At 61.0% G+C, this 115343-nt stretch carries 104 protein-coding genes and 3 tRNA genes (2 of these 107 only partly in view); 74 read left to right on the forward strand and 33 right to left on the reverse strand.

The window, feature by feature from the left end; genetic code table 11:
* From metF to yihA, 3 genes are all read right to left on the reverse strand, one after another.
* On the reverse strand, positions 1-42 hold the 5' end (the start) of the coding sequence (metF, locus tag INR99_RS01540; RefSeq protein ID WP_194114523.1) for a methylenetetrahydrofolate reductase [NAD(P)H]. It extends 786 nt beyond the left edge of the window; 42 of the gene's 828 nt are visible here — the first part of the coding sequence; it begins with the start codon at positions 40-42; its stop codon lies off the left edge, out of view.
* Between the two features lie 94 nt (positions 43-136).
* Positions 137-2944, reverse strand: coding sequence for a PAS domain S-box protein (locus INR99_RS01545; protein WP_194114524.1), 2808 nt, complete (start codon positions 2942-2944; stop codon positions 137-139).
* Between the two features lie 306 nt (positions 2945-3250).
* Positions 3251-3913, reverse strand: a complete 663-nt coding sequence (gene yihA, locus INR99_RS01550) for a ribosome biogenesis GTP-binding protein YihA/YsxC (RefSeq protein ID WP_194114525.1) — start codon at positions 3911-3913, stop codon at positions 3251-3253.
* A gap of 113 nt (positions 3914-4026) precedes the next feature.
* On the opposite strand from yihA, the gene INR99_RS01555 reads away from it, so the two are divergent.
* The 5 genes from INR99_RS01555 to INR99_RS01575 all read left to right on the forward strand — a co-directional run bounded on the left by INR99_RS01555 (position 4027) and on the right by INR99_RS01575 (position 9360).
* Entirely contained in the window at positions 4027-4650 is a 624-nt protein-coding gene (locus INR99_RS01555) for a c-type cytochrome (RefSeq protein ID WP_194114526.1), read from the forward strand.
* A 95-nt stretch (positions 4651-4745) separates the two neighbouring features.
* Positions 4746-6773: a cytochrome c biogenesis protein ResB gene (locus INR99_RS01560; protein WP_194114527.1), complete on the forward strand. Its 2028-nt coding sequence runs from the start codon at positions 4746-4748 to the stop codon at positions 6771-6773.
* Positions 6770-8071, forward strand: a complete 1302-nt coding sequence (ccsB, locus tag INR99_RS01565; protein ID WP_194114528.1) for a c-type cytochrome biogenesis protein CcsB — start codon at positions 6770-6772, stop codon at positions 8069-8071. Before INR99_RS01560 ends, ccsB begins: the two co-directional genes overlap by 4 nt.
* Positions 8072-8191: 120 nt before the next feature.
* The gene (locus INR99_RS01570; protein ID WP_194114529.1) at positions 8192-8722 is read left to right on the forward strand and encodes a hypothetical protein; all 531 of its coding nucleotides are present in this window, start codon (positions 8192-8194) and stop codon (positions 8720-8722) included.
* A gap of 131 nt (positions 8723-8853) precedes the next feature.
* On the forward strand, positions 8854-9360 hold the full coding sequence (locus tag INR99_RS01575; protein ID WP_194114530.1) for a hypothetical protein: 507 nt from the start codon (positions 8854-8856) through the stop codon (positions 9358-9360).
* Positions 9361-9373: 13 nt separating this feature from the next.
* Here INR99_RS01575 and INR99_RS01580 read toward each other — a convergent pair whose 3' ends face one another.
* The 3 genes from INR99_RS01580 to INR99_RS01590 form a co-directional block, all read right to left on the reverse strand.
* Positions 9374-10459, reverse strand: a complete 1086-nt coding sequence (locus INR99_RS01580) for a CobW family GTP-binding protein (RefSeq protein WP_194114531.1) — start codon at positions 10457-10459, stop codon at positions 9374-9376.
* On the reverse strand, positions 10456-11085 hold the full coding sequence (gene pth / locus INR99_RS01585; RefSeq protein WP_194114532.1) for an aminoacyl-tRNA hydrolase: 630 nt from the start codon (positions 11083-11085) through the stop codon (positions 10456-10458). Before pth ends, INR99_RS01580 begins: the two co-directional genes overlap by 4 nt.
* A gap of 446 nt (positions 11086-11531) precedes the next feature.
* Positions 11532-12743: a multifunctional CCA addition/repair protein gene (locus tag INR99_RS01590; RefSeq protein WP_194114533.1), complete on the reverse strand. Its 1212-nt coding sequence runs from the start codon at positions 12741-12743 to the stop codon at positions 11532-11534.
* Between the two features lie 94 nt (positions 12744-12837).
* On the opposite strand from INR99_RS01590, the gene cysK reads away from it, so the two are divergent.
* Positions 12838-13770, forward strand: a complete 933-nt coding sequence (gene cysK / locus INR99_RS01595) for a cysteine synthase A (RefSeq protein ID WP_194114534.1) — start codon at positions 12838-12840, stop codon at positions 13768-13770.
* Between the two features lie 95 nt (positions 13771-13865).
* On the opposite strand, the gene ilvA is transcribed toward cysK, so the two are convergent.
* Positions 13866-15380 carry a threonine ammonia-lyase, biosynthetic gene (gene ilvA / locus INR99_RS01600; RefSeq protein WP_194114535.1) on the reverse strand — a complete coding sequence of 505 codons (1515 nt, stop codon included), beginning with the start codon at positions 15378-15380 and terminating at the stop codon, positions 13866-13868.
* A gap of 95 nt (positions 15381-15475) precedes the next feature.
* Positions 15476-17053: a response regulator gene (locus tag INR99_RS01605; RefSeq protein WP_194114536.1), complete on the reverse strand. Its 1578-nt coding sequence runs from the start codon at positions 17051-17053 to the stop codon at positions 15476-15478.
* Between the two features lie 179 nt (positions 17054-17232).
* Here INR99_RS01605 and hslU point away from each other — a divergent pair, with 179 nt between their 5' ends.
* The 4 genes from hslU (at position 17233) to INR99_RS01625 (ending at position 20958) form a co-directional block, all read left to right on the forward strand.
* Positions 17233-18555: an ATP-dependent protease ATPase subunit HslU gene (hslU, locus tag INR99_RS01610; RefSeq protein WP_194114537.1), complete on the forward strand. Its 1323-nt coding sequence runs from the start codon at positions 17233-17235 to the stop codon at positions 18553-18555.
* Positions 18556-18612: 57 nt separating this feature from the next.
* Entirely contained in the window at positions 18613-19449 is an 837-nt protein-coding gene (prmC, locus tag INR99_RS01615; RefSeq protein ID WP_194114539.1) for a peptide chain release factor N(5)-glutamine methyltransferase, read from the forward strand.
* Between the two features lie 58 nt (positions 19450-19507).
* A complete protein-coding gene (gene grxD / locus INR99_RS01620) occupies positions 19508-19819 on the forward strand; it encodes a Grx4 family monothiol glutaredoxin (RefSeq protein ID WP_194114540.1) in 312 nt (103 codons plus the stop codon).
* Positions 19820-19944: 125 nt separating this feature from the next.
* Entirely contained in the window at positions 19945-20958 is a 1014-nt protein-coding gene (locus INR99_RS01625) for a hypothetical protein (RefSeq protein ID WP_194114541.1), read from the forward strand.
* Here the strand turns inward: INR99_RS01625 and INR99_RS01630 are convergent.
* From INR99_RS01630 to INR99_RS01655, 6 genes are all read right to left on the reverse strand, one after another.
* Entirely contained in the window at positions 20920-21510 is a 591-nt protein-coding gene (locus INR99_RS01630; RefSeq protein WP_194114542.1) for a Maf family protein, read from the reverse strand. The two genes, INR99_RS01625 and INR99_RS01630, sit on opposite strands and share 39 nt — an antisense overlap.
* Positions 21511-21586: 76 nt before the next feature.
* Complete coding sequence (gene rlmH / locus INR99_RS01635) at positions 21587-22057, reverse strand: 23S rRNA (pseudouridine(1915)-N(3))-methyltransferase RlmH (protein ID WP_194114543.1); 471 nt, start codon at positions 22055-22057, stop codon at positions 21587-21589.
* Positions 22058-22125: 68 nt separating this feature from the next.
* Complete coding sequence (locus INR99_RS01640; protein WP_194114545.1) at positions 22126-23931, reverse strand: TolC family outer membrane protein; 1806 nt, start codon at positions 23929-23931, stop codon at positions 22126-22128.
* A gap of 248 nt (positions 23932-24179) precedes the next feature.
* Positions 24180-24255, reverse strand: a tRNA-Lys gene (locus INR99_RS01645).
* 37 nt (positions 24256-24292) lie between these two features.
* Positions 24293-24368 (reverse strand) — tRNA-Lys (locus INR99_RS01650).
* An 11-nt stretch (positions 24369-24379) separates the two neighbouring features.
* A tRNA-Lys gene (locus tag INR99_RS01655) sits at positions 24380-24454 on the reverse strand.
* 145 nt (positions 24455-24599) lie between these two features.
* On the opposite strand from INR99_RS01655, the gene gloA reads away from it, so the two are divergent.
* The 4 genes from gloA (at position 24600) to rpoH (ending at position 30281) form a co-directional block, all read left to right on the forward strand.
* Entirely contained in the window at positions 24600-24980 is a 381-nt protein-coding gene (gene gloA / locus INR99_RS01660; RefSeq protein WP_194114546.1) for a lactoylglutathione lyase, read from the forward strand.
* Positions 24981-25033: 53 nt separating this feature from the next.
* Positions 25034-26467: a sodium:proton antiporter gene (locus INR99_RS01665; RefSeq protein WP_194114548.1), complete on the forward strand. Its 1434-nt coding sequence runs from the start codon at positions 25034-25036 to the stop codon at positions 26465-26467.
* Between the two features lie 268 nt (positions 26468-26735).
* Positions 26736-29186 (forward strand): phosphoketolase family protein, encoded by a 2451-nt coding sequence (locus INR99_RS01670; RefSeq protein ID WP_194114549.1) that lies wholly within the window; start codon positions 26736-26738, stop codon positions 29184-29186.
* A gap of 237 nt (positions 29187-29423) precedes the next feature.
* Positions 29424-30281, forward strand: coding sequence for an RNA polymerase sigma factor RpoH (gene rpoH, locus INR99_RS01675; RefSeq protein ID WP_194114550.1), 858 nt, complete (start codon positions 29424-29426; stop codon positions 30279-30281).
* Positions 30282-30341: 60 nt separating this feature from the next.
* Here the strand turns inward: rpoH and INR99_RS01680 are convergent, their stop codons facing one another.
* Entirely contained in the window at positions 30342-30515 is a 174-nt protein-coding gene (locus tag INR99_RS01680) for a hypothetical protein (protein ID WP_194114551.1), read from the reverse strand.
* A gap of 341 nt (positions 30516-30856) precedes the next feature.
* Between INR99_RS01680 and INR99_RS01685 the strand changes: the two genes are divergently transcribed.
* From INR99_RS01685 to msbA, 18 genes are all read left to right on the forward strand, one after another.
* Entirely contained in the window at positions 30857-31312 is a 456-nt protein-coding gene (locus INR99_RS01685; protein ID WP_194114552.1) for a division/cell wall cluster transcriptional repressor MraZ, read from the forward strand.
* Positions 31309-32241: a 16S rRNA (cytosine(1402)-N(4))-methyltransferase RsmH gene (gene rsmH / locus INR99_RS01690; protein WP_194114553.1), complete on the forward strand. Its 933-nt coding sequence runs from the start codon at positions 31309-31311 to the stop codon at positions 32239-32241. Before INR99_RS01685 ends, rsmH begins: the two co-directional genes overlap by 4 nt.
* Entirely contained in the window at positions 32238-32531 is a 294-nt protein-coding gene (ftsL, locus tag INR99_RS01695) for a cell division protein FtsL (protein WP_194114554.1), read from the forward strand. The genes rsmH and ftsL overlap by 4 nt, the downstream gene beginning before the upstream one ends.
* Positions 32528-34393: a peptidoglycan D,D-transpeptidase FtsI family protein gene (locus INR99_RS01700; RefSeq protein ID WP_194114555.1), complete on the forward strand. Its 1866-nt coding sequence runs from the start codon at positions 32528-32530 to the stop codon at positions 34391-34393. Before ftsL ends, INR99_RS01700 begins: the two co-directional genes overlap by 4 nt.
* Entirely contained in the window at positions 34390-35871 is a 1482-nt protein-coding gene (locus INR99_RS01705; RefSeq protein ID WP_194114556.1) for a UDP-N-acetylmuramoyl-L-alanyl-D-glutamate--2,6-diaminopimelate ligase, read from the forward strand. Before INR99_RS01700 ends, INR99_RS01705 begins: the two co-directional genes overlap by 4 nt.
* Complete coding sequence (locus INR99_RS01710; RefSeq protein ID WP_228098028.1) at positions 35868-37238, forward strand: UDP-N-acetylmuramoyl-tripeptide--D-alanyl-D-alanine ligase; 1371 nt, start codon at positions 35868-35870, stop codon at positions 37236-37238. Before INR99_RS01705 ends, INR99_RS01710 begins: the two co-directional genes overlap by 4 nt.
* A complete protein-coding gene (gene mraY, locus INR99_RS01715) occupies positions 37238-38323 on the forward strand; it encodes a phospho-N-acetylmuramoyl-pentapeptide-transferase (RefSeq protein ID WP_194114557.1) in 1086 nt (361 codons plus the stop codon). The genes INR99_RS01710 and mraY overlap by 1 nt, the downstream gene beginning before the upstream one ends.
* Before the next feature lie 7 nt (positions 38324-38330).
* Positions 38331-39734 (forward strand): UDP-N-acetylmuramoyl-L-alanine--D-glutamate ligase, encoded by a 1404-nt coding sequence (murD, locus tag INR99_RS01720; protein ID WP_194114558.1) that lies wholly within the window; start codon positions 38331-38333, stop codon positions 39732-39734.
* Positions 39735-39738: 4 nt separating this feature from the next.
* Positions 39739-40926 (forward strand): putative lipid II flippase FtsW, encoded by a 1188-nt coding sequence (ftsW, locus tag INR99_RS01725; RefSeq protein WP_194114559.1) that lies wholly within the window; start codon positions 39739-39741, stop codon positions 40924-40926.
* Positions 40923-41990 (forward strand): undecaprenyldiphospho-muramoylpentapeptide beta-N-acetylglucosaminyltransferase, encoded by a 1068-nt coding sequence (gene murG / locus INR99_RS01730; protein ID WP_308431425.1) that lies wholly within the window; start codon positions 40923-40925, stop codon positions 41988-41990. Before ftsW ends, murG begins: the two co-directional genes overlap by 4 nt.
* A gap of 1 nt (position 41991) precedes the next feature.
* Complete coding sequence (murC, locus tag INR99_RS01735; RefSeq protein WP_194114560.1) at positions 41992-43389, forward strand: UDP-N-acetylmuramate--L-alanine ligase; 1398 nt, start codon at positions 41992-41994, stop codon at positions 43387-43389.
* Positions 43386-44297 carry a D-alanine--D-alanine ligase gene (locus tag INR99_RS01740; RefSeq protein WP_194114561.1) on the forward strand — a complete coding sequence of 304 codons (912 nt, stop codon included), beginning with the start codon at positions 43386-43388 and terminating at the stop codon, positions 44295-44297. The genes murC and INR99_RS01740 overlap by 4 nt, the downstream gene beginning before the upstream one ends.
* Before the next feature lie 174 nt (positions 44298-44471).
* A complete protein-coding gene (locus tag INR99_RS01745) occupies positions 44472-45233 on the forward strand; it encodes a cell division protein FtsQ/DivIB (protein ID WP_194114562.1) in 762 nt (253 codons plus the stop codon).
* A gap of 83 nt (positions 45234-45316) precedes the next feature.
* On the forward strand, positions 45317-46549 hold the full coding sequence (gene ftsA, locus INR99_RS01750) for a cell division protein FtsA (protein WP_194114563.1): 1233 nt from the start codon (positions 45317-45319) through the stop codon (positions 46547-46549).
* A gap of 61 nt (positions 46550-46610) precedes the next feature.
* Complete coding sequence (gene ftsZ / locus INR99_RS01755; RefSeq protein WP_194114564.1) at positions 46611-47792, forward strand: cell division protein FtsZ; 1182 nt, start codon at positions 46611-46613, stop codon at positions 47790-47792.
* A gap of 182 nt (positions 47793-47974) precedes the next feature.
* On the forward strand, positions 47975-48889 hold the full coding sequence (gene lpxC, locus INR99_RS01760) for a UDP-3-O-acyl-N-acetylglucosamine deacetylase (RefSeq protein WP_194114565.1): 915 nt from the start codon (positions 47975-47977) through the stop codon (positions 48887-48889).
* A gap of 2 nt (positions 48890-48891) precedes the next feature.
* The gene (locus INR99_RS01765) at positions 48892-49614 is read left to right on the forward strand and encodes a 16S rRNA (uracil(1498)-N(3))-methyltransferase (protein ID WP_194114566.1); all 723 of its coding nucleotides are present in this window, start codon (positions 48892-48894) and stop codon (positions 49612-49614) included.
* Between the two features lie 70 nt (positions 49615-49684).
* Positions 49685-51424 (forward strand): lipid A export permease/ATP-binding protein MsbA, encoded by a 1740-nt coding sequence (msbA, locus tag INR99_RS01770; protein WP_194114567.1) that lies wholly within the window; start codon positions 49685-49687, stop codon positions 51422-51424.
* A gap of 528 nt (positions 51425-51952) precedes the next feature.
* Here the strand turns inward: msbA and INR99_RS01775 are convergent.
* The 3 genes from INR99_RS01775 to INR99_RS01785 all read right to left on the reverse strand — a co-directional run bounded on the left by INR99_RS01775 (position 51953) and on the right by INR99_RS01785 (position 53252).
* Positions 51953-52129, reverse strand: coding sequence for a hypothetical protein (locus INR99_RS01775; RefSeq protein WP_194114568.1), 177 nt, complete (start codon positions 52127-52129; stop codon positions 51953-51955).
* A 36-nt stretch (positions 52130-52165) separates the two neighbouring features.
* A complete protein-coding gene (locus INR99_RS01780; RefSeq protein WP_194114569.1) occupies positions 52166-52393 on the reverse strand; it encodes a hypothetical protein in 228 nt (75 codons plus the stop codon).
* A 106-nt stretch (positions 52394-52499) separates the two neighbouring features.
* A complete protein-coding gene (locus INR99_RS01785; RefSeq protein ID WP_194114570.1) occupies positions 52500-53252 on the reverse strand; it encodes a glycosyltransferase family 2 protein in 753 nt (250 codons plus the stop codon).
* Between the two features lie 92 nt (positions 53253-53344).
* On the opposite strand from INR99_RS01785, the gene INR99_RS01790 reads away from it, so the two are divergent.
* From INR99_RS01790 to INR99_RS01835, 10 genes are all read left to right on the forward strand, one after another.
* Entirely contained in the window at positions 53345-54349 is a 1005-nt protein-coding gene (locus INR99_RS01790) for an NAD-dependent epimerase (protein WP_194114571.1), read from the forward strand.
* Positions 54342-55454: a putative lipopolysaccharide heptosyltransferase III gene (rfaQ, locus tag INR99_RS01795; protein ID WP_308431426.1), complete on the forward strand. Its 1113-nt coding sequence runs from the start codon at positions 54342-54344 to the stop codon at positions 55452-55454. The genes INR99_RS01790 and rfaQ overlap by 8 nt, the downstream gene beginning before the upstream one ends.
* Positions 55451-56587, forward strand: coding sequence for a glycosyltransferase family 4 protein (locus tag INR99_RS01800; protein WP_228098029.1), 1137 nt, complete (start codon positions 55451-55453; stop codon positions 56585-56587). Before rfaQ ends, INR99_RS01800 begins: the two co-directional genes overlap by 4 nt.
* Positions 56584-57717 carry a glycosyltransferase family 4 protein gene (locus INR99_RS01805; protein WP_194114572.1) on the forward strand — a complete coding sequence of 378 codons (1134 nt, stop codon included), beginning with the start codon at positions 56584-56586 and terminating at the stop codon, positions 57715-57717. The genes INR99_RS01800 and INR99_RS01805 overlap by 4 nt, the downstream gene beginning before the upstream one ends.
* The gene (locus tag INR99_RS01810) at positions 57714-58847 is read left to right on the forward strand and encodes a glycosyltransferase family 9 protein (protein ID WP_228098030.1); all 1134 of its coding nucleotides are present in this window, start codon (positions 57714-57716) and stop codon (positions 58845-58847) included. The genes INR99_RS01805 and INR99_RS01810 overlap by 4 nt, the downstream gene beginning before the upstream one ends.
* Complete coding sequence (locus tag INR99_RS01815) at positions 58840-60057, forward strand: O-antigen ligase family protein (protein ID WP_194114573.1); 1218 nt, start codon at positions 58840-58842, stop codon at positions 60055-60057. The genes INR99_RS01810 and INR99_RS01815 overlap by 8 nt, the downstream gene beginning before the upstream one ends.
* 19 nt (positions 60058-60076) lie before the next feature.
* Positions 60077-61129, forward strand: coding sequence for a glycosyltransferase family 9 protein (locus INR99_RS01820; protein ID WP_194114574.1), 1053 nt, complete (start codon positions 60077-60079; stop codon positions 61127-61129).
* Between the two features lie 85 nt (positions 61130-61214).
* Positions 61215-62354, forward strand: coding sequence for a homoserine O-succinyltransferase MetX (gene metX, locus INR99_RS01825; RefSeq protein ID WP_194114575.1), 1140 nt, complete (start codon positions 61215-61217; stop codon positions 62352-62354).
* Positions 62351-62947 (forward strand): methionine biosynthesis protein MetW, encoded by a 597-nt coding sequence (gene metW, locus INR99_RS01830; RefSeq protein ID WP_194114576.1) that lies wholly within the window; start codon positions 62351-62353, stop codon positions 62945-62947. Before metX ends, metW begins: the two co-directional genes overlap by 4 nt.
* A 72-nt stretch (positions 62948-63019) precedes the next feature.
* Positions 63020-63979: a Gfo/Idh/MocA family protein gene (locus INR99_RS01835; protein WP_194114577.1), complete on the forward strand. Its 960-nt coding sequence runs from the start codon at positions 63020-63022 to the stop codon at positions 63977-63979.
* 39 nt (positions 63980-64018) lie between these two features.
* Here the strand turns inward: INR99_RS01835 and INR99_RS01840 are convergent, their stop codons facing one another.
* Both INR99_RS01840 and INR99_RS01845 read right to left on the reverse strand, forming a co-directional pair.
* Positions 64019-64699 carry an Ig domain-containing protein gene (locus tag INR99_RS01840; protein WP_194114578.1) on the reverse strand — a complete coding sequence of 227 codons (681 nt, stop codon included), beginning with the start codon at positions 64697-64699 and terminating at the stop codon, positions 64019-64021.
* Positions 64696-67314, reverse strand: a complete 2619-nt coding sequence (locus tag INR99_RS01845; protein ID WP_194114579.1) for an Ig domain-containing protein — start codon at positions 67312-67314, stop codon at positions 64696-64698. The genes INR99_RS01840 and INR99_RS01845 overlap by 4 nt, the downstream gene beginning before the upstream one ends.
* 107 nt (positions 67315-67421) lie before the next feature.
* On the opposite strand from INR99_RS01845, the gene INR99_RS01850 reads away from it, so the two are divergent.
* From INR99_RS01850 to INR99_RS01915, 14 genes are all read left to right on the forward strand, one after another.
* Positions 67422-67784, forward strand: coding sequence for a hypothetical protein (locus tag INR99_RS01850; protein ID WP_194114580.1), 363 nt, complete (start codon positions 67422-67424; stop codon positions 67782-67784).
* A 49-nt stretch (positions 67785-67833) separates the two neighbouring features.
* Positions 67834-68181: a DUF2185 domain-containing protein gene (locus tag INR99_RS01855; RefSeq protein WP_194114581.1), complete on the forward strand. Its 348-nt coding sequence runs from the start codon at positions 67834-67836 to the stop codon at positions 68179-68181.
* 13 nt (positions 68182-68194) lie between these two features.
* Positions 68195-68884 carry a hypothetical protein gene (locus tag INR99_RS01860; protein WP_194114582.1) on the forward strand — a complete coding sequence of 230 codons (690 nt, stop codon included), beginning with the start codon at positions 68195-68197 and terminating at the stop codon, positions 68882-68884.
* A gap of 77 nt (positions 68885-68961) precedes the next feature.
* Positions 68962-69219, forward strand: a complete 258-nt coding sequence (bamE, locus tag INR99_RS01865) for an outer membrane protein assembly factor BamE domain-containing protein (RefSeq protein ID WP_194114583.1) — start codon at positions 68962-68964, stop codon at positions 69217-69219.
* Positions 69220-69319: 100 nt separating this feature from the next.
* Positions 69320-70255 (forward strand): N-acetyl-gamma-glutamyl-phosphate reductase, encoded by a 936-nt coding sequence (gene argC, locus INR99_RS01870; RefSeq protein WP_194114584.1) that lies wholly within the window; start codon positions 69320-69322, stop codon positions 70253-70255.
* 93 nt (positions 70256-70348) lie between these two features.
* Complete coding sequence (locus INR99_RS01875; protein WP_028452673.1) at positions 70349-70576, forward strand: hypothetical protein; 228 nt, start codon at positions 70349-70351, stop codon at positions 70574-70576.
* A gap of 207 nt (positions 70577-70783) precedes the next feature.
* Positions 70784-71920 (forward strand): M14 family metallopeptidase, encoded by a 1137-nt coding sequence (locus tag INR99_RS01880; RefSeq protein ID WP_194114585.1) that lies wholly within the window; start codon positions 70784-70786, stop codon positions 71918-71920.
* 211 nt (positions 71921-72131) lie between these two features.
* Positions 72132-73541 (forward strand): M16 family metallopeptidase, encoded by a 1410-nt coding sequence (locus tag INR99_RS01885; protein WP_194114586.1) that lies wholly within the window; start codon positions 72132-72134, stop codon positions 73539-73541.
* Positions 73531-74862, forward strand: coding sequence for a M16 family metallopeptidase (locus INR99_RS01890; protein ID WP_194114587.1), 1332 nt, complete (start codon positions 73531-73533; stop codon positions 74860-74862). The genes INR99_RS01885 and INR99_RS01890 overlap by 11 nt, the downstream gene beginning before the upstream one ends.
* A 6-nt stretch (positions 74863-74868) precedes the next feature.
* Entirely contained in the window at positions 74869-75987 is a 1119-nt protein-coding gene (locus INR99_RS01895; RefSeq protein ID WP_194114588.1) for a hypothetical protein, read from the forward strand.
* 51 nt (positions 75988-76038) lie between these two features.
* Entirely contained in the window at positions 76039-76836 is a 798-nt protein-coding gene (locus INR99_RS01900; RefSeq protein ID WP_194114589.1) for a substrate-binding periplasmic protein, read from the forward strand.
* Positions 76837-76905: 69 nt separating this feature from the next.
* Positions 76906-77442 (forward strand): YaeQ family protein, encoded by a 537-nt coding sequence (locus INR99_RS01905; RefSeq protein WP_194114590.1) that lies wholly within the window; start codon positions 76906-76908, stop codon positions 77440-77442.
* A gap of 152 nt (positions 77443-77594) precedes the next feature.
* The gene (locus INR99_RS01910; protein ID WP_194114591.1) at positions 77595-78395 is read left to right on the forward strand and encodes a hypothetical protein; all 801 of its coding nucleotides are present in this window, start codon (positions 77595-77597) and stop codon (positions 78393-78395) included.
* A gap of 99 nt (positions 78396-78494) precedes the next feature.
* Entirely contained in the window at positions 78495-80738 is a 2244-nt protein-coding gene (locus INR99_RS01915; protein WP_194114592.1) for a YgiQ family radical SAM protein, read from the forward strand.
* 68 nt (positions 80739-80806) lie between these two features.
* Here the strand turns inward: INR99_RS01915 and INR99_RS01920 are convergent, their stop codons facing one another.
* Entirely contained in the window at positions 80807-82102 is a 1296-nt protein-coding gene (locus INR99_RS01920) for an HD-GYP domain-containing protein (RefSeq protein ID WP_194114593.1), read from the reverse strand.
* Positions 82103-82262: 160 nt separating this feature from the next.
* On the reverse strand, positions 82263-83402 hold the full coding sequence (locus tag INR99_RS01925) for a response regulator (RefSeq protein ID WP_194114594.1): 1140 nt from the start codon (positions 83400-83402) through the stop codon (positions 82263-82265).
* Positions 83403-83513: 111 nt separating this feature from the next.
* On the opposite strand from INR99_RS01925, the gene INR99_RS01930 reads away from it, so the two are divergent.
* Positions 83514-83873 carry a hypothetical protein gene (locus INR99_RS01930; protein WP_194114595.1) on the forward strand — a complete coding sequence of 120 codons (360 nt, stop codon included), beginning with the start codon at positions 83514-83516 and terminating at the stop codon, positions 83871-83873.
* 21 nt (positions 83874-83894) lie between these two features.
* Here INR99_RS01930 and INR99_RS01935 read toward each other — a convergent pair whose 3' ends face one another.
* Together INR99_RS01935 and INR99_RS01940 are read right to left on the reverse strand one after the other, a co-directional pair.
* Positions 83895-85169: a protein kinase domain-containing protein gene (locus tag INR99_RS01935; RefSeq protein ID WP_194114596.1), complete on the reverse strand. Its 1275-nt coding sequence runs from the start codon at positions 85167-85169 to the stop codon at positions 83895-83897.
* Between the two features lie 95 nt (positions 85170-85264).
* Positions 85265-86062, reverse strand: a complete 798-nt coding sequence (locus INR99_RS01940) for a dioxygenase family protein (protein ID WP_194114597.1) — start codon at positions 86060-86062, stop codon at positions 85265-85267.
* 197 nt (positions 86063-86259) lie between these two features.
* Between INR99_RS01940 and INR99_RS01945 the strand changes: the two genes are divergently transcribed.
* The 5 genes from INR99_RS01945 (at position 86260) to INR99_RS01965 (ending at position 90360) form a co-directional block, all read left to right on the forward strand.
* Positions 86260-87324 (forward strand): protein-glutamate methylesterase/protein-glutamine glutaminase, encoded by a 1065-nt coding sequence (locus INR99_RS01945; protein ID WP_194114598.1) that lies wholly within the window; start codon positions 86260-86262, stop codon positions 87322-87324.
* Between the two features lie 118 nt (positions 87325-87442).
* On the forward strand, positions 87443-87817 hold the full coding sequence (locus INR99_RS01950) for an acid-shock protein (RefSeq protein ID WP_194114599.1): 375 nt from the start codon (positions 87443-87445) through the stop codon (positions 87815-87817).
* Positions 87818-87939: 122 nt separating this feature from the next.
* Entirely contained in the window at positions 87940-88332 is a 393-nt protein-coding gene (locus INR99_RS01955; RefSeq protein ID WP_228098031.1) for a DUF6491 family protein, read from the forward strand.
* 19 nt (positions 88333-88351) lie between these two features.
* A complete protein-coding gene (locus INR99_RS01960) occupies positions 88352-89038 on the forward strand; it encodes a response regulator transcription factor (protein WP_194114601.1) in 687 nt (228 codons plus the stop codon).
* Entirely contained in the window at positions 89035-90360 is a 1326-nt protein-coding gene (locus INR99_RS01965) for a sensor histidine kinase (protein WP_194114602.1), read from the forward strand. Before INR99_RS01960 ends, INR99_RS01965 begins: the two co-directional genes overlap by 4 nt.
* A gap of 95 nt (positions 90361-90455) precedes the next feature.
* On the opposite strand, the gene pta is transcribed toward INR99_RS01965, so the two are convergent.
* Positions 90456-92519 (reverse strand): phosphate acetyltransferase, encoded by a 2064-nt coding sequence (pta, locus tag INR99_RS01970; RefSeq protein ID WP_194114603.1) that lies wholly within the window; start codon positions 92517-92519, stop codon positions 90456-90458.
* Between the two features lie 296 nt (positions 92520-92815).
* Here pta and INR99_RS01975 point away from each other — a divergent pair, with 296 nt between their 5' ends.
* The 7 genes from INR99_RS01975 to INR99_RS02005 all read left to right on the forward strand — a co-directional run bounded on the left by INR99_RS01975 (position 92816) and on the right by INR99_RS02005 (position 103648).
* A complete protein-coding gene (locus INR99_RS01975; protein WP_194114604.1) occupies positions 92816-93625 on the forward strand; it encodes a BPSS1780 family membrane protein in 810 nt (269 codons plus the stop codon).
* Between the two features lie 271 nt (positions 93626-93896).
* Positions 93897-95075 (forward strand): acetylornithine transaminase, encoded by a 1179-nt coding sequence (locus INR99_RS01980; protein ID WP_194114605.1) that lies wholly within the window; start codon positions 93897-93899, stop codon positions 95073-95075.
* A gap of 11 nt (positions 95076-95086) precedes the next feature.
* Positions 95087-95512: a GNAT family acetyltransferase gene (locus INR99_RS01985; protein WP_194114606.1), complete on the forward strand. Its 426-nt coding sequence runs from the start codon at positions 95087-95089 to the stop codon at positions 95510-95512.
* A gap of 218 nt (positions 95513-95730) precedes the next feature.
* The gene (locus INR99_RS01990) at positions 95731-98631 is read left to right on the forward strand and encodes an ATP-binding protein (RefSeq protein WP_194114607.1); all 2901 of its coding nucleotides are present in this window, start codon (positions 95731-95733) and stop codon (positions 98629-98631) included.
* On the forward strand, positions 98628-101543 hold the full coding sequence (locus tag INR99_RS01995; RefSeq protein ID WP_194114608.1) for an ATP-binding protein: 2916 nt from the start codon (positions 98628-98630) through the stop codon (positions 101541-101543). The genes INR99_RS01990 and INR99_RS01995 overlap by 4 nt, the downstream gene beginning before the upstream one ends.
* Positions 101540-102475 carry a diguanylate cyclase domain-containing protein gene (locus INR99_RS02000; RefSeq protein ID WP_194114609.1) on the forward strand — a complete coding sequence of 312 codons (936 nt, stop codon included), beginning with the start codon at positions 101540-101542 and terminating at the stop codon, positions 102473-102475. Before INR99_RS01995 ends, INR99_RS02000 begins: the two co-directional genes overlap by 4 nt.
* A 165-nt stretch (positions 102476-102640) precedes the next feature.
* Positions 102641-103648: a hypothetical protein gene (locus INR99_RS02005; protein WP_194114610.1), complete on the forward strand. Its 1008-nt coding sequence runs from the start codon at positions 102641-102643 to the stop codon at positions 103646-103648.
* Here the strand turns inward: INR99_RS02005 and INR99_RS02010 are convergent.
* Positions 103638-104315 carry a glutathione S-transferase family protein gene (locus INR99_RS02010; RefSeq protein ID WP_194114611.1) on the reverse strand — a complete coding sequence of 226 codons (678 nt, stop codon included), beginning with the start codon at positions 104313-104315 and terminating at the stop codon, positions 103638-103640. The two genes, INR99_RS02005 and INR99_RS02010, sit on opposite strands and share 11 nt — an antisense overlap.
* The gene (locus INR99_RS02015; protein ID WP_194114612.1) at positions 104302-104745 is read right to left on the reverse strand and encodes a DoxX family protein; all 444 of its coding nucleotides are present in this window, start codon (positions 104743-104745) and stop codon (positions 104302-104304) included. The genes INR99_RS02010 and INR99_RS02015 overlap by 14 nt, the downstream gene beginning before the upstream one ends.
* 81 nt (positions 104746-104826) lie before the next feature.
* Between INR99_RS02015 and INR99_RS02020 the strand changes: the two genes are divergently transcribed.
* Positions 104827-105702, forward strand: a complete 876-nt coding sequence (locus INR99_RS02020; protein WP_194114613.1) for a LysR family transcriptional regulator — start codon at positions 104827-104829, stop codon at positions 105700-105702.
* Positions 105703-105771: 69 nt separating this feature from the next.
* Here INR99_RS02020 and INR99_RS02025 read toward each other — a convergent pair whose 3' ends face one another.
* On the reverse strand, positions 105772-106563 hold the full coding sequence (locus tag INR99_RS02025) for an AraC family transcriptional regulator (RefSeq protein ID WP_194114614.1): 792 nt from the start codon (positions 106561-106563) through the stop codon (positions 105772-105774).
* Between the two features lie 96 nt (positions 106564-106659).
* Here INR99_RS02025 and INR99_RS02030 point away from each other — a divergent pair, with 96 nt between their 5' ends.
* Positions 106660-107871 carry an MFS transporter gene (locus tag INR99_RS02030; RefSeq protein WP_194114615.1) on the forward strand — a complete coding sequence of 404 codons (1212 nt, stop codon included), beginning with the start codon at positions 106660-106662 and terminating at the stop codon, positions 107869-107871.
* Between the two features lie 175 nt (positions 107872-108046).
* Here INR99_RS02030 and aroG read toward each other — a convergent pair whose 3' ends face one another.
* The 3 genes from aroG to dksA all read right to left on the reverse strand — a co-directional run bounded on the left by aroG (position 108047) and on the right by dksA (position 110113).
* On the reverse strand, positions 108047-109117 hold the full coding sequence (gene aroG / locus INR99_RS02035) for a 3-deoxy-7-phosphoheptulonate synthase AroG (protein WP_194114616.1): 1071 nt from the start codon (positions 109115-109117) through the stop codon (positions 108047-108049).
* A gap of 138 nt (positions 109118-109255) precedes the next feature.
* A complete protein-coding gene (locus tag INR99_RS02040; protein WP_194114617.1) occupies positions 109256-109687 on the reverse strand; it encodes a Fur family transcriptional regulator in 432 nt (143 codons plus the stop codon).
* A 9-nt stretch (positions 109688-109696) separates the two neighbouring features.
* On the reverse strand, positions 109697-110113 hold the full coding sequence (gene dksA, locus INR99_RS02045; RefSeq protein ID WP_194114618.1) for an RNA polymerase-binding protein DksA: 417 nt from the start codon (positions 110111-110113) through the stop codon (positions 109697-109699).
* Between the two features lie 262 nt (positions 110114-110375).
* Here dksA and tolA point away from each other — a divergent pair, with 262 nt between their 5' ends.
* Both tolA and ruvC read left to right on the forward strand, forming a co-directional pair.
* Entirely contained in the window at positions 110376-111236 is an 861-nt protein-coding gene (gene tolA, locus INR99_RS02050; RefSeq protein WP_194114619.1) for a cell envelope integrity protein TolA, read from the forward strand.
* Positions 111236-111775 (forward strand): crossover junction endodeoxyribonuclease RuvC, encoded by a 540-nt coding sequence (ruvC, locus tag INR99_RS02055; RefSeq protein ID WP_194114620.1) that lies wholly within the window; start codon positions 111236-111238, stop codon positions 111773-111775. Before tolA ends, ruvC begins: the two co-directional genes overlap by 1 nt.
* Before the next feature lie 6 nt (positions 111776-111781).
* Here ruvC and INR99_RS02060 read toward each other — a convergent pair whose 3' ends face one another.
* On the reverse strand, positions 111782-114103 hold the full coding sequence (locus tag INR99_RS02060; protein WP_194114621.1) for a putative bifunctional diguanylate cyclase/phosphodiesterase: 2322 nt from the start codon (positions 114101-114103) through the stop codon (positions 111782-111784).
* A 203-nt stretch (positions 114104-114306) separates the two neighbouring features.
* Here INR99_RS02060 and INR99_RS02065 point away from each other — a divergent pair, with 203 nt between their 5' ends.
* A complete protein-coding gene (locus INR99_RS02065; RefSeq protein WP_194114622.1) occupies positions 114307-115074 on the forward strand; it encodes a substrate-binding periplasmic protein in 768 nt (255 codons plus the stop codon).
* A 95-nt stretch (positions 115075-115169) separates the two neighbouring features.
* Here INR99_RS02065 and INR99_RS02070 read toward each other — a convergent pair whose 3' ends face one another.
* On the reverse strand, positions 115170-115343 hold the end of the coding sequence (locus INR99_RS02070) for an NADPH-dependent FMN reductase (protein ID WP_194114623.1). The gene runs 360 nt beyond the window's last position; the window shows 174 of its 534 coding nt (coding positions 361-534); the start codon falls outside the window, past its right edge; the stop codon is at positions 115170-115172.

The raw sequence follows: 115343 nt of genomic DNA on the forward strand, positions 1-115343 counted from the left end.
GGTTTTGGCAGGAAAAAACTCGAAACTGATCGGCGGGCGCATCGGGCGTATGGGCAGGGCGGTGACAAAACACTGACTATAACAGCCGCCACTCACCCCGCCGCTGAAGCATTTTCATGCATGGCTTGCATGGCATTCATGGCGACGATCCGGTGAGGTGTGGCGCGGAGCCGTCAGCAGCAGGCAGTGACGGCAATATGGCTTGCAGATCCTTCAGCATCACCGGTTTGGACAGAAAAGCATCCATTCCGGCCTGCAGGCATTGCTGGCGATCTGCTTCATAGGCCCCCGCCGTCAGCGCAATGATCGGAATGGGTGATTGACCGCGCGCCAGCTCCTGCTGGCGGATCTGGCGGGTGGCTTCGTAGCCGTCCATGACCGGCATCTGGCAATCCATCAGGACCAGATCGGGCCTGGGCAGACGGCTCAGCCGCTCAACCGCAGCCAGCCCGTGCTCGACGCATTCCACTCGCTGTCCCAGTTTTTTCAGCATCGCCTCCACAACAATCCGGTTGGTGGCGTTGTCCTCGACTACCAGCACCAGCCGGGCAATTTGCGGCAGGTCACTTTGCCCGCCCCGGTCGCGCAACTGCTCGCGCGCCTCGTCATCGGCGGCAACCGGCTCAACCCGCACCCGAAACCAGAAGCAACTGCCTTCGCCTTCCCGGCTGCGTACCCCGACATCGCCCTGCATCATCAAGGCAAGCTTGCGCACGATCGACAGCCCCAACCCGGTGCCTCCATACGCCCGGGTGTTTGATGCATCCACCTGCGAGAACGGCTGGAACAACAACGCCTGCTGCTCCTGCGAAATGCCGATCCCATCGTCGCTGACGCTGAACTCCAGCTCGGCACGATCGTCAGCCAGTGCCAGTTCGCGGGCTTCGATGCGGACTATACCGACGGAAGTAAATTTGATCGCATTGCCGATCAGATTGGAAAGCATCTGTCGCAGGCGCACCGGATCGCCCCGGTAGCGGCCCCGGGCGTCGCCATGCCAGCACTGTTCGAGCTGCAGATTCTTGCTTCTGGCCAGCTCGGCAAACAGGGCGGCGGTTTCCGCCAGCAATTGGGCGGGATGGAAAACGACACTCTGCAGCTGCAGCTTGTCGGCCTCGATTTTGGAAAAATCCAGAATGTCATTCAGCAGCGTCAGCAATACCTGACCGGATCCGAGAATGATGCGGGCGTAATCCCGCCGCTCGCGCTCGGACAATTCCTCTTGCAGCAGCAATTGCGCCATCCCGAGCACCCCGTTCAGCGGTGTACGGATTTCATGTGCCATCGTCGCCAGGAACTGGCTTTTGGCGGCATTGGCCGCATCGGCCGCCTCTTTGGCCTGCGACAAGGCGGCCTGCGAGCGGCGGCGCTCGCTCACATCGACCAGCGCCCACAGCGACTCGCCATTATCCAGATCGAGCATCGCACCACTCACTTCAACCCAGCGGATTTCCGCGGTTTTGGTCACGAACTGATGTTCTGCACGGTATACCAGCCCCTGTGCCAGCAAAGGATAAGCCGCCTCGCCCAGCGCCAGATAGCCAGCCTCATCCGGATACAGCACCCGGGTACTTTGTCCGATCAATTCGTCCGGCTGGTAACCAAGCAGCCGATCGAATGCGCGATTGGTCCAGCGGATAATCCGCTGGCTGACGCGGAAAATCACGATCAGGTCGTTTTCCAGCATCGCGCGCTGCTCGGCCAGTACCGCCTGCATCTGCCGCTGGATGCGACGGCTTTCAGTGGTGTCCTCGACAAACGACCAGATGCAGGACTGGCCATCGCGATCGGAGACCAGCGTACCATTGAGCAGCAGCGGAATCAGGCTGCCATCCTTGCGGATGTACTCCTTTTCATACGGCCCGTAGCGCCCGGTACGCTGCAGCTGCTCGAGTTGCCGCTGCTCATCGGCCTCATAGTGCCTGGGCGTGAGTTGCCAGTAATCCAGCGCACGCAACTCGTCTGCCGAGTAACCGCAAATCTGCAGGAATGCTTGGTTGAATTCCAGATACCGCCCCTGCATATCGGTCATGGCGATCCCGATTGGCGACAGCTCGTACAAACCACGCAATTTTTGTTCACTCTCTCTTAGCGTGCTCTCCATCCGCTTGCGCTCGGCCTGCAAGGCGGTGATCAGCAAGCCCGTCACCACGCAGGTGGTCATGAATGCCCACACCAGATAGGGCACCTGGGCAGCATCATGCAGCGCAAATACCCCGCGTCCGGTTGCCGAACCGAACACCGCCAGCACGGAAAAAGCCAGGCTGGGAATCACGGCGCCAGCAATGCCGAAGCGCATTGCAGCCAGAGCCACCAGCGACACCGGCAGAAATGCCAGAGGCAAATGACCCGTCGCCGAATCGCTGCGCAGAAAAATGAACCAGCCAAACAGCAGCGCCAGTACCAGCCACGCCAGCATTTCCCTGAGCTCGCGCCAGCCAGGCCTGCGCCAGCCAGCAAGGATCAGCATGCACAGTGGCGCCCCGAGCAGGACACCCACCGCGTCCCCCAGCCACCAGGTCAGAAAGGCACTGGCGAAGGCGGCAGCCGGGATAACACCGGCCAGCAGCAAACTGAGCGCGCCGCCGCCTGCCGAGATCAGCATTCCAACAGCGGCGGCCAGCAGCAACAGCAACGGATCGCGCTGGCGGGCAAAACTGGCCAGAAATCCCGTGCGCAGCAACAGTTCGACAGCCAGTAGCGGCGCCAGCGTATTCCCAAGAGCAATGGCCACTGCCAGCGAGGGAGAGCCGATGGTCAAATTGACCAGCAGCGCCCCCAGTGCCACCGCGGGCCACAAACCCCTGCCCCAGCAAAACAACCCGGCAACGGCAATGCCCGTCGGCAACCAGATCAGGGTGATATGGGCATCCACCGCGGGCATGCGCAAACCCAGCCAGCCAGCCGCAAAGTAGGAAGAAAGCAGAGCCAGAAAGCGCAGCATCGTCAGGGGATATCCGTTGACAAGCATCAGGCAGAACAGGCCGGCGGACGACCCTGCCCGGCATCAGCCAGAATGTTTCTGCAGTATGGCTTACACTGCGGAATTGCCAACTCGGGAATCCCTCAGCGAATGCAATGACGGCGGGGGATGGCAGAAAAAAAGAAACCCCGGCTCAAGGGGACAGCCGGGGCCCAATGTGTGCTCCGATCTGATCGGAGCTCCCGCTCAGGGAGGAAAAGCGGGGGGTGCAGGGGCGCACCCGATTGAACATTAGGAAAGTTCGCCGGAAAAGCAAACTGGAATCGATTACCGCTCGTCAGTGTCTTGTATGCTTGCTTCGTGATCAGGGTCATCCATGAACTGCTCGGCCTGTGCGGCAAGCGCCTGCGCAAACCACTGCCCGACGATCGTTTCGGTTTCCTCGACACCCTGTTTTTTCAGGCTGGAGAAGAGCTGTACCGTTACCTGGGGGAGCTCGGCAAACTGCTTTTTCACTTCGCGCAGCACCTTGATGCTGTCCTGTTTGCTCAGCTTGTCCGATTTGGTGAGCAGGCAGTGCACCGGCTTGCCGGTCGGCAGGAACCAGTCGAGCATCTGGCAATCCAGTTGCGTAAGCGGGCGGCGCGAATCCATGATCAGCACCAGCCCGATCAGGTTACTACGGTTAACCAGATACAGCCCCAGCAGCTTTTCCCAGTGCGCACGCACTGCTGCGGGCACTTCGGCGTAGCCGTAACCCGGCAAATCGACCAGCCGGCGCTCCTGCCCAAAATCGAAGTAATTGATGTGCTGGGTGCGGCCGGGGGTCTTCGAAACAAACGCCAGGCGGGTATGATTGGCCAGCGTATTGATCGCGCTGGATTTTCCGGCATTGGAGCGCCCGGCAAAGGCGACCTCCAGCCCTTCGTTCGGCAGTGAACGCAGGTCATTGACGGTAGTAAGGAATTGCAGACCACGAAAGAGCGACATCAGAGAGCGGCCAAAGTAGTTTGAAAAAAAGTCTTGTTATAGAATAACAGGATTTGATCGAATCCAACCGCCGCGCTAGACCGGCGGACCGCCTCACTGAGGGAGCACACACCATGCGCCGCGTATCCGCCGCCATCACCATTGCCGCACTTTTCCTGTCCATTCCCTTTGCGTCGGCTGCCAGCAAGGGCAACCCGCAGGAGGGCAAGAAAATCGTTGATAACGTCTGTGCCGCCTGCCACGGCGCCGATGGCAACAGTGTGATCCCGGCCAACCCGAGCCTTGCTGGCCAGCATCCGGAATACATCGTGAAGCAGCTGCAGGAATTCAAGGCAGGCAAGCGCAAAAACGGCCAGGCTGCCGTGATGCTGGGCATGGCAACGCCGCTGTCGGATGCCGACATGCAGAATGTGGCGGCCTACTTTGCCGAGCAGACCTCCAAGGAACGCGGCTCATCCAACAAGGATCTGGTTGCGGCCGGCAAGAAAATCTATCGTGGTGGCATCGCCAGCAAGAATGTTCCGGCGTGTATGGCCTGTCACGGCCCGAGCGGCGCCGGCATTCCGGGCCAGTATCCGCGCCTGAGCAGCCAGCATGCTTCCTATGTGGCTGACCAGATGAAGGCCTTCCGCACCGGCGAGCGTGGCAATAACCAGGTGATGACCGACGTCGCCGCCAAGATGTCTGATGCCGAAATCAAGGCTGTCGCCGAATACATCCAGTCCCTGCACAAGTAAGCACTGGCCATGCAGGTCCGGTCGCCGCGGAACCAATTGCGGCGGCCTTCATCCAAGAGGGGCGCGTCACGCCCCTCTTTGACATTTTCCGGCTCATGAACCGTTCCCGATCTTCTTTACCCCGCGCCCTGTTCGATCTCTTGTCGTCGATGCGCTTTGCGGTCAGCCTGCTGGTTGTGCTCGCGATTGCCAGTGTTATCGGCACCGTGCTCAAGCAGAACGAGCCCTACAACAACTATCGCATCGAATTCGGCGAATTCTGGTTCCAGCATTTCGAGGCGGCCGGGCTCTTCGACGTGTATCACTCGGCCTGGTTTCTGCTGATCCTGACGTTCCTGGTGGTTTCAACCAGCCTGTGCATCTGGCGACATGTTCCGGGAATGCTGCGCGAGATGCGCTCCTTCCGCGAGCGCGCCACGCTGTCATCCCTGCAGCGCATCAGCCACCACCTCGAAAGCCCCGCCCCCCTGGCCGCCGAGAGCGTCACCGCGCATCTCAGCGCGCATGGCTACCGCTGGCGCGTCCGCGAGGGCGAAGACTACACACTCTACGCGGCCAAGAAAGGCAGTTACCAGAAGCTGGGGTATTTCTTTGCCCATGCCGCCATCGTGGTGATCTGTCTCGGCGGGCTGATGGATGGCAACCTGCCGCTCAAGCTGGCGGAAGCCTTCGGCGTCAAGCACCCCGAAGTCCGCTCGATCCCGCTGGACCAGATTCCACCCGCCAGCCGCCTGCAGGCCGATAACCTCAGCTTCCGCGGCAATGTCTTTCTCTCCGAGGGCTCGGCTGCGGACGTCATTTTCCTGAATGCCGGGCAAGGCTATTTCGTGCAGGAACTGCCATTCCGCCTGCAGCTGAAGGCCTTCCACATCGAGCATTACAGCACTGGCCAGCCCAAGCGCTTTGCCAGCGATATCGACGTGTTCGATCTGAACGGCAAACTGCTCAAGAGCGGCACGGTCGAAGTCAACAAACCACTGATTGTCGATGGTGTCGCCATCTATCAATCCAGCTTTGGCGATGGTGGCTCGGGCCTGCAATTGCGCGTCTGGGATCTGGCCAGCAGTCAGGCCAGCGCCGTGGCCACGCGTTCCCAGGTCAGCCAGGACATCAGCATCGCAGGCAAACGCTACACGCTGGAGCTGGGCGACTTCCGCCCGATCAATATCCAGAACATGGGGCGCACCTCCGCCGAACCGGACAACCTGCAAAGCGCCATGGCCGTCGCTCAAAGCGTGAAAGGCGACCACAATGTCCGCAATTTCGGTCCGATGCAGCAGTTCAAGCTGCGCGACGAAACCGGGCAAGCCATTGAATACCAGAGCTACATGCTGCCATGGCAGGAAGATGGCGCCTTTTATATGCTGTCGGGTATACGCAGGGAAGTCTCGGAATCATTCGGCTTTGTCCGCATACCCCTCGATAGCGATAACCGCCTCGACACCTTCATGCGCTTGCGCGCGATCCTGACCGATCCCGCACAGCACGCCGTGATCGCCCGCCAGACGACGGCCAAAGCCTTCGCTGCCGGAGGTGTGTCCGCCAGCGGACGCGAGCAGTTCGAGCAGATCACGCTGGGCGTGCTGGAGCAGTTCGCTCGTGGCGGCTTCCCGGAAATCGACCGCTTCCTGACCGAACGCGTCCCCGAAGCGCAACGCAATGTCGTTGCCCAGACCTACCTGAAAGTGCTGCAGGGCGCGACCTTCGAAGCGTTGGCAATCGCCAATAGCCGCGCCGGCCTGCCCACTCCGGCCGAAGATGCCAAAGCCTTCCGCTTCAACCAGGATGCACTGGTCGCCATCAGCAACCTGTTCGACTACGGGCGACCGGCACTGATCCAGCTCGAAGGTTTTGATGAAGTCAAAGGCAGCGGTTTTCAGCTGACCCGCTCACCCGGCAAGAATGTGGTCTATCTGGGCTCGCTGCTGCTGGTGCTGGGGATTTTCTGCATGTTCTATATCCGGGAAAACCGGCTGTGGATCCGCCTGAGCCCGCAGGGCACACTGCTGGCACTGACCAGTAATCGCCGCACCGCTGACCTCGACCGTGAATTCGACCTGCACCGCGCCGTACTGCTCCCCCAGACCGCCGCGGAACAGGAGCAAGACAAGGAAACACCATGAACCACACGCTTCGCACACCGATCGGGCGCCTCGATTACGCCTTCGCCGCGCTCATCCTCTTCGCCGCGGCACTCACTTTCAAGCAGTACGGCAACTATCTGGATTATTACGAGCAGGGCATCCTGCTCGGCAGTGCCGCCGGCATCGTCTGGCTGGGCTGGTTCTGGAAACCACTGCGGGTATTCCTGCCGCTGTGCGGCCTGCTGGCGCTCGGCGCCATCGGCTTGTATGACGGCGCTCTTGCCAACGGCAGCAGCCGCTTCTGGCTGAAATACGCACTGTCCAGCCAGTCTGCCGTGATGTGGATGTGCGTGCTGTTCTTCCTGGCCACGCTGATGTACTGGGTCGGTCTGCTGCGCAAATCCGCTACGGCGCTGGGCGTTGCCAGTGGCCTGACCTGGGCCGCGGCCGCAGCCGCGATGATCTCCAAGCTGGTTCGCTGGTATGAGAGCTACCTGATCGGCGCGGATGTCGGGCATATTCCGGTCTCCAACCTGTATGAAGTCTTCATCCTGTTTTGCCTGATCACGGCGCTGATGTATCTCTATTACGAGGCGCGCTACCAGGCCCGCAGCATGGGCGCCTTCGTGCTGCTGGTCATCTCGGCGGCGGTCGGCTTCATCATCTGGTACACCTTCGACCGCCAGGCCCATGAAATCCAGCCGCTGATTCCGGCGCTGCAGTCGTGGTGGATGAAGATCCACGTTCCGGCCAATTTTGTGGGTTATGGCGCCTTTGCCATGGCCGCCATGCTCGGCGTCGCCTGGTTGCTGGCAGAGCCGGCCAATCAGTCCAGCAGCCAGCGCCGCAGCCTCTGGCTGGCCGCCGCCCTGATTGCGGTACTGGGTCTGGGCCTGCATCTGGGCGCTGGTGCTCTGGGCGAAACCGGCGCGCCACGCGCCATGTTTGCCGCAAAATTTGCCTACTGCGCGGCACTGCTGTGCGTGGTGGCCGCCAATCGCGGCCAGCTGGCCAGCTACCTGCCTGCCCCGGCGGTGCTGGATGAGATTTCGTACAAAGCCATTGCCGTGGGTTTCCTGTTTTTCACCATCGCCACCATTCTGGGTGCCATGTGGGCTGCCGATGCCTGGGGTGGCTACTGGAGCTGGGATCCGAAAGAAACCTGGGCACTGATCGTGTGGCTGAATTACGCGACCTGGCTGCACATGCGGCTGGTGAAAGGCTGGCGCGGCGCGACACTCGCATGGTGGTCGGTTGGCGGACTATTCATCACGACGTTCGCCTTCATCGGGGTGAACATGTTCCTGTCGGGCCTGCATTCCTATGGCGGACTGTAGTTATTTGTCGTCATAAAAGCTTCACCTGATCCCCGGTTGCGCACAGCAGGCCGTATAATCGACTGCTAATAATCGCAGAAGAAGCATCCGGAATGCTCGCATCATCAGGGGGGTTGGGATATGGAACTGACATACCGTTTTAGCAAAACGCAACTGGGACTGGACGAAGTCCAGGAACGCGTTCTGGGACTGGGGCTGAAGCAGCGCCAGGTTCTGATCATGGTGGACGGCAAGAAAACCGTCGCTGATCTGCAGCGCTTTGTCCCGGAACCCGAACTCAGCCAGCGCTTGCAGGAGTTGCTCGGCCAGCACCTGATCGAGTTGCTGCACGATGTCGCCCCAGCCCCACCCCGCCCCGCTCCCGCTCCCGCGCCAGCGGCGACGCACAGCAGTCCGGCGACGGCACCGCTGCAGGTTAACGGCCTGCCTTCAGCACGCAATCTGGCTCAGATCCGCATGATCCTGGCCATGTGCAGCCAGCAATACCTGAACGATGCACTGGATACCATGCTGATTGATCTGTTTGATAACCTCAGCGGCCCGGACGACCTCAACTTCTGCATCGATGCCTGGCACAAGCGCATGCTGGCAGCGGGCTTCGACGGCATCGCGGAAAGCCACATGTCCCAAATCCGCGCGGCATTGCGCTGAATTTGCGTTAGATCAAAACAACACCCGGGTGCCATCACGGCCACGTCGGTCAGAAAATGTAGCCTCGCTATTGCAACTACATCATAAAAGCCTTATATCGGTAAGACGACGTTGCAAGATTGGTGAGCACCATGGATAGCACTCTCTTCCAGAAGACCGCACTCGGGGTCAACGAGCTGAATGAACGCGGCGGACTGATCAGCCAGAAAGAACGCCGCCTGCTGATCACGATAGACGGCAAGCGCGACGCGACCATTCTTGCGGCGCTCCTGCCCGGTGAAGATGTACCCGGCATGCTGCTGAAGCTGCGCAACCTGGGGATGATCGCGGCCGTCAAGGAAACCAAGGTCGACCCGCTCGATTTCGCCGGCCCCGTGACCATTGCCCCCAAACTGCCGGTCAGTAATACCCGGCAACTGGATGCGGCTCGCAAGGTGATTCTCGATGTAAGCCAGCAATACCTGGGCCAGAGCTGGGCCGATCGCCTGGGCGAACAGCTGGGCAAAGTGCGCCATGCCGACGAATTCGCCCCGATCATCGAACAATGGCTGACTGCGCTGCGCCGCTCCGGTCATCGCGGCGCAGCCGACACCGGTCAGCGCCAGGTGAATGCGCTACTGGCAACTCAAGAGGCATAAGCGCACGCCGCTGCTAGTCTGAATCCCCTGTCGATATCCCGGAAAGGGTTTTCGGGTTGATTACAGCATCCAGCAGCACTTGTTCAAAGGCGCTCCAGTCGGGCGCCTTTTCTGCGTGCACAATTACCTCGCAGCGGCTATCACGCCGGTAGGCCGAAGCTTGCACGCCGGGATAGCCGTCGACCCAGTCAAAGCGGTACCAGTCACGTTCGGTATGGAACACCCCCTTGGCCCGACTCAGTCCGGCAAGACCTAGTGCGGCATCCTGCCCCAAGCGCTCGAACAATCCGGCCAAAGCGGCACTGAAAAACTGCGTCTCTGCCGGAAAAATCCAGCCGCAACTGTGCGAATCGAGGCTGGACTGCGCCTTGCGCAGCGGCCAAGCCTCCGGCGCAGGCTCTGCGGCAGGCTTGTTGCGCCGCATTGGCTGCACGGGACTGCGCTGGTGCGCGCTCGGGATCTGCGGCGCCTTCCCCCAGCGCTCGGGTTGCAGCTCGATATCCAGCAACCCGGCAGGGAAAATGCCCTGGCTGGTCTCATGACAAGCCAGTTTGGGCGGATAGAGTTTGCCGACCAGCTCACGGGCGAGTTGCAGCTGCGCCACATCCGCACGGTCGCATTTGTTCAGCACCACCACATCGGCCAGCTGCAGCTGATCGCGCCAGGTTTCATGGCTGTTGTAGCGGGCATCGCCAACATGAGCCGGATCCAGCAATGTAATCACCCCCCGCAGCTCGAAGGCCTTGGCCAGCATGGGATCACGCAGCAGATCGACGATCCCGGCCGGATGTCCCAGGCCAGACGGCTCGATCAGCAGCCGGGCGGGGCGTCGCGCGCGCAGCAAGCGTGTCAGCGAAACTCGCAGCAGCGGGCTGGTCGTACAACAGATGCAGCCACCCGGCACTTCGGCAACCTGCAGCCCCTCGCCACAGCTGGAGAGCGTGGCACCATCGATACCGACTTCACCGAATTCGTTGACCACCACCGCCCAGTATTCGTCTGCCGGCTTGTCTGCCAGCAAATGCGTTAACGCCGTGGTTTTGCCCACCCCGAGAAAACCGGTCACCAGATTGACGGGCACACGCGCAGCGGCTGTCATTGCGCTTCGCCCGGCGCAGCCTTGTGCTGGCGCTTCTTGGCTTCGTCGGTATGCAACTGGGCCATGGCCTTGCCCATCTCGCCGACCAGCACCAGAGCCATACCCTGCTCAGCACGCAACAGCGCGGCGTCGATCAGTTCCTGTTCTTCGCGCCGCGGCGGCTTGAGCACGAAGCTGGCCACTTCATTCTTGTTACCCGGATGACCGATCCCGATACGCAGCCGCCAGAAATTGGGGGTCGAAAGATGCGACTGGATGTCCTTCAAGCCGTTATGCCCGCCATTGCCGCCGCCCTGCTTGAGCTTGAGCTGGCCGGGACCGATGTCGAGCTCATCATGCAGCACCAGAATCTCGTCGGGCAGGATCTTGTAGAACTGGGCCAGTGCAACGACCGCCAGCCCGCTGCGGTTCATATAGGTCTGTGGTTCCAGGAACCAGACATCCTGACCATGCAGGCGGCCACGGCCGGCGAGGCCATGGAATTTACTGTCCAGCCGCAGGCTGGCGCCGGCTTCGCGCGCCAGAGTATCGACCAGCCAGAAGCCGGCATTGTGACGGGTTGCGGCATATTCGGCACCGGGGTTGCCAAGACCGACGATCAGGCGGATGGGTTTGTGCTGGGACATGGCGAGCGAGCAATGCAAAACAAAATGCGATGATACCGCGAGCAGACCCGACGGGAGCAGGCAAAAAAAAACCGGCCCGAGGGCCGGTTTGTAAGCAAGGACTGAGAGGGTCCTCGTTGTGCGCAATCGTGGCTGCCTGCAGCCTGTACCGAGATTGCCCCGAACCCATCTTCGGAGCCCGCCATCCGCCGCACATTAATACCACTTAACTTTCCATCATCGTCACCGGAAAAGTGGCTTAACGCGTCTTACCGCATCGCTATTGGCGTAGACGGAGAATGCTATGGGTACAGGGGGGGTGTCAAGCCAAATGCATAAGGGTTATCCCGTATACCAGCGACTATCGCAAGCGCGGACAAATTCCCACCTCCAGGCGACAACAGGAACAAGTGGCATTTTATCGTTTACTGATTAATGCCAGATCAGACTAAAGGACTACCCGATCTTCAGCACTTGCCGATCGCCCCCAGGGCCGACAGTCGCGCCTGGCGCACGGCCTCCGGAATACGGGCCTTTTCAGCACATTGCCGCGCCACTGCCCCCGCATCGACGGCCTGTACCAATTCCAGCGCCCGCACTAGATAATCGTGCTGCGGGTAGGCGCACTGCTCGAAGCCCGTTCGCCCGCGCGCATCGGCCAGACAGGCCTGGAGCAGCTGCGTGAAACGCACCGGCCGGCGCAAGGCATCACAACGCTGCAGCAGATCCAGCAAGGTGCTCGTGCGCAGCTGCTCTGCGGTATGCACCAGCGTGTGCTCGCGACAGCACAGTACCGCCAGCTCGCGACAGTCCACCGGCACACGCAGGCGCTCGCACAGTGCCTCGACCAGCGGCACGCCTCGTGCCTCGTGACCAATATGCCGCGGCAGGATATCGGGGGGCGTGGCTGCCTTGCCCAGATCGTGACACAGTGCCGCCCAGCGTACCGCCAGTGGATACTGCTGCTGCGCGCAGTAATCCAGCACCAGCATCACGTGCACACCCGTATCCACTTCAGGGTGGTAATCCGCCCGCTGCGGCACGCCCCACAGCGCCTCGATTTCCGGTGCAATGCGCGCCAGCGCACCGCTTTCCCGCAAAATACCGAACATGATCGACGGCTGCGCCTCCATCAGCCCGCGACTGATTTCCTGCCACACGCGCTCGGGAACCAAATGATCGACTTCGCCGCTGGCAACCATCTCGCGCATCAGCGTCATGGTTTCCGGTGCCACGGCAAAGCCGAAACGCGCGGCAAACCGGGCGAGACGCAAAATCCGTACCGGATCCTCGGCGAATGCCGGCGAAACATGGCGCAACACACGGTCAGCCAGATCGGCCCGACCATGATACGGGTCGATGATGTTGCCCTCGGCATCCTCGGCCATCGCATTGATGGTGAGGTCGCGACGCAGCAGGTCTTCTTCCAGCGTTACGGAAGGGTCGGCAAACACCGTAAACCCCTTGTAGCCATGACCGGATTTGCGCTCGGTACGCGCCAGCGCATATTCCTCATGCGTGCGCGGATGCAGAAAGACCGGAAAATCCTTGCCGACCGGCTGATAGCCCTGCGCCACCATCGCCTCCGGGGTCGCGCCGACCACCACCCAGTCGACATCCTGCACGGGCAGGCCCAGCAAACGGTCGCGCACAGCGCCGCCGACACGATAGAACTGCATGATCTTTCCTTGTGAGCTTTTATCATTTTCATTCGACCCGCTTTCGCGGCTAGAATCAAGCGCAATTCCCCACTCAACCGCAGGATCACGCCCGATGAAAATCGCCAATAGCGTTACCGACCTGATCGGCAACACCCCGCTGGTCAAACTGAACCGCGTTACCGATGGCTGCGTTGCCACCGTGGTCGCCAAGCTGGAATACATGAATCCCAGCCACAGTGTGAAAGACCGGATTGCCGTCAGCATGATTGATGCCGCCGAAGCCGCCGGCAAGATCGGTCCGGATACGGTGATTGTCGAGCCGACCTCGGGCAACACCGGGATCGGACTGGCGATGGTCTGCGCGGCACGTGGCTACAAGCTGGTACTGACCATGCCGGAAACCATGTCCAAGGAACGTCGTGCCCTGCTGCGCGGCTATGGCGCCGAGCTGGTGCTGACCCCGGGGCCGGAAGGCATGGGCGGCGCGATTGCCAAAGCCAAAGCGCTCGCCGAGGAGCACGCCAACTACTTCATGCCGCAGCAGTTCGAAAACCCGGCCAATCCGGAAATCCACCGCAAGACCACCGCCGAAGAGCTGTGGAATGACACCGACGGCCAGATCGATTTCCTGATTGCCGGGGTTGGCACGGGTGGCACCATTACCGGCGTGGCCGAAGTCCTGAAGGCGCGCAAGCCGTCCTTCAAGGCCGTGGCCATCGAGCCGGATGCCAGCCCGGTGCTGTCGGGCGGCCAGAAAGGCCCGCACCCGATCCAGGGCATCGGTGCCGGTTTTGTTCCGGGGGTACTCAACACCCAGGCTTACGACGAAGTCATCCGCGTGACCAATGATGACGCCTTTGCCACCGCACGTGCGCTGGCCACCCAGGAAGGCATCCTGTCCGGCATTTCCGCCGGTGCCGCCGTCTGGGCCGCTCTGCAGGTTGCCAAGCGCCCGGAAAATGCCGGCAAGCTGATTGCGGTGATCATTCCATCCTTTGGCGAGCGCTACCTGTCGACCAAGCTCTTCGAAGGGCTGATCGACTAAGCCCGCCGCACGCCATGAAAAAACCGGCCTCGCGCCGGTTTTTTCATGGGTATCTGAATGCAGCCCTTTAAATTAAAGGGTTGCATGGCAATACCTCAATCACCCAAGAACAGCTGGTAGGCCGGGTTGCTGCTTTCATCCCACCACGGATAGCCGATCATCTGCAGGAATTCGGCAAACTGCGCCTGATCACTGTCAGGCACCTGGATGCCGACCAGCACCCGGCCATAATCGGCACCGTGATTGCGGTAGTGGAACAGGCTGATATTCCAGCCGACATTCATCCCGTTCAGGAAGGCCATCAGCGCGCCCGGGCGCTCGGGGAATTCGAAACGCAACAGTCGCTCGTGCGTCACCTGCGGGGCGCGGCCTCCCACCAGATGGCGGATGTGCAACTTGGCGACCTCGTTATCCGAGAGATCCAGTGCGGCCAGCCCGGCTGCCGCCAGCTTCTCGATCAGATCGACCACTTCGCTGCGGTTCTGGATCGACAGGCCGACAAACACATGCGCAGCCTCAGCGCTGGAATAGCGATAATTGAATTCGGTGATGTTGCGCGCACCCAGCAGCTCGCAAAATGCCTTGAAACTGCCCGGCTGTTCCGGAATCGTCACGGCAATGATGGCTTCGCGCTGCTCGCCCATCTCGGCCTGTTCGGCCACATAGCGCAGCCTGTCGAAATTCATGTTGGCACCGGAAGCAATCGCCACCAGTGTCTTGCCCTGCACGCCTTCGCGCGCAGCCCAGGCCTTGGCGCCGGCAATCGCCAGTGCCCCGGCCGGCTCCAGAATCGAACGGGTGTCTTCGAACACATCCTTGATGGCCGCACACATGGCATCGGTATCGACCAGGATCACGTCATCCACCAGCTCCTGGCACAGGCGGAAAGTTTCTTCGCCAACCTGTTTCACCGCCACACCGTCAGCAAAGATGCCCACTTGCGGCAGATTCACGCGATTGCCCAGCTTCAGCGACAGGTACATCGCATTGGCATCGGTCGGCTCGACCCCGATGATCTTCACCTCGGGGCGCAGGGCCTTGATGTAGGCCGCCACCCCTGCCAGCAAACCGCCGCCGCCGACCGGGATAAAGATCGCATCCAGCGGATCGGGGTGCTGCATCAGCAATTCCATGCCGATGGTGCCCTGACCGGCAATCACTTCCGGATCGTCGTAGGGATGCACAAAGGTCATGCCCTGCTCTTCGGCCAGTTTGACCGCGTGCGCGTAGCAGTCGGAATACGAGTCCCCCACCAGTACGACCTCGGCGCCACGGCGGGTTACGGCATCCACCTTGATGCGCGGAGCCGTTGCCGGCATCACGATGATGGCGCGACATTTCAGCGCCTGCGCGGACATGGCCACGCCCTGTGCGTGATTGCCGGCAGACGCGGCCACTACGCCGCGATCCAGCTCGGCGCGCGACAGCTTGACCATTTTGTTGTAGGCACCGCGCAGCTTGAAGCTGAATACCGGCTGCATGTCCTCGCGCTTGAGCAACACGTTGTTGCCGATACGACGGGACAGATTCGGGGCAATTTCCAGCGGCGACTCAATGGCGACGTCGTAGACGCGGGCGGTCAGGATGCGTTGCAGATAGTCATTGGCCATGGCAGTCACCGGAAATCATGCGGGAAACCGCCGATTGTACGCGGAAATGCAACAGGCCGGCATGCAGCCGGCCTGTATCAACACGTACACCGCAATCAGGGTTCGGGTTTGTCGACGTACTGCTCGACCACGGCTTCGAACCTGGGTAGCGCACGCATAAATGCCTCTACCAGCTGCGGATCGAAGTGCGTGCCGCTGCCATCCTTCACCGTCTTGATCACATCTTCCGGTGGCCATGCGGGCTTGTAGCAACGGGCGTGTGTCAGTGCGTCGAACACGTCGGCCAGGGCAATGATGCGCCCGGCGATATGGATGTCCTCACCCTTGAGCCCGCGCGGATAGCCACTGCCATCCCACTTTTCATGATGTTCGTAAGCAATCGTCGCCGCCATCTGCAAAATGCGCGGCTTGGCATCCTTGAGCATCTTGTAGCCCAACTCGGCGTGCGTATCCATCACGCGACGCTCTTCGTCGTCCAGCCGGCCGGGCTTGTTGAGTACGCGATCTGGAATCCCGACCTTGCCAATGTCATGCAACGGGCTGGCCGCCTTGATGATCTGGGCTTCCTCTTCGTCCAGACCGATTTCCCGGGCCAGGATGTAGGAAAACTCAGCCATGCGGTGAATGTGCTTGCCGGTATCCGTCGAGCGGTTTTCCACCACCTCGGAAAGCTGGTAGATGATGCTGCGCTGGGTATCCTCGATTTCCTTGTTCAGCATCAGGTTTTCGTAGGCAATCGCCACATTGCGGCAGAACAGCTCGACCAGATCGGAATCCGGATGCGACAGCTCGACCGGCCCGTCGATGATCAGCAGGTTGACGGCACCATGCGGCGCCTGGAAGAACCCGACAAAATGATCGGCTGCATAGACGCTGCGCTTGGCCTGGATGGCTTCGTCAATCGATGCCTTGAAGCGGGTCAGCGCAGCATCATCCAGCACTCTGCCGCAGTAATCCTGGTAACCCCCGGTGGCGTACATCACCTTGATCTGGTCGCCATGACTCAGGGCCGTCATGCCGCCGTTCACCACCACATACAGCGCTTCCTGTTCGAAAAAGAGCAGTGCCTGCAACTGCTCAAGCACGCCTTGGGCGAACTGCTCAATCGATTGCTGACGGAAAATCGTGGTCGATGCATCGACCACCTTGATCAACCCACGGCGGTTGGCATCCAGCATGCGCCGCTGATGCTCGATGGTCATGATGTCGTTGTACGAGCGCAATGTGCCCAACACCGCCGTATAGAGCTTGTCGCGCGTGAGCTCGGTCTTGGCCTTGTAATCGTTGATGTCGTAGGACTCGATCACGTGGCGCTCGGGCGCCACGCCAGGCTGGCCGGTCCGCAGGATGATGCGGATGCAGTGGTTGTGCAGCTCTTCACGGATGATGCGCGCCACCTTCAGGCCGGCATCTTCGGTCTCCATCACCACATCCAGCAGCATCAGCGCAATGTCATGACGCTCCTTGAGCAGCGCCACGGCTTCTCGCCCCGAATAACAGGAAATGATGTTCAGTGGCCGGCCAAGAAAGGAGATATTGGTCAGCGCCAGACGGGTGACATGATGGATATCCGGCTCGTCATCGACCACCAGCACATTCCAGGGCTCGACCTGCGCGACGCCGGCATCGCCTGCCGTATCGTCCTCAAGCCAGTCATCATCCAGTCCACTCATAGCAACTCCGGTATTTCTGCATACCATTTCGGTACACCCGAATGCCAGTGTAGAACGCCGCGGTCAGAATTCCCAAGCGCATTGCAGCCAGCCGCAGCGGCTTTGCGACGCTCCCCTTTAAATTCGCGCATTCAACCCGATCTTGAAGGGCTGAACGCCGAAGAAAACGAGGAATGCGCATGAGCCAGATGACGCCCCAGGAAATCGTCCACGAACTCGACAAGCACATTGTCGGCCAGAATGATGCCAAAAAGGCCGTGGCCATCGCGCTGCGCAACCGCTGGCGTCGCCAGCAGGTGGCCGAGCCGCTGCGGCATGAGATCACGCCGAAAAACATCCTGATGATCGGGCCGACCGGTGTGGGCAAGACCGAAATCGCCCGCCGTCTGGCCAGGCTGGCCGATGCGCCCTTCATCAAGGTGGAAGCCACCAAATTTACCGAAGTCGGTTACGTCGGCAAGGATGTCGACAGCATCATCCGTGACCTGATGGAAATTTCCGTCAAGCAGGTGCGCGACCGGCTGATGAAGCAGAACCGCCTGCGCGCTGAAGACGCCGCGGAAGACCGCGTTCTGGATGTGCTGCTGCCCCCGCCTGCCAGCAGCTACGGCACAGTGAATTCCGATGACGGCCAGAGCGAAACGCGGCAGAAATTCCGCAAGATGCTGCGCGAAGGCAAATTCGACGACAAGGACATCGAAATCGACGTCGCCGCAGCCGCACCAAGCATGGAAGTGTTTGGCCCCCCGGGCATGGAGGACTTCTCCAGCCAGATCCAGAACATGTTCAAGGGTGCCTTCGCTGACAAGAAAAAGTCGCAGAAGCTGAAGGTGAAAGAAGCCCTGAAGCTGCTCGCCGACGAAGAAGCCGCCAAGCTGGTCAACGAGGACGACGCCAAGGCCGAAGCCTTGCGCGCTGTCGAGCAGCACGGCATCGTCTTCATTGACGAAATCGACAAGGTGACCACCCGCGCCGAAGGCAGCGGCGGCGAGGTCAGCCGGCAGGGCGTTCAGCGCGACCTGCTGCCGCTGGTCGAGGGCTCGACCGTGTCGACCAAATACGGCATGGTGAAGACCGACCACATCCTCTTCATTGCCTCCGGCGCCTTCCATCTGGCCAAGCCGTCCGACCTGATTCCTGAGTTGCAGGGCCGCTTCCCGATCCGGGTCGAGCTGGCTTCGCTCACGGTCGAGGATTTCGTGCGCATCCTCACGGAAACCGACGCCTCGCTGACCCGACAGTATCAGGCGCTGCTGGCCACCGAAGGCGTCGAGCTCGACTTCACCACTGATGGCATCCGCAAGCTGGCGGAAACCGCCTGGCAGGTCAACGAGACCACCGAAAACATCGGCGCGCGACGGCTGCATACGGTCATGGAACGGCTGCTGGAGGACATTTCCTTTGATGCCCGCAGCGGCGGGGTCAGCATTGATGCCGCGTTTGTCGAGGAGAAGCTCGGCAAACTGGCCAGCAATGTCGATCTGGCGCGCTACGTCCTTTAAACCCGCACACCCTTAGGGCTGAAGGCCATACCGAATAAGGCTTTCAAAAACATACCCATGAACACCCACGCCAGCTATCAGCAGTTGCTACGCCAGAGCGGCCTGGCGCGCATTGATGCGCAGGTACTGCTGCTGCACGTCTGCCAGCAAAGCCGCGCCTGGCTGATTGCCCATGGCGACGACCCGGCATTGTCCGAGCACGCCAGCGCCTTTGCGGCACTGGCGCAACGCCGCCGCCATGGCGAGCCGGTGGCCTATCTGGTGGGCGAGCGCGAGTTTTTCGGTCGCAGCTTCCGCGTGACACCGGATGTACTCATTCCGCGCCCGGATACCGAATTACTGGTCGAGCTGGCACTGGCCCGCGCGGCAAAGGGCGCGCGCATTGTCGATCTCGGTACCGGTTCGGGCTGTATTCCGGTCACGCTGCACTGCGAGCGCCCCGATCTGGCGGTCAGTGCCGTCGATGTCTCGCCCGCCGCGCTTGCGGTAGCCCGCGAGAATGCCAGCCGGCTCGGCGCCAAGGTCGCGTTTGCCCAGTCCGACTGGTACACGGCGCTGGCCAGGCAGGTATTCGACATTATCGTCAGCAATCCGCCGTATATCGAACAGCACGATCCACATCTGGCGCAGGGTGATCTGCGTTTCGAGCCCCGCGGTGCACTCACCGACGAAGGTGACGGCCTGATCCATCTGCGCAGGATTGTTGCCGGTGCTCCGGTGCATCTGCAGCCGGGCGGCTGGCTGCTGCTGGAGCATGGCTTTGATCAGGGGGAAGCCTGCCGCCAACTGCTGGCCGAGGCAGGCTTCACGCAGATTGCCACCTGCCGCGATCTGGGCGACAACGACCGGGTGACGCTGGGCCAGCTCGTCCATCCGGAGGATTGCCCGCGCTGACGATTCTGCCTTACAATTACCCGAGTATTTTAATCAACCTTTCCCGCGAGAGATCATCATGACCGCCCAGGAATTCATTCACCAAACCGTTACCGAAAACCCGGTCGTGCTGTTCATGAAGGGCACCCCGACCTTCCCGCAATGCGGCTTCTCCGCCGGCGCCGTGCAGATCCTGAAAAACTGCAACGCGCAATTTGTTGCCATCAATGTGCTGGAAAACCCGGAAATCCGTCAGGGCATCAAGGACTACGCCAACTGGCCGACCATTCCGCAGCTCTACATCAAGGGCGAGTTCATCGGTGGCTCCGACATCATGCGTGAACTGTTCGGCAACGGCGAACTGCAAAAACTGCTGTCCGACACCGAATAAGCCGCATGGCGCAGTAACGCGCCGCCTTGCTTCAGCAATCCCACATACCTCTCGGTACGTGGCATTTTTATTGCACGGCCGCGGAGGCAAAGCTAGCATGCTCGCTACGCACGGGGAGAAGCGCAATGAAACAGGTCTTGCAGCAATTGTTCGGGGCATTTTCCGCCGCCGGGCTTAGTCCGCGTCCACGGCAACAGACCGAGGACGGACGGATTTCCGCGCTGCATGCCCTGCTGCAGAAGCAGCGTTTTGCCGAACTGAATCAACAGTTTGCCCGCCTGCCTGCCGAGCTGCAATTTCCCGCACTGCAATCACTGAGTTGCAACGGCAAAGCCGTCGAAAACTGGCTGCTGCTGCAACCGAATCTGCCAGCCCTGCTCGCCCACGCCTGCACCCTGCTAGCGCTGACCCGCAAGCTCAGCAGCCCGCTGGAACAGCATACGCTGCTGCAGGAAGCCGATGACTGCCTGCAACGCGCGCACACCCTCGCACCGGATGATCCCCTGCCCTTCTGTGTCGGGATTGCGGTCGGCTGTGCACTGGGCAAGGACATGGATACGCTGGAAGAGCGCTTCGCGGCGCTGCGCCAGCGCGCCCCGCGCCACTACTGGGGGCAATTGCAACTGGTGCTGGCCTACACCGAACGCCGCGATGATGCCGGCATGCTGGCCTTTGCCCGCAAAATGCATCGCCGCAGCCCGCGCGGCGACGGCTGCAACCTGATGCCGGTTCTGGCGCACCTGCAGATTGCGAGCCGCTTTGAGTCGCTGGCCGATCGTGAAGCGTACTGCCAGCGCAGCGATGTGCATGATGACATCGTGCGCTGCTATCTGCGCTCACTGGCCTCAAGCCATTACGTGGTCAATGCGGCGACCAGTCATCAGCGCAACCACATGGCCGTCGCGCTGATTCTGGGTGGTGCCCTGCGTCACGGCCTGCGCGAACTGCGGCGACTGGATGGCTATGACCCGCAAGTCTGGCGGCTGCTGGCGGCCAACTGGCGTGAAAACCGCAGCCCGGCCCTGATCATCGACCGCCTGCAGCGGCACCGGCCAGCCCGCAAGGCCAGCAAGCCGGCGGCACTGCCGACCGTGCTGCGCTCAAGCCTCAGCCAGATGACCCAGACCATACCGGGCTAACAGCAACGCCGTTTCGTGCACCGGCAAGCCCATCACGCCGGTGAAGCTGCCAGACAGGTCGCTGACAAATAGCCCACCCCAGCCCTGAATGCCATAGGCTCCGGCCTTGTCCAGAGGTTCGCCACTGGCCACATACGCGGCGATCTGTGCTTCGCCGAGTGGCATGAAGCGCACCGAGCTGGCCGACAGTGTCACTTCGACTTCGCCACCGGCGCAGACCGCCACCGCAGTCAGCACCGCATGTGTCGAGCCGGACAGATCCCGCAGCATCGCCGCCGCATCCGCAGCATCCGCGGGTTTGCCAAGAATCCGCCCGTCATGGGCCACCGTGGTATCGGCACCCAGTACCGGCAACGCCGGCTCGCCGGCCGCACGCCAGCCTGCCAGTGCTTTTTCGCGCGCCAGTCGCAATACATAGGCTTCGACAGTTTCATCCGGCAGGGGGGTTTCGTCGATGTCCGCACGAATCACTGCGAAGCGCACGCCAAGCTGGGCAAGCAGTTCGCGCCGGCGCGGGCTGCCGGAAGCCAGGTAAAGCTGGATATCAGTCATGGCAAACTCGAAATCATGGGTATATGGCTGTGCCAATTTATTGAAAACACCCTCATCGATATAGATACCTGGGTATCTACTCGCGATGGTAGGGATGATTGTTCAGGATCGACACCGCGCGATACAGCTGCTCGGCGAGCAGTACCCGCACCATGCCGTGCGGCAGTGTCAGCGCCGAAAGCTGCAGCAGCTGGTCGGCACGCTGCTTCACCTTCGGATCAAGCCCATCAGTGCCGCCGATCACAAAGACCACCGGGCGGCCGTCGCCGTGCCAGCGCTTGACCTGCTCGGCCAGCTGCATCGTGGTCCAGTTGGCGCCGCGCTCGTCCAGCGCTACCAGTCGCGCATCCTGCGGTACAGCGGCCAGAATCCGTTCGGCCTCTTCCGCCATGACCTGTTGCGGCGTCTTCGCGCCCACCCGCTTGTCGGGCTTCAGTTCGATCAGCTGCACAGCAAATTCGCGCGGCATGCGCTTCACGTATTCGGCAAAGCCGTCCTCAATCCAGCTCGGCATCTTGTGGCCGAGCGCGATCAGAATGATTTTCATGGGCTACCTGCAAAAACAAACACCCGCAGACAGGATCTGCGGGTGCATTGTGCCAGAGTGACGCGGGCTTAGCGTACAGCTTCGCGGATGATCTTCCACTTGCCATCCTCACGGGACAGCGTCAGTACCTTCTGCACCTGATCGCGGTAGCTGTCGGACTGATAGCTCTGGCTGAAGCTCACTTCCGCGGTCTTGTCGTCGAGCTTCTTCACCACCGGCGCCTCGACCTTGACGCTGATCGTACCCGCCTTTTCGATACGTTGACGGCGCTGCTTTTCCCAGTCGGCACGGCTGCCCTGCTCTGGCTTGAATTGGCCGGCATAGCTGTCGAGGTATTTGCCGGCATCCTTGGCCGACCAGGCCGCTGCCCAGGCCGTCACCGCATCCAGTACCGCCTTGTCGGCAGCGGGCTCGGCACTCTTGCCTTCGCCGGCAGCCGTCAGCAGTGGATCGGCGGCACGCGGTGGACGTTCGGCCATGGCCGCTGCGCGATCGAGCGTGACCTCATCCGGCAAGGGCACCGCGCAGGTGATTTCCATGTCATTCTCCTGCGCGCCCCCCAGATCCTGCTCCGGCGCCTGCGGCTCCAGCGGCTGCAATTGCAGCACCGGCAACAGGCGGTTGCTGATTCCCAGCACGCGCACCTGGGCAAACAGCTGGTCATACTGCGAATTTACCACCGACATACGCGCAGTAAACAATTCGTTTTCACTATCCAGCAGATCCAGCAGCGAGCGCTGACCGATGTCGTACTGACGCTGGTAGGCTTCGCGCGCCTTGGCCGTGGAGAGCGCATGCTGCTCCTGGTAACGCAGCTGTTCGGTGAGGCGATTGACATCATTCCAGGCAATCACGGTGGACTGACGCACATCGCGGCAGATCCGGTCACGCATCTCGTAAGCGGAATTGAGCTGGTTCGAATACTGGTTGACCCGCGCGCGGTCAGCGCCACCGCGGAACAGGTTGTAATTCAGCACGACCTGCACGACGCCATCCTTGTAATCGCCATCGATGCCATCGCGATTCTGGTCCAGCCCTTGCGAGGCACGGAATTCAACCTGCGGCCAGTAGCCGCTTTTCTGCACCTCGGCACGAGCACGCGAAGCACGGACGTTGTACACCGCCGCCAAGAAGCTGGGGCTCTGGCGGATGGCCGTATTCAGCAGCTCGGCGGAAGCGGGCAGCTCCTTGGCCAGATTGGGCGCAGGCTCGAGATCGCCCGCCGGTGGCGTCCCCACCAGACGGGTGTAACGAGTACTGACATCCTGCAGGTTGGCTTTCTGCACCAGCCAGTTCGACTCCGCCAGCGCCAGACGGCCCGCAGCCTGCTCCAGATCGACCCGACGGCCGACACCGGCCTTCACACGCTCTTCGATCTGGTCATACAGCTCGCGGTGCACCGCATAGTTCCCACGCGCCAGCTTTTCCAGCTCGCGATAGCGCAACACATCGTAGTAAGCCTTGGCCACCAGCTGGGCCACTTCGTCGGAAGATGCCAGCAACTCGTAGTATTTGCTCAGCTGCGCATAACCGAGGCTGCGCACCTCGTTCTGCACGGCAAAACCGTCAAAGAGCATCTGGCGCAGCTCGATGCTGGCACCGGGGTGACTGAAGGAATTGCGATCCTGCTTCGGCCGGCTCTGTGTTTCCTGGCCAGCATAGGCCTGCAGATTCACCTGCGGCAGATAGCGGCCACGCGCAACACCGATCTCGTCGCGCGATGCCTGAAAGTCATACCAGCGCGCCTTGACGTCGGGATTGTTGAGAATCGCGCGCTCGGTTGCCGAACGCAGCGTCTCGGCCACCGCGGACTCAGCCAGCAACGCGCCGCCCAGCGCCAGACCACACAGCCAGGCCAGTGTCTTGATTTTCATCGGATTCGTTTCCCCAGTTATCTGACTGGCTGCTGCCTTGGTGGCGCGGCCGTTCTGTATTGTTAGCCACCCAGGCGGCTGTTGCAGAATGGCGCATACCCGCCATTCCAAACGGGTGATTCTAGCGGTTTTTATGGGGATGTTGGTTACAACTCGTCGACATAAGGGTAAACCCCTGGTAAGGGTTTGCCTGCAAAAGCCCGCAGCGCTGAAATGACAAAGCCCGGCATGAAGCCGGGCTTTGGAATTGGTGGGTTGTCACAGGCTCGAACTGTGGACCTACGGATTAAGAGTCCGCTGCTCTACCAACTGAGCTAACAACCCGAAGACACCCCGGAAAACCGGTGCGTCTTGAAAGGGGTGGTGGGTTGTCACAGGCTCGAACTGTGGACCTACGGATTAAGAGTCCGCTGCTCTACCAACTGAGCTAACAACCCATTCTGGAGTTTGGTGGGTCGGGTGGGGGTCGAACCCACGGCCAACGGATTAAAAGTCCGCTGCTCTACCACTGAGCTACCGACCCGTTTTCCAGAGAGGCCGGATTATAAAGCTTTACCAAGCGCTGTCAAGCGCGTCATTCATCTTTTTGACATTTCGTCGCTGACACTCCCGCCAGCCTGCCGTAGACTGCCGGCTGATTTTCCCACCATCCCTGAGGAATTCCAGCCATGCGTCTGCTTCATACCATGCTGCGGGTCGGCAATCTTGATCGCTCCATCCAGTTCTACACCGGTGTGCTCGGCATGCAGTTGCTGCGCCGCAACGATTACCCCGAAGGCCGCTTCACGCTGGCGTTTGTCGGTTACGGCGACGAGGCCCATCACACCGTGATCGAGCTGACCCACAACTGGGATACCGACAGCTATGAACTGGGCACGGCCTTCGGCCACCTCGCGATTGCCACTGACGACATTCACGCCACCTGTGAGGCCGTACGCGCCAAGGGCGGCAAGGTTGTCCGCGAGCCGGGGCCGATGAAGCACGGCACCACCGTCATTGCCTTTGTCGAAGACCCCGACGGCTACAAGATCGAATTCATCCAGCCCTGATCGCCGCCTGCCGGCCCCCTGTGGCCGGTTTCGTCCGTACCGGAATCACGTTCATGCATTTTGCCCTGAAAGCGCTCTCCAGCGCCCTGTTCTTTCTGCTGCCCGCCCTGGCTCATGCCGCCGCACTGGACGGCAGCCAGCTTTCGCTGTGGTGGATACTGCCGTTTGCCGGCATTCTGTTGTCGATCGCGCTCTGCCCGCTGTTCCTTCCGCACTTCTGGCATCTGCACTTCGGCAAGGTTGCCGCCTTCTGGGGGCTGGCCTTTCTCTTGCCGTGCGCGATCCTGTTTGGCGGGGGCACCGCCGGCACGGTTGTCATTCATGCCCTGGTCGAGGAATACATCCCCTTCATCATCCTGCTGTTTGCGCTCTATACCATCTCGGGTGGGATACTGATCTGGGGCAATCTGCATGGCTCGCCATTGCTCAACACCGGCCTGTTGGCGCTGGGTGCCATTCTGGCCTCGCTGATGGGCACCACCGGCGCCGCCATGCTGCTGATCCGCCCACTGATCAAGGCCAACGACAACCGCCGCCACAATGTCCACGTGATCGTGTTTTTCATCTTCATCGTGGCCAATATCGGCGGCGGCCTCACACCGATCGGTGACCCGCCCCTGTTCCTGGGTTTCCTGAAAGGGGTCGGCTTTTTCTGGACCCTGCAGCACATGCTGCCGCTGGTTGCCTTCGCCTGCGCGGTATTGCTGGCCGTGTTCTTTGCCATCGACAGTTATTACTTCCGCAAGGAAGGCGTGCTGCCCTTTGACAAGACCCCGGATTCGCCGATCAAGATTCATGGCAAGCGCAATATCCCGCTACTGCTGGCCGCTGTCGCCTGCGTCGTACTATCCGGCATCTGGAATCCCGGCATCACGCTGGAACTGGGGCCGGTGCACTGGCAACTGCAGAATCTGGCACGGGATCTGGCGCTGATCGGACTGGGGCTGCTGTCGCTGCGCATCACCCCGAAACCCGTGCGTGCCGGGAACGATTTCAGCTGGGGCCCCATCCAGGAAGTAGCCAAGCTGTTTGCCGGGATTTTTGTTGCCATGGCTCCGGCCATTGCCATTCTGCGTGCCGGCGAGCAGGGGGCGCTTTCCGGGCTGGTGGCGCTGGTCTTTGCTGCAGACGGTGCGCCACGCGACCACATGTTCTTCTGGATGTCCGGTTCGCTCTCGGCCTTCCTCGACAATGCGCCCACTTATCTGGTGTTTTTCAATCTGGCGCATGGCGATGCCATCCATCTGATGCATCAGATGCCCTCGACGCTGCTGGCGATTTCGGCGGGCTCGGTCTTCATGGGGGCGATGAGTTACATCGGTAACGCGCCCAACTTCATGGTCAAGGCCGTCGCCGAAGATCGCGGCATCAGGATGCCCAGCTTTTTTGGCTACATGGCTTGGTCACTGAGCGTCCTGCTACCGCTCTTCCTCATTATCACATGGGTATTCTTCCACCCCTACGGCGGAATGGGGCTTGCGGGCTAATACCAGCCAACCTATCTCAATTTCAGGCAAAACGCCCGGCTGATGCCGGGCGTTTTGCTTTCATCGAAACCCGATTTTTATTTACTGGATGACAAGCGGTTCTTTTTGTATAAACTTGCTCTTGGCTTTCTGACAGCAGTGCCGATGTAGTTTTCCTACGGCAATAAGGGAAAAAACGTCTTGCTGTCACTACTTTGACCTTTGTCAGTAGGCGGAAATACCAGCTGCGTATACTGCATTGCGAAGAGGGAAGTCAGCCGCGAGGCCGATGGCCTCTGGCAAACCAATCACAAACCAAGAAACGAGGTGTACTGTGGCTCAACCGCTTTCTCCCGATCTGCTCGATAAGATGCATCGCTACTGGCAGGCTACCAACTACCTGTCCGTTGGCCAGATTTATCTGCTGAACAACCCGCTGCTGAAAGAACCGCTGAAGCGCGAACACATCAAGCCGCGTCTGCTGGGTCACTGGGGCACCACGCCGGGCCTGAACTTCATCTACGTTCACGCCAACCGCCTGATCAACGACCGCGACATCAACGCTATCTACATCACTGGCCCTGGCCACGGTGGTCCTGGCTTCGTTGCCAACACCTGGGTTGAAGGCTCCTACGAAGAATTCTTCCCGAACATCGACCGCACCGAAGCCGGTATGCAGCGTCTGTTCAAGCAATTCTCCTTCCCGCGCGGCATTCCTTCGCACGTTGCTCCGGAAACCCCGGGCTCCATGCACGAAGGCGGCGAGCTGGGTTACTCCGTATCGCACGCTTATGGCGCAGCACTGGACAACCCGGATCAAGTCGTATTTGCAGTAGTTGGTGACGGCGAAGCCGAAACCGGCCCGCTGGCTGCTTCCTGGCACTCCACCAAGTACATCCACCCGATCAACGACGGTTTCGTTCTGCCGATCCTGCACCTGAACGGTTACAAGATCGCCAACCCGACCCTGATGGCCCGCATGAACAAGGACGAGCTGACCGCTCTGTTCGTGGGTTACGGTTACGAGCCGATCTTCGTTGAACTGAAGCAAGAAACCTTCAACGACAAGGTTGAAACCTTCAACGACATCCACCAGGACATGGCAGCTGCCATGGATCTGTGTATGGACAAGTTTGCCGCCATCCGCGAAGCAGCCAAGGCTGAACTGGCTGCCGGCAAGATGATTACCCGTCCGAAGTGGCCGATGATCATCATGCGCACTCCGAAGGGCTGGACCGGTCCGAAGGAAATCAAGGGCAAGAAGGTTGAGGATTACTGGCGTTCCCACCAGGTTCCGTTCTCCGACATCGACGGCGAAAACGTGCAGAACCTGGAAAACTGGCTGAAGTCCTACCAGATCGAAACCCTGTTCAACGCTGACGGCACCGTCAAGGAAGAACTGGTTGCCATCGCTCCGAAGGGCCAGAAGCGTATCGGCTCCAACCCGGTTGTCCACGGCCAGGTATCGAAAGACCTGAAGATGCCGGACTTCCGCAACTACGAAGTGAAGTTCGACAAGCCGGGCACCGTTAACGCCGAAATGACCCGCGTGATGGGTAACTTCTTGGCTGACGTAATGCGTGAAAACGAAGCCGAGAAGAACTTCCGCATCTTCGGCCCGGATGAAACCGCATCCAACCGCTGGAACGCCACCATCGAGTACTCCGGCAAGAACTGGCTGGCCAACCACTTCGAAGTGGACGGCATCAACAACAACGACAATCTGAAGCAAGATGGTCGTGTTATGGAAATCCTGTCCGAGCACACCTGCCAAGGCTGGCTCGAGGCTTATAACCTGACTGGTCGTCACGGCTTCTTCAGCTGCTACGAAGCGTTCATCCACGTGATCGATTCGATGTTCAACCAGCACGCCAAGTGGTTGAAGACTACCCGTCACATCAACTGGCGCAAGCCGATCCCGTCGCTCAACTACCTGCTGACTTCGCACGTATGGCGTCAGGATCACAACGGCTTCTCGCACCAGGATCCGGGCTTCATTGATCACGTTGTGAACAAGAAGGCTGAAGTGATCCGCGTTTACCTGCCGGCCGATGCCAACACCCTGTTGAGCGTAACCGACCATGTACTGCGCAGCCGTCACTACGTGAACGTGGTTGTTGCTGGTAAGCAACCGGCTCTGCAATACCTGACCATGGATCAAGCAATCAAGCACGCCACCAAGGGTCTGGGTATCTGGGACTGGGCGTCCAACGACCAAGGCGGCGAGCCGGACGTGGTTATGGCTTGCGCGGGCGAAATCCCGACCATGGAAGCCCTGGCTGCTACCGACATCCTGCGTCAACACTTCCCGGACCTGAAGATCCGCTTCGTGAATGTGTGTGACCTGATGACGCTGCAACCGAAGGAAGAGCACCCGCACGGCCTGTCCGATCGCGAGTTCGATGCGATCTTCACCGCTGACAAGCCGGTCATGTTCGCCTTCCACGGCTACCCGTGGCTGATCCACCGCCTGACATACCGTCGCAACGGTCACAGCAACATCCACGCACGTGGCTACATTGAAGAAGGTTCGACTTCCACTCCGTTCGACATGGTTGTGGTTAACCAGCTGGACCGCTTCAACCTGGTTATCGACGTGATCGACCGCGTACCGCAACTGCAGAAGACCGGTGCTTATGTTCGCCAGAAGATGGTTGACAAGCTGGTTGAGCATGCCGAGTACATCGCCGAAGTTGGTGACGACATGCCGGAAGTGAAGAACTGGAAGTGGCCGTACTAATCCACTCGGTCTGACCGGAATCCACCCCGGTCATCCAGCACAAGGCCCCCGCCACAAGCGGGGGCTTTTGCATGCCTGCGCCACTTGGCGGACTATCAGCGCAATAGCATTTTTCACAGCACAGCCCGCCGGCATTTGTGCTTTAATCCGAGAACTTTACTCGGGTTTAGCACTCTATCGACAAGAGTGCTAATATCTGACCAGCTGTAGAATACTTCCCAGGAAGGAGCGAACATCATGTCCAATGCCATTGCCTTGCCGGTACTCTCTGCGGGTGACAGCATCGAACGCTATATCCAAAGCGTCAACACGGTGCCCCTGCTTTCACCGGAAGAAGAAACCGAACTGGCCACCCGCTACCATCGCGACAACGATCTCGAAGCAGCCCGCCGGCTGGTTCTCTCACACCTGCGGGTAGTGGTTTCAATTGCCCGCGGTTACTCAGGTTATGGCCTGCCGCAATCCGACCTGATTCAGGAAGGCAATATCGGCCTGATGAAGGCGGTCAAGCGATTCGAACCGGATCGCGGCGTGCGCCTGTTCAGCTTTGCCGTGCACTGGATCAAGGCTGAAATTCACGAATACATCCTGCGCAACTGGCGTCTGGTACGTATTGCCACCACCAAGGCCCAGCGCAAACTGTTCTTCAATCTGCGCTCGATGAAAACCGGCTTCAGCGCACTGACCCACGCGCAGGCGAAGGAAATCGCTGACGACCTCGGTGTAAAACCGGAAGAAGTACTGGAAATGGAAACCCGCATGAGCGGCCAGGATGTGGCGCTGATGGCGGATGACAACGATGATGAAGGCTATGCGCCGATCGACTGGCTGGCCGACAGCCACGATGAGCCCACAGCAGCACTGGAACGTCGCGCCAACGACCGCCTGCAATCGGAAGGCCTGCGCGAGGCGCTGGAAAGCCTGGATGATCGCAGCCGGCGCATCATCGAAACACGCTGGCTGGCCGATGAAGGCGAGAGCAAGACACTGCATGACCTGGCTGCCGAATACAATGTTTCGGCCGAGCGGATCCGCCAGATCGAAAGCAAGGCACTGCAAAAAATGAAGCTGGCGCTGCTACCGGCTCCGGTCTGACAGCTCAGCAAACCACACAAACAAGGGCTCCACATTGGAGCCCTTGTTTTGCATTCTCGCTCAGGCCAGCAGATGCCTGAGTAGCAGCACCGCCGATCCCGCCACCAGAAATACTGCCGCCAGCCTGACGGATCGGTCAATCTTTTGCCATGCCGCGGGACGAAAGCGGCCAAGCAGCAATGCCACTGTAAGAAAGACAAGTCCGAGCTGGCACAGCAGGAAAAAAACACGCATTGGCGACCACTCGGCAGCTGGAACTTATCCCCATCGTGCCATATTCGTCCGGATGGCACGTCAATCTTGATAAATCACTTTAAGTTCGCGTCGTTACCCCCTCTTTAAAAAAGGGAAAACAATTCAGTGACTTATGCGAGCTAAGTAATTGTATCAAAAAGACATTTCCGAAGACAGCGCTTGTGTGCGCGTTTTTTTTGCCTTATAGTGGGCCGCAGTGGGAAAAAGTGGATAAAAGTGGCAGAAATTGGCCAACCCGTGAGCCAGGCCAAGCCGGCTGAGAAGCTGGGAGCTTACGGGGTTTCTGACACGATCCGTTCCTTCCCGCACGAGAGCAGGGCATGTTTAGCGGCGTATCAACACTGACGATTGACAGCAAAGGGCGCATGGCGATTCCAGCCAAGCAGCGCGACCTGCTGGCCGCGCTCGGACAAACCCGCCTGTGGCTCACGCTCAACCTCACCGGCAGCAACCCTACCGGCTCGCTCGCGCTCTACACCCACGATGAATGGCTGCGGATTACCGCCCAGATCAACATCACCCCGGGCACGCAAGGCCAGTTCCTCAAGCGACACCTCATCGGCAATGCCGAAGAAATGGAACTGGACGGCTCGGGCCGCATGCTGCTGTCCCCCAATCTGCGCAAACTTTCCGGGCTCACCAAGGCGGTAGCCTTTGTCGGAGTTGGTAACCGTTTCGAGATCTGGGACGAAGAGCGCTGGAATGCGCTCAATGATGCCGCCCTGACGCTGGATGGCGATGCCCTTGCCGAAATGATGCAGGGGATCGTGCTGTGAGTTTCGTGCACAAGACGGTCCTCCTTGACGAGGCCGTGGCCGCACTGGCCATTCGCGCTGATGGCATCTACGTCGACTGCACCTTCGGGCGCGGCGGCCACTCGCGACTGATTCTGTCGCAACTCGGCCCAGAGGGTCGGCTGATTGCGTTCGACAAGGACCCTGCCGCCATCGCCGAGGCGGCCACCATCACGGATCCACGCTTCACCATCGTGCATAACGGCTTTGCCACGCTGGATCAGTCGCTGGAACAGCTCGGGATTCAGCACGTCGATGGCGTGCTGATGGATTTGGGCGTGTCATCGCCGCAGCTGGATGATGGCAGCCGCGGCTTCAGTTTCCGTTTCGATGCGCCGCTGGACATGCGCATGGATACCACCCGCGGCATGACCGCTGCCGAGTGGCTCAATACTGCTCCTGAAAAGGACATCGCAGAGGTTATCAAGGACTATGGCGAAGAACGGTTTGCTAAATCGATTGCAGCAAAGATTGCTGCGCGCAGGAATGAGCAACCCCTTGCAACAACACGCGAGCTTGCCGCACTCGTGGCGCAATGTGTCCGCACCCGCGAGCCGGGCCAGGACCCGGCGACGCGCACCTTCCAAGCTGTTCGGATTTTCATCAATCGGGAGCTTGAAGAGCTCGCGCTAGTCCTGCCTCAGGCACTGGCTCGCCTGAAAACAGGCGGTCGCCTGTCGGTGATTGCCTTCCATTCACTGGAAGACCGTATCGTCAAGCGCTTCATGCAGGATCGCTCTACCGCTGACAAACTCCCCGCAGGTCTGCCGATCCGCGCCAGCGAGATTCCGCAGGCACCGCTCAAGATCGTCGGCAAGCCCCTGCGTGCCAGCGAAGCCGAAGTAGCGGCCAACCCGCGTTCGCGCAGTGCCATCCTGCGCATCGGCGAGCGCACGGAGGGTGCGCTGTGATCCGGCTGAATCTGTTCCTGCTGGGTCTGGTCATCCTTTGTGCGCTCAGTGTGGTCACCAGCTCGCACCGTGCACGCAAGCTGTACGGCGAGCTGCAGAAGGAAGAAAGCACCGCACGCAAGCTCGAGGTCGAATGGGGGCAGTTGCAGCTGGAGCAGAGCACCTGGGCCATCCATTCGCGCATCGAACTGGAAGCCGCCAGCCGGCTTGGCATGCAGGTTCCGGCAGCCAACCGCAGTGTTGCCGTCCCGTCCGATAAACCGGCCTCCGCCGCACCGGGGCCGCAATGAGTTTTCCGAATACGGCCAGCCAGTCCCGCCGCAACGCCGGTCGTCGCCCGCAAAAACCGCAGCCGCGCCTGGAGCACTGGCGCGCCTGGTTCGTGCTCGGCTGCCTCTTGCTGATGTTCGCTGCCCTGCTGGGGCGTGGCGCATACCTGCAAGGGTATAATGAGGAATTCCTGAAGGACCAGGGCGACGCCCGGTATACCCGCACCCTGAAGCTGGAAGCCTTGCGCGGCATGATCATTGACCGCAATGGCGAACTGCTGGCGCAGTCCACCACAGTACAATCCATCTGGGCCAGCCCGCGTTCGATTACCCTGCTGCCTGCCGGTGAAGAGCGCGCCAAGGACTGGCGGCAGAAGAACGAGAGCGATACCGTTCCGGTTTCGGCGGGCGAAGTGCGCAAGCTTGCCAGTCTGCTTGGGGTCAGCGAAGCCGAGCTGCACAAAAAACTGTTTGAAGAGCGCCGCAACAGCGCCGGTGAAACCCAGAAGAAGCCGGATTTCGTCTGGCTGAAACGGCAGATGTCGCCTGCCGAGGGCAAGGCCGTGATGGCGTTGAACATTCCCGGCATCTATGCACAGACCGAATACCGCCGCTTCTACCCAGCCGGCGAGCAACTGGCCCATGTCATCGGCTTCACCGATATCGACGGCCGGGGCCAGGAAGGCTTCGAGCTCACCCGCGACAAGACGCTGGCAGGCAAGGCCGGCAGCCGCACGGTGATCCGGGATCGACGCGGTTACATCGTCGAAGATATCTCGACCATCGTGCCTCCTCTGGACGGGCAGACCCTGCAATTGTCGATCGATCGCCGCATCCAGTATCTGGCCTTCCGAGAACTCAAGAGCATGGTCGAGCAGAGTCACGCGGTCGGTGGTGCGATCGTGGTTCTGGATGCGCGCACCGGCGAAGTGCTCGCCATGGCCAACGCGCCGTCCTACAACCCCAACAGCCGCGCCAAAATCGACCCGGCCCAGCGCCGCAACCGTGCGGTCACCGATCTGTACGAGCCCGGCTCGACCATGAAGGCGATCACGGCAGCCATGGCGCTGGATGCCGGCAAAGTCAAACCGACGTCAACGCTCAACACCGAAGGCGGCCGCATGACCATCGGCCCGGCCACCATCAAGGATGACCACCCGGGCGGTGTCATGACGATCGAGCAGATCATCCAGAAATCTTCCAACGTCGGTGCCGCAAAAATGGCACTGATGATGGAACGGGAAGATCACTACAACTTCCTCAAGTCACTCGATTTCGGCGAAAAGCTCAATTCCGGCTTCCCCGGCGAAGCCGCAGGGCGGGTACGTCCGTGGAAAGACTGGCGCCCGATCGAGCAGGCCACCATGGCCTACGGCTACGGTGCCTCGGTCAGCGTGCTGCAAATGGCGCACGCCTACCAGATTTTTGCCAACGATGGTCAGTTGCGCCCGATCACCTTCACCAAACAGGTTGCCCCCATCCCCGGTCGCCAGATCATCAAAGCGGAAACCGCGCAGGCCGTGCGCAAGATGCTGGAAATGGTAACCCTGCCGGGCGGCACGGCCACCCGTGCGCAGGTCGTGGGCTATCGCGTTGGCGGCAAAACCGGTACCGCGAAAAAACTGGTCAACGGCGTGTATTCCGATACCGCGCGCATCGGCTCATTTGTCGGGATTGCCCCGATCTCCGACCCGCGCATCGTGGTGGCGGTGATGATCGATGAGCCAACATTCGAAATGCGCTACGGCGGCCTTTCTGCTGCACCGGTATTCAGCAATGTCGTCGCCGGCACCCTGCGTATTCTGGGCGTCCCGCCCGATTCCCCGACCGAAAACATCCTGCTCTCGCCCCCCGGTGCGCCGGAACTTCTGGAGGAAACATGAAGCCAGCCAGCTGGACCCTGCCTGCGCTTGACCTGAACGCAATCGATGCGATTGCTGCCGGCCGCCCGCTGGCCGTCGACAGCCGCAAGCTAGCCCCGGGTGATGTATTCCTCGCCTTCCAGGGCGAGTATGCCGACGGCCGCAACTTCATCGAGGCAGCCATCGCCAATGGCGCGGCGGCCGTACTGTGGGAAGCGGAAGACTTCAGCTGGAATCCGCAATGGCAGGTGCCCAATCTGGCCATCCCGCAACTGCGTGCGCAGGCCGGCATCGTCGCCAGCCACCTGCTGGGCGAACCATCGCGTGCGCTGACCGTGGTCGGCATCACCGGCACCAATGGCAAGACCTCGATTGCCAACTGGCTGGGGCAGGCCTTTGCCTTGCTGGGCCACAAATGCGGCGTGCTCGGTACACTGGGCAACGGCTTTCCCGGTGCGCTCGAGCCCTCGACGCATACCACGCTTGATCCGGTGACGCTGCAAAACTGGCTGGCCAAACTGCATGCCGAAGGGGCTGACCACATCGCGATGGAAGTGTCCTCGCACGGGCTGGTACAGGCCCGCGCGCACGGGACCGAAATCAGCACGGCCGTCTTTACCAATCTGACCCGCGATCATCTGGACTACCACGAAACCATGGAAGCGTATGGCGCGGCCAAGGCGCGCCTGTTCGAATGGGAAGGACTGGATGCGGCCGTCATCAATGCCGACGACCCATTCGGGCGCGAGCTGATCGCGCACTGTGAAGCCGAACAGGTCTATGGCTACGGCTTCACCGCTGGCGATCTGCGCGTCAGCCGCTACGCCGCGACCCTGGACGGGCTGCAGCTCGAAGTCGAAACGCCAATGGGGCCTGCGAGCATCCGCTCACCATTACTGGGGCACTTCAACGCCAGCAATCTGCTGGCCTGCCTGGGCGTGCTGCTGGCCGAAGGCGTGACCCTGCGTCAGGCCAGCGAAGTGCTTGGCCAGATTCAGCCTGCAGCCGGCCGCATGCAGCGGCTGGGAGGCAATGGCAAGCCGCTGGTCGTGGTCGATTATGCCCACACGCCAGATGCCCTGGAAAAGGCACTGACCACCCTGCGCGAAGCCATGCCGTCACAGAGCCGGTTGTTTTGCGTCTTTGGTTGCGGTGGCGACCGCGATCGTGGCAAGCGCCCGATCATGGGCGAAATTGCCTGCCGGCTGGCCGATTCGGTGGTGATCACCAGCGACAACCCGCGCAGCGAATCGCCACAGCGCATCATCCAGGACATCGTCGCCGGGGTATCGGGCGTTCCCGGCACCGGCACTGCACACTATTCGATTACTTCGGACCGTGCCGACGCGATTGCCGACACGATCGACATGGCCCAGGCCGGCGATGTGGTGCTGATTGCCGGCAAGGGTCACGAGACTTATCAGGAAATCCAGGGCGTGCGCCATCACTTCGACGACGTCGAGGTGGCCACGCGTGTACTTGCCAGGAAAAAAGGATGATGCTGTCACTGCGGGATGCCGCAACCGCCCTTGCTGCCCGACTGATCGGCAACGCTGACGCGACATTTGACCGTGTCACCACCGACAGCCGTGACGTTCGTCCGGGCGACCTCTTTGTCGCTCTCAAGGGCGAGCGTTTCGACGCGCATGAGTTTGTTGCGGCTGCACTGGCACAAGGTGCCGCAGCCGCGCTGGTCGAACGTGAAATCGCCGGGGGTGGCAACCTGCTGGTCGTCGCGGATACCCTGGCAGCCCTTGGCCAGCTAGCCCAATACTGGCGCAACCTGCATAGCAATACCCCGGTTATCGGCGTAACCGGCAGCAATGGCAAGACCTCGGTGAAAGAAATGTGCGCCGCCATCTTCACCGCAGCCACCGGCAACGCGGCACAGGTGCATGCCACCCGCGGCAATCTGAACAATCACATCGGTCTGCCACTGACGCTCTTGGGGCTGAATGCCGGCCACCGTTTCGTTGTTGCCGAGATGGGCATGAACCATTTCAGCGAGATCGATTACCTGACCCGCATCGCCAGCCCGGATGTCGCCGTGATCAACAATGCCGGTGCCGCGCATCTGGAGGCACTGGGCTCGGTGGAGGGCGTGGCGCGCGCCAAAGGCGAGATTTTTGCCGGGCTGAAAGCATCCGGTGTCGCCATCATCAATGCCGACGATCAGTATGCGCCGTTGTGGCGCGAGCTGGCCGCCAGCCATACCAGGCTTGAGTTCGGCCTGGATCAGCCGGCCTTTGTCACCGCCAGCGCCATTGAGCTTGATGCCAGCGGCAGCCGCTTCCTGCTGCACGCCGGCGACGAGAAAACCCTGGTGATGCTGGCCATTCCCGGCCTGCACATGGTACGCAACGCACTGGCGGCCACCGCCTGCGCCCTGGCCGCCGGCGTGGAACTGAAAGTGATCGCCCGGGGTCTGTCGACCTTTGCCGGCATCAAGGGACGGCTGCAGCGCAAAACGGCCAGCAATGGCGCTACCGTGCTGGACGACAGCTACAACGCCAATCCGGATTCGATGAAGGCCGCGGTCGACGTGCTGGCCGCCGTTCCCGGTCATACCGTTCTGGTGCTGGGCGACATGGGCGAGGTCGGTGACGACGCGCCCGAACGGCACTACGAAATCGGCAGTTATGCCCGTGAAAAGGGCATCACGGCACTGTTCACGCTGGGCGCACACATGAGTGAGGCCGCCCGGGCCTTTGGCAGCACGCATTACGCCACGCTGGACGAACTGCTTGGCGCACTGCTGCCCGCACTGCCAGCGGACAGCACCGTGCTGGTGAAAGGCTCGCGGTTCATGCGGATGGAGCGCGTCGCGGACGCACTGGTTGATAACGCCCTTGGGGAGAAAAAGTAATGCTGTTGTGGTTGACCCAATGGCTCGGCGAGTCGGTTCGCGCCTTCAATGTCTTCAACTATCTGACCCTGCGCGCGGTGCTGGCCACCATGACCGCGCTGGCGATTTCCTGGCTGCTCGGGCCGTACGTGATCCGCAAGCTCACCGAACTCAAGGTCGGTCAGGCCGTGCGCAACGACGGCCCGCAGACCCACTTGGTCAAGGCGGGTACGCCGACCATGGGCGGCACGCTGATTCTGCTGTCGATCGCCATTACCACGCTGCTGTGGGGTGATCTGAAGAACAAGTACATCTGGCTGGTGCTGCTGGTAACGCTGGCCACCGGCATCATCGGCTTTGTCGATGATTACAAGAAGGTTGCCCTCAAGGATCCGAAAGGGCTGTCGGCCAAGGCGAAGATGTTCTGGCAATCGGTGATTGCCATCGCTGCCGGCGTATTTCTGAGCTATTTCGTGAAAGACCCAGCCCAGACCGGCTTCATCATTCCGCTGTACAAGGAAATCCTCTATCCATTTGGCGCGGTCGGCTTCTGCGTGCTGACCTATTTCGTGATTGTCGGCACGTCCAACGCGGTAAACCTCACCGACGGCCTCGATGGACTGGCCATTCTGCCCACGGTGCTGGTTTCCGGTGCCTTCGTGATCTTTGCCTACGTGGCCGGCAACGCGGTGTTCTCGAAATACCTCGGCATTCCGCACGTTCCCGGAGCCGGTGAACTGGCAGTGTTCTGCGCGGCAATGGCGGGGGCAGGACTCGGATTCCTGTGGTTCAACGCCTATCCGGCGGAAGTCTTCATGGGTGACGTCGGTGCACTGGCGCTCGGTGCAGCACTGGGCACCGTCGCCGTGGTCGTGCGGCAGGAAATCGTGCTGCTGATCATGGGTGGCGTGTTTGTCGTGGAAGCACTGTCGGTAATGATCCAGGTCGCCAGCTTCAAGCTGACCGGCAAACGGGTCTTCCGGATGGCACCGCTGCATCACCACTACGAACTCAAGGGCTGGAAGGAGACGCAGGTCGTCGTGCGCTTCTGGATCATCACCATGCTGCTGGTGCTGGCAGGTCTCGCCACACTGAAGCTGCGCTGAGGTGAATATGAAGCTCAACGGTAAACACTGCATCGTCGTTGGCCTGGGTGAAACCGGTCTGCCTACTGCCCTGTGGCTGGCCAAACACGGCGCGCGCGTCACGGCGGCCGACAGCCGCAGCGCCCCGCCCAGCCTCGCAGCCCTGCAGGCAGCACTGCCGGACATCGAAGTCCGCCTTGGCGCCTTTGACGACAACACGTTTGCTGATGCCGATCTGCTGGTCACCAGCCCCGGTGTACCGGTCGCGACTCCCGCCATCGCCGCGGCCGCGACACGCGGCGTGCCCGTGGTGGGCGATGTCGAATTGCTGGCCCAGGCCCTCGAAGGCAAGGGCAGCAAGGTGATTGCAATTACCGGTTCGAACGGCAAATCCACTGTCACGACCATGGTCGGTGAAATGTGCAAATCCGCCGGGCTCGATACCGTCATCGCCGGCAATATTGGTCTGCCTGTACTGCAAGCGCTGGCCGACTACGAAGCACAAGGCAAGCAGCCGGACGTGTGGGTGCTGGAGCTCTCCAGCTTCCAGCTGGAAACCACCTCGTCGCTGAAGCCCGACTCGGCGGCGGTATTGAACATCAGCGAAGACCACCTCGACCGCTATGCCGGCATGCGCGAATACGCTGCGACCAAGGCGCGGATTTTCGAGGGGCTCGGTGTAATGGTGCTGAACCGCGAGGACGGCTGGTGCCGGGGTATGGCACGCGCAGGCCGCGACATTGTTTGGTTTGGGGCAGATACCCCGCGCAATGGCAGTGAATATGGCCTGGTGGCGCTGGGGGATGACTTCAGCCTGCGTGCCGGTGATTATGAATTGCTCAAGGCCAGCGAATTGCCGCTGGCCGGCCTGCACAATGCGGTGAATGCGCTTTCGGCGATCGCACTGTGCCGTGCCATTGGCCTCGCTACCGGCCCGCTGGTGGCTGCACTGAAAGCCTTCAAGGGCCTGCCGCACCGGGTCGAATTCGTCGCCGAAGTCGCTGGCGTGCGCTATTACGACGACTCGAAAGGCACCAATGTCGGCGCCACCGAAGCCGCGCTGAAGGGCATGACCCAGCCGGTGGTGCTGATCGCCGGTGGCGACGGCAAGGGTCAGGATTTCCGTCCGCTGGTTCCTGCTTGCGAACGCATCTGCCGCGCCGTGGTACTGATCGGCCGGGATGGTCCGCAGATTGCCGAAGTGCTCAGCGAAGCGCGCTCGGAGCTGGTGACTGAGAACGACGAAGGCGAAGCCTTCCTGCCGGTGATGCAGGTACCGACGCTGGAAATGGCCGTAACCGTGGCGGCCAATCTCGCCGAACCTGGTGACGTGGTATTGCTGTCGCCCGCCTGTGCCAGCCTAGACATGTTCCGCAATTACCACCATCGCGCCGAAGTGTTCATCGCGGCCGTGAAGGCATTGGGAGCCTGAACGCATGCGGCAGATCTTCTATCAGGCGATGAAGCGGCTGAAGCCCACCATGAGTGCCTATGATCCGGCACTGCTATGGTGCGTGCTGCTGCTGCTGTCGATCAGCCTGGTGATGGTCTATTCAGCCTCCATCGCAATGGCCGAAGTCGACAAGGATACCGGCTTCAACCCCAGCTATTTCCTGGTCCGGCACAGCATTTTCCTCGTGGTCGGGCTAGCCGCAGGTGCGTTCGGCTTCAGCATCGCCAGCAAACACTGGCAGGACTACGCACCGATGCTGTTCCTGTTCGGGGTACTGATGCTGGTACTGGTACTGATTCCGGGCATCGGCCGCGAAGTCAACGGCTCGCGCCGCTGGCTGTCGCTGGCTGTTATCAACTTGCAACCCTCCGAGTTGATGAAGTTCTTCGTCGTGCTGTACGCCGCCGACTATGCCGTGCGCAAGGCTCACAGCATGACCGGTAGCTTCATCGAGAGCATCAAGAAGGTGCTCCTGCCGATGGTGGTGGTCATGGGCATCGTCGGTTACCTGCTGCTGCGCGAGCCGGACATGGGTGCGCTGGTGGTCATCACTGCCATTGCGATGGGATTACTGTTCATCGGCGGCTTCAACTGGCAGCTGTTTGCCGGCGCGACCCTGGCGCTGGGCGGGGCCTTTGCCGGGCTGATCATGACCTCCGAATACCGCCGCGCACGCGTGCTGGGCTTCATGAATCCCTGGGAAGATCCGTTCGGCAAGGGCTACCAGCTCAGCCACTCGCTGATTGCGATCGGCCGCGGCGAGTGGACCGGGGTCGGCCTTGGCGCGAGCGTCGAGAAACTGTCCTACCTGCCCGAAGCACATACCGATTTCCTGATGGCCATCATTGCCGAGGAATTCGGCTTTATTGGCGTGAGCGTCGTCGTTCTGCTGTTTACCTTCCTGGTATTCCGGGCGTTCCGCATCGGCCTGCAGGCCGCCAAGCTGGAACGTCACTGGCAGGCACTGGCTGCCCAGGGCATCGGCATCTGGATCGGCGTGCAGTCCGTCATCAATATCGGCGTGAACATGGGCATTCTGCCGACCAAGGGGCTGACGCTGCCACTGATGTCCTTCGGAGGCTCGGGCATCGTGGCCAACCTGCTGGCGCTGGGTGTGCTGCTGCGCATCGATTATGAGAACCGCCAGATGATGCGGGGGGTAAGCCTGTGAGCACGCGCACCCTCCTCGTCATGGCTGGCGGAACCGGTGGTCATATCTTCCCGGCACTGGCAGTTGCGAAGGCGGTCGAAGTCCGCGGCTGGAAGGTCGTATGGCTGGGCGCTGCCGGCGCCATGGAAACCCGCGTCGTGCCGCAGTACGGCATTCCGCTGGAAACCCTGGCCATCACCGGTGTGCGCGGCAAGGGTCTGCTGAAGAAACTGATCCAGCCCTGGGTGCAGCTCAAGGCGCTCTACGGCGCGCTGCGCGTGATTTTCCGGCACCGCCCCGATGTGGCCATCGGCTTCGGCGGTTTTACCGGTTTCCCCGGCGGGCTGGCGATGCGCCTACTGTGGCTGCCGCTGGTAATTCACGAGCAGAATTCGGTGGCTGGACTGACCAACAAGACCCTGGCGAGGATTGCCAATCGCGTGCTGTTTGCCTTCCCGTCGGCCTTTCCGGGACGCGATGGGTGTATCGGCAATCCGGTTCGCGATGAAATCCGCAGCCTTCCCGCACCCGACGAACGCTTTGCCGGGCGTAGTGGCCCCTTGCGCGTACTGGTCGTGGGTGGCTCGCTCGGCGCACAGGTGTTCAACGAGGAAATCCCGAAAGCTCTGGCGCTGCTGGCCCCGGATACGCGCCCACTGGTCACGCATCAGGCCGGCGAAAAGCATATCGACGCCCTGCGCACCAACTATGCGGCTGCCGGGATCGATGCGGATTGCGTGGCATTCATCACCGACATGGCCAGCGCCTATGCCGAGGCGGATCTGGTGATCTGCCGCGCCGGGGCCTTGACTGTGGCCGAACTGGCCTGCGTGGGGGCCGCCAGCGTACTGGTGCCCTTCCCGCATGCCGTGGATGACCACCAGACGGGTAATGCCCGTTACCTGAGCGAAAACGGCGCAGGCAAGCTGATACCCCAAACTGTATTCAATGCTGCCGGTCTGGCGGCCTTGCTGCAGGAACTCAACCGCGACCAGTGCCGGACGATGGCGAACGCCGCCCGCGCACTGGCCAAACCCGACGCAACCACCAGCGTGGTCAGCGTCATCGAAGAATTGGCAAAGTAAGATGAAACATAAAGTCCATCACATCCATTTCGTGGGCATCGGCGGCGTCGGCATGAGCGGGATTGCCGAAGTGCTGCTGAATCTGGGCTATGCCGTCAGCGGCTCGGATCTCGGCAGCAACGCCACCACTCAGCGCCTGCAGGCCGCCGGCGCAACCGTGTATCAGGGCCACGCCGCGGACTACATGCAGGGCGCCGATGTGGTGGTGATCTCCAGCGCGGTGAAGGATGACAACCCCGAAGTTGTCGCGGCCCGCGCGAAGAAAATCCCGGTCGTGCCGCGCGCGATGATGTTGGCCGAACTGATGCGCCTGAAGCAGGGCATCGCCATTGCCGGCACACATGGCAAGACCACCACCACCAGCCTGACCGCGTCGATTCTGGAAGCAGCCGGGCTCGATCCGACCTTTGTGATCGGCGGCAAGCTGCACGCGGCCGGTAGCAATGCCCGGCTGGGCAGCGGTGATTTTCTGGTGGCCGAAGCCGACGAGAGCGATGCGTCCTTCCTGTTGCTGAGCCCGGTGATTTCGGTCGTCACGAATATCGACCAGGATCACATGGACACCTACGGGCATGACTTCGAGAAACTGAAGCAGGCCTTCGTCGATTTTCTGCACCATCTGCCCTTCTACGGGCGTGCCGTACTATGCATCGACGATCCGCACGTGCGCGCCATCCTGCCGCGCGTGACCAGCCCGGTAACGACCTATGGCGTCAGCGACGACGCCATGTTGCGCGCCGAGAATATCCGTGCCGTCGGCGGCCAGATGCATTTCGATGCCGTGTGGGAAAACGGCGAAACCCGCCGCATCCCGGTTGTACTGAATACCCCGGGCCATCACAACGTGCTGAACACGCTGGCCGCGATCGGCGTGGCACTGGAAGTGGGCGCCGACGAGGCCGCCATCCAGAAGGCATTGGCGGAATTCGCCGGCGTCGGTCGCCGCTTCCAGCGTTATGGCGAAGTGGCCCTGCCGCAGGGTGGCCGTATCACCGTGGTCGACGATTACGGACACCATCCGGTGGAAATGGCCGCCACCCTGGCGGCCGCACGTGGAGCGTTCCCGGGACGCCGGCTGGTACTGGCCTTCCAGCCACATCGCTATACCCGTACCCGGGATTGCTTTGAAGACTTTGTAAAGGTTCTCTCCACGGTCGATACCCTGGTATTGGCCGAGGTGTACGCCGCTGGCGAAGCGCCGATTGTCGCCGCCGATGGCCGGGCGCTGGCTCGCGCCGTGCGCGTCACCGGCCGAGTAGAGCCGATTTTTGTCGAACAGATTGCCGACCTGCCCGACGCGATTCTGGCGATTGCGCAGGACGGTGACGTGATCATGACCATGGGCGCCGGCTCAATCGGCGGCGTCCCTGCAAAACTGCTGGCGAAGAGCGAACAATGACGACGAAACACTACGGCAAGGTCGCCGTGATCATGGGTGGGCACTCCAACGAACGCGAAGTTTCGCTGATGAGTGGCGGCGGTGTGCTCGCCGCACTGCAGAGCCGCGGCGTGGATGCACATGCCTTCGATCCGGCAGCAAAACCGCTGGCTGCACTGCGCGATGAAGGTTTCGATCGTGCATTCCTGATCCTGCACGGCCGCGGCGGGGAAGATGGCACCATCCAGGGCGCGCTGGAATTTCTGGGCCTTCCCTATACCGGCTGCGGCGTAATGGCTTCGGCCATTGCCATGGACAAGTGGCGCACCAAGCTGCTTTGGGAAGCCGCCGGATTGCCGGTACCGGAGTACCGCATTGTCGAGAATGCCGCTGAGCTGCGCCGAGCGGCCGATGAGCTGGGCCTGCCACTGTTCGTGAAACCGGCACACGAAGGCTCGAGTGTCGGCGTGGTAAAGCTCAAGTCGCTGGACGACTGCGAGGCCGCGTGGGCGGAAGCATCCAAGCATGATGCCATCGTGCTGGCCGAGCGCAATATCGCCGGCGGCGAATTCACCTGTGCGGTACTGGATGGCAAGGCCTTGTCGACGGTGCGCATCATTCCGGCGACCGAGTTCTACGACTACGAAGCCAAGTACATCCGCGACGATACCGAATACCGCTGCCCGGCCGGCCTGTCGGATGCAGACGAAGCGCTGGCACGCCAGCTGTCCGAGAAAGCCTACAGGGTATTGGGGGCGTCGGGCTGGGCACGCATCGATTTTCTGACCGACACCGACGGCACCATTTATCTGCTCGAAGCGAACACCGCACCGGGCATGACCAGCCACAGCCTGTTCCCCATGGCCGCCCGAGAAGCAGGGCTGAGCTACGAGGATCTGGTGCTGAAGGTGCTGGACACCACTTTGTAAAAGGAAAGGAAGAAAACGTGAATTCGTGCGGAAAACCTTGTCAGGCCGTCGCGAGCGGCATCCGGACAAGGAGCCAGCAGTGCAGCGACCGGAACGTACATGCGGTACGTGAGGATCGCGAGCAGCGCACGACGCCGGACGGGTGTCGCGCAGTAGGCATGGCGAGGTTTTCCAATGTGGGATAAGCCGCAACTGCTGCTCTGGCTGGCTAATTTGCTCACCGCGCTGGCGGTGCTGCTGCTCTTCTATTCCCTGCTGTTCCTGGCCGTGCACTCACCGCTGTTTCCGGTCAAGCGCATCAAGGTCGATGGCAATCTGGCACACATCACCCGCGAACAGCTGGATTATGTGGTGAAAAACGAATTGAAGGGGACGTTCTTTACGCTGAACTTGGACAAGACCCGTCAGGCCTTCGAAAAACTGCCATGGGTGCGCAAGGTGGAAGTACGCCGGCGCTGGCCCGACAAACTGGAAGTGAATATTGAAGAACATCGTGCGATTGCACGCTGGGGCAACACCGGGCTGGTCAACGCCTATGGCGAACGCTTCGATGCCGCCAGCAATGACGATCTGCCGGTACTGGAAGGACCGGATGGCACCGAACGGGAAATGGTCGACAGCCTGATGAATCTGGCCGTAGAGCTGCGCGGCATCGAGCGCAAGCCCACCCATCTCTGGCTGTCCGAGCGTCGTGCGTGGCGGGTGCAGCTCGACAAGGAACTGATTGTCGAAATCGGCCGCGATAGTCCGCGCGAGCGGGTTGCTCGCTTTGTGCATGCTTATCCGCACTCGCTGGCGCGCTTGCAACAGCCCTTTGCCTATGTGGACCTGCGCTATCCGAACGGTTTTGCTGTGAAATTGCCGGACTACCGGCCCGAAGCGGTGAATGCTTCAGGGCCTGCGGTGAAGTCGAAACCGCAACGATCGTCGGCATAATTGGTTTAAAACAAAGATTTTCTATATAAAGCAATTGATTAACCGAGCAACTTAAAGCATCGGTTTAAGTGAAGAGGTTCTCAGTGACTAGAGACGCGAAAAATCTCATCGTTGGCCTGGATATCGGCACGTCGAAAGTGGTTGCCGTCGTGGCCGAAATCACCGATGACGGTGCACTCAATGTGGTGGGCCTGGGCTCCGCTGCGTCACGCGGACTGAAACGCGGAGTCGTGGTCGACATCGAAAAGACGGTTTCGGCGATCCAGGCCGCACTGGGCGAGGCCGAGCTGATGGCCGACTGCAAGATCCGCGAGGTGTTTACCGGCATCGCCGGCAGTCACATCAAGGGCATCAACTCGCACGGCATGGTCGCGATCAAGGATCGGGAAGTCACCCAGGCCGATATCGACCGGGTTATCGAAACCGCCAGCGCAGTCAACATCCCGACCGATCACCAGGTGCTGCACATCCTGCCGCAGGAATACGTGATTGATGGCCAGGAAGACGTGAAAGAGCCGCTGGGCATGTCTGGCGTGCGACTGGAAGTACGCGTGCATATCGTGTCCGGTGCTGTGTCGTCGGTTCAGAACATCACCAAGTGCATCCGCCGTTGCGGACTGGAAATCGCCGAAGTGGTGCTGCAACCGCTGGCCAGTGCGCATGCCGTGCTGACCGAGGACGAAAAAGACCTCGGTGTCTGTCTGGTCGACATCGGCGGCGGTACCACCGACATGGCCGTGTTCATCAATGGCGCGATCCGCCACACCGCAGTGATTCCCATTGCCGGCGATCAGGTCACCAACGATATCGCCATGGCGCTGCGCACACCGACAGGGGAGGCAGAGAACATCAAGATCCAGAACGGCGTGGCGCTGCGCCACATGACCGATCCGGCCGCGATGATCGAGGTGCCCGGGGTGGGCGAGCGCGGTGCACGGCAGATGAGCCGTCACACGCTGGCCGAAGTGGTCGAACCGCGTGTGGAAGAGCTCTACAGCATGGTATTGCAGGAGCTGCGCCGCTCCGGCTTCTCCGAGCGCCTGTCCAGCGGCATCGTGATTACCGGGGGGGCGGCACTGATGCCGGGCATGGTCGAACTCGGCGAAGAGATCTTCCACATGCCGGTACGGCTGGGGTTGCCCAAGTATGTCGGCGGCCTGGCAGAAGTGGTGAAAAATCCGCGTTATTCAACCGCAGTGGGCTTACTGCTGCTGGCACGCGAACAGATGATGAAAAACCCGATGGGGCGCGGCAAGGAAGCAGGGATCGGTGACCTGCTGGGCCGCATGAAATCGTGGTTTAAAGACAATTTTTAGGCAATCAGATTTCTGATTAATTCAGCTTGGCGGTAAAATCGGGTCAGAGGAGAAACGAAACATGGCATTGACCATTGAAGTTCAAGAACCAGTTCATAACGTGAACATCAAGGTAATCGGCGTAGGCGGCGCCGGTTGCAACGCGATCAACAACATGATCGAACATCAGCTGCGCGGCGTGCAGTTCATCGCTGCCAATACCGACGCCCAGGTACTGGGCCAGTCGCAGGCTGATGATGTGATTCAGCTGGGTCAGGCACTGACCCGCGGTTTTGGTGCCGGCTGCAAACCCGACATCGGTCGCCAGGCTGCCGAAGAAGACCGCGAGCGCCTTGGCGAGCTGATTGATGGCGCCGATCTGCTGTTCATCACCGCCGGCATGGGCGGCGGAACCGGTACCGGTGCGGCGCCGGTCATTGCCCAGGTGGCGCGCGAAAAAGGCATCATGACTGTCGGCGTGGTATGCAAGCCGGGTGCGGATGAAGGCGTTCGCCAGAAAATCGCCCAGGCCGGTATCGACGAGCTGTCCCGCTATGTCGATTCACTGATCATTGTGTCCAACGCCAAGCTCGAAGAAGTGCTGGGCGAAGACGTGACCATCGACGAAGCCTTCCGCGCTGCCGACAATGTGCTGCGTGATGCGGTTGCCTCGATTGTCGAGATCATCCATTACCCGGGCCTGATCAACGTCGACTTTGCCGACGTGCAGACCGTGATGCGCGAAGTGGGCATGGCCATGATGGGTTCGGCCCGCGCCAGCGGCGAAGACCGCGCCGAACGTGCCACCGAGGCCGCCATCCACAGCCCGCTGCTGGACAACATCAGCTTCAAGGGCGCCCGTGGCGTGCTGGTGAATTTCTCCGGCAGCCGCTCTTCGATCAAGAAGTCCGAAATCACCCGCGCCATGAAGATCATCCACGAAAGTGTCGCCGAAGATGCCGTGGTCAAGCATGGTCTGGTCTACGACGACAGCCTGGGTGACGAAATCCGCGTCACACTGATCGCGACCGGTCTGGGCGGCAAGGAAGCGGTGAAGCCGCAACTGTCCGTGGTCAGCACCCCGGCACTGAAAACCGGTACCGATAACGCCCCGGTCATCAATCCGGAAGACTTCGATACCCCGGCGATCTGGCGCAACAACCGCCGTGGCAACGATGCCGGTAACGGTGGCCGCGCCCCGGTCAATGTCGGCAGCAATGTCGATATGGACATTCCGGCCTTCCTGCGCCGCCAGGCCGACTAAGCCGTACCGCAGTACCGCGCCCGTCAGGGCGCGCCGCCAAGCCAGCGACCCCGCCGCCCACTGACCCGGGCAGGCGGGTGTTCGCGTTTGCAGCAAGGTAGGCAATCGCGCCGATTGCCCGAATCAATACAGGCGTGCGAGGCACGCTGCTAGAATGCACTCATTGCTTCCGAGTCTTCGTCATGTTCCAGCAACGCACCCTGAAAACCCCGATCCGCGCCACCGGCGTCGGCCTGCACTCCGGCGTAAAAACCACGCTGACGCTCAAGCCTGCGCCCATCGATAGCGGCATCCGCTTTCAGCGTGTCGATCTACCGGACTGCCAGCCCTTCCGTGTCCACCCGGATCAGGTCAATGACACGCGAATGTCTTCCACGCTGGTGGTCGACGGCGTGCGAGTTGGCACCATCGAACACCTGATGTCGGCGTTTGCCGGGCTCGGCATCGACAATGTGCTGGTCGAAGTCGATGCCCAGGAAATGCCGATCATGGATGGCTCGGCAGCCCCGTTCATCTACCTGATCCAGAGCGCCGGCGTCCTTGATCAGCCAGCCGCCAAACGCTTTGTCCGCGTGAAAAAGCCGCTCGAGGTACACGATGGCGACAAATGGGTGAAACTTGAGCCGCACGAGGGTTACAAGGTTCAACTGACCATCGACTTCCAGCATCCCGCCTTCAAGAAATCCTGCCAGACCGTCGCCTTTGATTTTGCCAACACCAATTACATCGATGCGATTGCCCGGGCACGGACCTTCGGCTTCATTCATGAAGTCGAATACCTGCGCGCCAACGGGCTGGCACGTGGCGGGAATATGGATAATGTCGTGGTGATCGACGAATACCGCGTCATCAACGAAGGCGGTCTGCGCTTCGAGGACGAATTCGTGCGCCACAAGATCCTCGATGCGATTGGTGATCTGTATATCCTTGGCTACCCGCTGATTGCCAGCTTCTCCGGTTTCAAATCCGGCCATGCGCTGAACAACAAGCTGCTGCGCGCGATGCTGGCCGACCCGGACAGCTACGAATTTGCCACCTTCGACCAGCTCGACACCGTACCATCGAGCTTTCATGCCCTCCCCGCACTCGACATCTGACCATGCCGCGTTTCTATCTGCCCCAGCCGCTTGCCGCCGGCAGCGAATTCAATCTGCCCGAAGCTCAGGCCCGCCACGTCCAGGTTGTGCGCATGCAGCCAGGCGAGGCCATCACGCTGTTCAATGGCGAGGGTGGCGAATACACCGCGGTGATCACCGAGATGGGCAAGCGAAATGTGGCCGTACGCATCGCCAGCCATGACGACGCGCACCGTGAATCACCGTTGCACCTGACCCTGGTACAGGTCATGACCGCGGCCGACCGCATGGATTACACGATCCAGAAAGCCACCGAACTGGGGGTGAACATTATCCAGCCCATCACCAGCCAGTACTGCCAGCAGCGAGTCAGTGGTGAACGCGCCGAAAAGCGCCTGGCACACTGGGAAGGTGTGGCCGCGGCAGCTGCCGAGCAATGCGGGCGCACCCGTGTCCCGCAGATTCTACCCATCCTCAGTCTCGAGCATTGGCTGGCCAGACCCTGCGCAGCAGAGCTCAAATTGTTGCTGTGCCCGACGGGCGCGGTGAACTGGAACAGCCTGCCGGCAAGTGCTGACAGCGCGATCATGCTGGTTGGCCCCGAAGGGGGGTTTAGCGCCACCGAAGACGAGATGGCGATTGCGCAAGGTTATACTCCGGTCGTGCTCGGCCCGCGTCTGTTCCGCGCCGAGACCGTCACTCCGGTGGTCGCCGGACTGCTGCAGGCCCGTTACGGCGACTTCTGAACGGCCGCGTATTACCCGATGCTCCGCTCGCACATTTGCGCGATAATGCGCGGCTTGACCGGAGGCATCCATGAACAGCAGGCAGCTCTATTTCCGTATTCTGGGTGAAATCAAACCCTACTGGCACATTGTTGTGTTCAACATGCTGTGTCTGGGACTGGCCGCCGCCGTCGATGCGGGCATGTCGCTGCTGCTCAAACCACTGATCGACCAGAACCTGAAAGCCGACTCACTGGCACAAACCGCGGCCTGGGTCGTGCCTGCGCAGATTTTCGGGCTGGCCGTACTGCGCATGCTGACCAATTTCGGGAATGAATACACCAGCAACTGGCTGGGTACCCGCGTCGTCGCCGATCTACGCGACAAGATGTTCGCCCGCATGATTGCCATGCCGGTACGCTTTTTTGACCAGAGCTCGACCGGCGTGCTGATTTCGCGCATCACCAATGACGTGAACCAGATCATGCAGGCCGGTATCCAGGTGATGACGGTATTCATTCGCGATACGCTCTCAGTGTTCTTTTTCCTGGGCGTGATGTTCTATCAAAGCTGGCAATTGTCGCTGCTCTGTATCGGTTTAATACCTGTCGTTGCAATCAGCATCCGGGTAATTGGCAGGCGACAGCGCCGTCTTGCTCGCGAATCGCAGAATCAGCTGGGGATTATCACCAGCACACTGGACGAAGCTTTTTCCGGCCAGCGGGTTGTCAAAATATTTGGAGGTCAAGACTATGAAAAGCAGCGTTTCGGGGGCGTCAACAACCGTCTGCGCTTGGTCAATGTCAAGCAGACGGCCACCTCCAGCCTGAACTCCAGCCTGATGATGCTCATGATCGGCATCACCCTCGCCGTAGTGATCTACTTTGCCACACTGCAAGCACAATCCGGGGCACTCTCCGCTGGCGGTTTTGTCTCCTTTATTTCGGCCATGATGCTCATGCAGGCACCGATCAAGAGCATCACCAAGATGAACGAGCAGCTGAACAAGGGTCTGGCTGCTGCCGAATCAGTCTACGGCGTGCTCGACCAGTTCACCGAAACGGATACCGGCAAGCACAGCATGGCCCGTGCCCAGGGCAATATCCGCATCGAAGGCCTGCGCTTCCACTACGGCGACAGCAACAAATGGGCGCTCGACGGCATTGATCTTGAGGTGCGCGCGGGCGAAAGCATCGCACTGGTCGGTTCGTCCGGCTCCGGCAAGACCACGCTCGCCAACCTGATGCCGCGCTTCTACGAGCCGGTCGAAGGGCGCATCCTGCTTGATGGCGTTGCCCTGGCCGATTACCAGCTCGGCAATCTGCGCAGCCAGATCGCACTGGTCAGCCAGGATGTGGTGCTGTTCAACGATTCGGTCAGCGCCAACATCGCCTATGGCGACGCCAGGCCCGACATGGAACGCATCCGCGCGGCGGCCGACGCGGCGTTCGCCACCGAATTCATCGAACAGATGGCGCAGGGCTTTGATACCGAGCTGGGCGAAAACGGCGTACGACTCTCTGGTGGCCAGCGCCAGCGCCTCGCCATCGCCCGCGCCATCTACAAGAATGCTCCGATCCTGATTCTGGACGAAGCCACCTCGGCGCTCGACACCGAATCGGAACGCAAGGTGCAGGCCGCGCTGGAAAACCTGATGAAAAACCGCACCACGCTGGTCATCGCCCACCGACTGTCGACCATCGAAAACGCCGACCGCATCGTGGTGATGCGCCACGGCAAGATCGTCGAAACCGGCCGCCACGCCGAACTGCTGGCGCAAGGCGGGCTGTACACGCAGATGCACGCGGTGCAGTTCAGCGACGCGGCATAAATAACAAGGGTATTGGCCTGCAGCCCTTTTATATCAAGGACCACAAACCAATACCCAGCAATCGCAGGGCGGGCACTTTGCACTCGCACCTTGCCGTGCCATCAATGCGCGGGTTGATAAAACCAACCCGCAAGGCTTCCGGCTCGGCCAGTTGGGTTGGGTTGAGCGCAGCGAAGCCCAACGTAGTTGCGAAACAATGTTGGGCTTCATTTCATTCAGCCCGACCTACGCGCTAGAGATCGACGTGCAGAGCGTACCCAAAACCGAACGTGCCAGATAGAGTCGCCAACTGCGGATGGGTAAATCATGATCCGAGACCAGGCAGTTAGATTGGCTTAAAATTCCAATCTTCTTTTGTTTTGAGTTGGTCGGTTGAAATCAATTCAAACCCATTGTTGCACTTTTGCTCCGTGATTTTTTTTGCGATTTGTTCGCCAACAAAAAGAGTTGAGTTTCCGTTGTTGGTGTATTTTATTCTAAAGAACGCGGGGGACTTCTCTTTGATTTTTAGCGTGGTTATTGATTTTATCAGTCCTTGCTCGGTTTTTCGAAAATGCTGTCTATGTCTGCAATGGCTTCAATATCATTTTGCGGAAGGCGAGCAACGTAATATTTTTTACCTGTTAACGAAATGCCTTTTTTATTTGATATTGACACTGATGCGTATCGGTGTGGTTCTGGCCAAAGAGGGGCAAGTATTTTCATGAGGGTCTCACTTATTAGCGTGAAATAATGCCCTTGCTAGGAGCGCATGTCGAATTCCATTGGTCCAGAGTTGCAAATTAGGTGTGCTTTTTCAGGGAATTCTTCAATTTTTAAGTTCCTATTGGTTGCGTACCAAGGAAAAAAGCCATGCTTGATGCTTGGTAGATCGGCCCTGGAATATTCCTTGTCATATAAAACCCAGTCGTTGACATGCTCTCTGCTGCCGCGATCATTTCGAAATTTGAGTGCGTAGTATTTTTTCATTTATCTGATCCGAATTGGATTTTTTCCGCCGGGGGCGGATAGCCTGCGTAGGGACCATTAGCGTAGCGTAATCGTCCGGACGTGCCATGCGTACGAATACGCTTTGCTATTCGTACCTACCGCGCTGCATCTTCAAAAACCGGTAATACACCGTCTCGGCGTTGAAAATCGCCACCATCAGCCCCGCTCTGCCATCGAGAAAGCCCAAGCGCAAAAAGTAGGTACGCAAAAATGCCCACAGTCCGCGCGTGACGGCCTTGCCGACGCTGGCGGTTTCGCCGCGGGCGAGGCGCTGCTGTGCGCCGAGGCTGGAGTAGTGTTCGAGCTTTCTGAGTACATCGCTGTAGCTCTCGTACGAGTAGTGCAGCAGCTCGCCCTTGAGCCGTGCCGCCTTCCCGTTATAGCGCAGGCTTTCGTGTACCAGATCGTCGGAAAAGCGTGCGCTGCCGCGCTTGAACAGCCGCGCGATCCAGTCGGGATACCAGCCGGAGTGGTGCATCCAGTGCCCGCAAAAGCTCGACAGGCGGTTCAGCTCGTAGACTTCGGCCTGCGGATTGCTGATGGCGGCCCGGATGCTGGCAGCGAGTTCCTGGGGCACGACTTCGTCGGCATCGATCAGGAAAATCCAGTCGGTGGCAAGCAGATCCACCGCGCGGTTTTTCTGGATACCAAAGCCCGGCCAGTCCTCGCTGTGGTGGATTTTGACGCCATGACGGGCGGCGATCGCCAGCGTGTCGTCGGTGCTGCCGGAATCGAGCAGCACCACCTCATCGGCAAAGCCGAGCGAGGCGAGGCATTCATCCAGCCGCAACGCGGCATTTTTGGTAATCAGGGCGACGCCCAGTGTAGGGGTGGTCATAGTTCGGCAAACGCGGTATCAACAGAGCAAGCTGATATAATCGGCGATTTGCAGCGGGCGGCACAAGCCGCCCTACCGAGATAGGGTAGCCCATGAACATTCTGGTGACCGGCAGCGCCGGCTTTATTGGCATGCACCTGTGCGAGCGGCTGCTGGCGCTGGGTTACACCGTCACGGGCATCGACAACTGCAACGATTACTACGACCTGGCATTGAAAGCCGCGCGGCTGGCGCGCCTCGAGGGTCAGGCCAACTACCGTTTCATCCGGCAGGACGTGGCCGACGATGCCACCCGGATGCTGATCCGCGAGGGAGGATTTGATGCGGTCGTGCATCTGGCCGCACAGGCTGGGGTACGCTATTCGCTGCAGCAGCCGCTGGCCTACAGCGCGTCGAACCTCACCGGCTTTACGCAAATTCTGGAAGGCTGCCGCCACGGCAAAGTCGGCCACCTGATCTTCGCGAGCTCGTCGAGCGTGTATGGCGGCAACCGCAAGCTGCCCTTCTGCGAAACCGATCCTACCGACCATCCGGTAAGCTTTTACGCCGCGACCAAGAAGGCCAATGAAGGCATGGCGCACTCCTACGCGCACCTCTACGGCCTGCCGGTGACCGGCTTGCGCTTCTTTACCGTCTACGGCCCCTGGGGCCGACCGGACATGGCCTATTTCAGCTTCGCGCAGAAAATCATGAGCGGCGAGACCATCGACGTGTTCAACCACGGCCAGATGCGCCGTGACTTCACCTACATCGACGACATCGTCGAAGGCATCGTGCGCTTGCTGCCCCTGCCGCCGCAGGCCGACCCGGCCTTCGATGTGCTCAAGCCGGTGAACGGCAGCAGTTGGGCGCCGTATCGCATCCTGAATATCGGCGGCAGCAATCCGGTGAACCTGATGGATTTCATTGGTACGCTCGAGAAGCATCTTGGACGCGAGGCCAGCAAGCGCTTTCTGCCGATGCAGGATGGCGACGTACTGGAAACCGCCGCCGACACCACGGCGCTGACCCGCGTGATCGGTGAAGTGAATCCGGTGAATATCGACGAGGGCTTGCGCCGCTTTGTCGTCTGGTTCAAGGATTTCTACGGTGTCTGAACGCCTCATCGTCGCCAGCCCGCTGCCGCGCCCGCAGGTGAAGCGCGCGCTGGTGATCAAGCTGCGCCACCATGGTGACGTATTGCTCGCCAGCCCAGTCATTGCGGAGCTTGCCGAGCAATACCCAAATGCCGAGATCGACGCGCTGGTGTACCACGACACACGCGAGATGCTCAGTTTGCATCCGGGCCTCGCACAACTGCACACCATCGGCCGGGACTGGCGCACGCTGAACCCGCTGGCGCAGCTCAAGCGCTGGTGGCCGCTGTTTCAGACACTGAAGGCACGCCGCTACGACCTGATCGTGAATCTCACCGATCACTGGCATGGCGCGCGGCTGGCCCGCTGGCTGAAGCCGGCGCTGTCGGTCGCCCCGAAAGCGCAGCGCGACAGCAAGTGGGCTGACCGCGCGTGGAAGAAATCCTTTACCCACCTGTTCCCGATTCCACGCGGCAATACGCGCCACACGGTGGAAATGCACCTCGACGCGCTGCGCCGCATCGGCATTCAGCCGGTCAAAAAGGAGCTGGGCTTTGTCGCTGGCGAGGCCGCAGACGCGAGCGTGGCACAGAAGCTGGCGGCCGCCGGCGTCGAAGCCAACCGCTTTATCCTGATTCACCCGACCTCGCGCTGGCTGTTCAAGACCTGGCCAGTGGCGCACATGGCGGCGCTGATTGATGCGCTCACCGCGCGCGGCGAGCAGGTGGTGCTGTCGGCAGCGCCAGCCAAGGCGGAAATGGACTGGGTGGCACAACTGAACGCCGCGCTCACCCGCCCGGTGGCGCTGGATCTGTCCGGTCAACTCAACCTGAAAGAACTTGGCGCGCTGATCGCCTCAGCACGCGCCTTTGTCGGCGTCGATTCGGTGCCCATGCATCTAGCCGCTGCCCAGCAAACCCCGACGGTGGCGCTGTTCGGCCCGTCCGGCAATATCGAATGGGGGCCGTGGCAGGTGCCGCATCGCCTGCTCACCGCCGATTTCCCCTGCCGTCCCTGCGGCCAGGACGGTTGCGGCGGCGGCAAGGTCAGCGATTGCTTGGCCGCCATCGCGCCCACTAGCGTGCTTGCAGCACTCGATGAGTTACTTGCAGAGGTGCCACGATGATCCGACTGGCCATTGTCCGACAGAAATACAACCCACACGGCGGCGCGGAACGCTTTGTCTCTCGCGCACTGAAAACCCTGTGTCAGCGTCAGGCGCTCGATGTCACTTTGCTGACCCGTGACTGGCAGGATAGCGGTGGCTGGCACTGCGAAAAGCTGCGCCCCTTCCATCTGGGCCGCGCCTGGCGCGAGAAGGCTTTTGCCCACGCGGCGCAGAAACAATTCCACCGTTTCGATCTAGTGCAAAGCCACGAGCGCATTCCTGGCTGCGACATCTTTCGCGCTGGTGACGGCGTGCACGCGGTATGGCTGGAGCAGTATTCCCGAACCCAGTCAGCGCTGTCCAATGCACTGCGGCGCTACAGCCCCTTTCATCGCCATATTCTGGCGGCGGAAGCAGCGATGTTTGCCGACCCGAAACTGAAAATGGTGATCTGCATCTCGGAGCAAGGCAAACAGCAGATCTGCGAACGTTTCCATGTTCCGGATGATAAGCTTTGCGTGATCTACAACGGCGTCGATACCGACTCGTTTCATCCCAAACTGGCCGAAAAATACCGCTATATCCAGCGGCAAGCATGGCAAATTCCACAGGATGCGCCACTACTCGCGTTTGTCGGCTCGGGTTTCGAGCGCAAAGGAGCCGCCCGGGCGCTGCAAGCAATTGCCGCTCACCCCAACGTCTATCTTGTCATTGCCGGTCGCGACAAATCAATTAAGCGCTACCAGAAATTGGCCGTGCAGCATGGCGTTGCCGAACGGGTACGTTTTCTGGGCGGCGTCAACGATATCAAGCCAGTGTACGGCGCAGCCGATGCGCTGATCCTGCCCACCCTGTACGAACCCTTCGGTAACGTCTGCCTTGAGGGGCTCGCCTGCGGATTGCCGCTATTTACCAGTACGATGTGTGGCGCGGCGGAGTGGATTCGTGAGGGCGAAAACGGCTGGGTACGCGATGCACTGGACATTGACGGTTTTGCCTCAGCCATTGCTGACTGGCTGAACAAACGCAACGAATGGCCAAGCTTGCGCGCCAACGCGCGTGCGACCGCCAAACCTTTTACCCTGGAGCGCATGGGACAGGAGCTGGAAGCCCTGTACGCGCGCCTGCTGACTACGGAATCCGAAGCATGAGCCACACCCCGGCGAAACCACGCACGCTGCGCATCCTGCATACCGAATCCTCCTGCGGCTGGGGCGGCCAGGAAATCCGCATCCTGACGGAAGCAGCCGGCATGATCGCGCGCGGCCACGCCGCCACCATTCTCGCCTGCCCGGATTCGAACATCGCTAGGGCGGCCAAGAATCACGGCATTCCGGTGGTCGAGCTGCCGATTTTCAAGAAGCGCCCATGGAGCCTGTGGGCCATGCGCTGTTATCTTGCCAAGCATGCACAGGATTTCGACGTCATCAATACGCACAGCTCGACCGACGCCTGGCTGATCGCGCTGGCCGGCTTGTCGGTGTACGGCATGCCGCCGGTGGTGCGCACACGGCATGTGTCGACCGCGATCAACAATCTGCCGTTCACCCGCTGGCTGTACCTGCAGGCCACCCGCCATATCGTCACCACCGGCGAAAAACTGCGCCAGACGCTGCATGCGGACAACCGCTATCCGCTGGAACACATGGTGTCGATCCCGACCGGCATCGACCTCAACCGTTACTGCCCCGGCGACCGTATCGTGCAGCGCGCGAAGCTGGGCCTGGCCGAGCGTCCGACGCTGGGGATTGTTGCCACGCTGCGCAGCTGGAAAGGCCACTGCGACCTGCTGCCGGTGTGGGCAAAGCTGCAGACGCGCTTTCCCAACTGGCAGCTGGTAGTCTGCGGCGATGGCCCCCGCCGCGAAGCGCTTGAAGCCCAGACGGATGAACTGGGCCTGCGAAACTCGGTGCACTTCGTTGGCAATCGCGAAGATGTCGAGGAATGGCTGCAGGCCTTTGACCTGTTTACCCTGCCGTCCTACGGTAACGAAGGCGTACCGCAAGGTCTGATGCAGGCAATGGCCAGCCGATTGCCAGTGGTTTCAACCACAGTGGGAGCGATTGCCGAGGCGGTCGTCGACTGTGAAACAGGCTTTCTGGTTGATCCACGCCAACTCGACCAGCTGGAAGCTGCATTGGCAAAACTGATGGGTGACACGGCATTGCGCGAGCAGATGGCCGACGCGGCGCTAGCGCATGCCCGGGCACGTTTTGGCAGCGAGCACATGCTCGACGCCATGAGTATCGTCTTCGATAATGCCATCAAGGCGGGCGCATGAGCCGCGCAGCGGGTCGTCTGCAGCTGTTTGCACGGGCCTTGCCACGTTTTTGCTGGCAAGGGCTTGCGCGGCTGGCCGGTGTGCGTCGTCGCCCGGCACAAATCCACCGCATTCTGATTGCGCATCACCTGCTACTGGGCGATACACTGATGCTGACAGCACTGCTGGCCGCACTGCGCCAAAGATATCCGTCTGCACGATTGGTAATGACTTGCCCTCAAGCCATTACCCCCCTTTACTCCACACACCCCTACGGCGTGGAAGTCATCGGCTTCAACCCGCGCCAGGCCGATACCGTGCAAGCGGTGCTACGCAGCGGCCCGTACGATCTGGGTATCGTTCCAGGTGATAACCGCCATGCTTGGTTGGCGCTCGCCGCCGGCTGCCGCTGGATCGTCGCACACGCCGATGACACTCCGGCCTGGAAAAATTGGCCAGTCGACGAAGCCATTCCCTTCCCCGATACACCGACTGCCTGGGGCGACATGGCCGCGCAACTGGGCGGGGGTGACGGCAGCCTGCGCTACCGGCCCAGCGACTGGCCCGCCCCGGCCGCCAAACCGTTCGCGCAGCCCCGCCAGCCCTATGTGGTGCTGCACCCCGGCGCGTCGACACCGCTGAAATACTGGCCTTCTGATCGGTGGATCCAACTCGCTGCCTGGCTGGTGGAGCAGGGTTATCAGCCGGTCTGGAGCGCAGGCGCGAAGGAGACCGCGCTGATCGACACCGTCGACCCGCAAGGGCTGTATCCGAGTTTTGCCGGCCAACTCGACTTGGCGCAACTGTGGCAATTGCTTGCCGGCGCTGCGGCACTCATCTGCCCCGATACCGGCGTCGCGCATCTGGGGCGGCTGACCAATACGCCGACACTGGCGCTGTTCGGCCCCGGCAATGCGCTAATCAGCGGTACTGGCCAATTCTGGGCCGACAGCACCTTTGTCGCACTGACCGAAACGGATATTTCCTGTCGCAACCAAACTGTTCTTTTCCGACGCAACAAAGACTGGATCCGCCGGTGCGGGCGTAACACCGCTCAATGCGCAAGTGTGCAGTGTATGGATAGTTTGGATCTAGTGCGAGTCAAAATTCAATTAAGCAGAATTCTGCAGATTGAGAAAAGCAATGAATGAATCATTCAAAAACACAGACAGGAAGATTTTGCTATTAGGCTGCGCAATGGCCTTCCTACTGGCTTTATTGCCGTTGTCACACACGCAAGGAATCCGATTTGGGTTACTACTCTTGGGTTTGTGCTGCATATCATGGAGACAGATGGGCTCGATGCGCTGGGCTTGGCCCTTGGTAATCTGGCTTGGGTTTGCCTGCACAACCCTCATTTGGTCAGCATCTCCAGATCTTTCTAAACGTGCTTTATGGCTAGACGGACTTCTTCCAATCATAGCATTCGTTCTTGTATATCAAGCAAGCCAATCAAAACCAGCATGGTTGGAACTTGGCTTCATCGCGGGAATGTTATTACTTTCCGCCATTATCGTATATGGTAAAACCCGGGGGGTCCCGTTAACCGTAAACGATAAATTTGATGCTGGTCCTGGATATTGGTACCCTGGAGCTGGTACTGCAAGTACAGTATTGGTGTATCTCCTGCCACTCGGATTCTACCTATCTGATCAACCCAGAAAAAAGTCGAAATTTATAGGCATAAGCTTCATCGCTATAGCCACAGTCGCCGCGACATTCACTGGCAACCGGTTTTTCTGGATTGCTGCTCTTGCAAGTTTATTCTGTTACATCCTGCTGGCTAGTTCATACTCCTTTAAGCGCATGCTGTGCATTTTGCTGGTAGTCTGTGCCGTTGGCAGCATTGGAGTGAGGCTTGCCAATACACAGCGTGGCGCCGTTAATCTTGAGCGGGGTTTGAGTTATACCGCGGTTCGTGATGCACGGCCGCAAATATGGGCATTCTGGCTTGATCGAGTAAAAAACCGACCGTGGCTAGGTAAAGGGCTTGGCACCCTAACGCCTGTTACAGGCGAGATTATTACACCTGAAAATCGTCTCTTCATCAAATTGGCTCACGCTCACAACTATTGGCTAAATGTTGTTTTACAAAGCGGTTTGGCAGGCCTGATTTTAGTGATTACAGCCTATATCTCGGTGATGCGGGAATTCTTGCGTCATTTTTCGTCAGCACGCCGAGAAGTTGCAGCCGGTCTAGCCGTATTGGTAGCGATGCTTGCAAAGAACTTCACGGATGACTTCATGCACGGAGCAACCGTTATGCTCTTCTGGTCCTGCCTGGGGTACTGGCTTGCTCAAGCAAAACACAAGTCACTTAATGATCAGCAGACACCCGTCACCCCTGCTTCAGCTCAATAAATACTAATTAGCGTAGATCATGAAAATCCTACTAATTCGCCGTGACAATATTGGTGATCTGGTCTGCACAACACCCTTATTTGATGCAATCCGGCTGCATTTTCCCAATGCATACATTGCCGTTCTAGCCAATAGCTACAATGCAGACATTCTTGCTGGAAATCCGGCCATCGACAAGGTTTTTGTATACACCAAAGCCAAACATCGCAACCTGGGTCAAAGTCGCCTAGGTGTTTACCTAGAGACGGCCAAGCTAATCCTGAGACTGCGTAGGCAAAAATTCGATTACGCAATTCCAGTTGGTGGGGGCTGGTTCAAGCAAGCCATCAAATTCGCCAGATTATCAGGTGCCAGACATATCATCAGCTTCACTCCAGAAAATGGTAGGCTCTCCGGCGTTGACATCCCTATCCCATATAATCGCAAACAACCCCGGCACGAAGTGGAAGACATCTTTCGTCTGCTTGCGCCTCTAGGGATCGAAGGTACACCCGGATCACTAAAGGCTTTTACAGACCCGGAAACACTGACAAAAATGCAGATGCATTTCCAGCCACTGAATGGGCGGACTGTGCTGGGTGTTCATCTGAGTGCTCGCGAAGCAAATCGTCGCTGGCCTGCTGATCGTTTCATCACGGCTATCCGCAAGCTCACGGCGAGCCACCCGAACCTAGGTGTTGCCCTGCTCTGGGCCCCTGGTAGCCAATCCGACCCCAAGCATCCAGGAGATGATGAACTGGCCGCGGAAGTAGTCGCAGCTCTTGCCGGACTGCCTGTACTACCAGTTCCAACATCCAGCCTACATGAGCTCACTGCGGCCCTAAGCTGTACCGATCTTGACCTACTAAGTGACGGAGGTGCTTTGCATATTGCCGCCGCAATGCAAAAACCGATCGCTGCGATGTTCGAAAACCGGCAGGAAAAGCTGACGCGCTGGTATCCATGGCGATGTCCGCACCAGCTGATTATTGCCCCCGAGCTGGCAATACGGGACATTCCGTGCGACGCAGTGATTTCTGCGGTTAGTTCACTACTCGACAAGCATTTTCACAACACCGAGGCGTCTGCATAATCCGGATATTCCTTAACATCCCCCAATTCGGGCATGTTTTAGTAACCTTCTTTCTTCAATCCGTCTAGTTGTGGATCCAACCTCAATGACCGTTGCCAACTCCGTCGGCATCGTCACCGCCCAGAAGGCGGTGTTCGATCAGCCCATTACGCTTTCCAGCGGCGCGGCCCTGCCGCGTTACGAGCTGATGTATGAAACCTACGGCACGCTGAATGCCAATGCATCGAACGCCATCCTGATCTGTCACGCGCTGTCGGGGCATCATCATGTCGCCGGCAAGTATGCGGAAACCGACAAGGCCGCCGGCTGGTGGGACAATATGGTCGGCCCCGGCAAGCCGATCGATACTGATCGCTTCTTCGTGATCGGACTGAACAACCTCGGCGGCTGCCATGGCTCGACTGGACCGTCGTCGATCAACCCCGAGACCGGCAAGCCCTATGGCTCGACCTTCCCGCTGGTTCTGGTACGCGACTGGGTGGAAACGCAGGCGCGGCTGGCAGACCGGCTGGGCATCAAACAATTCGCCGCCGTGATCGGCGGCAGCCTCGGCGGCATGCAGGCGATGCGCTGGGCAATCAGCCACCCCGAGCGCGTGCGGCATTGTCTGGTGATCGCCTCGGCACCCAAGCTCACCGCACAGAACATTGCCTTCAACGATGTCGCACGGCAGGCCATCCTGACCGATCCCGAGTTCCACGGCGGCGATTACTACGAGCACGGCGTGGTTCCCAAGCGTGGCCTGCGTCTGGCGCGCATGCTCGGCCACATCACCTACCTCAGCGACGACGGCATGGGCGAGAAATTCGGCCGCGAATTGAAGAGCGGGGAATACAAATACGGCTTCGATGTGGAATTCCAGATCGAATCCTACCTGCGCTATCAGGGCGACAAGTTCTCCGGCATGTTCGATGCGAACACCTACCTGCTGATGACCAAGGCACTCGATTATTTCGACCCGGGCCGGCATTTTGGTGGTGATCTGGTGGCCGCGCTGAAAACCACGCTGGCGAAATTCCTCGTCGTGTCGTTCACCAGCGACTGGCGCTTCTCGCCGGCGCGCTCTCGCGAAATCGTCAAGGCATTGCTTGATGCCCGCCGCCCGGTTTCCTACGCCGAGATCGAATCCGCGCACGGACACGATGCCTTCCTGATGGATGACGAGCCGTATTTCGGCGTAATGCGCGCCTACCTGAACAACATCGCCAAGGAGATCGCAGCATGAGCGCCGTTAATACCTTGCGCCCCGATCTGAAACTGATCGCCGGCTGGATCAAGCCGGGCAGTGCTGTGCTCGACCTGGGCTGTGGCGATGGCGAATTGCTGCATTGGCTGGCCAGTCACAAGCAGATCCAGGGCATGGGCGTGGAAAAGGATGTCGGCCAGGTGGTCAGCTGCGTTGAAAAAGGCTTGAGCGTGATCCAGTCCGATCTGGAGTACGGGCTGGCGCAGTTCGAGGACGGCCGATTCGACGACGTAGTGTTGTCGCTGACCATCCAGGCCATGCACAACATCGAGGGCATCCTGCAGGAAATGCTGCGCGTCGGTCGTACCGGCATCGTCACCTTCCCCAACTTCGGCTTCTGGGAAAACCGCTGGCAGATTGCCACCGGACGGATGCCGGTCTCCGAAACCATCCCCTACCAGTGGTACAACACGCCGAACATCCATTTCTGCACGGTCAACGATTTCGACCGGCTGCTGGGCAAGCTGGGCATGCGCATCGACGAGCAGATCGTGCTGCATCAGGGTGAGCCCGTCGAGTTCCTGCCCAATCTGCTGGGCAGTCTCGCGCTGGTGCGCTTCAGCAAACGCTGAGCTACAGTTAAACCCGCCTGTGCCACACCGGTACCGGCGGGTTACGCTGCCGTTTTTGCTGGGGGATAGGCCATGGCTGAATCACGTACCATCCGTTTTGGCATCATCGGCACGGGTAGCATCGCTGCGCGCTTTGTCGTCGGGCTAGCACATGTTCCTGGCGCGGCCGCCGTGGGTACTTATAACCGTACCCTAAGCAAAGCCTTTGCTTTCAATGCCCAGCACAACATACCCCACACATACGATTCGGTAGCAGCGCTCCTTGCCAGTGACATCGACGCGGTCTACATTGCCACCCCGCACCCCAGCCACGCCAGTCTGAGCATCGCCGCACTGCAAGCCGGCAGGGCCGTGTTATGCGAAAAACCGGCCGCGATCAGCACGGCCGAGCTGGATGCGGTTCTGGCCGTCGCCCGGGACACGGGCGTACTGTACATGGAGGCAATGAAACCGCCCTTCTTCCCGCTGTACCGCGAAATCCGCCAGCGGATTGATGCCGGGGAAATCGGAGAAGTACGCTTTGTCCGTGCCGGCTTTGCCAACCCGAACGTGCCCGCCGGACACGCAGTACTCGACCCGGCGCAGGCTGGCGGCAGCCTGCTCGACATCGGGATCTACGGGGCCTTTCTGGCCGTCGACTGGCTGGGTGCCGCGCTGGATGTACAGGCACTCGGGCGGATCGGGCCAAGCGGCGTGGACACGTTTGCCAGCATCCAGAGCCGGCACGAGCGTGGCATCAGTCAGTTGTACTGCGGGCTGGACTGCGGCGGATCGGGCGAAGCACTGATCGCGGGTTGCTCGGGGCACATCGTCATACACGAGAAATGGTGGAACCCGTCCCGCGCCACAGTGGTCTGCGCCAACGGCCATCGGGAAGAACTGGCAAGCATCCCGCAGGGCAGCGGCTTAAATTACGAAACCGCACACTTTTGTGAGTTGCTTCGTGTTAGTCAGCACGAAAGTTCTACAGTGTCTTGGCCTCACTCTCGGAATGCTTTGGAGCTTATTCTGTTGGCTCAGCAAAAAATTTAGGCCAATTTCAACCGATAACTTGGAATTATTCAATATCAATCAACCTCCGGGTATGAAATTAACAGTAACTCGGTTGGACTCCCCATCCCTGTCCTCGACCCAGAATATCACTGCAGTATCAGTAAAAATAACAGTGCTACTACCAGAAATAAGACCGCTACTACTATCAAAGCTCAGACCCGATGGCAATGTGCCACTTAAGAAATACCCAATTACTGGGTCGCCCTCTGTGAATGTCACATAATCAGACAGTGATAGGCTATATGTTCCCCAGATAAACTGGTCAGGGATTGACCCCAATATGGGAGCGGAGCCAATCCGCAAGATGAACGCGTCTGCAGAAGAAACCCCATCCTTATCTGAAGCAGTCAGACTGAGCGAAAAACTTCCAGTGACACTGGGCGCACCACTAATTACGCCACTATTGCTATCAAAACTCAACCCGCTCGGTAATGAGCCAACCAAACTATAACTAGTGATCGAATCTCCATTTGTAGCAGTTACGTAGGGTTTCAGGTCGATGTTCAGGGCTGTTCTAAGTAGCCCGCTCTGATCCGGCACATTGCCCACCACCGGCGGTACAGGTGCCGCGGCGATGGTCAGCACAAAACTGTCGCTATTGGACACCCCATCCTTGTCGCGTGCACTCAGGGTCAAGCTGGCCGTCGCCGCGGCACTGGGTGCGCCACTCAAAACCCCGGTACTGCTGTTAAAACTCAACCCCGCCGGGAGAGTGTGCCACCCAGGGTATAGCCCGTAACCGGATCACCGTTGGTTGCCGTCACAAAGCTCGCCAGATTCAGCGTGAAGGCCGTTCCCGCCACTCCGCTCTGATCCGGCACATTACCCACCACCGGTGGTACAGGTGCCGCGGCGATGGTCAGCACAAAACTGTCGCTATTGGACACCCCATCCTTGTCGCGTGCACTCAGGGTCAAGCTGGCCGTCGCTGCGCCACTGGGTGTGCCACTCAAAACCCCGGTACTGCTGTTAAAACTCACCCCCGCCGGGAGAGTGCCACCCAGGGTATAGCCCGTAACCGGATCACCGTTGGTTGCCGTCACAAAGCTCGCCAGATTCAGCGTGAAGGCCGTTCCCGCCACTCCGCTCTGATCCGGCACATTACCCACCACCGGTGGTACAAGTGCCGCGGCGATGGTCAGCACAAAACTGTCGCTATTGGACACCCCATCCTTGTCGCGTGCACTCAGGGTCAAGCTGGCCGTCGCCGCGGCACTGGGTGTGCCACTCAAAACCCCGGTACTGCTATTAAAACTCAACCCCGCCGGGAGAGTGCCACCCAGGGTATAGCCCGTAACCGGATCACCGTTGGTTGCCGTCACAAAGCTCGCCAGATTCAGCGTGAAGGCCGTTCCCACCACCCCTCGCTGGTCAGGTACAGGCGCAAGTACAGGAGCTGTTGCTACAAGGGTTTTAGCACTACCAAGGGGCGACTCAACTAACGAATACTGTCCAGTTGATCGATTCAGAACTTCCGCCTTTGTTTGAATCTGGTAAACCACTCCTGGTTGCAGGTTGTTGAAATTGGGATTGGAGGATACAAGCATAGCGCGCTTATGTGAGGATATAGCAGTCCTCAATCTAGCTATCGGCGCTGGACCAGTCATCTCATAAACAAAATACTGAACGTTTCTGAGACCATCACTATCACTAATACCATTTACGATGGTAAAACTCGTAGAGGTGACGTTGATTGCTCGGGGTGCATTCACTACGGGATTATGATCAACCGGGTTCTGGGAATATGAAATTTCACTAATTCTAAAAATTCCTGAACTAGCCACGATACGTATCGAGCAAAATTCAAACATCGCTCTAATTTCCGTACTCGATAAAGATCCGAACCCATTCATTATTTTCAGAATTCTATCGCTATGAAAGCGTATTACCTCTCGACCGCCACTCGAGGAGGCCTCAATTACATCCATTGGAAAACTCAGTGACGCACCACTCACTGTCGAGAAATCACGCAATGCGCCACAAGACTGACCAGGCGGCGGAGCAACCACTAAATCTCCGGTAACCACATCAATTTCAGCACCGGGCCCAAGTCCTGACTTTATAATTTCTAACTCAACAGTTCTCTCAGCGCTTCCATCCGGAACACCGCCTAGAACTACGGGATAAATGTAAGAAGGAGGCCTGCGCACTTCAGACATCAATTCGCCAATAGAGAAATGACTGCCTTCTTCTGAGAAGAACTCTGGTATACCACTATTACCAAACAGATACTGAACCCCAACACCACAAGCAAATGTACTATCTCGCGAGCGCTGAAAGTACTGGGTCATGCATTGAGCAAAACCATTGAAACTCGACGCTAGCGGAAACAGCAGCCTACTACGAAACAAAATCGTATCCTTATCCCCCCCCAGAGTACTCAATAGACGCCCCCCCCTGAACGGCAACCAGTCAAGCTGAACATCTCCAGAAAAGCTGCTGGTTCTTTTTCGTCCAGTCGAATAATCTGTGCTGGTCTGCACACCACCCAAAGCAAGCCCACCTTTGAGGGTCGGACTAATCACACTATCGAGGCGCAAGCCCGCACTAACCTGCTTCACACCTGCAACCCGGCGAGGCTGGCGATATTTGATATAGCTCTCTGCGGTATCCTGAACGATAAGGACATCGCCTAGATCTTTAGTTGCTGATTGAATGACTCCAGAATATGCCCCCACGTTCATGCCAAAGAATTTACCTGCGATATCAAAACCATAGGCATGCTCGCGTAGCCATGGAGAAGCGAGGCTTCCTCCAAAATCGAGTTCCTGTCTGGTCTGCAATCCACGCCCGGTAAAAACCATCACCATTTGGTCGTCCAGCAGGCCGATTCCCGCCCGGACAAGTAATTCTCGATAATTCGGCCCCAGCTGAAAACGGCCATAAAGTGGTACAAGGCCTCCTGCCATGAGAGAACCTTCACCTGTTGTAATGACCCCAAATGGATCAGAGTAATTGGCTGAAAAATCTACTTGTGGTGCCCCGGGATCAGGGGCTCGGTCACCGCCCAGTAGATCAGTCAAAGGAGAAGGATCCCCTTCAGCGGCAAGAGGCGGGGCGGCAGTCTCAGACCCGGACAAATCCAGCGCAGGAAAGTTAAGTTCTTCGGGGCTACGATCAAAAGGCGCGGAAGACAGGCGCTCACACGAGTACACCAGTAGGACACAGGATAGCAAGCCGCCCACATGCCACTTCATAGCGTTTCCTCGACTGAGTCTTGAGTTCTTTGTATAGGCTATTTCGCTCGGCGCATCGAGCGACATGTGCTGAACTTGGCTGAAGGCGTACTCCGACTTTTGCGATAACATCTGCATCCGGACAATCCAGACATTCCGCCATGAGCGAGCATTCTCCCTACCAGCCGCCCACCGCCAGTCTCGCGGGAGAATCCACCGACCTCCCCTCCGGGCGGAGCCGGCTGTTGCTGGTGAGCAGCTGGATCTTGGTGGTAGTCGCGCTGTTGCTGGCCTCTGTGCTGCAATTGGTCATACCGGCCTTCCGCGAGTTGTATGCTGGATTTGGTGTTGATCTGCCGGCAATCACCGAGCTGTTTTTACGCTTCAGCCTCGTTTATTTTCTTGTTCCACTGTTGCTCCTTGTTCTGGCGATACAAATCACCCTGCAACGTGAGCACGATCCGGCGTTCCGGCAACGTATGGGCTGGATCAGTGCCGGTGACTTGCTGCTGGTGCTGGCCATGCTGGCAGGAAGTGCCATGGCACTCTATTTGCCAATTTACGTGATGGACGATCGCATCTACATCGAAGCGAAACCGGAGCAATGACTACGTATACGCTCATAGACAATTATTTATAAGGAGCTCAGAGCAATACATGAAAGAGTATCTACTTGACGAGCGCATGCTCAAGCAACGCGCCGTAGGCCACGGGCTGTGCATGGTCAGCGACGAAATCACCATCGAGGGTTATCCGGTCGGCTTCATGTATCGCGAGCCGCCAATCAAGGACGGCGACTCGGGCTGGCGCTTCTTTTCCGGCTGCGAGGACGAGAAATTCCTCAACAACCCGAAAAACCACAGCGAGCTCGACGTGAACGTGGTCGCCAACTACGACCCGAGCATCATTGCCCTGCTGGATGCACCCGTCGGCAGCGTATTCGAAAAGCATCCGGACAAGGATGACTTTGTGCCGGTGACCGACTGGTCACCGCTCGCCAATTAAGCCGGGGCCTGCGATGTCAGCCTGCCAGTCACTGGAACAACAGACCGATGCCCTGATGGCCGAGCTGGCTACCGTGCTGCAGGCGGTGTACCGCCATCTGGACCAGCGCGGCTATCAGTTCGATTCGCCGGAATACACCGAATGGGTGCCGGAGAGCCGCTGCGAAGCCATGCTGGCCGGCCTGGCCGCCGAGTTTGGCCCGCTGCCATATGTGCTGCAGAGTTTCTACCGGCACATCGGCAGCGTCTGCTTCTGCGGCGAAGCGCCGTGGCTGGATGAATTCGATCTGCCCGACCCGCTACAGTGGTTTCCGCTATCCTACCTGCACGACGACTGCCTGGCCGAGTATCACGATGACCCGGAGTACCGGGAATTCCACGAACAGCGGCTGGCCGCCTACATTGCGGCTGATCTTTACCACAAGGAAGACATCAGTGGTGGCGCGCCATATACCCTCTACCTGCCGCAACAAGGCGCCAATCCGGTCATCGAGCTGACCCCGTATGGCGAGCAGATCAGCATGCTCGACTATCTGGCCCTGGCACTGGAGTATTACCTCTTTCCCGGCTGCGAAAGCCCGGACGACGCGGCAATCTATCTGCAGGACGCGGCGCTCAGGGCGCAATGCCGGCAACTGGGCCAGCACTGTCGGGCACTGGCCATGCGCTACGCGGAGCAGGCAAATCAGCCACAGCCAGGCTGAAATCTGCGCCAGCTGCGCCCGCAGAGAGGCCTTTCCGGTATGCTTACAGGCAATCCTTACCAGACCGTTCCAGCCTCATGAAACGCCTCCTCGCCCTCACCGCCCTGCTGCTGCTGGCTGCCTGCAGCAAGATCACCGCCGAAAACTACCAGAAGGTCAAAAGCGGCATGAGCCGCGCCGAGGTCGTTGCCATTCTGGGAGAGCCGACGCAAAGCGACGCCGGCAGCCTGCTGGGCATTGAAGCCGAATCAGCCAGCTGGCAGAACGGCAAACTGGCAATCAGCGGCCAGTTCGTCAACGGCAAGCTGCTCACCCACACCATGCAGCAGCAATAAGCCGGCCACGCAGTACGTACGCACACACGCCGGCGCTTGTACGCCGACGCGCACGCCGTTAACCTTCGGGTTTTCCCCAGTCATTTCGAGGAGAGCCGGCATGGCGCGCATTTTTATCGACGGTGAACACGGCACAACCGGCCTGCAGATTGCAGAGCGTCTGGCCGGCCGCAGCGACATCGAACTGCTGAGCCTGCCGCTGGAGCGGCGCCGCTCGGTCGAACACCGCCGCGAGCTGCTCAACGCCGCCGACGTCGTCATCCTCTGCCTGCCCGACGATGCCGCCATCGAATCGGTAAGCATGATCGAGAACGCCAATACCGCGGTCATCGATGCCTCCACCGCTCACCGCATCAATCCGGACTGGGTGTACGGCTTTGCCGAACTGGCGCCGGGCCAGCGCGACAAGATCCGCGCCAGCAAGCGCATCGCCAACGTCGGCTGCTACGCCACCGCCAGCATCGCGCTGCTGCGCCCCATCATCGAATCCGGCTTGCTGCCGGCCGATGCGGCCATCAATCTGATCGGCGTTTCGGGCTATTCGGGCGGCGGCAAGGCGTTGATCGAAGTGCAGGAAAGCGGCCAGGGCGACCCGTTCGCCTTCTACGCACTGGGCCTGTCACACAAGCACCTGCCGGAAATCCAGATGTGGTCCGGCCTGCAGACCAAGCCGGTGTTCCTGCCCAGCGTCGGCCACTTCCCCACCGGCATGCTGGTGGCACTGCCGCTGCACGCCAGCCAGCTGAACGGCAGCGCGCAGCAGATCGCCGATTGCTACGCCAGCTGGTATGCCAATGAACGTTTCGTGCACGCCAAACCGCTCAACACGCAGGACGTGCTGGTGCGCGGCGGCTTCCTGCCGGCGCAGACGCTGTCGAACACCAATGTGCTGGAAGTGCTGCCCTACGCCAGCGCTTCGGGTGAAGAACTGGTGCTGATCGCGCGGCTGGATAATCTGGGCAAGGGCGCTTCCGGCAGCGCGATCCAGAACCTGAACATCCTGCTGGGGTGCGACGAGGCGGCGAGCCTGGAATAAGCGACATCACAAAACGGCGGCCAGAATGGTCGCCGTTTTGTCTTCAATATCAACCAAGCATTCCATTGCAACTGCGGTACGGACAAAGACGTCATGCAACTCAAATACGCCCTGGGCGCAATCACGATTGCCTTATTTCTGGCCTCGATGGTTCTGGTAATCAAGAATGGTGTCGATGCGCTGAGCCAGCTGCTGCAGGCAGGAGGCTTCCTTGGGCTTGGCTGGCTTAATTATCTCAGGCATGGCAAATCCTGGATGCTGTGGTTCTTTGGATCGGTAGCCCTATTCATGGTCATGACGGTGTTTTTATCAGGACAGTGAGATGTTGGCGCATGCGCCACGCGGTATAGCTAACCGAAGCAGCACGGTAGGATGGGTAGAGCATAGCCATACCCATCATCTCGCCTCCGCCCATCCCGTGATGGGTATCGCTCTTTAGGCTCCAGCCATCCTACGGTTCATTCCCTCTGGACAGCCCCACTGCACCCGCTTACGCTTGGCCATCACGGCTTAACCAGGCGAATCCACATGCTGCGCATTTCCTCCCGTTTCGATTCCGGCGCCATCGACGTCGTTGACTGCTCCGATCCCGCGAACATCCGCCTGAACTTGCGGCCGGATAATGCCAGCGACTTTGCGCAGTGGTTCCATTTCCGCCTCACCGGTGCACGCGGACTCGATTGTGTGCTGAATATCGAAAACGCCGGCCAGAGCGCCTATCCGGATGGCTGGGACGGCTATTACGCAGTGGCCAGCTATGACCGCGCTGAGTGGTTCCGGGTCGATTCCGAATTCGACGGCCAGACCTTCCGCATCCTGCATACGCCGGAATCGGATGCCGTGTGGTATGCGTATTTCGAGCCCTACAGCTGGGAGCGCCATCAGGAGCTGATCGGCGGCGCGCTCTCAGTCTCGCCGTGGGTCGAGCTGGTGCCGCTGGGCGTGACACCCGACGGGCACGACCTGGATCTGCTGCAGATCGGCCGCCCGGCGCCGGGCAAGAAAAACGTCTGGATCATCGCGCGCCAGCATCCGGGCGAAACGATGGCCGAATGGTTTGTCGAGGGCTTGCTGGAAAACCTGCTCGACGAGCAGAACGCGATCAGCCGCAGCCTGCTGGAGTCCTGCGTGTTCCATGTGGTGCCGAACATGAACCCGGACGGCAGCGTGCGCGGCAATCTGCGCACCAATGCGCTGGGCGCGAACCTGAATCGCGAGTGGGGTGCTCCGACGCTGGAGCGCAGCCCGGAAGTGCTGTGGGTGCGCGAGCGCATGCTGGCAACCGGCGTGGACGTGTTTCTGGACATCCACGGTGACGAGGCGATTCCTCACAACTTCGTCGCCGGCTGCGAGAGCAACGAATCATTCTCGAAGAAGCAGCACGAGCTGCAGGAGGCCTTCAAGGCAGCCTGGCTCATGTTCTCGCCTGATTTCCAGACCGAGCATGGCTACGAAGTCGGCAAGTTCGGCCCGGAAACGCTGACACTGGCGACCAACTGGGTCGGCCACACCTTCGGCTGCCTCGCCTACACCATCGAAATGCCGTTCAAGGACACCGCCAGCAAGCCGCTGCTGGCCGTGGGCTGGAACGGTGAACGCAGCCGTCAGTTCGGCGCCTCGGTGCTGGGGGCGCTGAATGCAGTGCTGCCCAGACTGAGCGCATAACGTCATCAATCCGCAGGCGTGAATGACGAGCTCCGCAGCACGTCATTCACGCGAGTCGATTGCAGGGAGGATGTCACGGCGACGCCTCGGGTTTGGACGGCTGGTTTTCCTGCCGTGCGCTCACGGCGCTTGGTTCATGCGCGGGAAACCACGCATCATTTTGCCTTCATCTTTCTGGCACAATACTGACTTGCCTTCCAAGAGATCATCCATGCGTCTTTCTGTCTTGTGGCGGAGCCTGCCGCTACTGCTGCTGCTGGCGGGTTGCGCCACTGCCGCCGACATCAAATTCCAGAATGATACCCAGCCACCTATTGGCGACTTTTCCCATCCATTACTCAACAGGGAAACATATACCCTTGATAATGGTTTGCGTGTCGTGCTGCATCCCGACCATCGGGCGGCACGGGTGGAAACGCAGGTCTGGTATCGCGTCGGTGCGCTGGACGAACCGCTGGGACAGACCGGGATTGCCCATGCGCTGGAACACATGATGTTCCGCGGCACCCGTGGCAAGCCGGGCGATGCCTTCTCCAAGCGCGTGCATGAGCTGGGCGGCAGTGAAAATGCCTTTACCACGGCTGACAACACCTACTATTTCATTCGTTTGCCCGCGCCTTCGCTGGCCGAAGCGCTGCAGCTCGAAGCCGACCGCATGGCCAATCTCGAACTGCAGGACGCCGATTTCCGCACTGAAATCGAAGTCATCAAGGAAGAGCGCCGCCTGCGCTATGACAACAACCCGGCCATGCTGCTCAATGAGCAGCTTGATCGCAGTGTGTACGGCAACTCACGTCCCGGTATCGCGGTCATCGGCAGCATGAGCGATCTGGAAAGCCTCACGCCGCAGCAACTGCGCGATTGGTATCAACGCTGGTACACCCCGGCCAATGCCACTCTGGTCATCGGGGGTGATTTCGATCCCAAGACCGTAAAAGCACTGGTGCAGCAGTATTTCGGCAAGCTGGGGAAAAAAGCCCCACCGCAACGCCCGGAAGTGGCACTTCCGCAAGCGCGTACCACCAGCGAGCCACAACGCGTACAGCTGAAAACCCCGTCCTACGCCAGCTATGTGACGCTGCGCTGGGCGCTGCCGCGCGACGTGCCGCCACGCGATATCGCCGCATTGCGCATCCTGGCCAGCATTCTGGCCAGCGAATACCAGACAACCTCGCTGGCTGAAGCCAGCAATGGTCTCGATTGCGACTTCAGCTGGCTGGGACGCGAGGCGCCGTCCTTCACCCTTTCCGCCACCAAGGCCCCCGATCGCAGCCTGGCCACGCTGGAAGGTGCACTGCGCAAGCAGGCCTGGCTGCTGCGCGGCTCGGGTCTGTACAAGGAAAACATGGAGCGTGCGCAACGACGGATGCTCACCGGGCAGATTTTCGAATACGACTCGCTGAGCAATACCGTTACCCATCTGGGGCTGCTGGGCAGCTTTGGCGTGACGCCCGAGCAATGGCTGGCCGATCTGCAGCTCACGCAGGAAGTCGGCCTGCCCGATCTGGAACGCGTCGCCACCCGCTACCTGACTGATGAAGCCCTGACGATCGCGGTTCTGGATGCCCTGCCACCGGAAAAGAACCAGCCCCTGCAAGTGGAGATGAGCCATGGCCGCTAAACCGATACTCCCCTTCGCCCTGCGCGGTCTGCTGACCATGGCGCTACTGGGCAGCAGCCTGGCCGCCCAGGCCTTTCCCAAGGTTGAACACTGGGTCACCGAGCTGGGCACGCGGGTGTATTACGTACCGCGCCACGATCTGCCCATGATCGATGTGCTGGTCGCTGTGGATGCCGGCGAAAGCCGCAGCCCGGCTGGCAAGGAAGGCATGGCGACCCTGGTGGCGGCATCGATACTGGACAAGGAACTGCAGGACAACGAGCGCACACCACCCTACCAGCAGATCGCCAACTCGGGTAACCAGATCAGCATGGGTGCCGGACGTGACCGCGCGACCTTTTCGCTGCGCGTGGCCAGCCGCACCGGCAATGCACTGGCGGTGATCGATATCCTGAGCGAACAGCTGGGCGAGGCGAATTTCCCCAACTGGATGCTGCGCTACCGGCGTGACTGGCTGATCCCGCAGCTGCCGCAAAGTGCCGCGAAAGCCAATGCGACCGCGCGGCTTGGCCAGGAACTGTTCGGCAACCATCCCTATAGCCGCTCGGACCGCCGCGACGCCGATTCAGCCGATCGACCGGGCAGCTTCTCGATGCGCTCCTTCCACCGCGAATACTACCGCCCCGGCAATATTTCGCTGACGCTGGTGGGCGACCTCAGCCGCGAGGAGGCCGAGAAAATTGCCAATCAGCTCACTCGCCGGCTGCCTCGCGGCGAACCGGCGGCCGCACTGCCGGAATTCCAGCCGGCCGAGCGCACAAACAGCACCATCACCGTCGAACGTGCCGGCAGCCAGAGCCAGATTCTGCTGGGCATTCCGCTGGCCTTGCGCAGTACCGATCCCGACTATGCGGCACTGGTGCTGGGCAATTACATTCTGGGCGGCGGGGGGCAGCGCTCGCGCCTGATGCGGGAATTGCGGCTGAAAGATGGGCTGACCTATGGCGTGTACAGCAGCCTGAGCATGCTGCGCCAGGGGGGCTCGATCACCATTTCGGCCAAGACCCGCAATGACCAGCGCGAGCAGTTCGTGCAGCGCCTGAATCAGGTTCTGGACGATTTCGCCCGGAACGGCCCGACTGCCGAAGAGTTTGCCGAATCCCGCAAACACCTGCTGCTGGATATGGCGCAGTGGGGCGATACCAACGCCGAATTGCTCGAGCTGGTCGGCGAGCTGGCCTACAAGGATCTGCCGCTGGATTTCTACGACCGCCTCAAGCAGCAGATTGCCGCACTGGATGCCTCGCAGGTTCAGGCGGCCTGGAATCGGCAGGTGCGGCCCGCGACCCAGCTTACGGTCATTCAGGGGCCGAAGGACTAACACGGCATGAGCGCCTCACGCTGGCTGGTCTCGCCGCGCTTTGATCTGGCCTGGTTCATTGCGCCGCTATTCCTGCCAGCGCTGCTGGTACTGGTCTTCCCGGAACTGGTGGCGCACGCGGCCAGCCAGCCCGACTGGGTCTGGCTGCTGCTGATCGTCGGGGTCGACGTCGGGCACGTGTGGTCCACCGTTTTCCGTACCTACCTCGATCGCGAAGAGTTTGCCGCCCGGCGCTCGCTTTACCTCTGGGCGCCGCTGCTGGGGCTGGCGGGGGGCTGCCTGCTCTACAGCCTGGGTGCCATGGTGTTCTGGCGCACGCTCGCCTATCTGGCGATTTTCCATTTCGTACGCCAGCAGTACGGATTTTTCATGCTCTACCGCCGCGGCGAGCAGGTCAGCCCGGGCGTGCTGCGCCAGGAAAAGGCACTGATCTACCTGAGCACGCTGTGGCCGCTGCTGTACTGGCATGCACAGGGCCGCAGCTTCAACTGGTTCGTAGCCGGCGACGTATATCGCTGGAACCTCGATATTCCCTTGCTTCTCACCGGTATCCTCTATGGGGTATTGGCAGCACTGCAGCTGTGGCGCCTTGTCCGCCAGTGGCATGCCGGCAGCGGCATCAACTGGCCCAAGCAATTGTGGCTGACCGGCACGGCGCTGAGCTGGGGTGTCGGCATCGTGCTGTTCGACAACGATCTGGCCTTTACCGCGACCAATGTACTCTCGCACGGCATTCCCTATCTGGCCCTGGTGTGGCTGTACGGCAACCGGCAGGAAGCCATCACTCCGCCGGTACACCGTTACCGCTGGCCGGCGCTGCGCCTGCTGTTCCGCCCGGCCGGCGCACTGCTGCTGATCGCCCTGGTGTATGCGCTGGGCTGGGGCGAGGAGGCGCTGTGGGATAGGCTGGTCTGGCGCGAGCACCCCGAGATCTTTGCCGCTCTGGATCTGTGGCTGCGCCCGGCAGCGGAGGACATGCTGGTCTGGCTGGTGCCGCTGCTGGCCCTGCCACAGCTCACCCACTACCTGCTTGACGCGGTGATCTGGCGCCTGCATGCCCCGGGAACCGTCTGGGCGCGGGTATTGCTGCCGTCAGGCGGACGGGCACCGGCGGCACGCGAGTAAGGCATCCGGCGTGGTCTAGCGTGGCAGTACACATTCCGTGGGAGGACTGCCATGTCTCGTCTGCTTGCCCTGCTACCGCTCCTGCTCAGTACCACCCTGCTGGCCGGCCCCGGCCCTGATTGTCCGCCTGCTCCGGTCAGCGCCGGGCTGTACGAATACGGCATGCTGTATCACGATGGTCGCGGCATCGACAAGGACGTGATCGAAGAACTGGTGCGCCGCAGCGGCTGCAAGCTGGAGCTGAAAGTCTTGCCGCGCGCCCAGATCTGGCAGGAGCTGGCCGCCGGCGAACTGATGCTCACCGGCTCAGCGCTGCGTACACCGGAGCGCGAGCGCTTCGCGCTGTTCAGCAGCCCGTACACCCTGAGCAAAAACTACGCGATTCTGCCGCGCCAGATCGCCAGCCAGCTGCGCAATTCCGCCCAGTTTCTTGCCAACCCGCAATGGCGCTGGGGTGTGGTGCAATCCTACAAGCACGGTGAGCATTACGATGATTTTCTCGCCACGCTGCGCGCCCGGGGAAGGGTTGTCGATGTCGCCGACAGTGAAGCACTGTTCCAGTTGCTGGGTAGCGGCAAGGTGCAGGGTGTACTGGCACAACCGGTCACCTACGGCTTCTACCTCAACCGCCTGCCAGCCCCGACCGATTTCGTTGCCCGCGACTGGGATCCGCAGGATCGTGGCCTCAATGGGCATCTCGTATTCTCGAAAAAGCACTTCAGCGAAGCCGACCTGCGCGGCTGGGACTACCTGCTGCGGGAAATGCGCCACGACGGGACACTGGAGCGCATCTACCGCCGCTATCTGCCGCAGGCCGAAGCGCGACGCATGGTGCCGCGCGACGACTGATTGCCGCTCGCCAGCAAGGCCGCCGATGAAACTGCTACACTGCCGGCTTCCTGCAATCCGGCACCCCCCATGGCCCTCAAAGCAACCGTCCACAAAGCCGAGCTGACCATCTCCGACATGGATCGCGGCTATTACGCCACCCACCATCTGACCCTCGCCCGCCATCCGTCCGAAACCGACGAGCGCATGATGCTACGCCTGCTGGCCTTTGCCCGCCATGCCAGCGAAACACTGGAATTCGGTCGCGGCATCAGCGATGAAGACGAACCGGCGCTGTGGCAGAAAACGCTGACCGACGATATCGAGCTGTGGATCGACCTCGGCCAGCCCGAGGAAAAGCGCGTGCGCCACGCTTGCCAGCGTGCCGGCGAGGTCTGGATCTACACCTATGGCAACCGGGTGGCCGAGACCTGGTGGAAAAAGATCGAGGGCCAGGTCTGCCGCTTCGACAACCTGCATGTCGCCGAAATCACGCTCGAGACCCTGGCCGAACTGGGGCAGCTGGCCGAGCGCACCATGCGACTGAATGTCACCATCCAGGATGGCGAGCTCTGGCTGGCGAGCGACACGCAATCCGTGCAGTGTCGCCTGCAGATGCTCAAATAAGGGTATCGGCTTAAAGCCTATTATTTTAAATATTCCTGGGAATATACCCAGGCATGTAACTCGAGAAAGCCCGGGCATGCCGGCCAGCTGCCGTGTTTGCTTTTCGTCAGCGGCCTCCCGATACTGAGACATTATCGCTCCCGGATGCTGCAATGGCGCTCACCCGTCTGCTAAGCATGCTGCTGCCCCTGTTCGCGGCCACCGGCACGGCAGCCGCAGCCTGCAGTGTCGATGCCGCTTATCCTGCGGTGCAGGTGCAAGGGCTGCTGACCCCGCAGCCGCAGCGCCAGCTGGTCAGTCTGCACCAGCGCCTGGGCGAACTCAGCGGCTGCACCATCCGCATTGTCGACTACCCGCTAGCCCGCCTGTGGCATACCTATGAACTGGGTGATCTGCCACTGGTCATCGGCGCCATCCGCGCGCCGGACCGGGATGCCCACGGGCAGTTCTACCCGATGCTGCAGGTGCAGGTCGTGCTGATCGGTCGTGCCAGCTCTCCCGCCATGACCTCTGCCGGACTGCTGGCGTCCCCCACCGCCCGCCTGGGTGTGCAGCGCGGCTCGCGCAGCACGCCAGCTGGCGAAAAGCTGCGGGCGGCCATGGAGAGCAAGGGACAGCTTGATTATTCGGTCGACAGCGTCCAGCTTCTGCGCAAATTGCAGCTCGACCGTACCCAGGCTGTGCTGTCCTACAGCATCCTGTTTGCCATGTTCACAGCCGACCGGCTGACCGATGGCCTGAAAGCACAACCGGCACCGGAGCTGGGCACCGCAGAGGCCGGCATCTATCTCAACGCCAGCAAACTCGATGCCCGCGATGCCGAAGCCTTGCGTCGCGGAATGCAGCAACTGCAGCAGGAGCACTATCTGGCCCGCGTGCTGCAGGGCAAACTCGACCGGGCGCTCATCGTTCCCCTGCCTGCTACCCAGCCAGCACACAAGCCGCGCAAATAGCCCTAAAAGCCCAAGGCCTATCCCTATGAAATATCAGGGATTTTTGAATTCTTACCGCAAATCTGCGACAATGCGCGATTAGCCCCGCTCATCGTGCTCATGAATTCCGCCGTTTCCGCCACACCCACCCCGATTTTCCAGCTGCCTGCCGGCGTCACACCACGCCAGCCCGCGCCCTTCCTGCCGATGACACGCCAGGAGATGGATCAGCTCGGCTGGGACGAATGCGACATCATTCTGGTGACGGGTGACTGCTACATCGACCACCCGAGCTTTGGCATGGCGCTGGTAGGGCGGCTACTGGAAGCGCAGGGCCTGCGCGTGGGCATCCTTGCGCAGCCGGACTGGCACAGCGCCGACGCCTTCAAGGCGCTCGGCAAGCCGCGCCTGTTTTTCGGGGTGACGTCGGGCAATATGGACTCGATGATCAACCAGTACACGGCGGATAAAAAGCCGCGCTCGGATGATGCCTACACCCCCGGCGCGGCCGCCGGCAAACGGCCCGACCGCGCGGTGAACATCTACTCGCAGCGCTGCCGCGAGGCGTATCCCGGTGTGCAGATCATGATCGGCGGTATCGAGGCCAGCCTGCGCCGTATCGCCCAGTACGATTACTGGAGCGACACGGTGCGCCAGTCGGCACTGATCTATGCCAAGGCCGACCTGCTGCTGTTCGGCAATGCCGAGCGCGCGCTGGTCGAGGTGGCGCAGCGCGCCGCCGCCGGCGAGAAACTCAAAGACATGCGCGACATCCGCGGCACGGCCTTTCTGGTGCCATACGGCTGGAAGCCGGATGCGCACTGGCTGGAGCTGGATTCGTCCACCGTCGATACCCCGGGACGCATTGATCCACACCTGAATCCCTACGAAATGCAGCCGGAGATACCCCAGGGTAATGCTGAATCCAGCACCGGCGTGCAAACGATCAAGTTCCTGCCGCTGGCCGATCGCGTCGCCGCGCGCAAAGCAGCCCGCAAGACCACCGTGATCCGCATCCCGGCCTTCGAGGCTGTCGCACACGATCCGGTGCTCTACGCGCACGCCAGCCGCACGCTGCATCTGGAAGCCAACCCCGGCAATGCGCGCGCGATGGTGCAGCAGCACGGCGAACGCGACGTGTGGCTGAACCCGCCGCCGATCCCGCTGACCACGCCGGAAATGGATTACGTGTTCGGTCTCTTTTACGCCCGCAACCCGCACCCATCCTACGCTGACGCCCACATCCCGGCCTGGGAGATGATCAAGTTCTCGGTCAACATCATGCGCGGCTGCTTCGGCGGCTGTACCTTCTGCTCGATTACCGAGCACGAAGGCCGCATCATCCAGAGCCGCTCGCACGAGAGCATCCTCAGCGAAATCGAGGAAATCCGCGACAAGACCCGCGGCTTCAAGGGCCACATCACCGATCTGGGCGGCCCGACCGCCAACATGTACCGGCTGGCGTGCAAGGACCCGAAAATCGAGTCATCCTGTCGCCGCTTGTCCTGCGTGTATCCGGGCATCTGCGAAAACCTCAACACCGATCACTCCAGCCTGGTGCAGCTCTACCGCAAGGCCCGCGCGGTGCCGGGGGTGAAGAAAATCACCATCGGCTCGGGCGTGCGCTACGACCTCGCTTCTGAGTCCCCCGAATACGTCGAAGAGCTCGCCAAGCATCACGTCAGCGGCTACCTGAAAATCGCCCCCGAGCACACCGAAGACGGCCCGCTGTCGAAAATGATGAAGCCGGGCATCGGCACCTTCGAAAAATTCCGCAAACTCTTCGACTACTACTCGGAAAAGGCGGGGAAAAAGCAGTATCTGATCCCCTACTTCATCGCTGCGCATCCGGGCACGACCGACGAGGACATGCTGAACCTGGCGCTGTGGCTGAAGAAAAACCACTTCCGCCCCGACCAGGTGCAGGCCTTCACGCCGACGCCGATGGCGATGGCCACCACCATGTGGCACACCGGGCGCAACCCGCTGAAAAAACTGAGCCGTTCCAGCGAGAAGGTCGCGATCGTCAAGGCCGCGAAGCAGCGCACGCTGCACAAGGCCTTTCTGCGCTACCACGACCCGGCCAACTGGCCCATCCTGCGCGAGGCGCTGATTGCGATGGGCCGGCGCGACCTGATCGGCCACAGCCCGAATCACCTGATTCCGCCGGAAACGGCCGCCGAGCGCAGCATGAAGGCGCCGCGCGGCAATGCCCGCGGTGGTGGCGGGCCGGGTACGCCGGATCGTGCACGACCAGCCGCCGCTGGAAAACCGCGCAGTGGCGGCAAGCCGGCCACGCGGGAAACCGGGGCACGGCGTGCGCCAGCAGCTGGGAAGGCCACAACGGGCACCCGCAAGAAATAGCATGGTATTAGTCTGAATTCAATGCCATATAAAGCATTCGGGCACATACCCTAAACTGTATCTTGAGATCACCCCTCTCGCGCCTGAGACCAGCCTAACAACTGGCACAGCTCGCCCAGCACCTGCTGTTCGCTCGCCGAGAGCTGGGCGCAGCGCAAGGCGGTACGCATGCCCAGCTCGCGCAGGCGCCAGTTCAGCTCGTCCAGAATGCCGCGGATTTCCTGCGCCAGCGCCACTGGTGCCGCGTCACCGAGCAGCAGGGCATCACAGACCTCCAGATCCAGCCCGGTACTGGAAAAAGCCCGCTGGATGATCTGGAACTGCCGCGACGTCTCCGCAACCAGCTGGCGCATTTCGCGCGTTCCGGCCACATCTTCGCAGTGATGCAGCAACAGCACGATTTCACCGATCCGGTGCAGCAGGCGGTGGGTATCCTCCGCCAGTTGTGCCGGTAATGCCTGAGCCTCGTCAGGCTGCGCAGCGATGCTGATTTCCTGCAGGATCAAGGCCACCAGCGCCGGCTCGTATTCCCCGGCGATGATGCGCAGCGCCAGCCCGATGCGCGGCAGGCTGGCTCCCTGCTGCAAGGCAAGGCTGACCAGCATGTGGCTGATCGAGGCAACCTTGCCGGCAAACGAAATCGCATCACCCTGCAGGCCGCGCGGAAAGCCACAGCCATTGCAGCGCTCGTGGTGCTCCTCGATCGCGCGGGCAACACGCTCGGGCAATTCGCCCAACTCGCGCACCACACGGCCGCCCAGCACCGGATGCACCAGCACATGCCGCCATTCTTCCGGCGACAGCGGCCGGCGCGGGTTCAGCAGTTGCGGGTCGATATACAGCTCGCCGACATCCTGCAGCAGCGTGGCAAGGCCCGTTAGCCGGATGTCCTCGACACTGCAGCCCTTGCGCAGGCACAGCTCGATGGCAATCCCGGCCTTCAGCGCCGCATGCGCGAGCGGATGCGGCCCTTCATGCTGCAGCAGGGCCAACTGCAGCGTCGCGGCGGGGCCCTGCCGGATCTGCGCGGATAGTTCATCCAGTAACGCGATCGCCCCCGGACCGAGCAAGCCGCGCAAGCCGGGAACCTGATCCAGCAAACTGCAGGCCAGCTGGCCCAGCGGCGGCGGTTCGGCATCGACCGCCATGCAACGCTCCAGCGGCTTGCGCAATTTGTGCTGCAGCAGCCGCTCCTGCAGTTTTTCATCGATACGGCTGCCCTTGCTGACCAGCTTCACCCCCGTGGCACTGTAGACGTCCTCGCTGGCCGCCACCGGGACGGTGTCGCCCAGCGCCACCAGTTTGGCCAGCAGATGCGGGTTGGGGCTGTGTTCCTGCACAGCGGGAGCAATGAGTTCTGCCAAGACGGCGCTCCATTCAGTCGCGGCAGTCCCCGCGCCAGCCCCCCGCCTCGTAGCAGAACGGCGATGCCAAGGCGGTCAGTGCCGGGGGTGAGCCACAAGATACAGTCACGGGTATTGCTGCGTAAATCCTATTGAAAAAAGAACTCAGCGACATACCCTATCAGGATGACGCGGCCTGCTGCAGATCGCGCACGATGCGGCTGAGCTTGTCCTGCAAATCGGCCTCATCGCCATAAGTCGCCGCCACCCGCTCCCAGGCCTCGCGGACGATGTTGAGCAGGTTTTGCTCCTGGCGATCCGACAGCCCGAAGGCCGACAGTGACTCTTCCAGACGCAGCATGGTCTCGTTGAAAATCATCGTGCGGTTCGCCTTGCCTTCACGCTGCTGGTTATCGATTTCCAGCAAGGCACCTGTGAGTGACTGGATGGTGTTCACAATGGCAACCTTGCGCTGTACCGACAGCAGCGAGGCCTTCACCTTCAGCGCCTCCAGCCGGGTTTCGGCCGCCTCGGTGAGAATCGCCAGATGATCCCGCAGCCGCCCGCAGCGATCTTCGTCGTCCAGCGGCATATTGCTGACCATCAGCTTGATATTGGGGAAATTCAGCGCCAGCCGCCGGCTGAACTGCTGGATGCGCCCCATGCTGGCCACATGTTGCAGCACCGAACGTTCGACATCGGTCGCCGGCCCCTTGCGGTTCAGCGTAACCGTTTCATCGTTGCCTGCCAGCGCGACCGCGCCTTCCAGTTCGAATTGCCCCAGAGCCAGCATGATCTGCTCGCCCAGATCGCGGGTGGTTTCGCACAGGTTGAACTGCTTGATCGACTCCATGACCAGCCCGGTTTCGCTCATGCTGCTCATGGCGGTAAAAGCCGTGCTGGTCGCGTAGCTAATCTGCTCCTGCAGCGCCTTGCGTTCGCGCTGGGTTTCCAGCATGTGCGCGACCTTGGCGCGCAGCGCCTTGGGATCGATGGGCTTGGTGATGTAGCCATCGCCACCGACATCGTAGGCCTTCAGCAATTCATCCTTGTTTTCGGCGGCCGACATCAGCATCACCGGGATCTCGTTCAGCTCGAAATCGGCATGCAGTGCTTCGCACAGCTCGAAGCCGCCCATTTTGGGCATCTGGATATCGACGATCATGCCATCCGGGCGCAATTCGCGTGCCCGCGCCAGGCCGGCTTCGCCATCGGTGGCCACTTCGACCCGGTAGCTCTCAGCCAGCAGTCGGGACACCACCTGGCGGATGATGGCGTCGTCATCAACGATCAGGATCAGTGCTTGCTCATTGGTACTCATATCGTGCATGCCCCTGCAGTAAACTATGCGGCCCTTGCTGGCCGCTCATCCAGTCTATGCAAGAAAGCCGACGCTTGCCGGATGAAACCGTGCCGAATACCCGGAGCCACCATGACCATCAGCCTGCATCTCGAATTCGATCCCCCCGTGACCCGCCCGGTGCCGCGCGCGGATAGCCTGCTGCTGGAGGCCCTGCCCATGCTGGAAGACATCGCCGCCGAATGGGGGGTACGCCCGCTCAGCCAATTCATGGATCAGGGAGGCCGGCCGGCCGGGCAGCCGCGCAGCGACTGGCACCGCCTCGAACACGGCATTGCCACACTGCAGACGCTCGCGCATCACCCGGCCTGCGAAGGGACCGGACTGGACAGCGAGCTAGTGCTCTGGCTGAAGCAGCTGGAATTCGCCGCCGGCCAGCAGGTCAGCGGCTTTCGCATCAGTGCCGATCTGGCAGCAGACACGGCCGACTAGCCGGTGTCAGCGCTCGCGCCCTTAATCCAGCGCGGCCGCCAGTTGCTCGTTGGCAGCCTCCAGCCGCTCGACCAGCAGGCGCAGGAAGGACTGCTCGAAACGCGATTGCAGCTGCAGGCTCGCGCTCTCGATCGAGGCCCGGCGGAATTTCAAGACCAGCACCGAACCGGCGGAAGTGATGGTGGCTCGACGCAAGGGTTTGTCCGGTGTCAGATAGGCCATCTCGCCCATGCATTCACCGGCGCGCAGGGTTGCCAGCTCGATCCCGCCACGACTGACCGTGGCCTTGCCCTGCAACAGGATGGAAAAGGAATTGCCCGGCCGGTCTTCCTGCATCAGCGTACGTCCCGGCGGCAGGAGATGCCAGCTGGCAATGCGCAGCACCTGCCAGAGTTCTGCATCGCTGAATATGCGGAAAAAACGGCACTGACGCAGCAGCAGGAATTTCTCGCGATCAGAGAGCTCATCCCGACGGGTACGCACGGCCTGGTCAATCGCCGAGAGGTGTTCGGCAAACGACAACCAGGAGGGAAAACGGGCTTCAGGGTCTTTCTGCAGCGCGATGTCCAGCAGGAATTCCAGCGCCGGCGGCAATTCGGGGCGACGGGAGCGCAGCGGTGCCTGCTGGGCATGGCTGATCTGGTAGAGCGTGCTCATGACCGTGTCGCCCTGGAACGGCTTGCAGCCGGTCAGCAACTCGTACAGCACCACGCCCAGCCCGAACATGTCCGAACGGGCGTCGACATCCTGCCCGGCAATCAGCTCCGGGGACATGTAATCAGGGGTGCCGACCATGCCAGTCAGCTCGGTCTGGCTGCCATCCAGCAGGCAGGAAGCTCCGAAATCCGTGATCTTGACGTCGCCACTTTTGGCCAGCAGCAGATTGGCGGGCTTCAGGTCGCGATGCACCAAGCCCTGCTGGTTGGCATGGTGCATGGCCATGCAGCACTGGAAGCCGATCTGCAGCACCGTATCGATAGGTAGCAGGGTATCCGGCTGGGTGTATTCGGATAAAGGGGCGCCATCAACATACTCCATGACCACGTAGGCCTGCTGACCGTCCTGCACCGCATCCAGCGTAGCAACAATGCAGGGATGGTTCAGCTCGCGCACCAACCGAGCTTCATTGAGGAACATGCGGCGGATGCGCCCGGCGGCGCCGGGGGTCGCAGTGGTTTCGGCCCGGAACAGCTTGATGGCCACCTCGCGGTTGAGGAAGGCATCCCAGGCGCGATAGACATCGGCGGTCGCACCACCTCCGAGCCGGGTCTGAATCTGGTATTTGCCGATCTGCATGCCTGCCGCCCGTTTGTCATGAAACTGCAGCAGATCATAACAAAGCCAGCCGCCCCCGCAGGATCAAGATGTTACTGCGTGTGCGGCCGCCGTCATCAGGGGTTGGGCTGGGGCACGAACGCCAGTGCGTGCATGCCAAGTACGCCGAAGGTAGCACTGTCGTGCCAGCACTCGACCTCTGCGCGGACTCCCGCTGCACCGCGGGCCACCAGCAAGGGCAGGAAGTGCTCCGGGCTGGGATGCGCCCGCCGCGCATGCGGAGCCCGCTGCTGCCATTGCGCCAGTTCGCCGGGCAGATCGGCCGCGGCCGCCTGCATGACCCAGGCCGCAAATTCGCTCACGTAATCACTGCCGGAGGCGGCATCCGTCATGCCGAAAACCTCGCGCAGATTGTGCGTCATGCTCCCTGAGGCAAGCAGCAGCACGTCTTCCGGCAGGCAGCCAGCCAGCACCTGTCCGATACGCAGGTGGCCGGCCGAATCCAGATTGCCGGCCAGCGAGAGGGTGACAACCGGAATGTCCGCATCCGGCCAGGCCAGCTTCAGCGGCACCCAGGCGCCATGATCAAGCAAGCCTTTCTGGCTGCCGACTGCATCCAGCCCACCCGCACGCAATCCGCTGATCAAGTGTGCGGCCAGCTCCGGATCGCCCGGTGGGCGATAGCGCTGCGCATACAGTTCGGCGGGAAAGCCGCCAAAGTCATGCCATTCTTGCCATTGCGCAGCCGTACCAACCATTAGCTGGGACTGCAGGTCATGCGCCGAGACAAGCACAATGGCGCGCGGCCGCGGCAGGCGAGCCGGCAGCCCGCGCAAGAAATCGCGCGCCGGTACGGCGTCGAACAACAGGGTCGGTGCGCCGTGGCTGACAAATAGTGCCGGCATTCTGGCCATGATCAGACCTTCATCAAATTTGCATCAACCATCCAATTCTAGCGAGCACATGCCTGATATAAGTTGAAAAATAAGGAATACAGCATTCAATAAATCTGAATTGATTTCCGCCCCCCTCACAACGACTAAGCGCGCCACTGGCAGCATGGTGACTTCATTCACATAATGGGAGTGACGCGTCCACAGGGAAGGCAGACATGATCAAGCTGATGGTGATCGATGATTCGGCACTGGTTCGCCAGCGCATCACCGACTGCATGGCCCGCACCAGTGATATCCGCGTCTGCGCCGCTGCCAGCGATCCGCTGCAGGCCGAGAGCATGCTGGCGCGCGATCAGCCGGATGTAGTGGTGCTTGATCTGGATCTGCCACGGATGGATGGCATTTCCTTTCTGCGCAAGCTGATGAGCGAACGCCCCTTGCCGGTGGTGGTGTTCTCGGTACTCGCTACACAGGGCTCGGCCAAATCCATCCAGGCCCTGCAGGCTGGTGCCGTGCAGATTCTGGCAAAATCACCGGGGCAACAGGCAACACAGGAATTCGAGCAATTGGCGACACTGGTCCGGCAGGCAGCCCGAACCACCGTACGTGCCATCCGGAGCACCCCGATTCCGCGCGGCGGGCATGCACGGGCATTGCAGAATGCCGATGCCATCCTGCCTGCGCCCGAACCCGGAGCCCGCATCCCCCCGACCGAACGCATCGTGCTGATCGGCGCCTCCACCGGGGGCACACAGGCTCTGGAGCAGATTCTGAGCCGCCTCAGCGTACGCTGCCCGCCGATTGCCATCGTCCAGCACATGCCGGGCAATCTGACCGCTTCGTTTGCCAGGCGGCTCGATCAGCAGGCACAGATCACCGTGCGCGAAGCGCGCAACGGTGATCGCATGCAAAGCGGGCAGGCACTGATCGCGCCGGGAGGCAAACATCTGCTGATCAAGCGTCAGGGCAATAACTACTGTGTCGAAGTGGTGGATGGCCCAGCCGTCACGCGGCATTGTCCCTCCGTCGATGTCCTGTTCCGCTCCGGCGCACGCTTTGCCGGCGCCAACGCGGTCGGAATGCTGCTGACCGGCATCGGCGAAGATGGCGCACGCGGACTGAAGGAAATGCGCGATGCCGGTGCCCATACCGTGGCGCAGGATGCCGAAACCTGCGTGGTATTCGGCATGCCCAAAGAAGCCATCGGACTGGATGCCGCCGTCGATATTCTGCCGCTGGGGCAGATGGCCAGCGTCATCGAACGCAGCCGCCGCGCGTGAACGATTCTTAATGCCGTGTTGACGTTCCGGCAATCCACAGCAGCGTATTGTTGCTCTCCATGCAGTCAGGCACACCGCCTGCTGTAACCCCTAACGGACTGTATGTGGAGAGTTCCCAATGAACGCACTGAAAAGCATCATCCTGGCTGCAGCACTGACTACCTTCGGCGCTGGTGCCTACGCCGCTGATACCGCTTCCCAACCGGCCAAGCACCACAAGACCGCGCACAAGGCGTCTCACACCGCTTCGCACAAAGCCACTCACAAGGCCAGCGCTGCACAAAAGGCCCAGGCCAAGAAGCACGCTTCCGGTGTGAAGGCCAGCGCTGCGCAAAAAGCTCAAGCCAAAAAGCACGCTTCCGGCGTGAAGGCCAGCGCTCCGCAAAAGGCCCAGGCCAAGAAGCACGCTTCCGGCGTGAAGGCTAGCGCTGCGCAAAAGGCTCAAGCCAAGAAGCACGCTTCCGCAGTTGCTTCCAAGCCGGCCAGCAAGTAAGCCCTGCGATTTCTGTTTAACGTGAACTCCTCATCGGGTTCAAGTCGGTTGCCTTGCCGGTCCTCCCCCGGCAAGGCTTTTTTCATGCATCACCTGGTCTCATACTTTCTGGTTCGGCGGAAATGATTGCAGCATCCAGCATGATTACCCTGCTCGCGGCGTTGAACACCGCATCGCCTGTCGCACCGGCCTCGGAGCGTGAGCAATTGCGCCTGCCGAACACGGCGCAATGGAGTCGTGTTGACGGCAGCCATGTTGCCATCTGGACTGGACGCCAGGAAGCTTGGCTGCTGACCTTCAGCAAGCACTGCACGCTGCCGCAAACTGGCCAGGTTCTCGTGCTGCACACCAGCCATGGTCATCTGCAGCGCGGTCTGCCCGTATTACCGGACAATGCCAAAGCCTGTAAACTGGAACGCATTGCCCCGGCCGTGCTGAGCGACACACCGGCACCGACTGGCAAGGTGCAGCGGATCGACCACGGTACAGATCTCGCCTCACACCCTTCCCGCTAACCCTCACTGCGAACTCGCCATGCGTATCCTGCTCGTCGAAGACCAGTTGCAACAGGCTCAGTACACGGAAAAAGCCCTGCGCGAAGGCGGTCATGCGGTTGATGTCGCGCATGACGGCAAGCACGGCCTGTTTCTGGCCAGCACCGAGCCCTACGAAGTCATCATTCTCGATCGCATGCTGCCGCAGGTGGATGGCCTGACCGTGCTGCGCACCCTGCGCGCATCCGGCACGCATACTCCGGTATTGCTGCTGACGGCGCTGGCCGACGTCGACGATCGCGTTGAAGGCCTGCGCACCGGCGCCGACGATTACCTTGGCAAACCCTTCAGCACGGCTGAATTGCTGGCGCGCATCGATGCCCTCGGCCGCCGCCGCCAGCCGGCATCAGCCGAACAATCCCATCAGTTGCAGGTAGAAGACCTGTATCTTGATCGCCTGTCACGCACCGTACGCCGCGGCACGCGCAAACTGGATCTGCAGCCACGCGAATACCAGTTGCTGGAATTCCTGATGCGGCATGCCGGGCATGTGGTAACCCGCACCATGCTGCTCGAAGGCGTGTGGAATTACCACTTTGACCCGGGTACCAACGTGATCGACGTGCACATCAGCAAATTGCGCGGCAAGATCGATGCCGATGGCCTGCCGACGCTACTGCACACGGTGCGCGGCGCCGGCTACCGTCTGGGGCAGCCGGAGCAATGATCGCGCGACTGCGCCGGACGCTGCGCAGCCCGTTCACGCGCTATCTGCTGCTGTTTTCGCTGCTGTTGCCACTGACCATGACGGCCTTCGTGTCGCTGGTCTATCAGGATGCCCAGCAGGCACTGCTTGGTGAATTCCGCAGCGCACTGCGCGATGACATTTCGCTGCTCGAAGCGATCTACCGCGACGAGGGGCTCAACGGCCTGCAGGCGGCCATTGGTCGGCGCACCGGGCTGGAGGATGGCCGCAGCGTTTACCTGCTGGTCTCACCGCTGGGAGAGAAACTGGCCGGCAACCTGCCCAGCTGGCCGGCAGGTATTCCGGCTCGGGACGAAGCCTCGGTGACCTTCACCGATCCGGCCCAGGGCGGCACCATCGTCGCCGAAGTTTTCCTGCTGTATGGCGATTACCGTCTGCTGGTTGGCCGGCATGCCGTCTACGAGAAGGTCGGTCATCACCTGATGGTGTACTTCCTGCTGCTGAACGGGCTACTGGTCATCAGTGTCACCATCGTCGGCGTGCTGTTCACCCGGCTGATCCGCCGGCGCATGCAGGCCATCGTCAGCACCACCCGGCACATCCGCGCCGGCCAGCTCGATGCCCGCATTCCTGACGATCAGGCGGGCGATGAAATCTCCGCGCTGGTGGGTGAAATCAATGCCATGCTCGAGCAGCAGCAGAAACTGCTGAACTATGCGCGGCAAACCTCGGCAGCCATCGCGCACGACCTGCGCCACCCGCTGGTCGAGCTGCGCAACCGGCTTGAAGATGCCGAAAGCAGCGGCTCGGCCAGCCGCGAAGAAATTGACGCCATGCTGAGCCAGACCGACCAGCTGCTGGGACTGTTTGCGGCACTGCTGCGACTGGGCCGGCTGGAATCGGGCAGCCAGCCACTGCAGCGGGAGCGGATTGATCTGTATGCGCTGGCCGAAGATGCCGTCTCGCTGTATCAGCCACTGGTGAGCGACGAAGGCGGGGAGTTGCTGCTCACCGGCCAATCCTGCGAGATCGAGGGCGACCGTGAATTGCTCTTTGCGGCGCTGGGCAATCTGCTGATGAACGCGCTGCGCTATGGTGCCAGCCCGATCCGCATCGACGTGGCCGCCGGCGTCATCCGCGTCAGCGATGCCGGCGCGGGCGTGCCGCCCGAGCTGCTGGCTCGCCTGGCCGAGCCGTTCTTCCGCGTTGACAGCAGCCGCAGCGAATACGGCAACGGTCTGGGCCTCACACTGGTACGCGCCATTGCCGAAGCCCATCAGGGCCGGCTCGAGTTTGCCAATCTACACCCGGGCTTTCGCGCCAGCCTGAGCTTGCCCCTTTAGCGGGAAGCAGGAATGAAAAAGCGGCCCACCGGGAGCCGCCTTTCAAGGTATGCGCCTGAAAGCCCTTATTTGAAAGGCGCTCAGGGCAATACACATCACTTTTTACTGGTCATCGCCTGTGCCTGGATCGCGGTCAGTGCGATGGTGAAGACAATGTCATCCACCAGTGCGCCACGCGACAGATCGTTTACCGGCTTTCTGAGGCCCTGCAGCATCGGGCCGACGCTGACCACGTTGGCACTGCGCTGCACCGCCTTGTAGGTGGTATTGCCAGTATTCAGATCCGGGAAGACAAACACCGAGGCCTGGCCAGCCACCGGGCTATTGGGTGCCTTCTGTGCGGCCACGTCTTTCACTGACGCGGCATCGTACTGCAGCGGGCCATCCAGCAGCAGATCCGGGCGTTTGCCCTTCGCCAGCTCGGTGGCCTCGCGCACCTTGTCGACTTCGGCACCCGTGCCTGATTTGCCGGTCGAGTAGCTGATCATCGCGACCTTGGGCTCGATACCGAAGGCTCGCGCACTGTCGGCACTCTGCAGCGCAATATCCGCCAGTTCCTGGGCATTCGGGCTGGGGTTGATCGCGCAATCGCCATACACCAGCACCTGATCGGGCATCAGCATGAAGAACACCGACGAGACGATCGACTGGCCCGGCGCGGTCTTGATCAGCTGCAGTGCCGGACGCACGGTATTCGCCGTGGTATGCACCGCACCGGAAACCAGCCCGTCGACCCGGTCGGTCGCCAGCATCATCGTACCCAGCACCACATTGTCGGCCAGCTGTTCGCGCGCGGCGCCCGGGGTAAGCCCCTTGCTCTTGCGCAGCTCGACCATCGGATCGATGTAATCTTCGCGCACGACATCCGGATCCAGGATTTCCAGATCAGCCGGAATCTGCACACCCTGCGCAGCGGCCACGGTTTCGATTTCACTGCGCTTGCCGATGAGCACGCACTGGGCAATACCCTTTTCCTGACAGATAACCGCAGCTTTGACGGTGCGCGGTTCGTCGCCTTCCGGCAGCACGATGCGCTTTTTCGCTGCCCGCGCTTTCTGGATCAGCTGGTAGCGGAAGGCCGGCGGCGACAGGTGCGTCGTGGTTGGCATGCGCACGCTGGCGGTCAGCGCGTCGATGCTCAGTTGTTCGGCTACCGTATCAAGCACCGCGTTCATGCGCTCGAAGTCATCCGCGGCCACGGCTGACGGCAGGCGGCTGACGTTCAGCGCGGTATGGAAGGAGTCGGTCTCGACCCGCAATACCGGCAAGCCGGTATCAAAGGCCTTGCGCGTCAGCGCGAAAATGCGGCGGTCTGCGGTGCTGCCATGGGTCAGCAAGAGGCCGGCAAGCTGCACACCATTGCTGGCCGCCAGCGCGGTCGCCAGCATGATGTCGTCACGATCACCGGAGCTGATGATTAGCGCGCCGGGCTGCAGGCGCTCGATCACTTCGGAAACGGAGCGACCCGCCACCACGGTTTCGCGCACGCGACGGTGCTTCACGTCACCCTTGTTGATGACTTCCGCATCGAGGTGACGCGCCACATCCAGCGTGCGCGGCGCCATCAGCTCTTCCTTGAAGCGCACCACCCCCCAGACCGGCACATCCAGCTCGGCACGGGCGCGGATATCGCTGAATTCCGGGCAGGCCTTGTTGAAGATCACCCCGGCAACAGCACAGCCATCCTGGCGCAGCTCGCTGGCGGCCACCTTGATTTCGCTGATCGAACCGGACAGCTCGGAGCTGGCGACCAGTACCATCTCCGCATGCAGGGAACGGGCAATATCGGTATTCAGCCGTGCGGTGAACGGGTGCGAGGAATCGATATGCAGACCTTCGACCACCAGCACATCGACCTTTTCGCCATTGCCATCCAACCCCGCCTGCATGCACAGCCCGACGATGTCTTCGAGCAGCTCGTCATTCTGGTTGGCGGCAATCCGTGCCATCACCTGTTCGGTGGTCAGGGCGGCCGGGCTGTCAATCTGGCAGATGCGGCTGGCAAACAGCAGCGAGCGGTCATTGTCGGTGTAATCCTGGGCAACCGGCTTGACGAAGCCGACGCGCAACCCCTGACGCTGCAGTGCGCGCACCACACCGAGGGAGACGGAAGTCAGACCCACATCCTGCCGGGTCGGAGTAATCAGAAGAATCTGCATGAGTGGATACCTGTTCAGCCTGGCCAGCCGCTGCAACAAAAGGTTGTCAGCATACTACGCCCCTTTGCCCGCGCAGACGCACGCGCGGCAAGGTTACGTAATTATCTTTCAACAACACGGGCATTATCCTTGAGCCAGCGCAGAAAATCGTGGCAGAAACACCTTCCGCTCAAGGATTTAGCACTAGGGATTACCTGTACGTGCTCAGCATGCCCGCATCGGATTACATATTCTACCAAAACACCGATGATAGCCTTACACTGACTCATCATTCTCAGAAACCAACGAGGTCGCTCATGACGCAACAGGATCCTTTCCACAATCCCTATGCCTCTCCGATGGCATCCCTGGAACAGCCCTATGACAACCATGCCGATTTCCTGCCTGATGGCCGCCCGGCCAGTGGCGGCGCCTCCGACTGGATCGGCAGCGGCTGGGCCACTTTCAAGGAAGCACCAGGGATGTGGGTGCTGCTGACGCTGGTGTACTGGGTCGTGCTGATCGTCGCAGCCTTCATTCCCTTTGTCGGCAGCTTTATCCAGTATCTGGGCATGCCGGTACTGCTGGGCGGGATCTATCTGGGCTGCCAAGCGCTGGATAACGGTGAAGAATTGACCATCAATCACCTGTTTGCCGGCTTCCAGGACAAATTCGGCCAGCTGGTTGTCGTCGGCGCAATCTACATGGGCATCATGATGCTGATCGGGATCGTGCTTGTCATCGTCATGCTGGTGGGCTTCGGCGCGGCGGGCCTGAGCGGCCTGTTCAGCGGCAACGATGCGGCTGCGCTTTCCGCGCTGGCCGGCATGGGCGGGCTGGTCATCGTGGGAGCCATCATTCTCTTCCCCATCATCGTGCTGCTCACGCTGGTGTTCTACATTGCGCCGGCACTGGTGGTTCTGCATGACCAGACCGGGCTGGATGCATTGAAGTCCACCTGGCGCGGCTGCATCCAGAACCTCGGCAAGCTGGTGGTCTTCGCCCTGCTGATGCTGGTGATCTTTGTGCTCGCCGTGATTCCCTGCGGCCTGGGTCTGCTGGTTGCGGCTCCGGTCATCTTTGCAGCGCAGTACTGGATGTACCGCGATATTTTTGTCGCGGACTGAACGCTGCACGATTTGAATGCACTTTCCGGTTGACGCACTGCAACATAACTGGGCATGATGAAGTCATGAACGCCATCCGCCATTCCGCCATTAGCAAATCGATTTGGGCCCGCCGAGCACCGGCAGGCCGCGGCTCGTTTGCGAAACGGCAGGCGGGGGCAACAGGAAAACAGGACTAGTACCCTCCCGATTTCCTCCCCAGTTTTCTCAAACGGGCCACGGTAAACCACCGTGGCCCGTTTTTTTTTCACTCCGCAAAAAGGAAAACACCATGAACAGCCCGCTGCTGCACCGCCACCACCTGATGAATACCGCGCACCGCCCGGCCCAGATTTTCATCCGTGGCGAAGGCGCGTGGCTGTATGACGCGGAAGGACGCCGTTACCTCGACTGGATGCAGGGCTGGGCGGTCAATGCACTGGGGCACGCCCCGGCCCCAGTCGCGGCGGCGCTGGCCGCGCAGGCGGGGACGCTGCTCACGGCAAGCCCCGCGCTGCATAACGCACCCGCACTGGAACTGGCGGCACGGCTATGCCAGCTCAGCGATTTCGATCAGGTGTTCTTCGCCAGCTCGGGGGCCGAAGCCAACGAAGGCGCAATCAAGCTGGCACGCAAATGGGGACGGCTGCACCGTGCTGGCGCGCATCAGATCATCACCTTCGGCCGGGCATTTCATGGCCGTACACTGGCGGCGATGGCGGCCAGCGGCAAACCGGGTTGGGATGCGCTGTTCCCGCCCGGCATGCCGGGCTTTGCCCGTGCCGAATTCAACAATCTGGAATCGGTCGAACGGCTGATCGGCCCCCGAACCGTGGCGGTGATGCTGGAGCCCGTGCAGGGCGAAGCCGGCGTCATCCCCGCCGACGCCGAATTCATGCGCGGGCTGCGCCAGCTGTGCGACCAGCGGGGGCTGCTGCTGATCGTCGATGAGGTGCAGACCGGCTGTGGCCGCACCGGCCCGCTGTTTGCCTACCAGCACTACGGCATCCGCCCGGACATCATGACACTGGGCAAGGGGCTGGGAGGCGGTGTTCCGATTTCGGCGCTGCTGGCAACCGACCGGGTGAGCTGTTTCGAACCCGGCGATCAGGGGGGCACCTACTGCGGCAATCCGCTGGTGTGCGCTGCGGCACTGGCAGTGCTGGAAACGCTGACCGCGCCGGCCTTTCTGGAAACAGCCTGGCGGCATGGCGAGCTGCTGGCCGACGGGCTGCGCAGCCTGTCGCGCGAATTCGCACTGGGCGAAGTCCGCGGCAGCGGCATGCTCTGGGCGCTGGAGCTGGGACGCAATACGGCACCGCTGATCGCAGCGGCCGCCATGGATGCCGGCCTGCTGCTCAATGCGCCGCATCCGCACTGCCTGCGCTTCATGCCGCCGCTCAACAGCAGCGCGGCAGAAATCGAGACCGGCCTGAGCCTGCTGGCTGAGGCGCTGGCGCACTACGCCTGAAAGGAGGACACATGAAAATCCGCAACTATCAACACAGCGACCTTGCCGCCGTACTGCAGGTCTGGGAAGTCTGCAGGCTGCTGCGCAGCTGGAGCACGCCGGAATACGATATCGCAATGAAGATGGCCTTCCAGCCCGATCTGCTGCTGCTGGCCTGCGTCGACGAACGGGTGGTCGGCACCGTGATGGCGGGCTATGACGGCCAGCGTGGCTGGATCAACTATCTGGGCGTACTACCGGACTATCAGCGGCGCGGCATCGCCAGTGCGCTGCTGGCCGAAGCCGAGCTGCGGCTGCAAGCGCTGGGGGCCCGCACGATCAAGCTGCAAATCCGGCGCGACCATCTGGATGTGCAGGTGTTCTATGCCAGCCAGGGCTATCACGATGATGAGGTGGTCGGCTGGGGCAAGCGCCTGAGTACCGCGCTGACAGGCTGATTGGCTGACGGGCGGTCGGTGCCTGCCGGCCGCCATCAGCTTCGCCCCAGATACCAGCCAGCGTATTAGCCTGTATGTCCTGATTCGTTTTATCCTAGGGGCTATACCTATCAGCTTACCCGGCGTCCTGCCGCGCTTGTGTGCTTCATGTTGGCACAGTCCAATCGCAAGGCCGGACGCTGCGCTATACCGGGTAAGGCGGACAACGGAGGAGCAGCATGCTAGATCTGAGGACAGTCAGTGCCGATGACCTGCCGGCAGCCTGCCAGTTGCTGGAAGACCTGTTTCTGCAGGACATCAATATTGCCCTGGCCAGCAGCCAGCAGCTGATGGCCCGCTGCCGTGAACTGGACTCGATCAAGCGCGCTCGTCCCTGGCTGCTGCACGTCAAGATGCTCTGGGGTGCCGGCCACTACATGCAGGCGCTGCAGGCCAGTACCCAGCTCGCCACAATCATCCGCAACGAGCAGGCTCACGATCAGCTGGCAGAACACCATCTGCTGCGCGGACTCATCCAGATGAGTCTGAAGCACAACGGTACCGCCGCCGAGGAATATGCAACAGCAATCGAACTGGCACTCAATCAGGGACAGATCAGTATTGCCATCGAGGCCTTCATCAGCATCTCGCAATCCTACGGCATGCTGGGGCTCAACAACGAAGCCCGCAGCATGCTGGAAGTCGCCAACCGGCTGGCATTTTCGATCAATGACCACAAGCAGATCGGCAAAAGCGCCATCTTCCTCGCCGGAAACCTGATCCAGCGCGGCGAACACCGGCATGCGTTGCGCCTGTTGCGGCAAGCCGAACCCAGTCTGCTACGCCACGGCGACATGACCTGGCTGGTGGAAGCCGGCAATTACATGGGGGTGTGCCACCAGCGTGAAGGGGAAATGGAGCTGGCCGGCGTTTACTTCGAAAGCATGTTCGCACTGGCCCGCGCGATGAATGCGCTGTGGAGCCGAGCACTTACCTCGATCAATTTCGCCGGCTACCTGCTGGAAAGTGGCGATCCGGACCATGCCCGGCAGGTACTGGTCGACAGCCAGGATGCCGCCAGCCATTTCGACATGGGCTTCCTGCAGCGCGAATCGCTGCAGCTGCTGGTGCGCGCCTGCCGCCAGCAGGGCGCCTACGACGCGGCGCTGGATTATCTGCGTCAGTACGAAAACCTGATGCTGACCCTGATGCAGCAAGGGCTGAATGAAGCCAATGGCAATAACCCGCTGCTGCAACCCCGCCTGGAGCCGCTGCGCCGCAAGATCACCGCCATGGTCGAGGAATTCGAATACATGGCCGGCCTGTTCGCACCGGCAGAAATCGGCATGCGAGGCCTGCAGCTGCGCATGCGTTGCCTGCGGGCCGATGATGCGAGTCGCCTGCTGCTGCTGCGGCTGGGCGACGAGGGCCGCCAGCCCGATCTGGTCGACCAGCGCCTGCATGGCATTCTGCGCCAGCTGCTGGGCGAATCCGGCCTCTGGCTCCATCTGCGCAACAGCGAATACCTGTTGTTGCCGGACACCCAGGACAGCGCCAGCCGCGAGCGGCTGGAACAGGAGCTGGCCAAGGCGCTGCAGCACTATCCGTGGCGCTGGCATGGACTGGCGCAACCCACATACAGCCTGCATGCCCTGACCCGGCAGCAGGCACTGGAAAAGCTGCCTGCCAGCGGCGACAAGGCTCGCGATCTGGGCGCCGACCCCGTCCGCATCCTGCTTGACCGCATCGAGGCTGACCGGATCAATGATCGCTTCCCGCCAGAGGACGTCAATCTGCCCCACCTGGTACGCGAGCTGGCCAGCCAGCAACATCCGGAAGTCGGGCGCGCCCGCATGCTGCACGGCATCGCGCTGCTCAACGGGCTGTTCAGCCGTGAAGCCTGCCGGGCACTGGCGCAAGCGCGACGGGAACTCGAACACGTCGGTGATCCGGAATACCAGGCGCTGGCCGGGATGATGCTCTCGGCCGCACTGAGCAATTGCGGCCAGCTCTATCAGGCCGTGCAGACCGCCATCGAAACCATCGAGCTGGCTGTAGACCTAGGGCGCTATGACCTAGCCATCGAGTGCTTTCTGCACATCGGCCAGATTCTGCGCCTGCAAGGCGAATTCGGTGACAACCGCACCATGCTGGAAACCGGCCTGGATCTGGCACGCTGGTGCAATAACGACAAACTGGTGGCCAAAGCAGCAATCCTGCTGGCCGACCAGCTGCTGCTGGACGGAGCACCCGACGAAGCACGGCAGGTGCTGGAATCCGCCCAACCGGCCATTAGCCGGCATGGTGATACCACCTGGCTGGTCGAATACTACAGCTATCTGGCTCGCTGCCTGGAGAGCACTCTTACTGCCCCGAGCCGCGTCGACGAGCTGTACCGTGCCGCACTGGCACTGGCCAGCAGCAAGCAGCTGCTGTGGGGACTGGTCGCGGTTACCCGCTACTATGCCAACTATCAGCTCGAACATGGCCGTGCCGGTGAAGCACTCGCCATGCTGCAAAGTGCGGAGCCGACCTGCCGGCAGTTCGGACTGTCGCTGCGCAGCGAATACTGCGAAAGTTTTTTCCGCGTCTACCGGGCACTGGGCGACTGGCCGATGGCACTGCAGTGGCTCAAGCACTATGAAGAAACCATGCTCGCCCATCTTTCCAACGATCAACCCGAACACCGCAAAATGGGTCCTCGGCAACTGAAATCCACCAACAGCCGGCTGCAGCGCCTGCGCATGCAGCTGGAAAAGCACGTCGGCTGGCTGGAGCCGGCGGCCCAGCGCCGGCAATTGCGTACGCTGCAGCTGGCACTGCAGCACGCCGGCAGCGCCACCCTGCTGGAACTCGAATGCCAGCCATCCCCCGAAAACCACATCGGCGACCTGATCTGCCGACTGATCGACCATCATTGCTCGGCACGGGATATCTGGGTCGGGCATGCCACTGGCCGCTACCACATCCTGCCCTCACGGCAGGATGCCCTGCTTGATGAATTCGCCAGCAGCCTGCTCGACAAACTGCAGCAGTACGCTTGGCGCCGGCATGGCCATACCGATTACCACTTTACCCTGCACCGCCAGAGCAGCAGTGCACACCTCGCCCACGAGCTGATACAGGAGCTCCAGCCATGAGCGAAACCGTAACCGAGCTGCTGGAAAAACTGGAACGCCTGCATCACAGTGACAGCCGCGATTACCCGCTGGCCCTCAGCCTGGCCGAGTCACTGGCTCGACAGGCCGGCAACACCGCACTGAAAGGCATCGCCTGTTATCACCAGGGCGAAGCACTGGAAAACATGGGCCGCTTTCGCGAAGCAGAAGAACGCCTGCTGCGCGGAATGCGCTACGCCGAACGCAGTCGTGACGGGGCGACCCAGCTACTGATTGCCGATGTGCTGGGCAAGGTGTACTACACACTCGGCCAGCCCAACACGGCACTGCGCTGGTGGGGGCGCGGACTGGAACTGGCACTGGATCAGGAGTCCCTACCCTCCTACATCAACATCTACATCGGTATTGGCGGCGTTTACATGCTCTACGGCATGTATTCGGAATCACTGCGCCATCATCTGACAGCACTGGACTATTCGCTGGAGCTGGATGATCCCTATCTGCAGCTCAAACTGCACATCTGGCTGGGCAGCGATTACAACCTGCAATCGGAATACCGCAAGGCGCTCGAACACCTCGACATCGCCCGACCGTTCCTGGCGCGCCTGCCGGCAGGCAGCGAAACCACCGAAGTCTGGATGCACAGTGGCAACGCCTGGTGGGGGCTGGGTGAAACGGACAAGGCCGGGCAGGCCTATCAGGAAGCCATGATTCTGGCCCGGCGTTACAGCGTACGCTGGTGCCTCAGCCCCTGCCTGCAAGGGCTGGCGAGGATTCGCCAGCACAATGGCGACCTGGATGGAGCCTTCCGGCTGGCCAGCGAAGCACTCGAGACGGCGCAAGCCAATGCCGCGATGTATCAGGAGCTGAAAAGCCTGGCGTTGCTGGCCAGCATTGAAGAGGCCCGCGGACGTGCCCGCGAAGCACTGGATTTTTACGAAGCCCACGCCCGGCTGAACATCAGCATGGCGCAGGAGCGCAACAGCAACATGCTCGAAGCGAGCACGCTGCGCAAGATCCACCGCATGGAAACCCGCATGCGCCTGCTCAAGACCGAGCAGGAACGTCAGCGCCTGCAGGAAGAAAGCATCCGCCAGCAGGCAGAGCATCTGGCCGAAAAGCAGTCACTGCTGGCGATCAATCAGGCCAAGAGCGAATTCCTGGCGATGATCAGCCACGAAATCCGTACGCCGCTAACCGGGGTGATCGGCATGCTGCGGCTGGCACGCAAGCAGAAAGAGCTGACCGCCACCACGCGCGGCCAGCTCGATACCGGCCTGGAAAGTGCCGAGCTGCTGCTGGACATCATCAACGACATACTCGACACCTCCAAGATGGAGGCCGGCAAACTGCAGCTCGAAACCATCCCCTTCGACCTGCACAAAGTCATCGGACAGGTCGTCAATCTGCTGCAGCCGCGCGCGCAGGCCAAGGGCATCGCCTTTGTCGTCGACACCCGCTATCTGCCGCAGGTCTACTACCTCGGCGATCCGGTGCGCATGCGGCAGATCCTGTTCAACCTGCTGGGCAATGCCATCAAGTTCACCGATCAGGGGCAGGTCACACTGACAGCCCACACCGACCATACCCTGGTCAAATTCAGCATCGCCGACACCGGGATCGGCATGGATGAGCAGGCTCGCTCGCACCTGTTCCGCAAATTCGAACAGGCGGATACCTCAACCACCCGCCGCTTTGGCGGCACCGGACTGGGACTGGCCATCAGCCATGGCCTGATCCAGCTGATGCAGGGCAGCATCGGCGTCACCAGTGCGCCCGGCGAAGGCACGACCTTCCGCGTCGAGCTGCCGCTTGCGGTGACCGAAACACCCCAGGATAGCCTCGATCGCGGTGACGATACTCCGCTGCTGACTCACCAGTTGCGGGTACTGTACGCCGAAGATGTGCCGACCAACCAGTTGCTGGTGCAGACGCTTTTGGGCGAAATGGGCATGGACATCGTGGTGGTCGACAACGGACTGCAGGCTCTGGAAGCCCTCGCACGCGACGACTTCGACCTGGTGCTGATGGACTGGCGCATGCCCATCATGGACGGCATGACGGCAGTCCGTCATCTGCGCAAGGGGGGCATGCCCGGAATAACGGTGCGCGATCCGGCAATCTTCACCGTGGCGCTGACGGCCAATGCCTCCGAACGTGAACAGGAGGCCGGCTCCAGCGCCGGGCTGGATGACTACCTGATCAAGCCGCTTGATCCGGAAGCATTGCAGCGCACCCTGTTGCGCGCCATAAGCTACCAGCTCGGACGTGGTCGCAGCTTACCGCTTCTGACCTTGCAGCGAACAAGCCAGAGCGACCCCCCGCCGCAGGAAGCCTGGCTTACCGCCATTGGCACACTGGGCGTCAATGTCAGCGCCGCCCTGCCACGGCTCAATTTCAACACCCGGCGTTACAGCAGCTGGCTGAAACGTTTTTTCCTCGAGCAGAAAAGCCTGTTCGAACAACTGGCAAGCCACCCCCGGGCAAGCCAGCCCCTGCTCGAGCGGGTGCACGCGATGCGCGGGGTTGCCGGCACACTGGGTCTGGACGAACTGTTCCGGCTGGCTACCACGCTGGAGCAGGCCCTGCGCCGGCAGGACGAACACATCCAGTATCAGGCCATCGTGCACTGTTTCGAGCGGCTGCAGGAACAGATCCAGTCGGTCCTGCCCGACCCCGAAGCGGACACCAGCGCACAATGCGCGCAACTGCAGCAGTTGCCCCAGGGGCTGGAAGGCGAACTCGATGCACTGCGCCAGGCACTGGACAGCAATAGCCTGCGCGCACGCCGCCAGCTCGAGGCGCTGCTGCAGCAAAACCCGCAGCTGCAGGCCTTGCTGCAGCCGCTGGCCGATGCACTGGGCAAGCTGGATTACCCCGGAGCACGCGCCGCCCTGCAGCTGCTGCTCGCCAATCAGGAAACCACCTCATGATGATCGAATCGTCCTACGTCCTGGTCGTCGACGACCAGATGAGCAATATCGAATTGCTGGGTGAGCTGCTGGGCGACGACTATGACATCCGCTTTGCCCTGGATGCCGAAAGCGCCCTGCGCCTGATTGCCCAGCAGGCACCGGAACTCATCCTGCTCGACGTGATGATGCCGGTCATGGATGGCTACCAGCTCTGTGCCAGACTGAAAGCCGAGCCGGCGACGCGCGACCTCCCGATCATCTTTCTCACGGCGCTGTCCAGCCCGGAAGAAGAAACCCGCGGTCTGGAAGCCGGTGCGGTTGATTACATCACCAAACCCTTCACGCCGGCAGTGGTGCGCGCCCGCGTACGCAATCACATCGAGCTCAAGCGCAGCAAGGACATCCTGCTGGCCCTGTCGCAAACCGATGTGCTCACCGGGCTGGCCAACCGGCGCTTCCTGTTCGACCGGCTGGCCAGCCTGTTGCCCGACCCGGAAGAACACAGCCGCAGCCTCGGGCTGATCCTCACCGATGTCGACGACTTCAAACTCTACAACGACAGCTTCGGCCATCCTGCCGGCGATCTCTGCCTGCAGCGCATCGCCGGTGTGATGCGCGCGGCACTGCGCAGCCAGGGAGATCTGGCGGCGCGCTATGGCGGCGAGGAATTCTGCTGCCTGCTGCCGGATGCCACCGAAGAACTGACCACCCAGATAGCCGAACGCATCCGGCGCGAAGTGGAAGCCCTGAAGATCCCGCATTGCCGGCAGGCCAGGCACCCGCATGTCACGCTCAGCATCGGCATCACCAGCAAGCCGGCCGGCCAGCACCAGCCGATCAACAAACTGCTGAGCCTGGCGGACCAGGCGCTGTATCAGGCCAAGGCCAATGGGCGCAACCGGGTAGAAAAGCTGCTGCCCGACGGGGACGACAGCAACATACCCAAATAGGTATACACTCAAATTCACCGCAAATACTTCGTTTAAAACTTATACCCATCGCACTTCAAGATTGCCAATCCTTAATCCTGGAAAATGCCAACTCGGCTCGTTCTTCATCAACTCGTCATCGGATGCGACTAGATTCTGCGTTTTACCCTGCTCAGGATCTCTCCCATGAAACTCCGTTGCGCCGCCCTGCTGCTTGCCCTGGGCACCCTGCCGCTGGCTCAAGCGCGTACTACCGCAACCGAACCGTTCAGCTTCGGTCTGTGGGGCGACATGCCTTATGAGAAAAATGCGGACGCCAGCAAGATTCCGGCGCTGCTGGCCAGTCTCAACCAGTCCGACATCCGCTTCTCGATCTACGATGGCGACCTGAAAGACGGCAGCTCCGAATGCAAGGACAGCGTCTTTGCCGAAGCACGCGCAATGTTCAACCAGCTGCGCCGCCCCGTCGTGTATGTGCCCGGCGATAACGAGTGGACCGACTGCCACCGCAGCAACAATGGCGGTTACAGCAATCTGGAACGGCTGGCCTATCTGCGCAAGACCATGTTCAGCACACCGGCGAGCTTTGGCAAAACCACCTTGTCGCTGGAAATGCAGGGTAGCCCGGGGGAAAAGTTCGCCGAAAACACCCGTTTCAGCCACGGCCCGGTGGTGTTTGCCCACTTCAATATCCCCGGCAGCAACAACAACATGGTGCTGGACGACAAGGACTGCAGCAAGAAAAGTGCCCGCACTCCGGCTGATTGCGCGGCCGACAACGCCGAATACCAGGAACGCGATGCCACCAACATTGCCTGGCTGAAAGAAAGCTTTGCCAAGGCGCGCAGCCAGCACGCCCGCGGCATTGTGCTGGTGTTCCAGGCCGACCCGGGCTTCGATCTGCCGGAAACCGAAGACCAGGACGAGAGCAAGCTGCCGATGTACAGCGGCTACCGCAATTTCATCAGCAGCGTGATCAGCGAAACCGAACAATTCGACGGCCAGGTGCTGCTGGTGCACGGCGACACGCATTACTTCAAGGTCGACAAACCGCTGTACTCGCCGACGCGTCTGCTACCCAACCTGACTCGCGTCGAAACCTTCGGCAGCCCGCTGGTGCACTGGGTGCACGTTAGCGTCGATCCCAAGCGCCCGGAGCTGTTCACCGTGCGCCCGGTCATCGTCAAGCAATAAGACAGGCGGCCTGCTGCGCCAGCGCCGACGGTCTGGCCAGCAGGAAGCGCTGCAGGCGCTCGGCATAGTCGGGCGGTACCGCCGCCCGGACCGACTCGCGGGCCACCAGCGCGGCACGCCAGGCCTGCACACGGGGCAACCCCGCCGTCAGATCGGGTCGCCCCAGTTGCTCGAAGGCCGTGAAGTAGCGGAATACCGGTGCCATCGCCGCATCGACCAGCGAAAACGCCGCCCCGGCAAAATACGGCCCCTCGTTCAGCTGTACTTCCAGCCGCTGCAGCCGGTTGATGAGCTCCTGTTCGCGTACTTCCAGCCCGGCAGCATCGCTGGCGCTGTAGTAGCCAGCGATCAGCGCCAGCAACGCCGAGGCGTATTCAATCCAGCCCCGGTGCTGTGCCCGCGCCAGCGGCTCAGCCGGATGCAGGGCCGGCGAACAGGTTTCGTCGAGGTAGTCGCAGATCACGGCCGACTCGAAAATCGGCTGCCCGTTGACCAGCAGCACCGGCGTCTTGCCCAGCGGCGAGATGCCCAAGAACCACTCCGGCTTGTTGGCCAGATCAATGTCACGCCGGGTAAAGGGCACTTCCTTTTCCCGCAAGGTGATGTCGGCTCGCTGCACATAGGGGCACAGGGGATGACTGATCAGGATGAATTCAGCGGGTTTCATGCGCCAGTCCCCCGTTTGGAACCAGCCAGCGGCTGCGGCACAGCCCCAGTGCGCCATCGCCCCCCAGCCAGAGTGCCAGCAGGCTTAGCGACAGGAATACCGGGTATTCCCAGCCACCTCCCGGACTAGTGTGCACCCAGCCATTGCCCAGATGCACATAGGCCGCTCCCAGCATGATGGGCAAGAGCAGCAGCGCGACCTGCCGGGCATAGAAGCCCAGCAGCAGTGCCACGCCCCCGAGCAGCTCGGCGGCAAATACCGGGTAGGCCAGCCAGCCCGGCAGACCGACACTGCTGAAAAACTGTGCGGTACCCGGCAGGGTAAACACCAGCCATTTCAGCAAGGCGTGGGCAATCCACATGCAGCCTAACGCGCTGCGCAGCAAGGTCAGCCCCCAGGGGCTGACGGAATGGGACAAGGGGTGCGACATGATCTGCTCCTGAGGCGGTGAAAGTGACAGACGCAGTCTAGGCGTGCAAAGATGCAAGTAAAATCAGCCTGGATACAAACCATGATTGCAAATACGCAAAGCAGGCTCACGGCGGCCGATCTGGCGCTGGTTCTGGCGCTGGTGCGCGGCGCCAAGCTGGCCGGCGCAGGCGAACGTCTCGGGCTGGATGCCTCGACGGTATTCCGCAGCCTGCAGCGGCTGGAACGCGAACTGGGGCAGCCCCTGTTCGTGCGGCATCGCCGCGGCTATCAACCAGGCGAACTGGCGCTGGCGCTGGCGGCGCAGGCCGAGCAGATCGAAGCCGCACTCGATGCAGCACACGCCACCCTGCAGCAACAGCCTGCCCACGTGGCCGGCACAGTGCGCATCACCTCGACCGACACCATCCTGCACGGTCTGCTGGCTCCGGCGCTGGCCAGCCTGCGTGCTACCCATCCCTTGCTGGAATTCGACCTGCATACCGGCAATGAGCTGGCCAGCCTCACCCGGCGCGACGCCGACCTGGCCGTGCGGGCCACCCGTTCGCCGCCTGCCCATCTGGTTGGGCGCTGTCTGGGCAGCATCCGCGTCGCCCTTTACTGCCGTCAGGACAGCCGCTGGCAGCACCTGCCGCGCGAACAGGCCGACTGGATTGCGCCGGACGATGCGCTACCCGAACATCCCTCCGTCATCTGGCGCAAGAAGCACTACCCGCAGCTTCGCCCGGCCTACCGCGTGGGCAGCATCCAGAGCGTGCTGGAGCTGGTTGCCGCCGATCTGGGCATCGGGTTGTTGCCGATGTTCTTTGCCGCGTCACACCCCGAGCTGCGAGCCATCAGTGCCGAGTTGCCGGAGTGCCGGACCGAACTATGGCTGCTCGCCCATCCGGAATCCCGGCACCTGCGGCGCATCAGCACCGTTTACAGCCATCTGGCCGAGGCGATCAGCCTGCCGTGATGCATATACACACAAATGTATATGCAGCAAACCATTCGATGGCAGATCCTTCATGGCTATACCCATTGATCAGCCGGGATTGGCAAAGAACTCGCTCGGCGTTGCGCCGAACTGGCGGCGGAACATCGCGGTAAACGCGCTCGGGCTGGCATATCCGGCATCGTAGGCCACATCCAGCACCCGGCGCCCCGCGGCCAGCTGCTGCAGCGCAAACAACAGGCGCGCCTGCCGGCGCCATTCGCCGAAACTCATTCCCGTGGCGCGCTGGAAGCGGCGCTGCAGGGTGCGGCTGTCGATGCCCAGCCATGCGGCCCAGTCACCGGCACTGCGGGAATCATCGGGCACTTCCCGCAGCCGCTGGCACAGCGGCAGCAACAGCGGATCATCCGGCAGCGGCAAGGCCAGCGGCAAGCTGGGCAACACCTGCAACTCATCGAGCAGCACATGGATCAACCGTTCGGCGCGGCTGCCCGGTGCATGCGGCGGCACCAGCCCAATTGCGGCCAGCAACAGCTCGCGCAGCAGCGGTGTCACGCTCATGACTGCACAGGTCGCGGGCATGTTCACGACCGCATCCGGGCGTACATACACGCTGCGCACCAGCACCCGGGTCAGCATGCGCACCTGATGCCATTCACCCGGCGGAATCCAGATCGCGCGACTGGGCGGCGTGATCCACTGGCCGGCCGGCGTTTCAACCTCCATCACCCCTTCGATGGCAAACAGCACCTGCGCGACCGGATGCGTGTGCCGGATCGTGCCGGTTCCCGCCGGATAGGTTTCGGCCTTGCCGATCAGCAGGCCGTCGGCCATCGCCGGCGGCGGACCGACTTCGGTAATGGGTGCGGCGGGATCAGACATGTCGTTTTCTCGATAGTTGCTGTCCCGATCCAGCAGGACAGACAAAATCTTAACACCTAGCATGGCCGTGTCGTCCACCTTGTCATGGAGCACAACATGAACAGCAGCAGCGCCACCCTTGCCGCCGCGGCCACTCCCGGCGCCGGCAGCACCCGTTACCGGGTACTGATGGCCATCAGCATTGCGCATTTTCTGAACGACATGATGCAGTCGCTGATCCTGGCGATCTACCCCATCCTCAAAGGCAATTATCACCTCAGCTTTGCCGAAATCGGGCTGATGACGTTTACCTATCAATGCACCGCTTCGCTGCTGCAACCGCTGGTCGGGCTGATTACCGACCGCAAACCGATGCCGCGGGCGCTGGCCATCGGCATGACGTCCACACTACTGGGCCTGCTGCTGCTCTCGCAGGCCACCACCTTCCCCTTGCTGCTGCTCGCCGCGGCACTGGTGGGCACTGGCTCGTCGATCTTCCATCCGGAATCCTCGCGCGTGGCCCGCATGGCTTCAGGAGGTCAACTCGGGCTGGCACAATCGCTCTTCCAGCTCGGCGGCAACGGCGGTACGGCCATCGGCCCACTGCTGGCGGCACTGATCATCCTGCCATACGGGCAACACAGCGTGGCGTGGTTTGCCCTGGCGGCGCTGGTCGCCATCGGCGTGCTGTGGAAGGTCGGCAGCTGGTATCGCGCTCATCTGGCCAGCCAGCCGGCGCGCGCAGCCCGACAAGCCCTTGCACCGCTGTCGCCACTGCGCACGCGCATCACGCTGGCCGTGCTGATCGCACTGGTGGTCGGCAAGTATAGCTATCTGGCCAGCCTGCACAGTTATTACACCTTCTACCTGATGCAGCATTTCGCGCTGAGCGCACGCAATGCGCAGCTATACCTGTTTGCCTTCCTGTTTGCCGTGGCCGCCGGCACCCTGCTGGGCGGGCCGCTGGGCGACCGCATCGGCCGGCGCAGCGTGATCTGGCTGTCGATTCTTGGCGCGATCCCGTTTGCGCTGCTGCTGCCCTACGCCGGCCTCACCGGCACACTGCTGCTGAGCATGGCCGTGGGCTTCATCCTGTCTTCGGCCTTCTCGGCGATTCTGGTGTTTGCACAGGAACTGGTGCCCGGCAAGGTCGGCACCATTTCAGGATTGTTTTTCGGGCTGGCCTTCGGCATTGCCGGGCTGGCGGCGGCCGCACTGGGCTGGCTGGCGGATCACTGGGGAATCGTGGCGGTGTATCAGTTCAGCGCCTGGCTGCCACTGACCGGCCTGGTGGCTCTCGCGCTGCCCGATATCCGGCGCAAACTTTGACCATTACCCGCATACACAAGCATGTATGCATATGAAGCCCATAATAATAATGGGTTATCGCTAGATACCCATTATGAGCTCTGCTTACCCAACTCCACATCAGATACCTGAATGACAGCCAAGCCAATAAAAAACCCCGCATCGGCGGGGTTTTTTATTGGCAGCACACTGGTGATCAGGCCACAACCTTGGCTTGTGCACGGCGATGGGCGACGGCGTCGGCCAGCTCGTTGAGCAGCTTCTCGGTGTCGTCCCAGCCAATGCAGGCATCGGTGATCGACTGGCCGTAGCACAGCTCCTTGCCCACGCCATCGTCCTGACGGCCTTCGACCAGGTGGCTTTCGACCATCACGCCGAAAATGGCCTCATTGCCATCGCGCAGCTGGGCGGCGATGTCGCTGCAGACTTCCATCTGACGGCGGTAATCCTTGCGGCTGTTGGCATGTGAAAAATCGACCATGATCTTTTGTGGCAGGCCGGCAGCCGCCAGATCGGCCGAAGCGGAGCGCACGTGATTGGCGTCGTAATTCGGTTCCTTGCCGCCACGCAGGATGATGTGGCAGTCCTTGTTGCCGCCGGTGGCAACAATCGCGGAATGACCGTACTTGGTCACCGAGAGGAAATGGTGCGGCTGGCCGGCAGACTTGATCGCATCCAGCGCGATCTTGAGGTTGCCGTCAGTGCCGTTCTTGAAGCCGACCGGACAGGACAGACCGGAAGCCAGTTCACGGTGCACCTGGGACTCGGTGGTACGTGCACCGATGGCACCCCAGCTCATCAGATCGGCCACGTATTGCGGGGTGATCATATCGAGGAATTCGCCAGCGGTCGGCATGCCGGTACTGTTCAGATCCACCAGCAATTTGCGCGCAATGCGCAGGCCATCGTTGATGGCGAAGCTGCCGTTCAGATACGGGTCATTGATCAGGCCCTTCCAGCCCACGGTGGTGCGCGGCTTTTCGAAGTAGACGCGCATCACGATTTCGAGGCGATCCTTGAGCTTTTCGCGCAGCGGCAGCAGACGCTGGCCGTATTCCAGTGCGGATTTGGGATCGTGGATCGAGCACGGGCCGATGATGACCAGCAGACGGTCATCGTCGCCGGCCAGAATCTTGTGGATGGCGTTGCGGGCATTAAAGACCGTGGTCGAGCCCACTTCGCTGACCGGAAACTTCTCGATCACGGCCACGGGCGGGAGGAGTTCCTTGATTTCGCGAATGCGTACGTCGTCGGTCTGGTAATGCATGCTGGCCTCTCTGGCGGACTTACGGGATTGTGCCAATGGCGGGCAAGCCGCTGGCTTGTTCTTGAAAGCAGCCAGATTAGCGTTTTAGCGGGATTCCGTCCAGTTTCGGCCGGCAATCAGCAAGATAGCGGGAAGCAATCAGCCAGACTGGCAGCAATCGGCACAAAGGCCCTTGATGGTGATTTCCAGCTGCTGGGCGCGAAAGCCCGCCGGCAGGAAAACCGGCAGCTCGGTACTCATCTGTTCCAGGCAGAAAAACCGCCCGCAGTGGCTGCAGTGGAAATGGGCATGGCGGTGAGGCGTGGCAGCAGCAGCCGCGAAACGCCAGACACGGTCATCGCCGGCGAGCTTGTGCGCCAGCGCTTGCTCGGTCAGCCAGTCGAGGACCCGATACACGGTGACACGGTCAATGCCGTCACCCAGCGCCGCGAGGATGTCGGGGTGGGACAAGGGGCGCGGCGAAGCCAGCAAAATGGCCAGTACGCTGACGCGCATGGCCGTGCAGCGGCCCGCCGCCGCGGTCACGAGGCGACGCGCCTCGGCAATCCGCTCGGGGGCCGGCTGCAGCATGACGCGAACTTAGTCGGCGAACTGCTTTTTCAGCCGTTCGCGGCGTTCCTGCGCTTCCAGGGACAGTGAAGCAGTCGGACGAGCCAGCAAACGGGCCAGACCGATCGGTTCGCCGGTGTCTTCGCAGTAGCCGTATTCACCGGCATCAATCTTGCGCACAGTGGCATCGATCTTCTGCAGCAGCTTGCGTTCGCGATCGCGGGTGCGCAGCTCCAGCGCGTATTCTTCTTCCAGCGTGGCCCGGTCGGCCGGATCGGGAGTCGCTTCCTGCTCTTGCAGATGCTGGCTGGTCTGGGTGGCGTTGGCCAGCAGCTCGGCTTTCATCTGCAGCAGGCGTTCGCGGAAGAACTCCAGATGATCGCCATTCATGTAATCGTCTTCGGGGCCGTTCCAGGTGAGGATGTCTTGTTCCGTCAGTTTGGCCATAGTCGTTCTCGCGCGTGAAAACTTGGAAATCGGGGCGCAGCCTTCCTTACAGGGAATGCCAAGCAGTAAATGGGCAGGGAGCTTAATCAACTCGCTACCCGAATGCAATAAGGGCAGACGTGCCTATTTACAATTGTCAGAGTTATACCACGGCCATCCGGCCGACAGTAGGCAGCCCTTGGAGTCGCATCCAGCTGTGCTACACTCGGCAGTCAATTTTACTGCGGATAAACGTCGGGGAATGGATCGGTCGCAACGTTTCATGGTAGCAGCACTTGTCCTGTCGGGCATCGTGCACGTGATTCCTGTCGTGGCAGTCCATGTACTGGGCAAGCTGCCCGCCAAGCCGCGCCCGAAAGCCGCCGAGCCGCTGGAAGTGGTGCTGGTCAACCAGAAAACCACCACCCGCCCGAGCCGGGCGGATGTGCTGGCGCAGGCCAATGTCGATGGTGGCGGCAATACCGATGCCAAACATACGGCCAAATCCCCGCTGCCGGCCAAGAATGCGCCACCATCCACCGAGCTCGAGCAGAAGCATCAGGAGCAGCAGCAACTGGAGCAGAAAGCCGCCGAGCTGATGCGCCAGATCAAGTCGCAGCATGCCGCACCAGCCCAGGACAGCAAGTTGCAGCAGCCCAAGCCCGAGGGCAAGGGCGTCGATCAGGAAAGCCTGCGCGAGCAGGCGCGTGATCTGGCCGCCATGGCCGCACAGATCGACCGTGACTACAACGCCTACCAGCAAAAACCCCGCAAGGCCTTTGTCGGCGTCCGCGCCCAGCAGACCAGCGTCGCCATGTACGTCGACACTTGGCGGCAGAAAATCGAACGGGTTGGTACTCTGACCTACCCGACCGACAGCCACGGCCAGAAGCTGTTCGGCTCGTTGCGGGTCACCGTAGAAATCGCAGCCGATGGCTCGATTGCCTCGACCAGTATCGAAAAGAGTTCCGGCAATCCGGAGCTGGATGCCCAGGCGCTGCGCATCCTCAAGCTGGCCTCGCCCTTCCCGCCCTTGCCCGGCGACATCAAGGCCACCGATTCTTCCGGCCAGCCCGCACAGTTTCTCGTGATTACCCGCACCTGGACGTTCGCCAAGGGCGGCAGCTTCGGCACCCAGTACTGATGCCTTCCGGCGTCACCCGCATTCTCGGCATCGACCCCGGCTCGCGCATTACCGGCTTTGGCGTCATCGACGTTGCCGGCAGCCAGCAGGCGTATGTCGCATCCGGCTGCATCCGTACCCAGGGCGGCAGCCTGCCTGAACGGGTGAAAATCCTGCTCGATGGCATTCGCGAAGTCGTCGCCACCTATCAGCCCGATATTGCGGCGGTCGAAATCGTCTTCGTCAACGTCAACCCGCAATCGACCCTGATGCTGGGTCAGGCACGTGGCGCCGTGGTCGCGGGGCTGGTCGCGGCCGGTTTGCCGGTAGCCGAATACACCGCGCTGCAGGTCAAGCAAGCGGTGGTCGGCAACGGCCACGCCGACAAGGATCAGGTCGCCCACATGGTGCAGCGCCTGCTGCGCCTTTCCGGCCGGCCGCAGGCCGATGCCGCCGATGCACTGGGCGTGGCGCTGACGCATGCCCAGCACAGCGGAGGCGCTGCCCGCCAGCTGGCGGGCTACCGACAGCTCAGCATGAAGCGCGGTCGGCTGGCCTGATTTTCTTCAGCCATCAAACGCAGTCAGCCACTGCGGGAACAGCGCCAGCGGCATCGGTTTGGCGAAATGAAATCCCTGCAGATAATCACCGCCCATCCGGCCAATCGCTTCGGCCTGTTCGGCGGTTTCAACCCCTTCGCAGACCACCGGCAAGCCCAGTGCATGGGCCATTTCGATAATGGCCCGGATCAGCTTGTCGCCCCCCTGACCGATGCGCATCACAAAGGCCCGGTCGATTTTCAGCAGATGCAGCGGCAAGGAATGCAGGCGGGCGAGCGATGAATACCCGGTGCCAAAATCGTCGATGTGGAAATCGATGCCCAGCATCCGGCACTTGCGCATGGGCCCGAGCAATTCCGCTTCATTGCTCGCAAGCAGAGATTCGGTGAGCTCCAGATTGAGCTGGCGGGCCGGGAACTGGCTGGCGGCAAGAATACTCTGCAGGTCTTCGACAAAATGCGGCTCCAGCAACTCCTGCACGCTGATATTCAGGGATACCCGCAAGCCGGGGCGCTGCTGCACCAGAGGGGCCAGCAGGTCTCCCGCCTTCAGCAAGAAACGCAAGGTGTAATCCCGCATCAGATGGGCCTGCTCGGCGATGGGAATAAACCGTCCCGGAGAAATATCGCCCAGTTGCGGGTGGTGCCAGCGGCCAAGCAGTTCGATGCACTCCAGATGATTGCCATCGGCACTGATGATGGGCTGGAACCAGACCTGGATTCCCCCGTCGGCAATGGCCTGCCGCAGGTCATGCTCCAGTCTGGCCTGCTCTTCGAGCATGTGCTCCATGGCATCATTGAACAGTACCACCCGGTCACGCCCATCCTGCTTGGCCTTGTACATCGCAATATCGGCCTGCTTGAGCAACTGCGCCGGCTGCAGATGGCCGGCATAGCGTTGGGGCATGAACAGCACACCGATGCTGGCCGACACGGCCAGCTCTTCGCCATCCAGTGCAACCGGCCGGCACAGCTCGATCCGGATGCGCTCGGCCAGCTGCATGGCTGACTGCACCGTATCCAGCTCGCTCAGCAGCACCGCAAATTCATCCCCGCCCAGCCGGGCAGCGCAGTCGCTGGTGCGAATCATCGCATCAATGCGCCGCGACAATTCAATCAGCAGCGCATCGCCAGCCGGATGGCCATGCACATCGTTGACCATCTTGAAGCCATCCAGATCCACCAGCAGCAGGGCCAGTCCGCCGGCTTCGCCCACCCGCAGCGACAGCAGTGCATGCTTGATGCGCTCGGCCAGCATCACACGATTAGCCAGGCCAGTCAGGGCATCATGCGTCGCCTCGTGCCTGAGCTGCAGATGCTGGTGATCAATCCGGTCCAGCAGTTCATTGATGGTCTGGCCAAGCTGCCCGATTTCGTCCTCAGCCCCGGCATCCAACCGCACCCGGGAATTTGCCACGCGCAATTCGAGCAGCCGGGCGCAGTAGCCCTGCAGCCGCTCCAGCACCATGCGCGACAGGGCCAGCATCACCAGCCCCAGCGCCAGCCCCCAGATCAGCAGCAGGTTGCCCAGCAGCAACCAGGACGTCATGCGGCGTTCAGCGGACAGCAGACGCGGCCGATCCAGCTGCAGGCCATACCCCCGGGATACCATCTCCGCATTCTGGCGTACAGCACGGGTCGCATCGGCCCCCAGCGTCACCTGGTCATCAGTGACTTTACCCGGGGGAATCACCCGGAAGGTTTCACCGGCAATGCGCTGCAGATTGCCCAATCGCTGTGCGTCCAGCCAGCGCGCCATCAGCACATACCCGCGTACGGCGCCGCTGCCGTCACTGCGCACGATCGGGGCACTGCCCAACAGATAGGCCTGCTGTGCAAGAAACACCACCCTAGTACGGCTGCCCTGCGCGGGCAATTCGGCCTGCGCCAGCAGGGCCGCCGCCAGCTGGCCGGGCTGCGTTCCGACCTGCAGACCACCCTGGCGCCCACTCAGGCGCGGCATCTCGGCAGCAAGCCGCACCTGCCCGGCCGGATCGACCAGCAAGACCAGATCGGCATCCATATTGCCCAGCGCGGCTTCGGTATAGGTTGCGGCCACATACTCGTCACCGCCGCTGGCCATGAAGCGATATGTGTCGTCCCAGATGCCATAATCGCCAGCGAAACGCCCCAGCAGTTGCAACTGCTCAGCCAGCAGGATCGCGCAGGAATCCAGCGCAGAACGGCTCTGCTGCCGCTCGAACGCATCGAAACGCTGTTCCAGCACCTGCAAGGACAAGGCGCCCCCTGCCGCAATCGCCAGCAGCAGGCACAGCCCCAGCATCAGCAGCACCCGGCAGCGCAAGCCGCTCAACACTCCCTTCAGCATGCAACCCGCCCCGTCGTCTCCCTAAGAAAGATATAGCCCAAGGGATGCTGCAAAGCAGCAATCATGCACGCGATCACCGGAAGCAGTCGATGCGATACAGCAACCTCGAGCGGATAGATTCATCCGGCCAGCCCTCTGGTCATAGCATTGCGCACGGCAACAGCGACAAACACAGGCTATGGTCAGACAAAGCGGAGCCCGCCATGCGCCTGATCGCCCACCTGATAACCCTGCTGCTGCCTGCCACACTGGCCGCCAGCACGCTGACCCTGCGCACCTACGGGCGTGCCTCGCCCCCCTTTTTCGAAACCGGTGCCGCCACGCAACTGACGAAGGGGGCCTGCCCGGAGCTGTTCGCCGCCCTGACCCGGGTACAACCGGAGCTGCGCTTCACCGGACAGACCCAGAACATGTCGCTCGCACTGATCGAAAAAGGTCTGGAACAGCATAGCATCGATGTAGCCTGCAGCTTTGGCCGCACCCGCGAGCGGGAAATGATTGCGGATTATCTGCTGCCCCTGTGGCAATCCCGGCACAAGCTGCTGGTACGCCAGGACGATACGGTGCAGATCAGCAGCCTGGCCGAACTGGCAGTGCTTTCGCGCGCCAGCCCGGTCATCGTGCGCCGCAGCAGTGTCTACGCCGAGCGATTACGGCTGGCAGGCGTCAGCATTGATGACAGCAGCAGTGATTCGCCCGCCCTGCTGCAGAAGCTACTGGCTGGGCGCAGCCGCTTTCTCTATTCAGACGAACATCAGCTGGCCGCACTGATCGAATCGGCAGGACAAACCGGGAAAGTGCGCATCCTGCCGGCCACCCTGCATTCCGAGCCGCTGTATCTGATCGTCAGCAAGGGCACCAGCGAGGCTGCGCGAACACAGCTTCGACAGGCCATGCAGGCCCTGCGCGATTCGGGCGACTACCAGCGCATCCTGCAGCGCTATCACCTGGAAGCGCCGACCCAGCCCTAAGCCGGCGGCGCCTGCACAGCGCCACAAGCATCACCAAGGGTATTGAACTACGGTCCTTATCGAATAAGGCATGCAGGCCTATACCCAGCACCACATTACACGGCGGCGGCCAGCACCTGCAGTTGCTGGCGAATCAGCTCCTGCAGCTTTTCATCGACCAGATCGCCGGCCTCATTGAAGCTGGCGGTAAACGCATTGGCGAACACTTCGGGCTTGTTCAACGGGCGCAGGTCAAGAAACACGCAAGTCTGGCGCAGATGATACTGCGC

It is taken from the genome of Chitinilyticum piscinae (assembly GCF_015223195.1).
Lineage (GTDB): Bacteria > Pseudomonadota > Gammaproteobacteria > Burkholderiales > Chitinibacteraceae > Chitinilyticum > Chitinilyticum piscinae.

What these genes read in the sequence shown, in the direction of transcription:
- pta (WP_194114603.1), bottom strand. Translation starts at nt 92,519, where the DNA reads ATGCAGATTCTTCTGATTACTCCGACCCGGCAGGATGTGGGTCTGACT.
- INR99_RS01855 (WP_194114581.1), top strand. Translation starts at nt 67,834, where the DNA reads ATGAAAGAGTATCTACTTGACGAGCGCATGCTCAAGCAACGCGCCGTA.
- dksA (WP_194114618.1), bottom strand. Translation starts at nt 110,113, where the DNA reads ATGGCCAAACTGACGGAACAAGACATCCTCACCTGGAACGGCCCCGAA.
- INR99_RS01835 (WP_194114577.1), top strand. Translation starts at nt 63,020, where the DNA reads ATGGCTGAATCACGTACCATCCGTTTTGGCATCATCGGCACGGGTAGC.
- INR99_RS01935 (WP_194114596.1), bottom strand. Translation starts at nt 85,169, where the DNA reads ATGCAGATCGGCAAATACCAGATTCAGACCCGGCTCGGAGGTGGTGCG.
- INR99_RS01575 (WP_194114530.1), top strand. Translation starts at nt 8,854, where the DNA reads ATGGATAGCACTCTCTTCCAGAAGACCGCACTCGGGGTCAACGAGCTG.
- INR99_RS01685 (WP_194114552.1), top strand. Translation starts at nt 30,857, where the DNA reads ATGTTTAGCGGCGTATCAACACTGACGATTGACAGCAAAGGGCGCATG.
- INR99_RS01900 (WP_194114589.1), top strand. Translation starts at nt 76,039, where the DNA reads ATGTCTCGTCTGCTTGCCCTGCTACCGCTCCTGCTCAGTACCACCCTG.
- INR99_RS01895 (WP_194114588.1), top strand. Translation starts at nt 74,869, where the DNA reads ATGAGCGCCTCACGCTGGCTGGTCTCGCCGCGCTTTGATCTGGCCTGG.
- INR99_RS01605 (WP_194114536.1), bottom strand. Translation starts at nt 17,053, where the DNA reads ATGAGTGGACTGGATGATGACTGGCTTGAGGACGATACGGCAGGCGAT.
- INR99_RS01665 (WP_194114548.1), top strand. Translation starts at nt 25,034, where the DNA reads ATGCATTTTGCCCTGAAAGCGCTCTCCAGCGCCCTGTTCTTTCTGCTG.
- INR99_RS01700 (WP_194114555.1), top strand. Translation starts at nt 32,528, where the DNA reads ATGAGTTTTCCGAATACGGCCAGCCAGTCCCGCCGCAACGCCGGTCGT.
- INR99_RS01995 (WP_194114608.1), top strand. Translation starts at nt 98,628, where the DNA reads ATGAGCGAAACCGTAACCGAGCTGCTGGAAAAACTGGAACGCCTGCAT.
- INR99_RS02000 (WP_194114609.1), top strand. Translation starts at nt 101,540, where the DNA reads ATGATGATCGAATCGTCCTACGTCCTGGTCGTCGACGACCAGATGAGC.
- gloA (WP_194114546.1), top strand. Translation starts at nt 24,600, where the DNA reads ATGCGTCTGCTTCATACCATGCTGCGGGTCGGCAATCTTGATCGCTCC.
- metW (WP_194114576.1), top strand. Translation starts at nt 62,351, where the DNA reads ATGAGCGCCGTTAATACCTTGCGCCCCGATCTGAAACTGATCGCCGGC.
- INR99_RS01815 (WP_194114573.1), top strand. Translation starts at nt 58,840, where the DNA reads ATGAATGAATCATTCAAAAACACAGACAGGAAGATTTTGCTATTAGGC.
- INR99_RS01580 (WP_194114531.1), bottom strand. Translation starts at nt 10,459, where the DNA reads ATGACAGCCGCTGCGCGTGTGCCCGTCAATCTGGTGACCGGTTTTCTC.
- INR99_RS02005 (WP_194114610.1), top strand. Translation starts at nt 102,641, where the DNA reads ATGAAACTCCGTTGCGCCGCCCTGCTGCTTGCCCTGGGCACCCTGCCG.
- INR99_RS02030 (WP_194114615.1), top strand. Translation starts at nt 106,660, where the DNA reads ATGAACAGCAGCAGCGCCACCCTTGCCGCCGCGGCCACTCCCGGCGCC.
- INR99_RS01640 (WP_194114545.1), bottom strand. Translation starts at nt 23,931, where the DNA reads ATGAAAATCAAGACACTGGCCTGGCTGTGTGGTCTGGCGCTGGGCGGC.
- INR99_RS01940 (WP_194114597.1), bottom strand. Translation starts at nt 86,062, where the DNA reads ATGGCCAGAATGCCGGCACTATTTGTCAGCCACGGCGCACCGACCCTG.
- rlmH (WP_194114543.1), bottom strand. Translation starts at nt 22,057, where the DNA reads ATGAAAATCATTCTGATCGCGCTCGGCCACAAGATGCCGAGCTGGATT.
- argC (WP_194114584.1), top strand. Translation starts at nt 69,320, where the DNA reads ATGGCGCGCATTTTTATCGACGGTGAACACGGCACAACCGGCCTGCAG.
- INR99_RS01570 (WP_194114529.1), top strand. Translation starts at nt 8,192, where the DNA reads ATGGAACTGACATACCGTTTTAGCAAAACGCAACTGGGACTGGACGAA.
- aroG (WP_194114616.1), bottom strand. Translation starts at nt 109,117, where the DNA reads ATGCATTACCAGACCGACGACGTACGCATTCGCGAAATCAAGGAACTC.
- ftsZ (WP_194114564.1), top strand. Translation starts at nt 46,611, where the DNA reads ATGGCATTGACCATTGAAGTTCAAGAACCAGTTCATAACGTGAACATC.
- murD (WP_194114558.1), top strand. Translation starts at nt 38,331, where the DNA reads ATGAAGCTCAACGGTAAACACTGCATCGTCGTTGGCCTGGGTGAAACC.
- INR99_RS01905 (WP_194114590.1), top strand. Translation starts at nt 76,906, where the DNA reads ATGGCCCTCAAAGCAACCGTCCACAAAGCCGAGCTGACCATCTCCGAC.
- prmC (WP_194114539.1), top strand. Translation starts at nt 18,613, where the DNA reads ATGAACACCCACGCCAGCTATCAGCAGTTGCTACGCCAGAGCGGCCTG.
- hslU (WP_194114537.1), top strand. Translation starts at nt 17,233, where the DNA reads ATGAGCCAGATGACGCCCCAGGAAATCGTCCACGAACTCGACAAGCAC.
- INR99_RS01860 (WP_194114582.1), top strand. Translation starts at nt 68,195, where the DNA reads ATGTCAGCCTGCCAGTCACTGGAACAACAGACCGATGCCCTGATGGCC.
- INR99_RS01630 (WP_194114542.1), bottom strand. Translation starts at nt 21,510, where the DNA reads ATGACTGATATCCAGCTTTACCTGGCTTCCGGCAGCCCGCGCCGGCGC.
- metX (WP_194114575.1), top strand. Translation starts at nt 61,215, where the DNA reads ATGACCGTTGCCAACTCCGTCGGCATCGTCACCGCCCAGAAGGCGGTG.
- INR99_RS01875 (WP_028452673.1), top strand. Translation starts at nt 70,349, where the DNA reads ATGCAACTCAAATACGCCCTGGGCGCAATCACGATTGCCTTATTTCTG.
- INR99_RS01625 (WP_194114541.1), top strand. Translation starts at nt 19,945, where the DNA reads ATGAAACAGGTCTTGCAGCAATTGTTCGGGGCATTTTCCGCCGCCGGG.
- INR99_RS01980 (WP_194114605.1), top strand. Translation starts at nt 93,897, where the DNA reads ATGAACAGCCCGCTGCTGCACCGCCACCACCTGATGAATACCGCGCAC.
- ruvC (WP_194114620.1), top strand. Translation starts at nt 111,236, where the DNA reads ATGCCTTCCGGCGTCACCCGCATTCTCGGCATCGACCCCGGCTCGCGC.
- INR99_RS01790 (WP_194114571.1), top strand. Translation starts at nt 53,345, where the DNA reads ATGAACATTCTGGTGACCGGCAGCGCCGGCTTTATTGGCATGCACCTG.
- INR99_RS01975 (WP_194114604.1), top strand. Translation starts at nt 92,816, where the DNA reads ATGACGCAACAGGATCCTTTCCACAATCCCTATGCCTCTCCGATGGCA.
- INR99_RS01820 (WP_194114574.1), top strand. Translation starts at nt 60,077, where the DNA reads ATGAAAATCCTACTAATTCGCCGTGACAATATTGGTGATCTGGTCTGC.
- INR99_RS01780 (WP_194114569.1), bottom strand. Translation starts at nt 52,393, where the DNA reads ATGAAAAAATACTACGCACTCAAATTTCGAAATGATCGCGGCAGCAGA.
- INR99_RS02060 (WP_194114621.1), bottom strand. Translation starts at nt 114,103, where the DNA reads ATGCTGAAGGGAGTGTTGAGCGGCTTGCGCTGCCGGGTGCTGCTGATG.
- INR99_RS02020 (WP_194114613.1), top strand. Translation starts at nt 104,827, where the DNA reads ATGATTGCAAATACGCAAAGCAGGCTCACGGCGGCCGATCTGGCGCTG.
- ccsB (WP_194114528.1), top strand. Translation starts at nt 6,770, where the DNA reads ATGAACCACACGCTTCGCACACCGATCGGGCGCCTCGATTACGCCTTC.
- INR99_RS01545 (WP_194114524.1), bottom strand. Translation starts at nt 2,944, where the DNA reads ATGCTGCGCTTTCTGGCTCTGCTTTCTTCCTACTTTGCGGCTGGCTGG.
- mraY (WP_194114557.1), top strand. Translation starts at nt 37,238, where the DNA reads ATGCTGTTGTGGTTGACCCAATGGCTCGGCGAGTCGGTTCGCGCCTTC.
- INR99_RS01985 (WP_194114606.1), top strand. Translation starts at nt 95,087, where the DNA reads ATGAAAATCCGCAACTATCAACACAGCGACCTTGCCGCCGTACTGCAG.
- INR99_RS01880 (WP_194114585.1), top strand. Translation starts at nt 70,784, where the DNA reads ATGCTGCGCATTTCCTCCCGTTTCGATTCCGGCGCCATCGACGTCGTT.
- INR99_RS01810 (WP_228098030.1), top strand. Translation starts at nt 57,714, where the DNA reads ATGAGCCGCGCAGCGGGTCGTCTGCAGCTGTTTGCACGGGCCTTGCCA.
- INR99_RS01590 (WP_194114533.1), bottom strand. Translation starts at nt 12,743, where the DNA reads ATGCAGTTCTATCGTGTCGGCGGCGCTGTGCGCGACCGTTTGCTGGGC.
- INR99_RS02015 (WP_194114612.1), bottom strand. Translation starts at nt 104,745, where the DNA reads ATGTCGCACCCCTTGTCCCATTCCGTCAGCCCCTGGGGGCTGACCTTG.
- yihA (WP_194114525.1), bottom strand. Translation starts at nt 3,913, where the DNA reads ATGTCGCTCTTTCGTGGTCTGCAATTCCTTACTACCGTCAATGACCTG.
- ilvA (WP_194114535.1), bottom strand. Translation starts at nt 15,380, where the DNA reads ATGGCCAATGACTATCTGCAACGCATCCTGACCGCCCGCGTCTACGAC.
- msbA (WP_194114567.1), top strand. Translation starts at nt 49,685, where the DNA reads ATGAACAGCAGGCAGCTCTATTTCCGTATTCTGGGTGAAATCAAACCC.
- cysK (WP_194114534.1), top strand. Translation starts at nt 12,838, where the DNA reads ATGAAAATCGCCAATAGCGTTACCGACCTGATCGGCAACACCCCGCTG.
- rpoH (WP_194114550.1), top strand. Translation starts at nt 29,424, where the DNA reads ATGTCCAATGCCATTGCCTTGCCGGTACTCTCTGCGGGTGACAGCATC.
- INR99_RS01555 (WP_194114526.1), top strand. Translation starts at nt 4,027, where the DNA reads ATGCGCCGCGTATCCGCCGCCATCACCATTGCCGCACTTTTCCTGTCC.
- INR99_RS01560 (WP_194114527.1), top strand. Translation starts at nt 4,746, where the DNA reads ATGAACCGTTCCCGATCTTCTTTACCCCGCGCCCTGTTCGATCTCTTG.
- INR99_RS01960 (WP_194114601.1), top strand. Translation starts at nt 88,352, where the DNA reads ATGCGTATCCTGCTCGTCGAAGACCAGTTGCAACAGGCTCAGTACACG.
- INR99_RS01785 (WP_194114570.1), bottom strand. Translation starts at nt 53,252, where the DNA reads ATGACCACCCCTACACTGGGCGTCGCCCTGATTACCAAAAATGCCGCG.
- INR99_RS01955 (WP_228098031.1), top strand. Translation starts at nt 87,940, where the DNA reads ATGATTGCAGCATCCAGCATGATTACCCTGCTCGCGGCGTTGAACACC.
- INR99_RS01740 (WP_194114561.1), top strand. Translation starts at nt 43,386, where the DNA reads ATGACGACGAAACACTACGGCAAGGTCGCCGTGATCATGGGTGGGCAC.
- grxD (WP_194114540.1), top strand. Translation starts at nt 19,508, where the DNA reads ATGACCGCCCAGGAATTCATTCACCAAACCGTTACCGAAAACCCGGTC.
- INR99_RS01745 (WP_194114562.1), top strand. Translation starts at nt 44,472, where the DNA reads ATGTGGGATAAGCCGCAACTGCTGCTCTGGCTGGCTAATTTGCTCACC.
- ftsW (WP_194114559.1), top strand. Translation starts at nt 39,739, where the DNA reads ATGCGGCAGATCTTCTATCAGGCGATGAAGCGGCTGAAGCCCACCATG.
- INR99_RS01765 (WP_194114566.1), top strand. Translation starts at nt 48,892, where the DNA reads ATGCCGCGTTTCTATCTGCCCCAGCCGCTTGCCGCCGGCAGCGAATTC.
- INR99_RS02025 (WP_194114614.1), bottom strand. Translation starts at nt 106,563, where the DNA reads ATGTCTGATCCCGCCGCACCCATTACCGAAGTCGGTCCGCCGCCGGCG.
- bamE (WP_194114583.1), top strand. Translation starts at nt 68,962, where the DNA reads ATGAAACGCCTCCTCGCCCTCACCGCCCTGCTGCTGCTGGCTGCCTGC.
- INR99_RS02065 (WP_194114622.1), top strand. Translation starts at nt 114,307, where the DNA reads ATGCGCCTGATCGCCCACCTGATAACCCTGCTGCTGCCTGCCACACTG.
- INR99_RS01670 (WP_194114549.1), top strand. Translation starts at nt 26,736, where the DNA reads ATGGCCTCTGGCAAACCAATCACAAACCAAGAAACGAGGTGTACTGTG.
- INR99_RS01680 (WP_194114551.1), bottom strand. Translation starts at nt 30,515, where the DNA reads ATGCGTGTTTTTTTCCTGCTGTGCCAGCTCGGACTTGTCTTTCTTACA.
- INR99_RS01915 (WP_194114592.1), top strand. Translation starts at nt 78,495, where the DNA reads ATGAATTCCGCCGTTTCCGCCACACCCACCCCGATTTTCCAGCTGCCT.
- INR99_RS01965 (WP_194114602.1), top strand. Translation starts at nt 89,035, where the DNA reads ATGATCGCGCGACTGCGCCGGACGCTGCGCAGCCCGTTCACGCGCTAT.
- tolA (WP_194114619.1), top strand. Translation starts at nt 110,376, where the DNA reads ATGGTAGCAGCACTTGTCCTGTCGGGCATCGTGCACGTGATTCCTGTC.
- INR99_RS01950 (WP_194114599.1), top strand. Translation starts at nt 87,443, where the DNA reads ATGAACGCACTGAAAAGCATCATCCTGGCTGCAGCACTGACTACCTTC.
- INR99_RS01885 (WP_194114586.1), top strand. Translation starts at nt 72,132, where the DNA reads ATGCGTCTTTCTGTCTTGTGGCGGAGCCTGCCGCTACTGCTGCTGCTG.
- INR99_RS02010 (WP_194114611.1), bottom strand. Translation starts at nt 104,315, where the DNA reads ATGAAACCCGCTGAATTCATCCTGATCAGTCATCCCCTGTGCCCCTAT.
- INR99_RS01845 (WP_194114579.1), bottom strand. Translation starts at nt 67,314, where the DNA reads ATGCAGATGTTATCGCAAAAGTCGGAGTACGCCTTCAGCCAAGTTCAG.
- INR99_RS01990 (WP_194114607.1), top strand. Translation starts at nt 95,731, where the DNA reads ATGCTAGATCTGAGGACAGTCAGTGCCGATGACCTGCCGGCAGCCTGC.
- lpxC (WP_194114565.1), top strand. Translation starts at nt 47,975, where the DNA reads ATGTTCCAGCAACGCACCCTGAAAACCCCGATCCGCGCCACCGGCGTC.
- INR99_RS01805 (WP_194114572.1), top strand. Translation starts at nt 56,584, where the DNA reads ATGAGCCACACCCCGGCGAAACCACGCACGCTGCGCATCCTGCATACC.
- INR99_RS01925 (WP_194114594.1), bottom strand. Translation starts at nt 83,402, where the DNA reads ATGAGTACCAATGAGCAAGCACTGATCCTGATCGTTGATGACGACGCC.
- INR99_RS01945 (WP_194114598.1), top strand. Translation starts at nt 86,260, where the DNA reads ATGATCAAGCTGATGGTGATCGATGATTCGGCACTGGTTCGCCAGCGC.
- murC (WP_194114560.1), top strand. Translation starts at nt 41,992, where the DNA reads ATGAAACATAAAGTCCATCACATCCATTTCGTGGGCATCGGCGGCGTC.
- INR99_RS01930 (WP_194114595.1), top strand. Translation starts at nt 83,514, where the DNA reads ATGACCATCAGCCTGCATCTCGAATTCGATCCCCCCGTGACCCGCCCG.
- INR99_RS01705 (WP_194114556.1), top strand. Translation starts at nt 34,390, where the DNA reads ATGAAGCCAGCCAGCTGGACCCTGCCTGCGCTTGACCTGAACGCAATC.
- INR99_RS01800 (WP_228098029.1), top strand. Translation starts at nt 55,451, where the DNA reads ATGATCCGACTGGCCATTGTCCGACAGAAATACAACCCACACGGCGGC.
- INR99_RS01910 (WP_194114591.1), top strand. Translation starts at nt 77,595, where the DNA reads ATGGCGCTCACCCGTCTGCTAAGCATGCTGCTGCCCCTGTTCGCGGCC.
- pth (WP_194114532.1), bottom strand. Translation starts at nt 11,085, where the DNA reads ATGTCCCAGCACAAACCCATCCGCCTGATCGTCGGTCTTGGCAACCCC.
- INR99_RS01890 (WP_194114587.1), top strand. Translation starts at nt 73,531, where the DNA reads ATGGCCGCTAAACCGATACTCCCCTTCGCCCTGCGCGGTCTGCTGACC.
- INR99_RS01710 (WP_228098028.1), top strand. Translation starts at nt 35,868, where the DNA reads ATGATGCTGTCACTGCGGGATGCCGCAACCGCCCTTGCTGCCCGACTG.
- INR99_RS02040 (WP_194114617.1), bottom strand. Translation starts at nt 109,687, where the DNA reads ATGCTGCAGCCGGCCCCCGAGCGGATTGCCGAGGCGCGTCGCCTCGTG.
- INR99_RS01775 (WP_194114568.1), bottom strand. Translation starts at nt 52,129, where the DNA reads ATGAAAATACTTGCCCCTCTTTGGCCAGAACCACACCGATACGCATCA.